Consider the following 115343-nt stretch of genomic DNA (forward strand, 5'->3'; position numbering starts at 1 on the left):
TAGTCATGACTGAGTAAGTAAAGTCGAATGGTTTGATACCGCTCAAACATTCGACGACTCTTTTCGTGCTTTAAACGCTGTTCTACTTCCTGTAATGCTTCCGTGTTGGATTCCATGGTACTTTCACCGCCCGAATAGTGATTCTTACTTATTCGACGTCAAAGACATTGAAATCCTTTCCATAAACAACAGGAGTCTTTAGTTCAACTTATATAGAAGCTAGTTCATGAGAGAGAACATACAAATCTTCTTCCCAATTCATGATCTGGAGTCTTTTTTCATGATCTAAGGAGCTGCTGCTAGAAATAATTATGAGGAGTAATACAACTAAAAATAATTTATGAAAATATTGCTTCATCGTAGTAATAACATGCTCGCTTTTAGATCGACCTCGTTTCTTGAAAAAGCATGAATGCCACCTCATTTTAACCAATATGCTCTTCATCATGTCTATTATAATGACATATTATAATATAAATTACAACTTTTTCAATAATATTTATATTACGCAAAAATTGTTTATAGCTGAATTTCCAATATCAACCTTTTAAATAATAAAATTTACATCATGATATACTGTCTTATTTTTACACGCGAGCCATAAGAAAAAAGTCAACCCCCAATTTCAAACGATTTATTTTTTGTTATAATAAAGACACAAACTTATCAAGGAGAGGCGGAGTTCAATGAATACTAGAGTCGGTTTATTGTTTTCATTAACTGGCACGACCGCCCTGACGGAACAAGGACAATGCGATGCGGCCATCCTGGCCATCGAGCACTTTAACCAAAAGGAAATGAACGTGGAAGCGATCGTACGGGATATTTGTTCGGACCCGGCCAAAAGCGCGAAAGAAGCGGAAGCGCTTGCAAAGGACGGCGTAAAAGTGTTTATCGGCTGTTATACTTCAGCTTGCCGGAAAGCGATTCTTCCGGTGCTGGAGAAATACGGCTGCCTGCTGGTCTATCCTACGTTGTATGAGGGACGGGAATGCCATTCCAACGTGTTTTATACCGGCGAGGTGCCGAACCAGCAGGTTCATGTGCTGCTCGATTACTTAACCGAACACTTCGGGAAACGCGTATACTGCATTGGCACGGATTACATTTATCCCCGGGAAACAAACCAGCAGGTCCGAACGTATCTCGCGGAGAAAAAGGGCTCGGTTGTCGGCGAAGCCTATGTGCCGTTCGGTCATCAGACCTTCTATGACGTGCTGGAAGACATCATTGCGAAGCGGCCCGATGCCGTTTTTACAACGCTCGTCGGACAGAGCATTATCCCGTTCTATCGTGCGTACCGGCGAATGGGCTTGAATCCGGATAACCTGCCTATCTTCAGTCCGATCACGAAGGAAACGGAAATTGCGGCCATGGGCGCCGACTACGGAGCGGGGCATTACGGCTCGGCCAGCTATTTTCAATCGCTTCAAAATGAGTACAATCTGCATTTCGTCAGCGCGTTCCACGAGCGGTTCGGCGCGCAGCAGGTGATTTCGTCGGTCATGTTCAACACTTATCTGGGCACCAAAATGATCCTGGACGGCATTCACGAAACCGGGAGCCTGGATTACCGGGACGTCTTTTACCACCTGAGCGACAAGAAGCTTGAAACCGCTTGCGGAACGGTGCTCGTCGAGGGCGACCACCACCATCTGTCGAGACCGGTAAAAATCGGAAGAGCGATGCCGGACGGGCAATTCGAGATGGTGTGGGACTCGCAGCGCAATATCGCCCCGAAGCCGTTTAAAGAAAAAAGCCGGGAGCCCGGCCAGCTGAATGAAATCATTCTGGAATCGTGGGGCCGGATCAGCGATGAAGCGATCGTCGTTCTGTCGGAGCGGCAGCATATTGTGTACATGAGTAAAAAAGCGGAAGAGCTGACACGGTTAAAGGAAGGCCAGCTCCTCACGCCGACACTGCTGCAGCAAATCCATCATGCGTTCGAGGTGCATCCTTACGGAACAACCGGTCAGCAAATGCTTCTGCTCAAGCCGAAACCTAGCGTCCGTTCTTCGGGGGCGCCCTATCAATTCGACCGCATTCAGACCTTGAACCCCGAATACCAGTTGGAGCTGGAGGTCGCCAAGCTGGCTTCTCAATCGTGCGCCAACGTGCTGATTACCGGAGAGACCGGAACGGGAAAAGAAGTGCTAGTTCAAGCGATTCATCAGCAAAGCGAACGAAAGCACGGCCCGCTGGTCGCCGTCAATACCGGCCTGCTGCCACGAGAGCTGATCGCAAGCGAAATGTTCGGCTATATCGAAGGAGCGTTCACAGGCGCCAAAAAGGGCGGTGCCATCGGCAAGTTCGAAGCCGCAAACGACGGGACTCTATTCCTCGACGAGATTGGCGACATGCCGTTGGATCTTCAGATCGTCCTATTAAGAGCCATCGAGTCGAAGCGGATTATGAGGCTCGGCGAAAATAAAGAACGGGCGGTCAACGTACGGATTATTGCAGCGACGAACCGGAATCTGCAAGAAGAAATCGCGTACAGAGGCTCGTTCCGGTCGGACCTGTTTTACCGTTTGAACGTCTTGTCGATCACGATCCCTCCGCTTCGCGAGCGCCCGGAGGACGTGGAGCACTTAAGCCGAGAGTTCCTTCGCGAATTTCAGGCAGTCCACGGCGACGGGCCGGGTGGCATCAGCGACGAAGCGCTGCAAGCCTTGATCCAATATCCGTGGCCCGGCAATATCCGCGAATTGCGAAATGTGATGGAGCGTGCCTACCTGCTGGCCGGTCAGGAACGATCTGCGATCCGGGTGGAGCATCTGCCGAGAGCGCTCAAAGGATATTACCAGAGAAAGCCGAGGGCGGCCGAGCCGCTCAAGCAAGTCGAGCGAAGGATGATTGAGCAGGTGCTGAGCGAGACGAAGACTATCACCGAGGCGTCCAAGGTGCTCGGCATTACGCGGAGTACGCTTTACCGCAAGCTGAAGGAATTTCAAATGACTCCGTAAGCCGATACCGGTTTACGAGCGAACAAAGAGGGCAGGTCCGCCTCGTGCAGCGGATCTGCCCTTTCTGCCACCGGCAAGCGGCCTGCCCGCTTTATCGGGCTCTTACGTGCAAGCTTGCGAGAATACCGCAAATGTCTTCGAATACCTTGTCCATTCCGGCCTCTCCGTCCACCGAACGAAGCTGGCCTCTCATTTTATAAAATTTCAACAGCGGCTTCTGCTGCTTTAGATTGATTTCCAACCGGGTGACTACCGTTTCCTCCGTATCGTCCGGCCGCTGGTACAGCGGTCCTCCGCACTTATCGCAGCTCCCTTCTTCCTGCGGAGGGCGATACATCAAGTGGTACGTCTCCCCGCAGTACCGACAAATCCGCCGTCCGGTCAGACGCCCGAGCAGCTTGCCGCTATCCACGTCCAAATGAAGGGCGAGGTCGATTCGCCGCCGCCCTTCTTGGAGTACCCGCTCCAATTCCAGCGCTTGAGACACCGTCCGCGGAAATCCGTCCAGCAAAAAGCCCCGCGCCGTATCTCCTTGGCTCAGCCGTTCCTTTACGATCCCGATCGTCACCTCGTCGGGGACAAGCTGCCCCTTCTCGACGTACGCTTTGGCCTCAAGACCGAGCGCCGTTCCTTCCGACATCGCGGCTCGGAACATGTCTCCGGTTGAAATATGCGGTATGCCGAATTTCGCTTGGATGAATTCGGCTTGTGTCCCCTTGCCCGCACCCGGCAATCCGATAAAAATAATCTGCATCCCGTTATATCCCCCATCTCTGTTTTATGAGTCCGAAGGTTAATCCTCCATCGTCGACATGTCGCCCGTCGGCAAATTCAACTCCCACGCTTTCAGTACGCGGCGCATCATAGACGGCCATGCCGTTTTGATCGCCAGATTTCCCATGCAGTAAGGCTCCAAGATACGACCCTCGTCGTCCAAAATGGCCGCGTCCACGCCCGGAATCGGTTTGCCCATCGCCCCCGGCTTGATCGCCATCCCGGGGTAGTTGCAGATAAGCTGACCGCCGTGGCCGCAATACGCTCATTCGTAAACGAACTCATGATGTAGACCCTCCCAATCGATAATAGTTGATTGACCTTCTGAGCCTAAGTAAAGCAATTATTGTGCCAACCGTCGGAGTGAGGAGATGTAAGGTACGAACAAAAAAATGTGTCCCATTTCGGGACACATTTGCCGATTCGATCCGATACAGTGATGCAAAATGAGACACTTGGGGCATCCGCAGCAGCCTGCGCCTAACGAATTTTTCATTATTTTTTCAATACAAGCTGAATGACATGGGCTAACCCGGTGTGCACCTTTCCTTCCACCCGTTCTTGTTCGCCATAGAAGAAATGGATCACCTCATGACCTTCGCACCAAGCAAGAATTTCTTTGGGGTCGTAGAGCAAATCCGGATTCGGCGGGCCGCCCGTACCGTACTTTAATTGGTCCTTGGAGTATACCTCAAGCATCATAATTCCTTCGGGCTTTATTGCATTTTTCATTTTATTGAGAATCATGGCCTGATCGTCCTTATGAAAATGTCCGAATACCATGATGGCGGCATCATATTCCTCGTTCGGTACATCGTCCGCCAACAGGTCCAATTTTTGGGTATGCACGTCCACGGCATGCTTCCGGGCCAGTTTTTTCGTTTTGTGCAGACCGCTCTCCGCATAGTCAATGGCGGTCACTTCATGATTTCGTTTTGCCAAAAAAACGGCATTCCGGCCTTCACCCTCTGCAAACGCAATGACTTTTCGACACTGTTCTAATCTGAAAGCTTGTTGTTGAATAAATACGTTAGGTTCTTCCCCATAATAATATTCCTCCGAATTAAAACGCTCATCCCATACATTTCCCATACTTACCTGCCTCCTGTGAATAAGATATTGGACATCGAAGACTCACTATGTCTTTAATAAAGCAAAAAAAGCAGCATCGGTGCAGAGCATACTTCGCCGCTTGTGTAAATGTAGAGTTATTATATCTATAATATCTTCGAAATTGACGGCGCGTCAAGAGTGAGCGCAAGGCATCGATGACATGAAAAAAATAAGCCGTGGCACCTGTTCGGGCCACGGCTCGTTGCACAGTCTTCGCTCAAAGCGTGCGAAACTTAAGATTTTTGCAGTCGATGGCGAACGAGAAAGCTCTCTCTTCGTTTCCATCCAACGATAATTCCACGATCAAGCTCTCTAGATCTTTCTCCGTTAAAGCTTGGCCGCTGATCCAGCCGTGCCTTTCTTTGCCGGGCAGGATTGTCGCCCCGGTAAAGTCCGGGTTGGTTTCGGAGGCCCCGACCTTTTCGCTTGCTTTGCCCTGGCTCGAATGGTTCGACTGCACAGCAAGACGGCTTGGGTCAACCGTAACGGTTTCGTTCGTTCCGTTCTTGATCGTGATTTCGAAGTCCGTCGTTTGTCCGGTCCGCCGGATGGAATGGACGGTAACCTCCACACCGTTAGTCGTTTGCGTGATCGGCAATTTCTGAAGCTGAGGCTCCGAGCCGCTTTTATTCGGAGTGGAATTTTCGTTCCCCCCGGCCGCTCCCGAAGTATAGCTGCTGTCAATGGACACAGGATTGTCGATATCCTGCGCGGCATACGGGGTTCCGTTCATTAACACGGCTCCTGTGAACACAATTGAACCGCAGACGAGCCCGAGCACAAGTTTTTTCACCATGATGATTACTCCTCTCTGATGTCGTTAGACCAGCATTCGACGGTAAGCTCCAGCCGCGAATCGGCCTCGGCCCGGTAGTGGCGCACTACCGGATTTCCGGCTTGATCCGTTTCCGCCACGCCGTCGGCTCTGCTGATTTGATAAACGAACTCGGTATGAAGCGGAAGCTCAAGCCGCTCGAAATAGACAGGGGCATCCGGCTGCTTGCTTAAAGGAAACCAGGCGTATAATGTGACAGTTTCCGGCGTATGCGGCGGGACATGAACGGTTAAATCGAGGGTAACCCGCTCCTTCAATTCCTTAACCACACGGATGGAAATAGCAGCCTCCAGGCTGCAGTAATTAACCGTAACCGTCGTCTCTCCTTCTTCCTTCGCCACTACGGTACCGTCCTCTTGAACCTCTACGATCCGAGGGTCCTCCACGCGGTAAGCCGTCCTTAGCAGGGACATCTTCAAGCCGCTGTCAAACTCCGCTATCGGATTCAATCGGCAAACCGGACCGCGGATGCCCACTTCGTCCCAGCCTTGCAAGGATAAAGAGCGCGCCTGACCTTTGGCTCCAAATAAATGAAGCAGCGGAGAGGCCAATCTGGCCGCCCAATCTTTCTCCACATGCGCCGCTTCGGGATCAAAAAAATACTTCAGCTCGCCGTCGGCTTCGTATCCAAGGAGGGCAAGCTGCTCCGCGACTTCGCGGACATGCTTTTCCATGATCAGCGTGCCTTCTCTGCCTCCCAAGTCGATCCAAATCCGGGAAACCGGCTGTTTCTTGCCGAACGTATGATACTGCCGGAATTCCTCCAGCGTCACGGGATCGACGTAGTAAAAATACGGCGACAAGATCGCCAGCTTCCCGAAAATGTCCGGACGTCGAAAGCCGATATGGTAGGTGACTTGGCCCCCGCGGGAAGACCCCATTAAGCCTGTATGCTCCGGGTCCGGCTTCGTGCGGAACAGCGCATCGATGTAAGGCTTGACTTCCTCGATGATAAAGCGCTCGTAAAGCTGCCCTTTGGGCTGAATTCGCACTTTGTCGGACGGGTACAGTACCCCTTCCAGCTCATGGGTAAATTCGTCAGCCCGCTCAACGCCCCGATTCGGGATGCCGACAACGATGATTTCTTCCATTAGTCCGTCTTGAATCAAGCGGTCCGCGGTCTCATGGACGTTCCAGGAATAGCCGTTGAAGGCGGGATGGAAAATATTTTGCCCGTCGTGCATATACAGCACCGGATACCGCTTCGCTTGATCCCAGCGATAACTCGGGGGGAGATAAACAAACAGATCCCGCGTATTGTCCAAGTGGACGGAGTAGAAATTCTCGACCTTCAAAATGCTCGATTTATTATTCCGCATCCTCATCACCTTTGTTCGCTCACGGGCGCCGCGTCCACCCAATTTTCCACTTCGTAGTTCAGAACGAGGCCATCCTTGGCCGTAAATTTCCGGTAAGTCATTTCCCGGCCCTGCCGGTCCGTCTCATGCATGCCTAAGCCGCGGGAAATGCGGAATTCGAAGGACATATCCCGCGGTACCTCAAAGGTTCCTCCGTACAGCCCTTCGCGGATCATCGGCAGCTCGATGCCGGCGTACAGCGCAGCGGTTGGCGGTGTAGAAGCCGGCACCTTCACGAACGCTTGGACGGTGACCGTTTCCGAAACCGACGGGACGACGGCAACGGCCAGTTCGGCCGTCAGGCTGCCGTTTCTGTAGCGGACCGTCGTTTTCCCTTCCTTCTTGGGCTGCAATTTGCCGTCTGCCGTCACGTCCAGCAGCTTGGGATCGGCTACTTCATAGCAGGCGTCTAAATCCGTCATCAGGAAGCCGCTGTCGTAGTGCACCACCGGATTGAGCGTACGCTTCGGCCCCTCGATCCCAACTGCCTCCGGCCCATGCAAATCGACACGAACAGGGGTTCCGATGCAGCCAAAAAAATAAAGCAGCGGCGCATGCACCCTAGCGGCCCAATCCTTCTGCGAATGGCCCGAATTGACGGCATAATAGTACATAAAATCGTCCCCGGGCCGATACCCCGCGCCGATCATCGTATCCGCAACATGCCGCACATGCTTTTCCATGACGGTGAAGCCTTCAGCATCTCCTACGTCCATCCAAATGCGCAGGGCCTTCTTTTCCGTGTAGACGCGGCTCAACCAACGATCCTCCATCGTGCGGAGATCGACGCTTGCAAAAAACGGACACAAAGCCCCGATCATCCCGAACGTCTCGGACCTGCGGAACCCGATATTGTAAGAAACCAGACCGCCCGCGGACGATCCCATCAGCGCCGTATGTTCCTTATCCGGCAGCGTCCGGTACTCCCGGTCGATATAAGGCTTTACTTCGCGGACGAGAAATTCCTCGTACAGCTCGCCTTGATTCGTCGTATCGAAAACCCGGTGTCCGTACGGATTCTCATGCATATATTCCGCGATCCGGGCATCCTCGATGTGGGCTACCGCAACGATAATGATTTCCCGCATGCGTCCTTCGGCAATGAGGCGGTCAACCGTTTTATGAACGTCCCACGATTCGCCTTTCCGGTCCTTGTAGAACGCGTGTTGCCCGTCCTGCATATACAGGACAGGGTACCGCCGCCCCTCATCCGTTTCATAGCCCGGAGGCAAATAGATAAATATATTTCTGGAATTATCAAGAATCTCGGAATAAAAATGATTGATTTCGATCAGCCGCGACGAACTCACGCCACATTCTCCTCACCGGATCATCACGTGATGACGGACAGGCAATAAAACTTTTCACGGCTTACCTCATCCGCATCCTGAATATTGCGATCCATCATACGGACAATCTCTTTGTAGTCATTCAAATCAAACGCAACTTTCGCCATCCCTTGCGGAACGATTTCCGGGCAATAGCTTGTGCACAGAACAGCGAGCCGGTTATGGGTCTTGGCCGCTTCAAGCGCCAAAAATTCATTCAATACGATCCCCGGACGTCCGGCATACGCGGACAGAAATTCGTTTAAGCCCTCGATGCTGTCGCACACATGGATCCGTTCCTCGTCCAGACCGGATTGCCGCTTGATAAACTCCGCCAGTTCGGCATTGTTATACGAATCCATCACAAGAAACTGCGGAGCTTCGCCCAGCAGGCTGCGTGCCGTTTGGAAGCCTCGTACGAAATCCGGAACGATTTTGTGAAACAGCGGGTCTTCGATATAGCTGTCGACCACGAAGACGGGAACGCCGAATCCGAAATAATGCGATATGGTCGTGAACCGTTCTTGATCCACATTCATCAAGAAGACGCCGTCCAAATTGCGTTCCATAATAATTTTCGAGGACGGGCCCAAGTCGTCAATTTGCATAAAAAGGACATGATATCCCAGCTCGCTGCAGTGCCGTTCGATGGCATGGATCGTTCTCGCATACTTCAAATCGGACCACACATGACCGTCCTTCCCTTTAAAGCACAAGATGCCGATGAGTCCGGTTTTTTTGACCTTCAGCGACTGCGCCGTACGGTTCGTTACGTATTTCAGCTGCTGCGCGGCCTTCAAAACCTTCACGCGCGTTTCATCGGATATGGATTGGGTCTTCACGTCGTTCAAAATATACGAAACCGTCGCTATGGAAACGCCGGCCGCTTTGGCTATGTCTTTGATCGTTGCTTTTTTCATGATTTAACCGCCTCTACTTAAACGTTTAGGTCGATTAAAGCATACGGCCCTGTCTTTGTCAAATCATGACAATGGCGCCCTCAAAATGAGCCCTCCATACGGAGGCAAGCTGATAGAAAGCCGCTCGCCCGTCAGTTCGAAGCTTCCCTCGCCTATGGCGATTTCGAGCGGTACCTGCGAGTCCAAGGCGATGTCCGCGACGGCCGGATGCCCGCTGTTGTTGAAGCCGATGTAAAGCTGCTCGTCTACATCCTTTCTACGGATGACAAGCTGACGATCCTTGGCGTAGATCACTTGAAAAGTCCCGTCCCGCATCGCCCGGTGCAGCCGTCGGTACGAAATGATCGTCCGGTAAAACGCAAGCAGCTCCTGATTTTGCCGGGCTTCGTCCCAGATCATCGGCCGACGGCAGTCGGGGTCCGCCCCGCCCTGCATCCCCACTTCGTCGCCGTAATAAATGCACGGCACGCCGGGGAACGCAAACTGAAACAGCACGGCGAGCTTGGCTTTCCTTGTGTCCTGAGCGACCGTAAGCAGCCGCGGCGTATCGTGGCTTCCGACGATGTTAAAGGCCGCTTCGTTCACCTGCTGCGGATACTGGGCCAGCAGCAGGTTGATCCGGTGAGAAAACTGCTCCGCATCAATCGCATCCTTGGCAAAAAAATCAAGTATAGCTTCTGTAATCGGATAGTTCATGACCGCATCGAATTGATCTCCCTGCAGCCACGGCATCGCGTCATGCCAAATCTCGCCGAGAATATAAAAATCCGGCTTGAGCGACTTCAAGGTTTTGCGGAAATGCCTCCAAAACTCGTGATCGACCTCATTGGCCACATCCAGCCGCCAGCCGTCGATATCGCATTCCTTCACCCAATACTGCGCCACGTCCAGCAGGTATTGTCTGACCTCCGGATTCGCCGTATTCAGCTTCGGCATATGCGCCTCGAAAGCGAAGCTGTGATAGGAAGGTCTGGGCTCCGTTTGCACCGGAAATTGCTTGATATGGAACCAATCCCGGTAGCGCGATGCCGGTCCGTGGCGGACCACATCTTGAAACGGAGCGAACAGCGCGCCGCTATGATTGAATACGGCATCCAGAATGACGCGAATCCCGCGCTCGTGGCAGGCCTGAACCAGCTTCTTCAGCGATCCGGTATCCCCGAATTGCGGATCGATCTTCAAATAATCCGTCGTATCGTACTTATGATTCGTCTCCGCCGCAAACAGCGGGGTAAAATAAATCGCGTTAACACCAAGCGAGCCAAGGTGATCCAGTCGGTCCAATACGCCCTGCAAATCGCCGCCGTAAAAATCGTGCGGCCCCGGGTCCGCCTCCTCCCACGAACGAACGCCGGCCGGATCGTTCGACGGATCGCCATTCGCAAACCGCTCGGGAAATATTTGATAAAACACAGCCTCTTTTACCCATCCCGGCGGCTTCAACACTTCATCCGGCCACAGAAACGGATAATCGAAGAAAGTAAGCGGGTCCTGCGGCTTTTCCTTCTGAAAGCCGGTCTCCGTATACCAGACCGTTTCGTCCTCCGCAATCAATGCAAATGCATAGCGCAATCTGCCATGCGGAGGAACGAGCTCCGCCTGCCAATAATCGAATCGTTCGTCGCTCGCCAGCTTGTGAAGAAATTGCTCGCTGGCGGTTTGCTCCCAATCGTACTTGTCGCCGTAGAGCGCTTTTACCGCCCGCAGGTCGTTTTTCTTCGTGCGCAGCCGGACATGGATCGTCCGGTCGTCGTAAGCGTAGCAATCCGCATTGCCGGACCGGTGGTAAACCGCTTCTAATAGCATGGCATAATCCTCCTTTGGAATAAAATTGCGTTACCCTTTATCCGCGCCGGCCGCGATTCCGTGAATTAAGTACTTCTGGAAATACATGTACAGCAGCGTGATCGGCAGCGCCACAAGTACGGCGCCCGCTGCGAATAACGTGAAGCTGGAATTGGTCTCGTTGGCCACCATTGCATACAGCCCTTGCGCCAGCGTCATTTTGTCCGAAGACCTAAGCACGATTTGCGGCAAAATAAAGTCCATGAACGGCGTGATGAAGCTGTTCAAAGCTACGAACGTAATCGCCGGCAGCGATAAAGGAAATATAATTTTGAAGAACGCGTCGGCATGGCTCGCACCGTCGATAAACGCGGCTTCCTCCAGGCTTTTCGGGATCGTGTCGAAGTGCCCTTTCATGACCCAGGTGCCCATGGACACCGCTCCGCCGGCATAGATGAGAATCAGCCCCAGATGCGTATCGAGCAGCTTCGTTTGCAGCAGCAGCACAAAAATCGCCATGACGGATAGGAACCCCGGAAACATTTGCAGGACCAGCAGCAGCATCAAGCTTTGCTGTCTGCCTTTGAACCGGAATCTGGAAAAAGCATACGCCGTCGCCGCCACCAATGCCGTCGATACGACCGCATTCACCAGGGCGATCTTGATCGTATTTTGATACCACAGCACAAAATCGGTCGTTTGGAGCAGCTCGATGTAATGCGCGATCGTCGGATGGTCGGGAATCATCTTGCTGACGAGCAAGTTATCGCCCGGATTCAGAGACGTGCCTACGATCCACACAATCGGGTAAACCGTCGTGACGAGCAGCACCGCAAATATCAAGTAAATTCCCGTGACGATCAGGTTGTTTTTGAATTTGGACATCCAGATCAAATCCTCTTCTTAAACGGACTTCATCCGCTTGTAATTCCATAAGGAAAATGCCGCAATGAGTATGAACATAATGATGGATACGGCCGAGGCCATATTAAACTGGCTTTGGTTCAGCGTCATCTTGAAAATCCACGAGATCAAAATATCCGTACTTCCGGCGTAGTAATAATCCGGATTATTCGGCTTCCCGTCCGTCAGCAAATAAATCAGGTTGAAGTTATTGAAGTTGAACGCAAACTGCATAATAAAGATCGGCGCCGTCGCCATCAGCACGAGGGGCAGCGTAATTTTGACGAACTTTTGCAGCCCCGATGCCCCGTCGACGTCCGCCGCTTCGTACAGATCGCGCGGCAGGGTCGTCAAGATTCCCGACATCAACGCCATCAGGAACGGCGTCGAGAACCACAAATTCACCAGAATGACGGATACTTTCGCCATCGTCGGATCGGAAAGCCAAGGCACGGGAGAGAAGCCGAGCTTCACGATCAGATCGTTCACCGGACCGAACGTCCCGTTCAGCAGCACCCGGAAAACGAGGATCGAGATGAACTGCGGGATCGCCCAAGGCAGGATGAACATCGTTCTCCAAAATTTTTTGAAGCGGACCTGCGGGTGGTTTACCATCATCGCGAGCAACAGCCCGCTGAGAAAGACGGTGGAGGTCGAAGCCGCCGCCCAGACGATGTTCCAGACGGAGATGCCGAGGAACGTGGACCTCCATGCATCCTGCGTGAACAGATCGTAAAACGTACGGAAGCCGATCCAATCCACCAGCGCCCGGTCCGGAATATGCGACGGAGCCGAATAGTTGGTGAAGGCGATCAACACGTTAAACACGAGCGGAATGACCGTAACGAACAGGATGAAAAAAGCGGCAGGCAGCAGCAGCAAATAAGGAAAATGCCGGAACTTCGCCTGCTTCAGGGACTCGATGAACCCGAGGACATGGCCGCCTTCGTCCCGAAGCTCCCCGTTCTTCTTCGCATCGTAAACATTCATCGCATAGAACCCGAGGAACAGCAGGATGACGACGAGGGTAATGAGACCGTTGATCAGCAGAAAGATCGAATGGTCGCCCTGAACGATTTTTCCCCGGATGATCCGGGTCGGCACATCGCCTAGCGTAATCAGCCCCAGAATCCCTTTCCATGCGATCGAATAATAGTTCCAGAAAAACAATTGGGCCAAGACGATGAACAGCAAGCCTTTGATATATTGTCTGTTGTAGAGCTGGCCCAAGCCTATGAACACCGCGGAACAAACGGCTGCCGTGACCCGATGCCGCCGGGCGCTTGGTTGTGATTGCATACGTAAAACCGCCTTAGCCGAGTTTTGAGGATGAATCCGAATCCGTGCGTTATTTCGTCGTTTTCATGGCTGTCTTGATCTGCTCCACTGCGGTATTCAGAACGGTTGCCGGATCTTGACCGTCGTTCCAGATCGCTGCGAGTGCAGCGCCCGCGGGCACCCATACATTGCCCATTTCCGGAATGGACGGCATCGGCGTCGAATATTTCGCCTGCTCCAAGAACGCCGCAGCTTTAGGATCTTGCGTAATGATGGGGTCGTCCATCAGGTCCTTCCTCGGGGGAAGCTGGGTGGTCATCTTGAACCGCTTGATCAGATTGTCCTTGCTGGTCGCGTAGCTTGCGAACAGCTTAGCGGCAGCCGGATACTTTGTGTACGAATTGACGTACAAGGCCCGTATGCCGGAGAAGCTGACCGGATGCTCGCCGTTCAGCAGCAGGGGCAGCGGCGCTACGCCATAGTCGAAATTCACTTTCGACAAGCTGGCCATCAGCCATGAGCCGTTGATGACGGCAGCGGTTTTTCCTTCCTGGAAAAAGCCCGTAATGATGTTGTCGTTGATGTCTCCGGCGTTCAGCGGCAATATTTTTTTGAGCGATTGCAAATATTTTGCCCCTTCAACCGTTTTCGCGCTGTTGAGACCGATGTCGTTCGGGTCCGTACCTTGATTTCCGAACACATACCCGCCGTAACCGGCGAGGAACGAATACGATTGATACAGTTGGCCGACGTCCCACATCAAGGCGAACTTTTTGGTTTTCGGATCGTTGTAGGTTTCGGCGAATTTCACGATGTCGTCGTACGTTTTCGGAGCTTTGTCCATCAAGGATTTGTTGTAAAACAGCGCATACGTATCGATCGCCGTCGGAAAGCCGTACAGCACGTCCTTGTACGTGACTCCGGCCAGTGCCGAGGACATAACCTCGTTCTTCATGCTATCGCCCGACACGTCGTTTTGCAGCACGAGCCCGGCCGTCACCGCGTTCCCTAATTGATCGTGCGGCGCGGAGAAGACGTCGGCTCCAATCCCCGCCGGACCGTCGGTGGTCAGCTTCTTAACGGTGTCGATCGCGGGAACCGGCTCCACCTTCACTTTTACGCCGTATTCTTTCTCGAAGCTTTCCGCTACCGCTTTCAAATAATCGAGCTCCGGACCTTTCGATTCCCATACAAGCAATTGGGCGCCTTGCTCCGGCTTTAATGGCTCCGCGTTTGCGCTTCCTTCGGCTTCGTTCCCCGGCTCCTGCCCCGCAGGCGAAGGACGGCCCTCTCCGCAAGCGGTTAGCAGGGAAGAACTCAGGCAAAGGACGAGAACGGCGGAAATGAAACATCGTTTTGACATGCGGGGTCCCCCTTTAAGTCTACTGCATTGTGCGTGAACTGAATCGTTTAAGTACTGAAACGTTTAAGTAGTGCTTAAGTGATATCATAGCTTTTCGTTTCCGCAGGAGTCAATGATAAAAAATGGAAAACGGGTGTCTGGGCGCCGGTTGCGGAGGAAAAGGGCCAGTCTAGCCCATGTCGCAGTTTCAGCCAATTGCACTGTATAGCCTTCGCAATTAGTTACCAAAAAGAAACTAATTTGATACGATGACGAATAGAACGCACGATATCGACAGGGGGTATTCCTTTGGTACAGCCAGATCAACCCGGTGAGTTGGAAAACGCTTTGTCCCATCTCCAATGCGTGCTGGTCGCCAGACGCACCCGGATCAATCCGGAGCAGCTTACTTGGGCGCAGTACGACATCTTGGAGATTTTGCGCATCCGCGGTCCCATGATGCCTTCGGTTATTGGCGAAACGTTGGGGATGTCGCGCCCGGCCACCTCGAAAAACCTCAGAGTTTTAAAAGATAAGCAGTTGATTGAGCAAACCGCGCGCGAGGAAGACCGGCGGGAACAAACGACGTCGCTCACCGATAGCGGTCGAGCTTTTCTGGAGCGTGCGGCTACAAGCCGGCGCGAGGCTGCCGAAATCGCCACCTCTGTTCTTACGCCCGGCGAGCAAAGTATTTTTGCGGAGCTATGCCAAAAGATAGCAGCCGCTCTCGATGATAACCATTCACGATCCGATTGAATATAATTACTTAATGGAAACTAATATCCTTAAATCATCATTCTCGAAGAAGGAGGATGTCCAACCGATGAACCTTCAAAACGGCGCCCCCGACAACCGGCACGATCTGATCCGCGTTACAGGCGCGAGGGAAAATAATCTGAGAAACGTGACGGTGAGCATACCGAAGAAGCAGATCACCGTGTTTACGGGCGTATCCGGCTCCGGCAAGTCCTCACTCGTCTTCGACACGATTGCCGCAGAATCGCAGCGCCAGCTCAACGAAACGTTTACCAGCTTCGTCCGGCACCGTCTTCCTCATTACGGGCAGCCCGATGTGGACTCGCTGGACAATCTGTCCGTCGCGATCGTAGTCGATCAGAAGCGGCTCGGCGGCAACGTCCGGTCCACCGTCGGAACCGTCACCGATATTTACTCCTTGCTGCGCTTGCTGTACTCCCGGGTCGGCAAGCCGTTCGTCGGTTACTCCAACGCCTTTTCATTCAACGATCCGCACGGGATGTGCCCCAAATGCGAAGGATTGGGGACGGTAGCGACGATTGATCTGGACCGGCTGATCGACCGGCAAAAGTCGCTGAATGAGGGGGCAATCCTATTCCCCACGTTTCGCCCCGGCGAATGGCGCTGGAAACGGTATGTTTGTTCTGGATTATTCGACAACGACAAAAAGCTCGGAGAATATACGGACGAGGAATGGGACACGCTGCTTTACAAAACGGATATGAAGCTGAAGCATCCCGGTCCCGGATGGCCGCCGTCCTCCAAATACGAAGGTGTGATTCCACGGTTTGAACGGAGCTTTCTGACCAAGGAATCCGAGGAGGCCAAAACACGTTACAAGGAAGAGTTCGACCGGATCGTCACCCGGGGCGCTTGTCCTCTGTGCAAGGGGGCCAGACTGAATCAGGAGGTGCTCGGCTGCAGAATCAACGGAAAGAGCATAGCGGACTGCACGGCCATGCAGATCAGCGAGCTCGCCCCCGTGATACGCGCCATTGACACACCCGTTGCCGCAACCATGGTCGACGCCATCGTCGAACGGCTGGAACATCTGATTTCCGTCGGATTAGGCTACCTCAGCCTTAACCGGGAAACGTCCACGCTGTCCGGCGGCGAATCGCAGCGGGTCAAGATGGTGCGGCATCTCGGCAGCAGTCTGACGGATATCACATACATTTTTGACGAGCCGAGCATCGGTCTTCATCCCCACGACGTTCACCGGCTGAATTCCCTGATGAAACGTCTCCGGGACAAAGGAAATACGGTCCTTGTCGTCGAGCACGATCCGGATGTCATCGCCATCGCCGACCGTGTGATCGATATGGGACCGGAAGCCGGCTCCAAGGGCGGCAGAATCGTCTACGAAGGCGATCTGGCAGGTCTGGCGGCTTCCGGCACGTTGACCGGAACGTATCTCGGCCGCCGGTCCCGGCTCAAGACGCCGCCGAGACAACCTTGCGGCTCGCTCGTGATCGGCCCCGCCTCCCTGCATAATCTCAAAGATGTGAGCGTCCGCATCCCGCAAGGCGTGATGACGGTCGTCACCGGCGTAGCGGGCTCAGGGAAAAGCACGCTGATCAACAAGGTGCTGCCCCGGCATTATCCGGAAGCCGTCTTCATCGATCAAGGAGCCATCCAAGGCTCGAAGCGCTCCAATCCTGCGACCTACACCGGGATGCTCGACCCGATCCGCGAGCTGTTCGCCCGAACGAACCGGGTTAGCCCCACGTTGTTCAGCTTCAACTCCAACGGCGCATGTCCGGAATGCAAAGGGCTTGGCGTCACATATACGGATCTTGCCTTCATGGACCCGATCGTCAGCCGATGCGAAGGCTGCCAGGGACGCCGGTTTACCGAGGAGGTTCTGGGCTATACACTGCAGGGCAAATCGATCGACGAGGTTTTGGAGATGAGTGTAGCGGATGCGCGGACCTTCTTTCGGGAGGAAGCGATTCGGACGATTCTGGAGCGTCTAGGCGACGTCGGACTGGACTACATTACGCTCGGGCAGCCACTGAACACGCTCTCCGGCGGGGAACGACAGCGCCTGAAGCTCGCAGCCGAGCTGGAACGCAGCGGTCAAATTTACGTATTCGACGAACCGACTACCGGATTGCATCTCTCCGATGTCGACCGCCTGCTCAGCCTGCTGAACCGGCTCGTGGACAACGGCAGCACGGTGATTGTGATCGAGCATAACCTCGACGTGGTCAGTCAAGCCGATTGGATCGTCGATATGGGTCCCGGAGCCGGACAAGAGGGCGGGACGGTCATCTTCGAAGGCGTTCCCGAAGAGCTTATCAAGCATCCGCATTCGGTCACGGGGCATTACTTGAAGCGGCATCTCCACGGCGATTAAACGACAAAACGCCTGCCGCAAAGGGCAGGCGTTACAATGATATAGAAGCTTATTTCCACAGCTTGTAGCGCATATTGCCGCTAATTTCGGAGCGGCTGTCATGGAAGATCAGACCGTCCATCTCGCCCTGCGTGACAAACACCCTTATTTAATCGTGATGCTGACCGTTTCTTCTCCCGCATTGACGAAATTTACAGAGATGTCATCCTTGGAGCCACTTGGTACGGAGCAGTATCCTTCCGTTTGCGCCGACAGCCATTGCGAGTTGCTTGAAGAACTCAATCCGATATACGATTGGTTCCAATACACGTTTTTCATGAACGAGCCCGAATGCGTTCCCTTTGTGGTGGCGATAGTCGTATTTCGCTTAATCCGGTTCGCTTTCCCATCTTTCGTCCAGCCTTTGACGTCTTTTACTAACGTATAGCTGATTGGAGAAGATTCCCCCTTCTTTTTCCCGACCACATACAGCGCAACTTGATCATTCGCAGGGACGTAAAACTTCATTTGCATGGTTTGTCCGGCTTCAAACCTCGGGCCGTAAACATAGCCATTATTTCTGATAAACATCGCCCAATCATCGTTTGTGGATTGATGAAAAAATCCTGCGTCGACTTCCTGTCCGCCTCCAACTCCTCCTGTATAAATGTGAGCTGTATCCCCGTTGCCGTTTGGCTTGTTCTCATCGTACATTTCTTTCTTGGACGCTGAAGGCAAATATACATTTCCACCGTACCAAGCATACCCGCTCTTGGACTCCACTTTCCGGTAAGGTCCGTCGGATTTCGCGCAGGATGCGGCAGCGGGGGCGATTGTCTCAGCAGGAGCAGTAACACGCTGCCCATCTATGGCATAAGTTCTTCCCTCGATAAGCTCCGCTTTCTTCCAATCATCGATCAGGCCCGGCTTGTTAGCGAAAACTTCATTCTTGTCATTAATATAAACGACATTTTCTCTTTCATTTTCCGGAAGGTTCTCTAAAACACCGGATATGACGGCTCTTTCATGGCCAGCGATCGTTTTGTCAATCCACGCATGGGTCTGAGCTCCGTCAGCTGAAGCAAACGGTGTGTGAACGGAAAGAAGCATCAAAGATAACGATACGGCGATAAATGATTTCTTTTTCATAAGGTATTCCTCCTAAAATTGTTATGACTTGCAGCATGTCGACGAAACAAGCCAGCGCCATTGCCCCTCTAGCATCGTAGAAATCGGGTAGAGGCTACTCATTCATTGAGCAGCGAACCTCCTGCTTTGTTCTGCAAGTTCATCCCATTCCTTGTGCCTGATGTTCGTTTTTCGGCCGGCTCATCAGCTTTAGAAAAGCCGGGACCTCATGGAACACGCGGTATTTTCCATATTTATCTGTCACGATGCGGGTTGGGCTCACTTCTGAGGAGGATGCGTTCAGACTGCTCGCGTTCACGACGCAATGCCGCTCCCACTTTTTTGCTTTGGCGGCAATCAGCCATTCGGGAGCGGTGAAAACGACGGTAGCCCTTCCCGGCATGTCCGAGAGCAAGAAAGCATCGATTTCCTTGAAGCCCGGCGCCGAATAATCCAGAAATATGATCAGCTCGTTCGTTTCGTTGGTCAGTTGCCCGATCTGCCGGACCTGCGCTTGAATTGCCCGCTGCTCCCGCCTTCTCAAGATGTAAAGGACTGCTGCACTTATGGCAAACCACAGTAACGTACATAAAAACAACGGATCGGTCATCGTCAGACCTCTTTTCTTTTCCAACGAATCGTCATGAGCTCAACGGTAAACGACAGCGCCATGACCAAAACAAGCGAATGGAGCATGGAGTAAGCATCTGCCGGCTCCCGCTTCAAGCCTGCATCGATCAGCAAAATGCCGATCAGAACAAGATTTCTATAAACAGGAAACCGGTTGAGAAAACCGACATTGCCGTAGCAGGCGCAGGTTTCGGCCCCAGTGCTTCTTTTCTTTCTCCAGGTCAACCAAGTAAAGACGGACAGCAGCCCGATCGCCGCAAATTGTTTCCAGCCCTCCGCCAGGCCCGTCGCAAACAGGAAAAACAGCAAGAACTCCGTAATCAACACGACACAAGCCGCTAAAGACAGCATGGATGCCGGCAGCACCCCATAGGAATAAATCTCCACCTTCAATCCTTCGAAGCTGCGCAGCTTCATGTAAAAGGGTAAAAAAAACAGTACCGCAATCGTTAAATCCAGAACATACGCTATCAATCCCGTCATCGTCGTCGATCACCTCATCCGGTACTAGACGTTTTTTGCAACTCGTCCTCCTGCAATCGGATCGTCAGCGGATACCATGCCGCTTCTTCGCCGTCGGCAAAGCACTTGATGTGGACGATTCCCGGCTCCGTCAGCACCAGCGTCAATGCAAAATCTTTATCCACGCCCGGAATTTGATCGTCCGCTCGGTAATTTCTGAGGACGGTCATTGCCGTTTTGCCAAGCCGCTCTCCGCGGTCATTATTGAATTCAAAATGCGTATCTATCGATTTTCCCTGCGGCAAATCAAAGATTTTGAGTAAAATGTACAAATCCAAAGCATACGGCAGAACGGGAATCATCTGATGGTTTAGCACGGTACCTAACTGATGCCCCTTCACCTGTTCGTTATGGGTAATCCGGTCGCAAACGATTAATTGAGCTTGCAAGGAAGTTCCCCCGTTCTTGAAAGAGTAAAAAGAGAAGAGGGGTGATCCCCCCTCCTCTAATCGGTTTAGTAGCAGCAGCCGACTCTTGGCTGTTGGCATGAGTACGTAGATCCGTCTTCACATCCGACGATCTTATTAGCGCCCATCGTTTTCGGATAACTCGAACCGCCAGAAGTGCAATCGCTGAGGTAGCAGAATGTTTCATTTTTCAATACAACATCACATTTCGGTTTGTCGCAAGCCATGGTTTTCACCTCCTTTCATTGCAATGTGAAGCTCTATCTTAAGGTGTAAAAACCGGGATGCCTCTATCAAGCCAATGCATGGCGGGCGTAGTCCTTCACAAGTTGTTCGTACTCGTCCGCGTTGTAAATGACTCCTTTGGCGGCCACTTTTCCCGAATCGTCGACGAGGATAGCAAAGGGCAGATACGTCACCGCAAAATACGCCTCCATGTCGCTCTGGTCCAGCGAACAAACCGGGAATGTCCATCCGAAATAATCGACCATGCTTCGATGATCGTCCTCGTCACCCGTGGAGAAGAGCCGGAAAGAAAAGGTCGGATGCCTCCGTGTCATCGCTTCGATATGCGGAAGCAGATCGATGCAATGTGAGCAATAGGTGGAGACGAACAGCAGCACCGTACCCGTCGATTCGCCCGGCTCCGCCGGCGTTCCGATATTGCTGATATGGGGCGGCAGGTCCGACAGCACGGAGCCGATTGGCGGGCCGCTGTCGGCTGATCCGCCCGGCTTACGGTTGAACGACATCGTTACTCCCTCTTTTCGCCTAAATTAGTCGTACCATTGCTTTTGCTGATGCCACATCTCATGATAAAGTCCTTGCTTGCGAAGCAGCTCGTCGTGCGTTCCGGCCTCGGCCATGCACCCGCCCTCCATCACGAAGATGCGGTCGGCTCTCCGCGCGATCCCGACCCGGTGGGATACCATAAGCACGGTCTTGCCACGGCAGTGCTCAAGCATTTCATTCATCAGCCGCACTTCGCTGACCGGATCGAGCGCGGAGGTCGGTTCGTCGAACACGACCAGCTCGTGATCCTCCGAGACGAACACTCTCGACAAAGCGAGCCTCTGCCACTGTCCGCCGGACAAGTTGACCGCGTTATCCTCCAGCGTTCCCAGCTTCGTATCCAGTCCATGCTTGAACGTCTTGGACAGCCCGACCTTCGCGAGCACCGAAAGCAGCTTGTCCGTATTGTGCGCCTCGGCAATATTGCCGGCAGCGATGTTATCCCGCACATCCGTCATATAGCGGATGTAATCCTGGAAGACGGCGCTCGTTTTGCGCCACATCCCGATCCGGTCCAACTGCCGGACGCTCACGCCGTCGTATAAAATGGCGTCGGTATCGCTCCGGTAAAGGCCCAGCAGCAGCTTGATCAGCGTCGATTTTCCCGAACCGTTCTCCCCAAGGATGGCGATCATTTCGCCTTTGCGAATCTCCGCGTTGATGTCGGTCAGCGCCGGCTCGTCCCGATTCGGATAGCGGAACGTCAGGTTGCGGATCCGAAGCTCGTCCTGAAAGCGGAATGGGCGGGGCTCGACCTGCTCCGGCAGGCGGGCAGCGGCATGCACGTCGCTTTCGATCTTGTTCAGCCTTTCAATATGGGCCGCATTTTCCGTCAGCCTTGAGATCGAGGTGAACATCATTGTAATATTGCTTTCCGTCATCGTTAGCGCCATCGTGATGGCCACGTAATCTCCAATCGTCAGCGAGCCTTTATAAATGAGCAGAGCGGTGATCACGATGACGAAGCCCGAGCTGATAATGGATAGCAGTTCGCCGGAAGCTTGTCTTTTCAGATTTAAGGTTTCAAGCTGCATGGATAAGGCGTTAGCCTCGTCCTTCTTACGCAGCCACCTCTCTCGGAAATAGGGCACCAATTGAAACAGCGTCATTTCCTTCTGCGTCTGGGAGCCCGTCAATACATCGAAATAATAATGATACCCCCGGGATTGCCTCATCATCTCCTCGTTGATCGCCACCCTTCGCCGGACGGCGCGAAGGTCGTAGATGCCCTTCAACGTACCGACGAGCAGCGCCAACAAGCCAATGTACAAGTGATAATACAGCAGATAGCCCAGACTTACCGCCGCGATCAAGCCCTGCTTGACGAGCCCGGTCACGGTGGAATACGATTCCAGATATTTGCCGTTAATGAAGGACCAATAAGAGAAATCTCCTGTAAACTGGGGATGCTCCTTGTCCAGCAGCTCCGTCCTCGCAACGAGATCGACCAATTCGTTCTCGCATTGAACGGCAAACGCCATTTGCATCCGTCTGCTTTTGAGCTGGGAATACGTTTCCAGCAGCAGCCGCACAAGCTGAAACGAGAGAAGAAGCGCGATGCTTCCCAAGAGCAGGTACAGATTGTTCTCCGAGAGCTGGTCTACGATCCGTTTGCTTAAGTAAATGCCGATGTTTGATTGCAGAGCCACTACGATGTAAACGAACAGTGACAGCAATACGATGGGTCTATTGAACCGGTATACTTTGCAAAAGGCTTGACCGGCGCATCTCATGGTGTATGCGAACGACTTCATACTTGTGCCAAGCTGCGCTCATACACACGGATCAACGGGGCCGCCAACCGCTCGAGCTTCTCGCAGTCGTTGAAGATGTCGGCGCCGACCGCTTGTCCGAGTTTGTTCAAAATGAGGGCGTAAGGAACGGCGCCCACTTTTAATTGGCTCTGCAGCTTAACGGTATCGCACAGGTAGAACGGCACGTCCAAGTCATAGATCTCCTGCTGCTGCTCCATCGCTTCCGCACTTCCTTCGAATAACACGCAATAGCGGAATGCCCCGAACCGTTCCGTGAACTCTTGAACAGGTCCCATGTTGCAAGCCGAGCAGGAAGCGCTCATCAGGAATACGACGGAACCATGCTCCGTCTCTCGAAGCCATTGGAAGGAGACGGGCTCCGATTTGGCGAGTAAAGTCAGCTTTTCGGGAAAGTACGTTCCCAGCTTGTATTCCTCGGCATACTGCTTTAAAAATCGTCTATGATCATCGGGCGAACGTTTAGGCTCCACTTTAACTCCTCCAATGCCGTGAACTCGAGTGAGCGTTTGTTCGTCTCGCCTCTGGTAATATTGTATAATTTAGGACTAATCCCTCACAATGGAATACCATTACTTTATTTGGTAATTTGATGACTTGGAATTCAACGATTCGACATTGTAGAACAAAAAAACCCATCGCAAAGGATGGGTTTCATCGCCTTACCAGCCGCGCTCCTGCATCCGCTCGGCTCGCCCTTCGCATGGATCATCGAAGCGCATTCTCCGTACAGCCCTTCATCCCCTTTGTTACCACAGCAGCACCGTATCCGGTCAGGCATGGGAAAAGCGCTTGCGGTAGGCGCGCGGAGTCAAGCCTTCCACTTTTACGAAGCAGGACGTAAAGTAGGCCGCTTGGCTGAAACCGACCTCTTCGGCTACCCGGGCGACCGGAAAATCGGTTTGCAGCAGCAGCAGCTTGGCCTGCTCCAGCCGGTAACGCAGCAAATACTCGAAGGGCGAGCAGCCGAACTCCCGCTGCATGCAGCGCGCGATATATACAGGGTGAAAATTGAGCGCCTCTCCCAAGCTCTGCGCAGTCACCGCTTGTTTGAAATGCTGGCGCAGGTAGGATGCCGCCTGATCCGCCACTTCGGCTCCGGGCGGCGGCGCTTCCGCTTGCAGCGAAGCGTTAAGCTGCTCCAGCACCTGCTGAAACAGCTGCTGATGCTTCCAGCGCGCCCAGTTGCGGTGCGACTCCTTCTCCAGCGCGCCGAGCTGCTGCATCGTCCGGTAGACGGACGTCGGCTTCAGCAGCTTGGTAAACTGGGGAAGCTGGATGGCGAAGGTTTGCATCGTGAAACTTTTTTCCTCTATCGAAACGGGCGGAAGCGTCGGCACTCCTTCCTCCGTCTCTCTCCACGCACCCGTCGTGTTGAAATGCAGCCAATAATGAGCCGTATCCGTTGTGCACCCCTGCGGAGAATAATGATGCCGGTCAGGCCGGAGAATAATCGCGTGGCCGGCCGTAACTTCGTAGTAAACGCCGCCTTCCATAATATAAATGCAGCCTTCCTGCACGACGAGCAGATCGAAAACGCCGATGTTGTGCCGGTTCGGATGCTTGCGACCGGGCGCAATGACGCAGAAGCCGCTGGCCAAATAGTGAGGAAGCGGCGGGGATGTAAATTCGAGAATTGGCATCGCTTTCACCTTCTCATCATATGAAGTCAGGTTTATAAATTGATATTTTTAGTTCGGATACTGATACATGCTTTCAAGTATACGCTCTATAATGTGATATGGGAATACGGCATCAGGGGGATATGGAACATGAGTGACGACAAAAAATTTACGCTATGGGTGCTCGCTTGGCCCATTTTCATTGAAATGTTTCTACAGTTTTTGCTGGGCACGGCGGACACGCTGATGGTCAGCCGCATATCGAACGGCGCCGTTGCCGTCGTGGGCATTTCCACGCAATTGTTTGCCGCTGTCACGATTTTGTTCATGACGGTCGCCAACGGGGCCGGCGTGCTGATTGCACAGAAGCTCGGTGCCCGCAGGCCGGAAGACGCGCGGACGGTAGCCATCATGTCGGTCAATATCTCGATCGTGATCGGGGCCCTGCTCAGCCTCGCGCTCTATCTTTTTGCCCGCGATATTGCTGCGCTGCTGCAGGTTCCGGCCGCTCTGCTTCCGCTGGCCGACACGTACATCTCCATCGTCGGCGGAGGCATGACGCTGACCGCCGCCATGGCCGCTCTCAGCACGGCGATTCGCAATACGGGGAACACGCGCGGTCCAATGTACATCGCGATCGGGATGAACGTCATTCATGTCGTGTTGAACTACGCCTTTATTTACGGTGCCTTCGGGTTCCCGCAATGGGGGCTGGCCGGCGTGGCCGTCTCGACTCTTGTCAGCCGGCTGCTGGCCACGATTGTGCTCGCCTTTCTGTTCGTGCATTCGTTCGAGCGCCGGGTTGGCTGGAAAGATCTATTGCAATTCAACCGCCCATTGTTCCGCGAAACGATGCAGATCGGTTGGCCCATGGGCGTGCATTCCGCTTCGTGGGTATTCTCGCAGCTGATTCTGTTTTCGTTCATTGCAATGCTCGGGGCCAAGGAATTGGCGGCGCGGACCTATATGAATACGATGGAGTCGTTTTGCTTCACGCTCGGGTATTCCGTCGCCATGGCTTTGCAAATTCAGATCGCCCATCTTTTCGGGGCCGGACGGAAACAGGAGGCTTACCGCGCCGCTTATCGGGGAATGTGGACGGGACTTGCGGTCGTCATGACCAACGCGCTGCTGCTGTACGTTTTCGGCAGCAAGGCGCTGTCTCTGTTCACCGTTGATACGGAGATTGTGGCGCTCGGGGTTGCACTGCTCGGCTTGAATCTGCTGCTGCAGCCGGGGAAAATGATCAATATGGCCATGGGCAGCGCCTTAACGGGAGTCGGTGATACCCGGTTCATTATGATTACCGGAGTGTTCTCGCTCTGGCTGCTCGCAACACCGTTTTCTTACTTCCTTGGCATTCGGCTTGAGTGGGGCTTGACCGGAATTTATGCGTCGATGATCGCCGACGAATATTTACGCGGCTTTCTCGTTCTCCGCCGTTGGAAGAGCGGCAAAATGCTGCACCCGTCCGCAGCCTCGCCAGGACATCAGACCGTCTCGGCACAAAGCTAGCGCTCCTAGACTCGATCCCTGCAAATGAAAATGGTGTTTAAAACAAAAAGTGGCTGAACAGGATATCGCTCCTGCTCAACCACTTTTCGTTTTTGCCAAGCTTCTCGCGTAGCCAAGGTCCGCTTATTCAACGGTACGCATCGATATGGTCCTCAACGAACTGCCTGAACGTGCGTGCCGCTTGCCCCGTTACTTCCTCTATCGTAGATCGTACGTCTTGCTGCTTGCTTGCAGCTCGCCTGATTCGGAGTACGGCGTCCACTTTTTCCTCCGGCATATACCGCTTCATCTCTTCCCTGGCCACCGACTCGGCGATATTATCGAATTCGATCGGCTGGTTAAGCACTTCTCCGATCGTCCTCACCTGGTCTGCGGGAGTCATAATCTCAGGGCCGGTCAAGGTGTAAATCCGCCCTTCGTGACCGGAGGATACAAGCGAAGCCACAGCTACGGCGGCGATATCCCTAGGGTCGATAGGAACGAGCCCCGCGTCGCCGTATGGCGCACGGACCCTTCGCTCCGACCGTATCGTTTCTGCCCAATGAAGCGCGTTCGACATAAAAGGCCCCGGCCTTAAGAAGGTAAAAGATATGCCGGATTGCCGGATCAGTTCCTCCATGCGCGAATGCATGCGAGTAATGGGATTGTCTGCGCCGATCTCCACCGCGCTGGAAGAGAGAAATACGAGATGCTCTACTCCAACTGTTTTTGCGACTGCCGGGAAAGACTCACCGCCAGGAACCGCCATTAGGAAAGCTTTCCTGACTCCTAACAGTGCCTTGTGCATCATCGCTGGATCGGCCAGATCGCCGGCAATCACTTCGACGTCTGCAGGCCATTCGCCGGGGTTCCTGCTCGCCACTCGAATTCTGTGCCCTTGGCCATGAAATTGCTGCGCAATCTCTTGCCCTACGTTGCCCGAAGCTCCGGTGATCAAAATCATGAGTACAGCCTCCTTTGGAATTGGAATTCAAACAAAATGAATGAAAGTACTTACTTGCATTTGTGATTGTACTGAATTATAATTAGGATGTCAATTTCAAAATAAAGAGGTGCTCCAGCATTGAGTAAATCCAAAACGAGGGACCGCATGATCGACACGGCTCTCGCCGTTTTCTCCGAGAAGGGTTACGAGGCGGCTTCCACAAGAGATATTGCCGAAAGAGCCGGCGTGAACGAGATTACTTTATTCCGGCACTTCAAGAACAAAGAGAATTTATTCCGTGAGGTTCTGAACGCCAAATTTCCGGCCTCCCTGCTGTCGGACGACGTGAATTGCCGATTGACCGGCCGCTTCCGGGAGGATCTGACATTCTTGGCGCAAAAATATCTGGAGGTTCACTTGGAGAATCTCGATTTCATTCGCATCGGCATCATGGAAGTTCCGCGCAACCCCTCCTGTGCGGACGTGGTACGCACCATTCCGGAACGTCTGGAGGAGCATTTGGCGAATTATATGTTGGATTTGGCAGCCAGACACGTGATTCGAGATGCGAATTTCAAGCTGCTGGCTCGAATGTTCTACGGACAGTTGTTCCAGCACGTGATGTCGATCTGCAGCTTCGGCGACGATTCCGGCACCCTCAGGGCGGAATCGGATGAATTCATCGAAACGTTGGTAGCCATGTACGTTCAGACACTGGCCCCGTGATTTTAAATTCCATTAGCAGCATGGTTAAAACGAAGGGGCTATCCCTTAGGACAGCCCCTTCGTTTTGGCGATAAGCTCGAGATAAAACCACCCGCCATGCGCACCGCCGGTCAATCCGGCTTCGGTCCGCTGCCGGACGGCTTGCCCGGATTGGCCCGCCGTCTTTTCAAGAAAGCCGCGTGACCTCCCAGCAAGGCGGCGGGAATGACGGCTACGAAGCCGGTGAGATGATACCATAAGGGAACCTCGGCGTTGGCGAAGGAATAATAAAAGCCGATCGCAGCTCCCACGACGCCGATAATCGAAGCATGGAAATAGGCGTCCCGCTTCGCTACCGAAGCCGATACATACCCGCCAAGCCCCGTGCAGAACAAGCCGACAAGCAGGTAAATCGCCAAAATCGGCGTATCCGCATACACCTTGGAAATTTCGCTCGGACCGATATGATTGGACGTGATATAGATCGTGCCGATCAACAGCGAAGAGACGAACGAAGTGACCTGATCCACCAAAATGCCGGCCAGCACGCCGCCGAAATGTACGTTTTTCTTTTCCATGATTTGAGTAAGTCTCCTATAGTGATGTAGTGCGATTTCTTTTACTGGCGCTGCTCTATGCCTCCTACGTTCCAACTATACCATACTCCAATCCGGATCGACAGCGCTCGATCCGGAACCCGCAGCCTTCACTTCACGGCTATACAAAAGAAGGCTGTCTCGTAAGTAGATCGCTCTACTTTTCGAGACAGCCCCTCGTTCGGCCATATGCTGCACGATCGCGAAACAACTTCAAGCGCGCTAGGCGCTCGCCCCTTCTGCGCTCCGCTTGCGGAACAAGCTGTCCACCGCCAGCACACGATTCCCGCTGATCAACAGGTGCAGGGACATGGCGAACAGCGCAAGATCGAATTCATACCCGCCGATAAATCCCTGCGACATTTTGACGGTCAGGATCGCACCAAGCATAATGATCGAAAACAATGCACCAAATACGCGCACGCCCAGACCGAGAATCATGCAAATGCCGCCGATCAGCTCGATTCCGCCGACCGCATAGGCCAGGAAGCCCGGCAAGCCGACGCTTTGAAAGAAGCCTGCGGCTTTGTCAATCCCCGATTGAAATTTTTGGAGCCCGTGCAAAAGAAAAGTCACTCCCAATACGATGCGTACAATCAAAGCTCCCAATTCAGAAAACGTGGTCATTTCATACATTCCTCCTTGAATTTTAAAATACTAATTTCAGGCCGACTCAGGAACCTCTCCCTTTCGTCCGCCCTGCTTCATTCGATCCGCATCACCTCCTTACCACCGGACACTACTTATTGTAGTGTCCGACCGCAAAAAAATGCGCCGGACGGAAAAATAATCCGCCCGCGCCGCGGCTCTTTCCTGCTCGATTAGAGGGTGGCGAAGAAAAACATCGCGCCAAGCAAAAGCACCGCATGGAATGAAATCATGGTCAGCTTCAGCGGCAGCTTGAACGGAATCTCGAATTGCGGGTCCAAAATTAGCTGAATGCGGCAGTTGATCGAGTTGTCTGCGAACGAGACGTAGGAAAATACCATCGTTTCCGACTTTCTATGCTTCAGAAGCTTCAGCAAGGCGCTGCCGATCTCTACGGACGAGCCTAGCTGTTCGATCGCATAGTTGTCCGCGAGCACCTCGCGAACGGTCCGGTATTTCTGGTGCACCCACCGGAGCAGCGGGACGTATCCCATGACCGACGAGCAGAGGGACAGCACGAACGTTTTAAGCGGATCGCCGTGCTTCCGATGATACATTTCATGATGGATGACCGCCTCCAGCTCCCTCGCATCCAGCAGCCGGATCAAGCCCGTCGATAAAACGACTTTCGGGTTCAGCAGGTTCATCGTAAACGCCCGCGGCTCATCGCACGCGACGACCAGAATCGGCTCGCCGCCGCTGCCGTACTGCTTGTTCAATTCCGCCGTCATCCGTTCGTCCCGTTTGCTTTGCAAGCGCCGGAACGTGCGGCATGACGCCCATTGCTGCTGGACGACGAGTCCGGCGATCAGCAGCAAAGTGTAGAACACGACGATGTCGAAGGCGTACACCAGCCCGTCCAAGCCGTAGATGCTCGCCGTAGTGGCGCAAAATTGGATCAGGTTATGCTTGAGTTCAAAACCGAACAGCAAATGCAGCGCATACGCGATAATCTGGGACATGATCAGGGCCGACAACCCAAGGCCCGTAAGGAACAGGGTCCTGGAACGTTTTTCCCACATAGGCTATCTTTCCTTTTTCAGAGCTTGAATTTTTTGCTCCAGTTGCTCGAGAAGCGCCGGGTCCGCTTCTTCCAAGGCGTCCAGCATATGGTTCACGACAAGCGGTCCGAATTCTTCAAGCAAATCGTTCGTCAGCTCTTTGGATTGGGTTTCGAGAAACTGCTCCAGCGACTGGGTAGGCTGGAATAAGGAAACGCGTCCTTCCGCTCTTTTGCGCAGCACGCCCTTGTCCACCAGCCGGTTCATGACCGTCATCACCGTATTGAAATTGATTGCCTGTTCCTTGGCCAGCCTCGCCTGCACGTCTTTGATCGCCATCTCCGGACCGTTCCACAGGATATGCATGATTTTTGCTTCCAGAGGTCCGAAAAAGCGGTTTAATCCGCTTTCGTTCGTTTTGAATGAATGTATTTTCATGAAAGCACCTCACACTACCTATTGTAATGTTCGCAAAAGGCATCGTCAAGTTTACAGTTCGTTCCAGAAAAAAAGCACGGCAGCGGGCTCATAGGGACGCCCTGCGCCGTGCATTAACTGCTACAAATACTCGCGCAGCCAAGGAAGCTGCGATTCGACCTCGCCGCGGATCTCATCCGGTTCGTCAAGCTCAAGCACCGCTTCCGCCAGCCTAGCCATCCCGCTCCGGTCCAGCTTCGCGATCAGCGCCCGCGTACGCGCCACGTGGACGCCGCTCATGCTGAACTCATGCAGCCCCATGCCGAGCAGAATCGGCACCGCATGCGGCTGCCCCGCCATTTCCCCGCACATGCCGACCCATTTGCCTTCCCGCGCCGCCGCGCGGATGACCTGGTCGATCAAACGCAGCACCGCAGGCTGAAGCGGATCGTTCAATTGCACCAGCTTCGGATTCATCCGGTCGGCCGCCATCGTATACTGCACGAGATCGTTCGTCCCGATACTGAAGAAATCGACCTCTTTGGCCAACCGGTCCGCCATCAGCGCCGCTCCCGGCACTTCGATCATGACGCCCGTCTCCAGATCGTCCCGGAACGCCCGGCCTTCGGCCTGCAGCTCCGCCTTGGCTTCCTCCAGAACAGCCTTGGCCCGTCTCCATTCGCGGAGCGAAGCGATCATCGGGAACATGATCTTGACGTTGACCTCCGCGCTGGCCCGCAAAATGGCGCGAAGCTGCGTCTTGAACAGCTCCGGCCGGTCCAGGCAAATGCGGATCGCCCGGTAGCCGAGGAACGGGTTCTCTTCCTTCGGCAGCTCCAGCAGCGGCAGCTCCTTGTCCCCGCCGATATCCATCGTGCGGATCACGATCGGCGCCTCCGGTCCGAAAGCCCGGGCCGCCGCCGCATACGCTTCGTACTGCTCGTCCTCCGTCGGCAGCGAGTCGCGGCCCATGTATAGAAACTCCGTGCGGAACAGCCCTACGCCTTCGGCCCCGCCGCGTGCGGCCGCTTCCGCATCGGCCGGCGAGCCGATGTTGGCGACGAGCTCGACGCTTGCGCCGTCCAGCGTCACGGACGGGCGGTCTACAAACGCACGGTAACGCTCGGCCAATGCCTGCTGCTCGCTTGCTTTTTGGCGGTAGGCAGCAAGCTGCTCCTCTGTCGGAGCGACGAGCACGACGCCTTCGCGGCCGTCGACGACAAGCCGCTGGCCGTCCTGCACCTGAAACAGGCTCTCGCCCAAGCCGACGATCGCCGGAATGCCGAGCGAGCGGGCCAATATGGCGGAATGCGACGTCTTGCCGCCGGAAGCGGTGACGAAGCCAGCCGTCGCTTTCGGGTCAAGCTGGGCCGTCTGTGAAGGCGTCAGCTCATCCGCGATCAGAATGAAAGGCTCATCCGTCAAGCGCGCGTCCAAGGGCTCATCGGCATGAAGCAGCTTGCGGATCACACGGCGTGTCACATCGCGGATATCCGTAGCTCTCTCCCGCAAATATTCGTCGTCCAGGCTTTCCAGCAGCGCGACGGTCTCCTGCATCGCTTCGTCCAGCGCCGCTTCCGCGCAGATTCGCTCCTCGCGGATCATCGTCTGAGCCTTGCCGACCAGCTCTTCATCCTGAAGGAACAGCCGGTGGCCTTCGAAAATTTCCGCTTCCTGCTCCCGGCCCCGGTCCGTCAAGTCCCGGCCTAGCTCCTGCAGCTCCTCGTCCGCCTGGCGGATCGCTTCAGCCAGCCGTTCCAGCTCGGCGTCTGTCTCTTGCGCCCGGATCGGATGCCGTTCCGGCCGCTGCTCCTCCCGCATCACCTTCGCGACGCCGATCGCAATTCCCGGCGCCGCGGCAACTCCCTGCAGCCGCACGGTTACCCCTCCTTCCGGGCTGGCGCTTCGGAATATTCGGCCAGAATGCGGCCGATCTCCTCCTGCGCCGCTTCTTCCTGTTCCCCCTCGGTAATGAGCGTAACGGTATCTCCGTGCTTGGCGCCGATGGTAAGCACGTTTACCAGGCTTTTCGCGCTGACGCGTTTACCCGATTTTTCCAAAAAGATGCTGCATTCCTTGTAGCGTCCGGCCGCCTCCACAATTTTTTTGGCGGGACGTACGTGAAGCCCCAACAGGTTTTGAACAATATAGTCGTTTTGCATCGCTCAGCACTCCTTGTTCCGTATAGATTATATTTCTCTATCTAAATGGTTGCCCACAGCAGGCAAATTTACATGATCTTCTTAATTTCGTCCTTCAACTGCTCGGATTGCGGTCCGAAAATAACCTGCACCGCGCCTTGACCGAGCCGCATGACGCCGGAGGCGCCTAGACCCTTCAGCGCTTTGTCATCAACCGCCGCTTCGTCCTTCACGACCAGCCGCAGCCGGGTGATGCAGGCGTCCAATCCTACGATATTGCCGGCGCCGCCGATGGAAGCCAAGACTTGGCCCGCCTTTTGAGAGACCGGCGTTTTGCCTGCAGGCGCCGCTCCCGTTTCTACGGCAACAGCCTCCTCGACGATGTCGTCGTCCTCCCGGCCGGGTGTCTTCAGATTCAGCTTCACGATCAAGATGCGGAACATGAAGTAATAGACGACCGCGAACGCGAGACCGATCGGGATAATCAAGAGCGGCTTCGTTGCCAGCGGATAGTTAAGCGCATAGTCGATGAAGCCCGCAGAGAACCCGAAGCCGTGCTTCACGTCAAGCACATACGTGACATAACCGGCTACCCCGGACAGTACGGCGTGAACGGCATACAAAGCAGGAGCGAGGAACATGAAGGCAAATTCCAACGGCTCCGTAATTCCGGTCAGGAACGAGGCGAATGCCGTTCCGAACAGCATGGACGCGACGATTTTGCGCTTTTCCGGCTTCGCTGTATGCACCATCGCGAGCGCAGCAGCCGGGAGCGCGAACATCATCATCGGGAAGAATCCGGTCATGAACATCCCAGCCGACTTGTCGCCTTTGAAGAAGCGGTACAAGTCCCCGTGAATCACTTGGCCGGTCGCATCCGTAAAGTCGCCGATTTGGAACCAGGCGATCGAGTTCAGCACGTGATGCAGACCGAACGGCAGGAGCAGCCGGTTGCCGACCATGAACCCTGCGGCCCCGAAGCCGCCTAAGCCGACGATGAAGCGGCCGAATTCGTCCAGCGCATGCTGGATCGGACCCCAGACAATCCCGCACACGATCCCGATCAGCACCATCGCCAGCGAGGTAATGATCGGTACAAACCGCTTGCCGCTGAAAAAGCCTAACCAATCGGGCAGCTTGATATTATGGTATTTTTTGTAAAAATATGATGCCAGCGCCCCTGCGAGAATGCCGCCGAGCACGCCCATGTTCAGCTTCACGTCTTTATCAACAAGAGCCGGAAAAGCCGCGGGAATTTTAGCCAACACGTTGGTCAGCACCAAGTAAGCGATTACAGCAGCCAACGACGCGACCGCGTCTCCGATGAAAGCAATCGCGATGCCGACCGCGAAAATCAGCGGCAGGTTATCGAAAATTGCGGAGCCGCCGGCGTTCAGAAACGGCGCGATGTACTGGTTCAAAAACCCGCCGACGCTTTCCCCCATATGAAAGTCCTTCACATAATCGATATTCCCGAACCTCAGCAGGATGGAGGCCGCCGGAAGGACGGCAACGGGAAGCATCAGGGCTTTACCGATTTTCTGCAAAAAAGCGAGCATAATCACTCAACCCTTTCGAAATGGTTATGTTATTTTTTTAAAACCGCACTCAGCAGCCCGGCGTCTCCCGCACGGACCGGCCCCAATCGGTATTCCACGGCCGATACGCTTTCTTCGCCGTTGGCGATGATAACCGGGGTAATCAGCGGATAGCCCGCTTCCTTAATACGCTCGATATCGAATTCGATCAGCGTCTGGCCGGCCGTCACCTTGTCGCCCGTAGATACGTGGGACGTAAACCCTTCGCCGCGCAGCGCCACCGTGTTGATCCCGATATGAACCAAGAGCTGGACGCCCGACTCATGCTCCAGAATGAGCGCATGATTCGTATCGATCCGATGTGCGACCGTACCGTCGAACGGAGCGATCAGCTTGCCTTCCGTCGGCTCGATGGCAACCCCTTCACCCATATGCTTGCCTGCGAAGGCTTCGTCGGGAACTTGTTCCAGCTCTACCGCCTTGCCCGTGATCGGAGACGCGATTTCCAGCAGATTCGTCTTCGTCTTGTTCGATAGCCATTTTGAGAACATCTGTTAATTCCTCCCTTGTTGTGTTGATCGCTCTCCCGGATACGTTTGAAACAGCCGGTACAAATGCATGACCATATAACCAATCTCATCTTCGGGAACATCCGTCTCCAGCCGCTGCCCGATCAGAGAACTAAGCTCGGCGGCCAACCGGTATTCCTCGGGGTATTGGGTTTTGAATTCGTTCATAAACGGGTTGCGAACGACTTTGCCATGGGCAATCCGTTCGATCGCATGCCGCAAATGCGTGATGAGCCGGACATAATCCATACTGTCGCGTGGAATGGGGGCGCCCAGTTCGCTTTCAACCACCGCGACTGCTTCATTCACCAGATTGGAGAACTTCACCAGCTCTCCGACCGGAACGCTGGATACCGCCGAATGGACGTGAAAGGTCAAAAATCCGATTTCGTCCTCCGGTATTTCGATGTCGAACGCCTCGCTGATCATCGCCGCTGCGCTTCGTGCGATTTCGTACTCCTTGGGAAACCACAGCAGTGTTTCCTGCAGGAACGGATTGACGATATCCATCCCGTTCTTGAGCCGGTATACCGCGAACTGAATATGGCTTGGCAGCGCAAAGTACACCTTGTTGTTCAGCGGCTCGGAAAATTGCCCGTTAATGCTGTCGATGATCCGCTCGGAGATTCGGATCACCTCGGGGTCGATTCCTTCCAGCAGCGTGTGGTACTCGCTCATCTGATCGCGGTCGTCCAGCCGAAATCGCTTTTCAATGCGGGGGTCTTTGGCCTCGATCGTCCCGCTTCCTTTGGAGGAAAATCCGATGCCCTTGCCCAGCAGCACGTACTCCTTCCCGGAATCCGAATCCAACACCATAAGCACATTGTTGCTGATGACCCGCTCGATTCGAAGCAGACGATTCGCTTGCATAGCCTAACCCACCACCTTTCCTTACGTTCCGAGCTGACGGCAAACAAAAAAGAGCCAAAAAAAGACCTTTGATCATAGTCTTTTCCTGGCTCATGCCCTTTTATCGGTAACACGCCAATTTGTATTCGGTTACAGTCACATCATACCCATTTGTAAACGTTTCGTCAATAGGATTTGCGTGGAATTTAAAGGCGAATTATTGAACAAATTGCCAACGGCTATCCTTCTTGACGGGGCAAGCTTTGCAGCGCCGCGTTCACAAGCAGGTCGTAGAAATCGTCGTCTTCTTCCAGCCTTTCTTCCACCGCAAGAATGTCCTCTTCCGATCCCGATTCTTTGGAAAAAATCAGGCTGTAACTCCAATCCTTCGCGTTTTTGCTGTGCAGCGTAATTTCGTACGGCGCTTCATGTCCTTCATATTGAAACTCGACATGGCCCACGTAGCCGTTCTCTTTGCTGTGCGTCATCCGGCTTCCCATGATATTTACGTTCATTCGTCAGCTCATTCCTTTCTGTTTGTCTACAGACATTATCGCCTTCTTCGCCCGTTATGCACCAGCCTTTTTTTTATTTACGCTTTGTCCCGCAGCGTTTCCGCAGTCGATGCTACCCGGCTTACCGCATTGCCTATTTCGCCGATCGTATGTACCAGCCGGTCCATCTCGCTGCCGACCTCTTCCGTCTGATCGATATTCGTCTGCATCGAGTGTACGATTTCGCTGAACACCCTCCGCGCTTCCAGCGCTTCCGTACGGCTCGTTTCCACGACTTGACGCACCTCGTGAATGGATCGTACGACCCGGTCGTTGCACTTATCCGATTCGGTGACGATATCCGCAATGCGCGTCAGCGTCTTCTTCGTATCGTCGGACAATTTGCGCACCTCGTCGGCGACAATCGAGAATCCTCTTCCGTGTTCACCGGCCCTAGCCGCCTCGATGGCCGCATTCAGAGAAAGCAGATTGGTCTGCGCCGCAATGTCTTGTACGATCGTGACGATATCCTTGATCTGCGACGACAGCTCGTTCAATTGCGCGGCGGACTGCTGCATGTGATCGGCTCGCTCGTGAATGACGACGATTTTCGCTTCCAGCGCCTGAACTTGCTCCTGCCCTGTGCCGGCCATCACCTGGCTCGATCTTGACTGCTCCGCCATCGAGGCAAAGGCTTCTTTCACGTCGCTGCTCGTCGAGATTAATGTCTCGACCACCGCATTGTTTTCCTGCGTCAGCGCGGCGAGTTCCTCACTTAACATGCGCAGATCGTTGCGGTATTTTTCATGCTGCAGCTCCCGCTGGCGCAAATTCTCTTTTTCGTACGCTTCCAGCACGAGCTGCTGCTCGAAGTTGAACAGCTTGGTCAACACCTGGTTAATCGCCACCATGTCGTCTTTGTGCTGAACTTGGCTAACGACAGCGTCGATAAATCCGTTCTGCAGATTTTGGAAAGCGCTTAAATACCACTTTGGTTCCAGGCCGATCCGCTCATGAATCAGGGCGATTTTCGTTCTCTTTTCTATAAACGCCCGGTCCATTTTGCCATCAAGCAGCTCGATCAAATGTGTCTTCATCGTCCGGGTCAGCCGTTCGACGGTCGAATTGTCGCGGATAATCCTGTCCAGCTTGTCCACTTGCAGCACGGCTTTGTAAAACGAATCGACAATCTCGTCGATCCGCTCCTCGATCATAGGCTTAAACATGGCCAGAATGCGCAGATCCTCTTCGGACAAAGCGATCATTTTGAGCTGTGCCTCCAGCTCCGCATCGTTCACCTGATAGGTAACCTCAACCGCATTCAGCTTGTCCTGCTGCAATAACGAAACATGTCCCTCCGGTACGGCGCCGCCTTTCCCAAACCAACGGGCAATGGTGTGAAACGGGCACTTGCTCATAAAACGGACCCCCTCCTGTTTATCTGTGTCGGTCCCGAACGCACTAAAAAAACCGCAGCATCGCGCGCGGCTTCAATGGGTTGGCGTTGAAGTGGCTGCATGTCACAACAAATGGCAACCTGGCGATCGTTCTTCCCGTTCGGGAAGGGCAGACCCATGGCTTTGCGTCCCCGCTTTTCAGACAGGTATGCCTTTTTTCCTCATGAATATGTAAATACTTGATCTATTCTACTACAGTTTGTGAGCGTTTTCTAGCACGATTTATTTTTCTTTACCTTCAGCGGCTGCGAATATAATTTTTTTCGACACATCCTGTAGAATATTGTAAAATGGACAAGAATAGGACGAATAGGAGGGAAATTCTGTATGAACAAATGGTACGCCATGCTGCCGGCCTGTTTGCTCTGGACGGCGCTTGCGGCACCGAGCTTCGCGAACGCAGCCGATCCGCAGGTGCGTGTGTATCTGGACGGCAAGCCTATCAAATTCGAAGTTCAGCCCATTTTGGAAAATGGAACGACGCTGGTTCAATTCCGCCCGATTTTTGAAAAAATAGGGCTCACGGTCGGCTGGGACGAGGCTACGCAAACCGTGACCGGCACGAAGGACGATCTCTCCATTAAGCTGGTCATCGACGATACGGACGCTTATATCAACGATCGGCTGAACGAGCTTGAGCTTGCGCCTCGGCTCGTCGAGGGCAATACGTTCATCCCGCTGCGGTTCGTCAGCGAAGCGAGCGGCAAAGATGTGACATGGGACGGAAAAAGCATGTCGGTACATATAAAAAGTTCGGCGGATTCGACAGGGCCCGGGAATTCCGGCGGGACCACAGGCGGCGGCTCCAAGCCCGGCGGCGGAGACTCCGGAACCAAACCGGGCAGCGGCACCGACACGACCAAGCCCGACAAAGGAGACTACACCTATCCGAACGGGGACAGGTATACCGGCCAGATGGTGAACGGGTACCCCGAAGGACGGGGCAAGCTGTACAACCTGGGCGGCAAGCTGCTGTTCGAAGGCACGATGACGAACGGCCTCCCCGGAGACGGCCACCTCAAGAGCTTCTACGAGAACGGCCAGCTGGAATTTGACGGGAATCTGAAAAATGGGGTGCGTACCGGCTCCGGCAAGCAGTACTCTTCCACAGGCTCACTGCTATTCGACGGCACCTTCTCAGTCGGCGAGCGGGAAAAAGGGACGCTGTACTACGAAAACGGCGACAAATATACCGGTCCTTTCGATAACGACAAGCCGAGCGGAGCCGGCAAGCTCGTCTACAAGAACGGCGACGTATACGAAGGCTATTTCTTCGACGGACGGCGCGAAGGCAAAGGAACCTATACGACGACCAAGGGCGAGAAGCTGGTCGGGGATTTTAAGAACAACATGATGAACGGCATCATCTCTCATTATGACAAAAAAGGCACCTTACTTTCCGTCAGCGAATTTTCCAACGACGTCCTGACCCGCAAAGTCGATATGGGCAACGGCAGCACGACGCTGCCGAATACGAATCCTTCGGCGCAGCCGGACAGGGTCAAGCTTGAGAACGACCGTCACGAGAAGCTCGTGAATTCGATCCGGGAGAACTACAATCAGAACAAAAAGCAGCTGGAAGACCAAATCGCCCAAATCCGCAAGGATAACCCGGGAACCTACTCCAGCCAGGCGGAATATAACAAAGCGCTGAAGGAAGCCGAGACGAAGCAGATGGATATTTCGAATAGGCTGAATTCGTTGGCCGGCGATTATTCCAAGGCGGCGGAAGCGGCCAAAGCCGAGCTGAACAAGCAGCTGACGAATGTTCAGACGCTGATCACGCAGATCCATGCCAAAGGATCGGCCCAACAGCGAATCGAGGCGCTGAGGGATCAGCTGAACTTCCTAAGAGACAATTACAACAACGAGTTGAAAAGAGCGAACGACCAGCACTTAGAAATCATCAAGCAGCTGAAGTAAGTAATGATGATCCATTGTTCGTTATAACTTACAAGCGCGCAAAAAGGCCTGCATCGTTGCGGATGCAGGCTTCTTTGCGCACGTTCTCGTGCTTACCCCTTGACGGAGCCGCTGGTCATGCCGGCGATGAACGACTTGTTCATCAGGAAGTAGACGACCAGAATCGGGAGCATCGATACCATCGAGCCGGACAGCATCAAGTGCCATTCCGCCGCAGCGTTGGCGGAGTACTTTAGCGAGATGACCCCGACCGTCAGCGGCCGCAAGTCGGGATTCGTCATCGTAAAAATAAGCGGGAGCACGTATTGGTTCCACGACTCGCGGAACGTAAATAGTCCCACGACGCCGAGACCCGGCGTAAGCAGCGGCAAAATAATGCGCCAATAGATTCCGAAAAATCCGCAGCCGTCGATCGTCGCCGCCTCATCCAAGTCTTTAGGAATGGAGCGTACGAACCGCTCAAGCAGAAAAATATTAAAGGACAAGTGCGTGCCGACGAAGATCAGCACGATGCTCCACAGCGACTTGTGCAAATGCACTTCGCGCATCATGTCGTAGAGCGGACGGTACGTAATGGCCCCGATCGTGATGAACATCGTAACTGCAAGGACAGCCATGATGAGGCCGCGTCCCGGGAACATGCGCCGGCCCAGCGCATAAGCACCCATCGAGCAGACGATGATATTGATGACCGTGGACGCAATGGAGATAAACAAGCTGTTCCACGTATATTTGGCGAAGTTGGCCCGCTCCCAGGCCTCGGCGTAGTTTTTCCAATGCCACTCCTTCGGCCATATGCTCGTGCTGTTCAGCAGCTCGAAATTCGACTTAAACGAGCCGAATAACGTAAAGACGACCGGATACAATATCGCGATGACGATGCTCAGCAGAAAGATCCAGACGATCGTCCAGGCCAGCAGCGGGCCGACGCGTACGGAAGCGCCCTTTTTGGCGGCGATTGTGCTCATGATACGGTTCCTCCTTCCTTAGTGCGCCTGACTGGATTTGCGCGAGATATATAAGTAAGCGGACGTAAGCAGACCGACGATCAGCGCGGAGACGAAGCCTACGGCAGCGCCGTAGCCGTACTGCTGCACGACCGCATCGCCCTCGGACACCGGGAAGAACAGCTTGTAGATGTACAAGTACATGACTTCCGTTGTGCCGCCGGGACCTCCGGCCGTCAAGACCATGATGCTTTCGTAGCTCTTGAGCGTGTTGACAATCGCCAGCATGACGATGATCTGCATGACCGGTCCGAGCAGCGGTATCGTGACGTACCAGAACTGCTGAACCTTATTCGCACCGTCGATGGCTGCGCTTTCGTACAAATCGTTCGAGATGCCCTGCAAGCCCGCGAGAAACAGCACCATGTAGTTACCGACCGCGCCCCAGATAGCGACGAGAATGGCGGTGAGCATCGAGTACTTGACGCCGAGCCATTCGATCGGTTGATCGATTAATCCAATCGATAAAAGCATTTTGTTAATAATCCCGTTGTACGAGTTGAACATCAGGTAGAAGACGAGCGAGATGACGGCCGTACTGATGATGGTCGGCATGAAAATGATAGCGCGCATCGTATTTTTGCCGAACAGCTTGTTGTTCAGGATGAAAGCTAAGATCAGGGAAAGCGGCAAGGTAATGACGAGCTTTCCGGCTGTAAACAGCAGCGTGTTCCAGACCGAATGCCAGTACTGCGAGTCGCGCGTGAACAGCCGGACAAAGTTTTCGAGCCCGATGAAGGTCGCATCCGAAAAGCCGTCATAGTCATAGAACATATATTTGAAGGCCCACGCCAGAGGATAGATGGCAAACAGCAGCAGGAGAACGACCGTTGGCAGAACCATGACGTAAGGTCCCGTATATTCCTTCAATCTTTTTTTGAGCGGCACGCAAATCAGCTCCTTCCAAAGGCGATTTTTGGCAAAAAGAGAGCAGGCGACTCCCGGATATCCATATAGGAGAGCCACCTGCTGCCCGGTCGTTTATGCAAACGAGAACTTTATTTTTTAATTTGGCTGCGCGGGTCGAAATTCGGCTCGACGATCCGCTTCATGTTGCCGGCCTTTTCTTCGTTGTTCAAGCCGTCGTTGTAACGCTTGTTCAGATCTTCGATTCCTTTGTCAAGCGGGGTCAAGCCGAGAATCGTCTCGGAGATGACGTTCTGCCACGGCTTGCCCTCGATTTTGTGCACGGGGTATGCCGGCCACATGACATCGTCCTTCGGTGCGAATTCCTTGAAATTTTTGAGCGTTGGCTCTTTCGCTTTGGCGAGAACGCTGGGCACGACGCTGATCCCCTTACCCTGCTCGTAGTAAGGAACGAGCACGTCGTCGCTGTAGAGGAAGTTCATCAGCTCCCAAGCTTCTTTTTTGTACTTGCTTTTCCCGGACATATACAGCCAGGATGCGCCGCCGTTGATATAGTTCGCGCCCTTCGGCGTTCCGCCATCGAGCGTCGGCACCTGCGCTACGCCCCAGTTGACTTTGGTCGGGAACTGGGTATCGTACACGCCCGGCTCGGCGGACAGCGAGAAGTACATACCGATTTTGCCTGCCGCAAACTGGTTGCGCAGCGGGTCGATATCCAGCGATTCGTAGCCCGGAAGAATGCTTTTGTTATCGACGATTTGCTTCAGCGCTTGAACATAAGGCTTCAGCACTTCGAAATCGTACTTCCCGTTTTTCCAGTCGTAGTAGTCTTTGCCGTCGAGACGAACCATCGGCAGCAGTCCGCGTTCGAAGGCCGCGGCAGGTGTTTTCATGTTTAATGCGAAGCCGTAGGCGTTGTCCGCTTTGCCCGCTTCGGTAATTTTCTTCGCATAGTCCACAAGCTCCGCCATCGACTTCGGCGGCTCGCTCAGGCCGGCTTTGGCGAACAGGTCTTTGTTATAAATCAGCCGCCAGGTTGTGCCGTAGTTCGGAAGGCTGTAAGTTTTGCCATCCAGCGAGTTTTGCCGGTCGACCTTCAGCAGGTTGTCGCCAAAGCGGGACTTCACTTCCGGCGTCAAGAACTCGTCGAGCGGTTGAATCGCTTTCATTTTTACTAAATCTTCTAACTTGAGCTTCATTTTGGCGTTGAAAATATCCGGCGCCTCGTCCGCTTGAATCGCCGTTTGCAGTGCTTGCTCGTAGTTGTCCGTCATGATCTGGGATTCGACTTCGATCTTGCCTTTAAACTTCTGATTGAACTCGTCCAGCTTCGTTTTCATCAAGTCGGCGTCATGCCGCGCATTCGTCCAAAATTTCAGCTTGACCGGTTGGCCGCTTGCGCCACCGCTTTCGGAGCCGGTTTTCGTTTGTTCGCCGCCGCCGCATCCTGCCAGCGCCGATGAAGCTAATGCCATCGCCAATCCGAGCTTTACATAGCCTTTTGTATTCACGGATTTCGTCCTCCCCTGTAAGATTCTCTGCGTATACGTGAGTTGATCTTCCTATTTCCAAGTATAGCGAACCGTGTCGAATTTCCTAGGGAGGGAATTTTCATGAGAGAGGGGGAGGATTTATTCCTCCTTGAGCTTGTTGAGAAAGTGGTCAAGTGGATCAATAGATGTTACGAGGGGGTGGGGTATCTACTTCCGGTCGCTCTTGTCAGCGGGAAACTTTGATTAAAGCCGCTTAGCAGCGGGTATTTCCCGCAGACAAAGGCGAACGCTATCGCTCCTCCAGTAGATACCCCACCTCCGTATATTTTCTATTTTTTTATAACGACCACTTTCTCAACACTCCGAGGGAGGATTTACTCCTCCCCCGTCGAGGTGCCGAGTCGCTGCTCGCGGTACTCGGACGGCGTGATGCCGTTCTTTTTCTTGAAAATTTCGCGGAAATATTTGCGGTCATGGTACCCGAGCCGCTCGGCAATCTCATAGATGGGAATGGCTGCGTCCTCCAGCCAGTCTTTGGCTTGGGCCAGCTTCAGATCGGTGACGTATTCCACGAAGGAGATTCCCGTCTCCCGTTTAAACAAGCCGCTGAAGTAGTTGGGGCTGACGCCGACATAATCCGCTACCGCCGACAACCCGATCGGCTGCAGCAGGTTCTGCTCGATGAACGCCTTCGCTTCGCTGACAATCGATTTGGAGCCCGCCTGGACAAACTGCTTGACCTGCAGCGCCGCCTGATGGAACCAGACCGGAATATGCACCTTAAGCTCACATAGCTTCGCGCGGTTGCACAGCTCAAACCACGCCTCGGGCAGCGGGCCGCGTTCCCCTTCCGTCATCCCCAGATCGTGCAGAAGCCGGTTCAGCGCAGTGACAAGCTGAATACAGGAGAAACGGAAGTCGGCTGGCTTGCCCTCCTCCCCTTCGAGCGCACGGAAGAAGGAAGCCGCCGCTTCCTGGGCCGATTCCGCCTGTCCCCGCCTGACGAGCGTCAGCAGTTCCTGCTCCTGAAGCGCCGGGTAACCGGTCCGCTTCATCCGGAACGGGATCAAGTCCTCCACGTGAACCACCTGGTTGTTCCCGAAAAAATACACATGCTCGATCGCCTCGCATGCTTCCCGGTATGCGCCGGGCAGCTCGCGCAGCTCCGGACATAACGAGCTGATGCCGATCGTTACCGTGAGGCCCGAATGCTTCTCTACCGAAGTGCGGCACCAGTCCGCAAATTTCAGCAGCTGTTCCTTGACCTCTTTGGCCGGCTCGGCCGGGTCGTAATTGACGAGCATCGCCAGCAGGCCCCATTCGGCATAAAAAGCGATGCCTGTCCCCCACGACGACAAGCAGTCGCCGACAATGTTCTCGACGATAAAGCGGCTGAGCTCAACTTCCTCTACGGGCTTATGCGAAATTTCATCGAAGAGTTCAATCGCGACAGCCAGCAGCGCAAAGTTCGAAGGCTTGAGCGGGATTTCCGCGAAATCCCATTTATCCCGCAAGCGTACCTGCCGCTCGTCCCGAAACCGGATCATCTCGTTCAAATATTGCTGCCGCAGAGCCGGCAGGCTTCGCCGGATCGTTTGCTGAAACTTCACCCGCTGCGCGTCCCGCTCCTGCTCCTTGCGAAGCTCGCCGAGCAGCTTGGCGATAATCCCGGTCATTTCTTTAATGTCAACCGGTTTCAATACATAGTTCGAAGCACCGAGCGCAAGCGCTTTCTTGGCGTAGTCGAATTCCTCGTAGCCGCTAAGTACGACGAAACGGATAGCCCGGTCGAAGCGCGCCCTGATGTGCTCCATCAGCTCGATGCCGTTCATATTCGGCATCTTGATATCCGTCACGATAAGATCGGCCGGATCGCTTGCATAGCGGTGCAGCGCTTCCTTACCGTCGAGTGCGATCTCGACCTGCGATACGCCGAGCGTCTCCCAAGGAATATGCTTGCGGATGCCCTGCACGACGCTCTCCTTATCGTCCACCAGCAGTACTTTCATGCGGTGCCTCCTCCTTCGCATCGCAGATGCGGATCTCGAATCGTGAGCCTTCCCCTACCCGGCTCTCGGCCCGGAACGATGCGCGTTCCCCGAAAAAGTAGCGAAGCCGTTCCTTAATATTCATAATCGCGTAGCCTTCTCCGCTCTGAGAAGCGACGCCTGACGCCGCGTCCACCAGCGGTGCGTTGAAGAGTCCGATCAGCTCCGGATCGATCCCCGAGCCGTTGTCTTCCACGGTCAGCACCGTCGTGTCCGTTCCTTCCCGGAAGCTTTTCACATAGATCCGGTTATTTTGATACTCGTTGTCCTTAAACGCGTGCAGCACCGCATTTTCCGCCAAAGGCTGCAGGATGATTTTCGGTACGACCGTTTCCTTCGTCCGCTCGTCCACCGACACCTCGAACGCAAACTGCCGCCTGTATTGATAATTGACGAGCTTCAAATATTGCTCGACGTGTTCCATTTCCTTCCCCGCGGTCGTCGCTTCCTCGCCACGGTTCAGACTGAGCCGGAAAAAGCGGGACAGCGACAAAATAATATCGCTGGCCGACGAATCGTTGAATTCGAGCGACTTCCAATAAATTTCGTCAAGCGTATTGTATAGAAAATGCGGATTGATCTGCGCCTGAAGCGCGCGCATCTCCGCCCTCCGCTTCGCGAGGCTCTCCTCCACCACCTGCTTCAGCAGCCGTTGAATTTGGTCCAGCAGCTCGTCGAACCGCCGCCCCAGCTCGCCGATCTCGTCCCGGCTCTCGGAAGCGAAGCGCACGTCGAGGTCGCCTTTTTTGGCTTGGGACATGAGCCGCTGCAGCCTGCGCACCGGAAGGGTGACCCAGCGGGCGATAAACTTGTTCATAAAGAAAGAGAACGCCAGCAGCACCACCGTCAGCAGTATCGTAAAATATTTAATGTAAGCGATCTTGACGAGCAGCTGCTTTTTCGGCTGAACGACGAGCGCCTGCCAGCCGGCAATCGGAATCGGCTTATGATTGACCAGGTACGTCTCGTCTCCCAGCTTCGCTTCGAAAAACGACGGTTTGCCCGAGAAATCCGGCACCTGCGCCTGATCCAGAAACTGTTCTGTCACCTCGCTCCGGGAGGACAGCAGGATCGGCTGGCCGTTCTCGTCCAAAATCATCGAGAATCCGTCAGGCACCAACTGGATGGTCTGCAGGTTGCGTTCGAAATAGTCTGCCCGCAGCGTAATCACCAAATAATTGTCCAGCTCCACCGCCCCGGTGGCCGTGGCTGGCCGGCTGACCAGACCGATCACCGCTCCTTCCTGCACGAACAGCGGATTTTGCCCGGTATAGATCCAGCGGTTCGTCGACGACGGCTTAATCGCCTTGTAATACACCGTCTCCTTGAAATCGGTTTCCTTTCTTGCCGCCGGAAATCCTTCGAAAAATTCTCCCTTGGGCGTATATAAATAAATCCCGCGAATCGTAGGCGAGGACAGACTCGCTTTTGAGAACAGCGAAAATACGTTATTGAAAACGACGGAATACGTTTCATCCGACCGGTTCTGGCTCCATTCGATCGCCCGCGCCAGCTCGTCGCTGGAATTGATCCAGTACAGCTTGTCGCTGACGTTCTTCAGCTCGTTGCCAACATTGGCGCTAAGCTGGCTAACCGTCCGGTCTGCGGCGTTATAGGCGTATTCTTCGATATAGCGGGCCGCCTGATTGAACGAAAATGCCCCCGTCAACGGCACGGCAATCAGAATAACGACCGATGTCATCAGGAACACCTTCCATTCGAGCCCCCAATCGCGGAAACGCTCCGCCGCCCGGCGCATGCAGGCTCCGAACCACGGCATGGCTACCACCTCTTTCTAGTCTGTTGTAGCATAAACCTGATGTGCCCGAAAAGGGATAAAAATTACCGGATGCCCTGCTGCGAGCGTAAATTTACCGCCTCTCCTTCCTGTCGCGAAAAAAAAATAAACCGTGCCTTGAATGGCTCAAGGTTACGGTTTACAGTTTCAGTGCATGGCTCGCCCCGCTGGCGATAAATTTATAGCCTACGCCATGGACGTTGATAATATATTTCGGATTCGACGGGTCCGGCTCTATTTTCTTGCGAAGGTTGCTCACATGTACGATAATCGTTCTCGTATCATTGAAGCTTTCCTGTCCCCAAATTTCGCGGAACAGCTGCTCATGGCTGAAGGTCTGCTCCGGACGCGAAGCGAGAAAGCTCAATAGATCGAATTCCTTGCGGGACAGCGTTACTTCTTGCCCGCTCACTCTCACCACACGGCTTAACCGGTCGATCCGCAGATTGCCGACGACCAGCTTGTCGGGCTGTCCTCCCGCCTGCTCCGCCGCAGCCAAATGCGGCCTGCGCAAATGGGCGCGTACCCGGGCCATCAGCTCGTTCGGGCTGAAAGGCTTCGTAATATAATCGTCGCCGCCCAGATTCAAGCCGGCGATTTTGTCCGCCTCGTCTTTTTTGCAGCTCAAAAATAAGATCGGCACGGGAGAAACCGCCCGAAGCTCCCGGCATACTTCGAAGCCGCTTCGCCCCGGCAGAAGCACGTCCAGTATCGCCAGATCCGGCCGCTCCGCCTCCGCGATCATAAGCGCTTCTTCGCCGCTGGTTGCGAGCTGGACACGGTAATTGTTTTTTTCCAAGTAAAGACGGATCACTTCCCGAATCTCGGGATCATCTTCCACAACTAACACTGTTTGCTCCGTCATCCGTTTCACCACCGCATCGATGTAGTTCCCTGGTCCTAAGAAGAGAATAAACAATTGGACTGTTGCCGGTCAAGCTTTTTTTGAAGGTTGGCGGCGGGTATCGTGAAGCAGAACACGGTTCCTCGTCCCGGTTCGGTCCGGTCGACCCAAATGCGTCCCCCATGATATTCTATGATTTCTCTGGATATGGATAGCCCGAGCCCTTTGCCGCCTGCAGCGGAATTGCGCGATCGGCCGCTGGTATAGAACCGGTCGAACACGTAAGGCAAATCCTGTTCGTTAATGCCGCCCCCCGTATCGCTGACCCGGCACAGCAGTTGTTCCCCATCGTCGATCATTTCTACCTGAATGGAGCCGCCTTCCGGCGTGAACTTGATCGCATTGAAGATCAAGTTGCTGAACACCTGATGCAGCCGCTCCAGATCGACCTCCACCGCGGAAAATTCACGCGCCTGATCGTCTCCTTCGGCCCGAAGCGTCAGCATATAATGAATGCCCGCATTGCGCGTATCCAGCTCGTAGCGGCTGAACAGCAGCTCAATCAGGCGGTCGGTGCGCATGAGCTGCTTTTTGAAGGTCACTTGTCTCGCTTCAAGCTGGGAGAGCTGGAACAGGTCCTCGATCAACCGGTCCATGCTGACGACTTTGCTGTGAATAAGCCGCAAATAACGTTCCTTCTGCTCCTCCGTATCTACGATGCCGTCCAGCACGGCCTCCAAATAGCACTGGATCGTCGTCAGCGGAGTGCCCAAATCATGCGATATATTGCTGAGCAGCCGGCTCCGGGACTTCTCCATCCGCGACAGCTCGTCATTTTTCCGCCGCAGCTCCAGATTCGCCTCCTCGAGATCGGCCGTCCGTTCCTTGATCTTGTCGTGCAAGCCGCTGTTCAGCTGCGTCAAAGTGGCGGAAAGCTTTTCCTCGCTCCCGTACCCCCGGGACAGCTTGACCGACAGCAGCACCGACTGGGAGAAAATAAAGATTAACAGGCCAAAAGCGGACATCTTGTCCGTCGTCTGCACCAGTTCGTGAGCGTACAGCATATCATTGACGATGGTAGCCGCAAAGATCAAGCCGGCGAACAGCAGCAGCCCTCCGCCCTCTCTTCTGCGCAAAAAGGCGAGCACGATGATGCTTAAGTTGTAGCAGACACCCGTTCCCAAGATCAGCTGCAGGACGATAAGCCATTTCGTAAAGAGCATGGCAGGCAGCAGCGGAATGACAGCGGCGTACGCCAGCGCTACCACACAGAAATACGTCGTTATTTTCCGCGAACTCTCCCTCGGATACATGCTGGCGAAAAATAAGACGAACAGCAGCATGCTCAAATCCGCCGTCAAATACTCCAGAACTAGCGCCAGCGTCCAATCGAAGCGGGGAAACGCCTGGGTCACGACCATTTCCCCGATCAGCGCCATGCGCAGGCAGAATACGATGCAAAATAATCCGAAATAAAGCATAGCCAGCTCTTTGGTCCGTACGACAAACAGGCCAAGATGATAAAGCCCCATGATCAGCAAGCAGCCGATCAGCAGCGTATCGAAGCCGACCGACAGTTGCTTCGCCCTCGCTACCGACTCGAACAGGCCGAACTCGATCGGCTGCCGGATGCCGCCCTTCTCGTGCGAATAGTTCGATACTTGAAGAACCACCCTCAGTTCGCTCGTATGGGGATGAGCTACGGCCAGCTGGGTTAAAAAATGAGGCTTCGATTCCGGCTCGGATCTGCTTGCAGTTCCGGCGGACGCGATTTCCTTTCCGTTCACCCAGAGCTTATAAGACGTATAGATCGGGGGAAGCCGCAGGGCAAGCATCCGCTCATCATCGGACAACAAAATCTTGAGGCGGTAGGTAGCGTACCCTTCGCCCGTCAGCACCTTTCCGTCCTTCGTCGTGCCGTTCCAGGAACCCGGAAGCCTGGCGTAGCTTGGTGCTCCGAAGCGATCCGCCGCCAAGTCTGCGGGGTGCTTGAATTCGTTCCAATAAAACTCCCACTCACCGTTCAGCGGAAGATACCCTTTCCGGTCCCAATCCCATCCCCGCAGATCCAATTCGCCCCGTACTGCTGTCGGCGAATTGCCATAGGTGAAGAATAACCGTTCTCCCGCAATCAGCCCTACGATCAAAAAAACGACAATAGTGAAAAATGCGGCAACCCGCCTCGATATTCGTTCCAGCGGCATGTGCTACCTCACGCTCCTCCGGCTTCGAGATACCGGCGGATGCCGCTTGCGATTCTTTCAGCCAATTTCGTTTGGTATTCTTGTTGACATGATGATTGTTTAAAACTGATCGGTTCGATCAATTGTGTATTCGCCCCTCAAGCGTTAAATCCTGCTTTTTCCAGACTCCGGTCTACCTATCTCTTCCCATTGTGCCTGAATTTGCCGAACTGAACAAGGGAGAAAATACTATAGTCTTTTCTTCCTATTCCAAGGCAGATCTTTAAAGCTTTCTTTCCTATGTAAAACGACCCGGCGTAATCCGCCGGGCCGGGTAACAGCTTAATGAAATGAAAATATACAATATCATAGCTGACGCTCTCTCGTACATTCCATAGCTTGCTTATTTGCTTTGGTAAGATAGGGCGAAATCCAAGGTACCGCCGGAGCGGTCGATCAACACCAGGTCGGCTTTTCCATTGCCATCGACATCCCGGACCATCAGATTAACGCCTTTTCCCGGCGTCCCCCACGGCCCAAAGGTGGAAAGCAGCTTCCACTCCCGGTCCTCATCCCTTACATAGACGGTGCAGCGCATCGTCTTCGGGTCCCAGCGGAGCGCGTCTTCCCGTCCGTCCCCGTTGAAGTCCCCGAGCCGGATCAAGCCGTCTTCATTCGGGAGACCGAGGTCCACGCGGGTCAGCTTCCACGTCATGTCGGCGGTATCCGGCTGAAGCTGAATGCCGCCCGAGGCGCCGTCTTTAGAGGCAAACAGCGCTGGACCACCCTCCATGCGAACCTGAAGCTCCTGATTCATTTCGCTTCGGAGCTTGTACGGTTTAATCGGCTTCATTTCCTTCCCCCGGATTCGCCAACCGTATAGTTGAAGCTTATCCTTCGTTAGTCCGGCTACAACCACTTCGCCGTTCGATAACGGGAGCGTGTATAAGGAGCTCCAAGCTTTGGCTTCAATTTTCCAGCTCTGCGCCAGATGAAACTGTCGCCCGTCCGATACATAGCGGTCCAAGCGCCCGCTCGGATTCGCCGTCCAAAAGCTGCCCAGCCCTTCCGCATCTTTGCCGCTGACGGCGGCGGCAGCCCCGTTCGCATATTCCGCCTGCCCCCATCGCACCGGCGCCGGCTGCGCTTCATTGCGCAGTCCCTTGAACCGGCCGGGAATCACGCTGATCTCCCCATTCGCCGCATTCCACTGCACTGTATCGGCTTGCCCGTCGCCGTCGACGTCTTCAAGAAAAACGTTCTGTTTACCGCCCGGCAGCAGCTTGACGCTCTGAGCAGGCGTGAACGGTACATAGTCGTGGATGGAGCGGAAGGCGTACCCTTTCGCCCGAAGGTCGGCAATGAGCTTTTGCAGCACGCTCTTGTTCTGCTCGGGGTACCGGAATTCCGGAAGGCCGTCCCGCATGACCGGTTGGCCTTCCGTATCCAGAACAGGAGTCAGGTATTTGAACTCGAGAAAAGGATGATAAAAAAAGGAAGCCACGTGATTCGAGCGACCGACCCGGTCCACAATCACTTTCTCGTCTTTATTATAAGGAATGTAATCGTAAGGCGTCGGAACGTAAGCCGCGCCAAGCGTCGGACTGCCGTAGCCGGTATTGCGCTGATTCAGATAAAAGACGCCTTCGGCATTGCGATGAGACTGTACCTCCGCCTGATAGTTCAAGCCGAAGTACGACCGGAACACCCGGTCCTGTTCGGCGGTAGTTCGGTAATGCGGCGCCTCCCAGAACTGCGGCTTCAGTCCCGCACGCTCGAATATCGCAATCCCCTCTTTTATGCGCTGCTCCGCATACGATGTCTTCATCGTTTCTTCCACATCCGGCACTTGGAACTCGTTGCCGATCCCCGATTCGTGGTGGCCGTCATCCCGGCGCACGCTGCCGACTTGGTGCGTATAGCCGTGCATGCCGATGACCGCACCGCTGTCCGAAGCCTGTTGGAGCACCTTGCGGAAAGCGGCCGCATACGGGTTGCCCTCCTGATCGAGCGGTACGTCGTACCGCGATCCGTCCGGGGGCAGATTGATCCAGCGGGGAATAACCGCGAGATGATACGCCACCTTCTGGTCGCGCAAATATTCCAGCACGGTTCTCAGCTTTCCAAGCTCCTCAAGCGAAGCATATTGTCCGCCGGGACCAATGTCCTCCAACCGCATTAAGACGAATTTGGACGTACGGGCCTCGCCTTCTACGGTAAAAATCCGATACGCCGACAGCAGCAGCGTAAGCGCGATTAAGGAAACAACAAAACGTAGCCATTTCGAATGGCGTAAATAGATCATTCGGTGTCAGGGACTCCCTTCTGGCTGCAAAACAACGCTAAATCGCAATGAAAAGCGCGTTAAAACGCTTACAAAATAATTGTAAATCTACACCCGATTGTAACAGATTTCCCGCCGGACGAGTATGGTTTTTTTTGCAGCGATAAGGTTGAAAGTATGGCTTATTCACCATATTTTCCTGCCCTCCCTGCCGACGGACCTAAACGGCTCTGCGCCGCCCGAATCATATAAAAAACGAAAATTCCGAGAGAGGGGTGCTTTCGACGCATGGAAAATCAATTGAAAGCGATAACGAAAGAGCTGACGGACCTGCATAAGCGTTATGCCGGAATTTCCCTAAGCTTTGCCGCCCTTGAGCGGAAATTGTCAGCCATGGAACACCGCATGACTACGCTCGAAACCGAGTTTGCGAGGCAAGTCCCCTTTCTGCCGGAAGAAACCGGCGCGCCAGCCCACTAAAGGGTACCTTAAGCCGCTGTTCTCCATCATCCGTATCCTTATCCCGCCAAGAGGCTCTTCAACCCATGTCGTCCGGAGGCTTGCGACTTAACCGCAAGCTTCCATACGCGGCTCATCCCCCGTTTGCCTATTCAAAATAAACCCTATACCGCCGTTTCCCTCTGCAAAAGTCCACTATCCCTGCTCGGCATTTTACTTCCCGATTCGGCACGCTATATAATGAAATGGCCGCTTCTCCGCGCCTTTACCGGCCGGGAGATATCGTTTGGAAGCCGGCTTGGCGCTTACGCTCCGAAGCACCTGACCCCCATTCGGATTTGCCTTTGGGCCTATTTTTAATCTGTTACGATGGGGGTAAGCATGGTATAATGAATCGAATGCGACAGGCAGGTGATATCAAAATATGCAAAAAATCCCAGTCATTCGTGATAAAAAAAGTTCTGACATCACCATCATCTCTTCCGATGAAGTCGTTAAAATCGAATGCGTACGGGATAAAGAATATATCATTCATACGGTTTCCGATAAATATTACTGGGCAGCGTCGCTGGAAGCTTTCGAAGAGTGGCTGTACGAGGAGGGCTTTCGCCTGATCGATCAGATGAATGTGGTCAATATGAACCACGTAACGGAGTATGAGCCGCGCAAAGGAATCGTCACATTGCAGCACGGTCCAACGCCCCATTATAAAACCGCTTCCGCCGCCTGGATTCACGGCGAGCATATTACGAACGTCATGAATCTTCTAGGAAAGATGAAGGATCTCGACAAAGGCATCATCGACGACGAAGCCGATCGAATTTTCGAGAACGTGTTAGCCCAAGAAGAGGATCATCGGTTCGCCCGTTCTTACGCGATGATCAAAGCGCTGTACGATAAGAAAAAGACCGAGCTGCTGCTTGAAGAAAGCGAGCTGCGTTATAAATCGCTGTTCGAACACAATCCCGATCCGATCTGCTCGCTGAACCTGTCGGGCCTCATTACGAGCGTCAATCCCGCCATGTTCGACGTTACCGGCTATTCGGAAGCGGATCTGCTTCACCGCACGATCAATCCGCTGATTTTCCCGGAAGATTACACGCGGTGGCTCGACCATTTCGAGGAAACGCTCAACGGCATGACTCCTCATTATGAGATTACGTTTGTACGCAAGGACGGCAATCCGGTCGAGCTCAGCGTATTTAACTTTCCGATCTTCGTTAACAAACAAATTGCCGGCGTTTACATGATCGGCCAAGACATCAGCGAGCGCAAACGGGCCGAGGAAATGATTCTCCGCTCCGAGAAGCTGTCGATCGTCGGCCAGCTAGCCGCTGGGGTCGCCCATGAAATCCGCAATCCGCTAACCTCGCTCAAAGGCTTCGTCCAACTGCTCCAAGGCAAGGTAAGCGGCTACGACAATTACTTCGAAATCATGGTCGACGAGCTGGAGCGGATCAACTTTATCGTCAGCGAATTTCTGGTCATTGCGAAGCCGCAGGTCGTCAAGTACCAGCCGAAGAATGCCTTCACCATTCTGGAAAATACGATTATGCTGCTCGGTTCTCAAGCAATGATCCATAACGTCGACATCGTCACGGAAGCGGACCCTGATCTTCCCGAAATCAATTGCGACGAAAATCAAATCAAGCAGGTATTTATCAACATTTTGAACAACTCCATCGATGCCATGCCGGAAGGCGGACAAATCCGCGCCGAATTCCGCAAAATGGAGGGCGGAAAGCTGCTGATGCGGTTTACCGATCAAGGCTGCGGCATTCCAGAAGACCGAATTCCCCGACTGGGGGAACCGTTCTATACGACGAAGGAGAAAGGTACCGGGCTCGGTCTCATGGTCACCTTTAAAATTATCGAAAATCACGGGGGCAGCATGAAGATAAGCAGCGAGCAGGGAAAAGGCACGACCGTAGACATTTATATGCAGGGCGTCCGAAAGATCCGGTCTTAGCAAGCGAGACGGAAGCCCGTTATAAGCAAACAGCCTTTCGAGTCCGGCGTGATTCGAAAGGCTGTTTTTTCGTTGTGCTGCGGTACCGCTTATTGTTTGAGCGTGGTAATGTATCGTTTGGCCAGCCCGCTTGGCGTATCGAATGCTTCATAAACGCGGATGGTAAACGGATTTTCGAGCTGCTCCGTTTTTGCGGTGAAGGTCAGAATCTGCTTGCCCGTTGCCAGTTTATTCGGACCGGTGAACGGACCTTCGGCTGTTCCGAGCATGCGTCCTTGCGAGTCCACCAGCTCCATATAAAGCCTAGAGAAGTTCTGGTCGACCACGACGTTGTCGGTCTGCTTCACATCCAGCGTAAACGAGATTTTATAGCTGTAAATCAACCCACCCATGCTGCCAGGAGTTGTAGCAGACAATGTCCAATCGACGATTTTCAGATCAAACGGGTACATGGCGAACGTATCTCCCGCCGCCCCGCTGCTTGCAGCAGCCGTCTGCAAGGAAGCGATCGTGCTCGTATAAGGAGCTGCGGACTGCGTATCCAACAGCTTGATCGTCAGCTGCTTGCCGCTCTCCGTCTTCGGTACGTTGAACGAATAATTCACGATATAGCTCATGTTCGGGTTCAACGCAGCGGTGACCCCGGATTGCCGCGCTCCGGCATAAGCGGCTCCGTCGCTTCCGACGATCTCGGTCTGGAAAGCGGGCACCGGCACCGGCTTATCGCTCTTGTTCGTGATCCGGAATTTGGCGACTACCGAATGAAAGCCGTTGTCACTCTCATGAAGATGCATTTCCATCAGGGTTACTTCCGTATTGGCGTCGATCATTTTATTCAACGGATCGAAGACGATAGGGCTGCCGATCCGGTAAGAAATCGCAGGCGCCGTATCCGTCTGCGCGCCGCCCGGAACCGCAATCTGCACGCGGCCGACGTCAAACCCCGTTGCCGCAGTCGGCGCGCTCTGTCCTCCCCCCGAAACGAACGTTTCGGTCGTCGTAACGAATAAGGAAGTCAGCGTCACATTGTTCTCGACCGGGACGGCGAAATGAATATATTTTTTCTCGCCGGCCTCGACCGTCACGGCACCTTGCTCGGTACGGCTGCCGGTATACGTCTTGTGATCCGATTGACCGTCGATGCGGAATTCGGGTACCGTTTCCCGTCCGACGCCAGGGTTTTCCACCAATAAGGTGACGAGCGCCACCGGACCTGTTCCTGCTCCCACCGCATTCGGTACCGCTGCCGGTGCGCCGGACGCTCCGCCAGACGCAGCAGTTGCACCGTCCGGGGCTGCCGCAGCCCCTCCCGCTCCCGGCGCGGATGCGCCACCGGAGGTCGCGCCGGCCGCCGCTCCCGTGGAAGCTCCGCCTGTCGCATACTGTACCTTGATCGCCGTAGGGGTATAGCGCAGGCTGGAATTTAAGCCCGGAATCGCAAACGCTTCTCCCCATCCCTTCGGCTCGGCGGCTTTATCCGCTCCTGCCGCCGACGCGTACCATACTTGCCTCGCACCTAGCGGAATCGTCAGCAGGTTCGTTTCCTTTTTCGGATAAACATACTCATCCACATTGACGAAGGACAGTTCCGACAGTTTAATCGCCGGCGTGCCCTCGATGACGGTCATATAGACCAGCTCGCCAATTTCGCCCGGCTCCAGCGCAGTCTTGTTCGCAGCGCTCGCCTTCAGCGTATATTGAACTCCGCCCGTCGTGCGGACGTGCAGTTGATGATCGGGAATCCGGGTTTTCTGCGTTCCCCCGTTATACAAACGAACGGATGCGCCTATGCGTGTTCCGCCGGCGGTCGTTTCTACCGCCAGACTTTTTACCGCGGCACGGATCGAATCCGTTAAGCCGAAGTTGCTCGGAGCGGCCACTGTCGCTTGGGTCGTATCGGCCGCCAGCGCCGGCAGGTTTGCCGGAAGGAGTGTCGTTCCGATTATGACGAAGGTTAGCGCTGTTTTCCAAGGTTGTTTCATCGATGATTCCTCCTTATGCAGTGGATCTTATTTTTTAGCCGGCTCTTGAGCCGCAGGAGAGGGCTGGCCTTGGGGGGCCGGTTTGGCCACTTCCACCTTCTGCCCGTCCTTCAGCTGATGCTGCCCGCTCGTTACGATTTGCTCTCCTTCCTTGACGCCATCCAGTACCTCCTGGTAAGCGTCACTGATACGTCCCAGCTTGATTTTACGCTTCTGGACCTTATCCCCTTGAAGCACGAAGACGAACGAATTCGATTCTTCGCGGACAATGCTGAGCGTCGGAACGGCTGCAACCTGCTCCTCCGCCTCGGTGGTGAGTTGAACTACGGCCCGGGTACCCGGTTTCAGCTTCTGATCCGGATTCTGGACTTCCAGCTCAAGAGAATACGATTTGGTCGCTGCGCTCATGACATTCGATAAAAACGTAATTTTGGCCTTTCCTTTCTCGGCCGGATTATCCGGACTGTAATAGGTAAGCTCCTGCTTGTTTTTGACCAGCTCATACGACGGCTCCGACAGCTCGACCTTCAGCTTGATCGGATCGATCTGCTGAACTTGCCCTATCTTGCCGTTAGGCGAGACGGTCCCGCCAAGCTCTATCGTATAATCCGTCAGCACCCCGCTGACAGGCGCTTTGACGTCATAATTCTCAAGCGACCGCTGAGCCTCATCCAAGCTGATCCGCGAGGACTCTACCTCCGTCTGCTGGTCAGCCAGCGAATTCGTTTTGTCCAGAGCTGTCAGCTTGTTGCGCTGCGCCTGCACATCCATGCGGGCATTCTTCAGCGCCTGCTCGGCCTGTTCCACCTGACGCTGCGTTGCTGTGCCTGCGTCAAAATCGTTGCGCATTTTGTTGTAGTCTTTCTCCGCGTCGCTAACCTTCTGCTCCGCCTTCGTAATCTCGTCCTGCAAATTGCGGCGGGAATTGGCGTTGTCCTCCACTGTTTTCGTAAGCGTCTGCTCCGAGCTCTTCACCTTGAGCTGGCTTTTTTTCAAGGACGATTCGGCCTCGCGATTGTCGATTCGGAACAACACCTCGCCCGCCTGCACGACATCTCCGCGTTTCTTCAAGACTTGAGTAATCTGACCGCTCGCCTTCGGGATGACGTCCATGGCGGACATCCCCACCACTTCCGCCACCTGTTCGCGCGGATCGCTAATTTTGCGCTTGGCGACCGCCTCCGTCTTCACCGGGCGGTTATCCAGCTTGAGGTCAACCGTGGATTCTCCCTTGGCGCCAGGGGCCGAGCAGCCTGCCGCAAGCAGGGCGGCCGCTGCCAATAAGGCGAGGACCCGAAGCGTGAGGACTTTCTTCATCGCAATGTCTTTTCTAACCTTTCTCATCTTTCCGTGCCTCCTCCTTCGTTACATCTCTATCGTCGCCGGCTTCGAACCGTCGTCTGGTTTTTTTCGGTTAAACCAACCGGAAATCCGGTTTTTCCAGCTTTCGATCATTTCATAGACGATCGGCACGACGACCAGCGTGAGAATGGTCGAAGTCGTCAAGCCGCCGATAACGACAACCGCAAGTCCTTTGGAAATCAAGGTGCCATGCGCAAATCCAAGCGCGAGCGGCAGCAGCGCCATGATCGTCGCCGCAGCGGTCATAATAATCGGGCGCAAGCGGACCTTGCCCGCTTCCATCAGCGCGTGGCGCACCGTGTACCCTTCTTCCCGAAGCTGCTGCACCCGTTCAAGCAGTACGATGGCGTTCGTAACGACGATCCCGATCAGCATCATGAAGCCGATCATCGACGTGACGTTCAGCGACTCCCTTGTCATGAGCAGCGCCAGCAAACCGCCGATAGCCGCAAGCGGCAGCGAGAACAGAATGGCGAACGGCGCCGAGGCGTTGCCAAAGGCCAGCACCATGACCAGATATACGATAAATACCGCGATGGCCATCGCCATATACAGTTGGCTGAAGCTTTCGTCGGTGTCCTTGTTGACCCCTCCGAGCTCGCGTGTTACCCCCTCCGGCAGCTCGAGGGTCTTCAGAGCCTCGTTCACTTGGAGACTGACGCCGTTTTTATTCGGGCTATTGATTTTCGCGGTGATGGAGACCTCTTGCTTTTGGGTTTTCCGGGAAATGCTCGCCGGAGCCTCCACCTCGCGGATTTTGGCCACTTCGTTCAAATAGACGGTTCCCGTTTTCGTTGAAATCGGAAGCCGGCCAAGCTTCTCAAGCGTATCTTTATCCTTTTTACTAAGAGAAACGGTTGTCTTGTACGTTACGTCGTCCAGCTTAATATCGCCGAGTTGCTGCTTCTGAACCCAGCCCCGAGCCGTTTCGCGGATCGTGCTGACATCTAAGCCGTACGTACGCGCTTTTTTCTGGTCCACAACGATATCGACTACGGTTTTGGCATCACTTAACGCGTCCTTCACTTCATAAAGCTCCGGGAACTCCGCCAGCTTCTTCTTGATAATCCCCGCTGCGGCAACCAAATCCTTCTGATTGTCTCCGTACAGGGTGTACCCGAAGTCAGTCGTAGACGGACCTCCTCCGCCGAGAGAAGAAGGAAGAACTTCGGAACCCTTCGGCAGCTCGGCCAAAATCGCGTTCTTGAATTGATCCCTGACTTGATCGGGCTTCACATTATCGTTCATTTCCACAAAGAGCTGGAACGCATAGGGTACCCGGTCGTTATTAGGCCCGTCTCCACCGTTATACCCGACGAGCGCCTCCACGTAACGGAATACGGGATCACCGTTGGAATCCTTGCTCTCCGTCAGCATCGCTTCCAATTCCTTGGATTTGAGATCGGTCGCAGCATAGGAGGTCTCGTAGGGAAGCTTCACGGTATAGTACATATTGCGCGGTTGAGCGCCGTCCGGAAAAAAGGCGATAGCCAAATTAGGTATGGTAATGACGATCGAAAGGATAAACAGAACGCCCGAAATGAGCAGCGACTTGATCCGGTGCGTCAATGACCACTCCAGAATCGATTCGTACATTAAAGTGAATCGGCCGACTTTCGTTTCGTCGTGCGCTTTGAATTGCTTGCCCCGCAGTACCAGCAGCTTGGCGAGCATCGGAATGACGGTCAATGCCACCAATAACGAAGCCATCAAGGCAACGGCTATCGTAATGGCGAACGGCCGGAAGATTTCGCCGACAATTCCGCTGACCATCCCGATCGGAGCGAATACGGCCACGGTTGCAATCGTCGAGGACGTAATGGCCATGGCCACCTGCCTGGTCGCCATCAGGATGACCGATTCGTTGCGCTCCTGCGCTTTTTCCAGTGATGTATAAATATTTTCGATTACGACGATCGAATCGTCCACGACCCGTCCGACGGCGATAAACATACCGCCTAGCGTCATCATGTTGAGCGTGATGTTTAAATACTGCAGCAGCATCAGCGTGATCAGCATGGACAGTGGAATCGAGACGAGAACCACAAGCGTCATCCGCACGTTGCGCAGGAAGATAAGAATCATGAGCGAAGCGAGCAGCGCGCCCATCACGCCTTCCCGCAGCATGCCGCTGATCGATTCCTTCACTTCGTCGGCCGTGTTAAAGATCGAGCGGAAGGTGACGTTCGGCATCGTCGTCTTCCAATTGCTCATCAGCTTGTCTGCGGCATCTGAAAACTCCACCGCGTTTGCATCGCTTGTTTTAAACAAATGAATACCGAGCGCTGCCTTGCCGTCGAGTCTGGCCATGAATTTGGAGTCCGTCACGGCGGAAACTTTCGCCACTTGAGACAAAAGGACCGTTCCGCCGGAGGCTAGGTTCAGCTCCAGCTGCTCCAAAGCGTACAAGCTGTCCAAATCGCCGGATACGCGGGCCATCTTATCGTTACCGCTCAGCTCGACGGAGCCGATCGGGCCTTTGGACAGCGCGGATTCGATCGAAGCTATCACCTGCGATGGCGTCAAGCCGAAGGCGCTCAGGGCGTCGGCATTAAGCTGGATGTCCATCGTCGTTTCCCGGTTGCCGATGGCTGTAATATGGTCGATGCCTTTAATGCCTTCGAACCCCGGTTTGATCTTGTCCTTATACAGCTTGTCGAGCTCGGTTTGACTCACGCCTTCGTTCGCCGACACGACCAGATAATAGGCCGGCATCGACGAGAACCCGAACGTCATGGCCTTCGGCCTTTGCGCCGTAGAAGGTAAACTGACATCCTGGATCAAGTTTTCGACTTCTCGCTTTTTCTTGTCCAAGTCTACCCCATGCTTGAACATCACCGTGATGAAAGAATTGTTGTCGTTAGAGGTCGAAGTCAGCTGGTCAAGGTCCGGTATATTCGCCAGCTTATCTTCGATCGGCTTCGTCACGTTGTCCATCACATCTTTTGGCGATCCCGGGTAGGTCGTGCTGATGAAAACCGCAGGGAACGAGATGTTAGGGTAGTTCTCCTTCTTCAGCTTCGAGGCCGAAAACATCCCGCCGCCGAGCAGCATGGCGACGATGATGATAACTGCCGCGACGTTCTTCATCGAAAATTTAATCAGTCCGTTCATTCCACTCCTCGCTCCTTTATAAATGTCCATCCGATTCTGGAAATTACTTTACCTTGCAAATATGAACGGAGCGTGAACCGGACAAAAAAAAGATCAACCCGATTTGGTTGATCTTTCACGTTGTTATTTCTTGTCCGATGCGTGACGCTTGCCGGAGAAGCTGGGCAGCGTAACCGTAAAGACGGTGCCCTGCCCGGGCTTGCTGCGCACCTCGATCGTGCCGTTATGCAGATCGACGATTTTTTTCACGATGGCAAGTCCCAGTCCGCTGCCGCTTTTTTCCCGGTTCCTGGCCCGGTCCGCCTTATAAAACCGGTCAAAAATGCGGGCCTGATCCTCCTCGGAGATCCCGATGCCCGTATCGCCGATCCGGACCTGAATCCGGTCGGTGCCCGGGAGCAGCCGCACCCGCACCATGCCGCCCTCCGGCGTGAACTTCAAGCTGTTGGCGATCAGATTCATCCACACTTGACTGAGCTGATCCGCATCGGCATAAATTTTCGCCGTGGGCAGCGTCAAGTCGAGCTCCAGTTTTTTGGCCGACCAGATCGGCTCCGTGGCTACGATGACGCTGCGAAGCTGTTCGTCCAGCGCATACGTCGACGGGTGAAACGGGTGATGCTCCGATTCAAGCGAAGCGAGCTTGAGCAAGTTCTCGCTGAGCCGGGACAACCGTTCCGCCTCCGTCTGAATGATCTCCAGATATTGCCGACGCTCCTCCTCCGACATCGCCTTCTCCCGCAGCAGCTTGGAAAATCCGGCGATCGACGTAAGCGGAGACTGAATCTCGTGTGAGACGTTGGACACGAAATCCTGCCGCATCCGCTCCATCTGCTTAAGCTCTCCGGCCATCTCGGTGAAGCTTTGGGCAAGCTCGCCCAATTCGTCCTTACGAAATTTCCAATCGAAGCCGATATTGAAATCGCCCTTGGCCATCCGCCTGGCCGCTCGGGTCATGCGCTTGATCGGTTTGACCAAATAACGGCCGGCCACCAGGATGAAGACGCTGCCGATAATCAGGGCGTTGATAAGCGAGATGTTCAAATAGCTTGACAGGAGCCGATCGGACTTGTTCGTGGCCGGCTGCAAAAACATCGCATACGAATGGCCTTGGAACTTCACCGGGTAACCCAGTACGCTGACATCCATGCTCGACTCGTTCCAAACCTCATCCCCGCGCAGCACCTGGGCGATTTCCTGCGGAGTGATGACCTTTCTCGTCTCGACATCGGTATATCCGTATAACGCTTCTTTGCCTGCCTCGTCGTATACCCTGATGAAGAAAGGCCTGGCAAGCTTGCGGTTAAGCATATACATATTGAAATCGACATTGTCCGTCGCTTCATAGGTTTCGATCAAATCTTGAGCCACCAGGGTCATGTCTTCCCGGAGCTGCGCGTTCAGTCTCTCCGAGAAAATAAGGCCCATAATCAAAAAAGCGACAACTAACCCGAAGATGACCGCCGCCAAATACACGAGCACCATTCGCGTGTAGAGCGTCTTGATCATCCGTTCACCTCAAGCTTGTAGCCAAGCCCCCGGATGGTGCGGATGGAGAAGCTGTCCGTCTCGTCCGCAAACCGTTCTCGGAGCCGCTTAATATGAACGTCCACAGTACGGTCGTCCCCCTCGTAATCGTGTCCCCAGATTTGTTCGATGAGCTGGTTCCTTGTAAAAATTTGATTCGGGTGGCTCGCCAGCTTGTAGAGCAGCTCGAATTCTTTGAGCGGAAGCGTTAGCTTCTCGTCGCCTTTCAGAACCTCATGGCTTCTCTTGTTCAGCTCGATCCGGCCGAATTGCACGGTTTCCGACGCATGGATCCGGTATCGCTTCAGAAGCGACTTCACCCGCACGACCAGCTCCAACGGATCGAACGGCTTGACTAAATAATCGTCCGTTCCCAGTTCGAAGCCCTTGACCTTGTCTCCTGTTTCGCCCTTGGCGGTTACCATCAGCAGCGGAAGATCCGCCTGCTGCATCCGAATATGACGGCTCAGCTCCCAGCCGTCCATAAACGGCATCATAATGTCGAGGATGACCAGCTCCACCCGGGTTTCCTGCAGCAGCTTCCAGGCGTCCTGCCCGTTCTCCGCCTCCAGCAGGCGGTAGCCCTCCTCGCGCAGACTGACTCGGATCAGCTCCCGAATATGCCGGTCGTCATCCACGATCAATACGGTAATCATCAAAAGTCCCCCCAAAAACCGAAAAATCCGGTAAATCACAGTACCTTCATGATAATGGACTCGCAGGCCGTATTTCAAGTAAACCTGCTTCTAAATAAAACTTTACAAATTGGCGGGTCCAGCTAACGGATTTTGGGGATAGCAAAAAAAATCGTCCCTCCGGCCGCCAGGGACGGAGGAGGACGATCTTCAGGGTTAACGTGATTTACCGGTTCAACAGGCTGCCGACATACCGCAGCAGCTCATTGGCCGAGGCGGTCGTATAGCCGTGTTCCTCGACAAGACGCTTGATGACTTCGTTGATCCGCTTTAACTGGTTTTCGTCGGGCGTTTTGGTAGACGTCGTAATTTTGACAATGTCCTTCAGATCGGCGAACAGCTTCTTCTCGATCGCTTCGCGCAGCCGCTCATGGCTGCTGTAGTCGAACCGCTTCCCTTTGCGCGAATAGGAGGACATCCGGATCAATATCTCCTCGCGGAACGCTTTCTTCGCATTTTCCGATATGCCGATCTGCTCTTCGATCGAACGCATCAGCCTCTCGTCCGGGTCCATCTCTTCACCGGTCAGCGGGTCCTTGATTTTGGTCCAGTTGCAGTACGCCTCGATATTGTCGAGGTAGTTGTTGAACAGCGTCTTCGCCGATTCGTCGAACGAGTAGACGAACGCTTTTTGCACCTCTTTCTTGGCCAGTTCGTCATACTCCTTGCGCGCGATGGAGATGAAGTTCAAGTACCGCTCCCGCTCCTCCTTCGTAATGGATGGGTGCTGGTCCAGACCGTCCTTGAGTGCCCGCAGCACATCCAGCGCATTGATAAATTCCAGACCTTGCCGGATCAGCGCGCTGGAAATCCGGTTGATGACATAGCGGGGATCGATTCCGCTCATGCCTTCCTCCAAATATTCGCTCTGCATCTCCTTCAAATCCGCTTCCTTATACCCTTCGACTTCTTCGCCGTCATACATGCGCATTTTTTTGACGAGATCCATCCCCTGCTTCTTGGATTCCTTCAACCGGGTCAAAATCGAGAAAATCGCTGCGGCCCTCAGTGAGTGAGGCGCAATGTGCACATGCTTCATGTCGCTTTGCTTAATCAGCTTGGCGTAAATTTTCTCTTCATCCGACACCTTCAAATTGTAAGGAATCGGCATAACGATCATCCGCGATTGGAGCGCCTCGTTCTTTTTATTGGCAATAAACGATTTATATTCGGATTCGTTCGTATGGGCGATAATGAGCTCGTCTGCCGAAATCAAAGCGAACCGTCCGGCTTTAAAGTTGCCTTCCTGTGTGAGGGACAGCAGGTTCCACAAAAACTTCTCGTCGCATTTCAGCATTTCCTGAAACTCCATCAAACCCCGGTTGGCCTTATTCAGCTCTCCGTCGAAACGGTAAGCCCGCGGATCGGATTCCGAGCCGTATTCGGTAATCGTGGAGAAATCGATGCTCCCCGTCAGGTCGGCGATATCCTGCGATTTCGGATCGGACGGGCTGAACGTCCCGATGCCTACGCGGTTATCTTCGGACAGCAGCACGCGCTCCACCAGCACGTCTTCGATGCGTCCCCCATAATCATCCCGCAGCCGGATTTGGCAGGAGGGGCACAGGTTGCCCTCGATCTTTACGCCGAATTCCTGCTCGACCTCGCTTCTCAGCTCATGCGGAATTAAGTGCAAAGGCTCCTCATGCATCGGGCAGCCTTTGATCGCATGTACAGCACCCTGATCCGTACGCGAGAACTGCTCAAGTCCGCGCTTGAGTATCGTGACAATGGTCGACTTCCCGCCGCTGACCGGCCCCATCAAAAGCAAGATCCGCTTGCGGACGTCCAACCGACGCGCCGCCGAATGGAAATATTCTTCCACCAGCTTCTCAATCGCAGAATCGAGCCCGAAAATCTCTTTTTCGAAAAAGTTATACTTTCGACGCCCATTTTCCTCCAGGATGCCGTGGGAGGCAATCATTTCGTACACCCGTGCATGCGCCGTCATAGCCAAATGCGGATGCCGGCGGAGCATCTCGATGTACTCGGCGAAGGTTCCGGTCCAGGCCAGCCTTTCGGTTTCCGTGCGATAGTTGGCGATTTTCTTGAATATATTCATGATCTTGACCTCCTACGAGTTTTGCTTTAGCAAAACTGGCTTCGAAAGGATACGCTTATGGGTTTTGCACTAAGCAAAACCGGCTTCGAAAGGATACGCGCTTCGAAACGATGCGTAACGCCGATAGCCGCCGCTTCCGGGCTTCGGCCCCGGCTTCTTCTTCGGATTTGAAGTGTAATAAATACCTATGCAGAAAGCAAAGGGAAGTTGACCGAAAATTTCTGACAAAATCGGAAAAGAAGCGCGTAGGCTTGCCCGGACGGAAAGACGAAAGGAAGGGCGAAACGGTGGGAATTTTTAAGCGCGGCGGAGGCGCATACCGGGGCGTGGGAATATCCGGGGAGCCGTTACGGGCGCCCCTCGACTTGGAGGCGCCGGACGGCTTCTTTTCGCGCCCGATGCAGTCTTGTTTTGATCGTCGTGAGCGGGAGCTTTAAATAGGAGGCGATTTCGCCGGGCTTCAGTTCGTATTTTGCCTTAAGCAGCAGCACATCCCGAAACGGCAAAGGCATCTCCAGAATTTTCCCGAACATTTCGCGGCTATCCTCACGCCTCAAATACTCCTCCTCCGCGGACGTATGGGCCTTCTCCGTCTCGATCCTGTCCATAACCGTAACTTTGCGAAAATAGGAGCTTCTCCGATAATCGAACACGGTATTGCGGGTGATCGTGAGCAGCCATGCCCGGACGGAGCCGTCGCCCCGAAACGAAGCGATTCGGCGGTAAGCCTTCAAAAACACATCCTGGGTAATATCGTCGGCCACATCGTGTTTACGTGTTAATCCGTAGGCATAACTCCATACCTCGCGGCGGTGTTGTTCCATCCATGATCTAAAAAGAGCCTCATCCTTGGAGGACGGGCGATTTTCCAAGTTACGACAATTGCTGGTTTGTTCTAATTTTTGCGGCATCTCTATCCAAGCCTCCTCCGACAAACGAGCGCTTCCGGAGCGCTTTTTTTCTTTATTATGAACTCCATTACTTAACGATGAACTAAGAAAAGTTAACGAAATTCTTAAGATTTTCTATATAAAGACGAAAAAAAACGCGCCAACCCCTGCAGGTTCGACACGTTTCATGTACAATTTCTTAAGAATTGGCCTTCTCCCCCAGGACATTCAGGCGCACCGTAAAGACGGTTCGCTCCTCGTCGCTGGATGCGACAATGGTTCCTCCGTGCAGCTCGACGATGCTTTTGGCGATGGCCAAGCCGATGCCGGAACCCCCGGTATGCGTCGCGCGGGATTTCTCCACGCGGTAAAACCGTTCGAAAATATGAGGCAGATCGGTTTGCGGGATCGTTTCGCCGTAATTGATGATCTGGATCACAGCTTCGTTCCCTTCCTTGAAGCCCAGCACCTCAAGATATTTCCCTTCACTGCCGTACTTGATCGCATTGGAGATTAAATTCTCGAATACCCGCCGGAGCTTATTGCCGTCGGCCATGACCAGCAGCTGCGGCTCGAAAAAGGTCATATGCTGCTCGATCCCGGCCTCCTGAAGCTGCAGCCGGAACTGCGCGAAAAGCTGGCGCATCATTTCGACCAGATTGATCGGAGCCTTCTGGATCGTCGCCCCCGTAATATTGCTTAAGCGGGTATATTCGAATAGATCCTGAATTAATTGAAACATCCGCTGCGATTCCTCGTATGCCATGTTGACATAATAACGCAGCTCCACTTCGTCCCGATAACGGTCCTGCTCGATCAAACCGAGATATCCGGTAATCGAAGTGAGCGGAGTCCGCAGATCGTGGGAAACGTTCGTAATCAGTTCGTTCTTGGTGGACTCGGCCCGCCGTTCCTCGTCGATCGACGTCTTGAGCCGCTCGACGACCTGGTTGATGTTCCCGGCCAACTGGCCCAGCTCGCCGATGGACTGCACAGGCACCTTATGATCGAAGTCGCCGTCGGCGATCCGCTGTACGTCCTCGATAATATGGATCAGGTATCTGTGGTAGCGGGCGTCTTTTTCCCGTTTGAAAAAATATATGGCCGACAGCATAAACAAAGGCAACGCTGTAAGATAGTAAATATCGGGGTAACCGATATAATAATTTATCCAAATAAACAGCGAATTTAAAGACAGCTTGGAAAAATAAATCGACTTGGCGATCGTCGAAATGACCGCCAGCACGACCGCAGTCGTTAATACGCTCCAGAAGAGCGGCACCGCGACTCTCCAGTTAGTTCTCAATTTTGTAGCCTACCCCCCACACCGTGTGAATCAGCTTTTCTCCCGCCATTTCCTTCTCCAGCTTCTCGCGCAGCCGGCTGATATGCACCGTGACGGAGTTGTTCGCCTCAAAATATTTTTCTTTCCAGATCAGCTCGAAAATTTCCTCCGATCCGAAAACCCGGCCCGGGTGGCTGGCAAGCAAAAATAAAATGCCAAATTCGATCGGCGTCAGCTTGATCGGGCGCTCGTCAATCGTAACGGCATGGTTGCGTTTATCGATTTGCATCGATTTGATCTTGATGATCCCCTCCGCATCCGGCTGAGCTGTCTGCGCGCTGAAATACGACCGCCGCAGCAGCGACTTGACCCTTGCTACCAGCTCCAGCGGGTTAAAGGGCTTGCCCATATAATCGTCGGCCCCCGTCATCAGGCCTAAAATTTTGTCCATATCCTCGTCCTTGGCGCTTAGCATCAGGATCGGCGTCGTCTTGTCCTCGCGGATTTTGCGGCACACCTCCATGCCGTCCAATTCGGGCATCATCACGTCCAAAATGACCAGATGGACGGTCTCCTCCTCGATCCGTCTTATGGCGTCGATTCCATTATGTTCCTTAATCACCTCGTAGCCTTCATTTTTCAAATAAATTTCAAGCAAATTCGCGATTTTGTGATCGTCGTCGACGATGAGGATGCGTTTGTTCATTCAATTCTACCTTCCTTAACCGGTTAGTTTAACGGCAGATTACCACGTTCCGGGAAGGAAATCAACGACTCGGCTTTTCTCGATGCCGTACAACCATACGGATGTCTTCCTTCATCATGCTGCGGACATATCGCTTCCCCTCCCCTTTTCTGGCGGCAATAACCTGATCGTCCCCGTCACGGTTAACGATTCCTAGCAAAGTGCGCTTCCTTACTTTACCGCCTGTTCGTTAACCGAAAGCTAAGTAAAGCTTACGAAAAGGTTACGCTTCCTTGCTAAAATCTAACAATACCGGACAAGCCTTGATTCCTGAATCGTCCCGTTGTATGTTCATCCTAAGAACAAGAAAGCGATGTGATCGATTCGATGGGTTTTTCGGTCAAAATGATTCGGCAAGAGGATCAAAAAACGGCGAGCTGGTCGGGAGGAGCCACGACGCAAATGGCGATCTATCCGGAAGACGCGTCATATGAGCAGCGGAATTTCGACTGGCGAATCAGCAGGGCGGCGATTCATGCGGAGGAGTCCGTCTTCACGAGTCTGCCCGGCTACCGGAGATTGCTGATGGCAACGCAAGGCGAATTTGTGCTGGAGCACGAGCAGCAGCATACGGCCGTGCTGAAGCCTTTTGATCAAGACCGCTTTGACGGGGCTTGGACGACCCGATGTCGGGGAAAGGGGAACGACCTCAACGTGATGCTGGGGCCCGGCTACTCGGCCGACATGCTGCCTGTTCTGGTCCGCGATTGTTATAGAGAGGATGTGCAGCGTTCGGGGCCGGCTGCGGATACGGTGAGCTACGAATGCATACATCCGGTTGACGGGGATGTGGAATTTTCATCGGGCAGCGATTTGTCCGTTGTGCTGCGTCAAGGAGACTTGCTCATTTATAAAATCAACGGATGGCCGGAGAAGCCGATAGTGTTCCGCTATGCGAAGGCTGGGGCTCCAGTTCATGTGGTACGCATCACTATCTGTCAAGAAGCGGGCGGATCAAAATAAAAAACGACGGGGGCCCTTGTAAACAAGGACCTCCGCCATAAACTAACCGATTGCCGCAAACTTGATGCACACGGGCTTGGACACATCCAGTCTGTCCCCCGTAGGAAGAAGCTTCCCGGTTGCCGAGTCCCGCGCGAACGTCACGATTTGATTCGAATCCCGGTTGGCTACGAGCAGGAAGCGTCCGTCCGGCGAAAGCGCGAAGTTCCGCGGATGTCCTCCAAGCGTCGAAGCATGCTCGACGAGCGTGAGTTTGCCGGTCGAGGAGTCGATGGCATACACCGCGATGCTGTCATATCCGCGATTGGAGCCGTACAGAAATTTGCCGTCCGGCGAGATGTGAATATCGGCGCACGCATTATCCCCTTCATATGAAGCAGGCAGCGTCGAGACGGTTTGTATTTCGCCAAGCTTACCGTTCTCCGGATCGTAGGAGAATGCCGTGATCGTTGAACTCAGCTCGTTGATAACATAGCCGTAAGGCAGTGACGGATGAAAAACAAAGTGCCGCGGTCCCGACCCGGGCGCTACCCGAACTTCGTCATGAGGAAGCAGTTGTCCGGCAGCGACGTCGAGTTTGTAAGTAAAGACGCGATCCAGCCCCAGATCGCAGACGACGGCGTAGCGGTTGGAACGGTCGACGAATACGGAATGCGCGCGCGCCTGATTTTGCACGGGCAGGACGCTGGAGCCTTCGTGCCGGCGGATGTCCGCGGTCTTGCCTATGCGTCCGTCCTCCAGCAGCGGGGACAGCCCGATCATGCCGCCGTGGTAGCTTGCGACCATGATGTATGTATGGGTGCGGTCCAAAGTAATATGACACGTCGTCGCCGGCACCGTCAGTTCTTTGCCGAGCAGCGACAGCTTGCCGGTTTCGGGATCGAATCCGTATACCGCGGCAGCCCCGCAGCGCTTGCCTTCGGAATCGGTTCCTTCCGTTATGGCATATAGCTTCAAGCCTTCAACATTCACATCCAGAAACGTCGGATTCTGCAGCCCGGCCGTTTGATCGGTCAGCTCGAGACTTCCGGTATCGGGATCGAACCTGCAGGCGTACAAGCCCGGGTCGGCTGCATCCGCATACGATCCCAAAAAAGCGAAGATCTTCTTCTTGCTCTCCATTCAAACACCTCTCTATCTCATTCATGTCCTATAGGCATTATCGCAAATCCGCCGGCCTCAGGCAACCGGGCCACATGTTAAAAGGGACCTCCCGTAAGGAAGGCCTGAGTTTGTTAAGAAAGTGGTCAATTGAGATAATAGAGGTTACGATGGGGCGGGGTATCCACTTCCGACCGCTGTTGTCCTCGGGAAATTTGATTGGAAGCCGCTTGTTAGCGGACATTTCCCGAAGACAAAGGCGGCCGCTATCGCTTCTCCAGTGGATACCCCACCTCCGTTTGCATCTCTATTTTTGTAAAAGCCCACTTTCTCAACAACTTTAAGGACCTCCCATAATAGAAGGTCCTTGAAGTCTAAATAAATGTCGCGTCGCGGACCCTTTTCCGGAGCGCCTCGTTCGGGTTACAAATTAGTACGCGCTGCTAGACTGCTCGCCTTTGACGATCGATACACCGGAGCTGGAGCCGATCCGGGTAGCTCCCGCTTTAATCATCGCCTGGACATCCTCCAGGCTGCGCACGCCGCCGGACGCCTTCACTCCGATGTCAGGACCTACCGTTTTGCGCATCAGCGCGATATCCTCTGCCGTAGCTCCGCCGGTCGAAAAGCCCGTCGACGTTTTCACAAAATCCGTGCCGGCCTTCACCGCCAAACGGCAGGCCCGCACCTTCTCTTCGTCGGTCAAGAGGCAGGTTTCGATGATGACCTTTGTCAGCGCCTTGCCTTTGGCTGCTTCCACAACAGCCCGGATGTCCTGTTCCACCAGATCGTCCTGCTTATCCTTAAGCGCTCCGATATTGATCACCATGTCGACTTCCGTCGCTCCGGCAGCGATAGCTTCCCGGACTTCGAACGCCTTCACTTCCGGCATGGTCGCCCCCAGCGGAAAGCCGATGACTGTGCACACCTTCACGTCGGGCGTGTCCTTCAGCACTTCATAAGCTGTCTTCACCTGTGCCGGATTGACGCACACCGAGGCGAAACGGTATTGCTTCGCTTCCTCCGCCAACCGGATCACCGCCTCACGGCTAGCATCGGCTTTTAATAAGGTATGGTCGATCAATCGAGCGATTTCGTTCGTTGTCATCTGCTTACTCCTCCGTTCGTTTTTCAACCCTCGAAACTAAGTTTAATGAATTTCCGCGTGCACCAGAACCGGATGTTCCACCTTGCCAGAGGCGATGGTGTACGATTCGTAGATGCTCTCAATCACGTCATCTACCGTTTCGCGATTGCTGTGAATGGTAACAAGCGTATCCCCGGGCTTCACTTCGTCACCGATTTTTTTGTGCAGCATCAGGCCGACGCTTAGATCGATCTCGGATTCCTTCGTTGCGCGTCCCGCGCCCAAGATCATCGCCGCGGTGCCGATGCTGTCGGCAACGATCTCCGAGACATAGCCCGCTTCCTTCGCCTTCACCTCGATCCGGTATGCGGCAGCCGGCAGCTTGGACGGGTCGTCTACGATCGACGCGTCTCCGCCCTGCGCGGCAATGAACGCTTTAAACGTCTCCAAAGCCCGCCCGCTGGAAATCGCTTCCTCCAGCTTGCTCCGCGCTTCGCTCACGCTGGAAGCCTGCTTTGCCAAATATACCATATGACTGCCAAGCGTCAAGCATAGTTCGTGCAAATCTTCGGGACCTTCCCCGCGCAGCGTATCGATCGCTTCCTTCACTTCGAGCGCATTGCCGATCGCAAAGCCGAGCGGCTGATTCATATCGGAAATGACCGCCATCGTATTGCGTCCCACGTTGTTGCCGATGTCCACCATCGCCTTCGCCAGCGCCTTGGCGCTGTCCAGGTCTTTCATGAACGCACCGGCGCCTACCTTGACGTCCAGCACGATAGCGTCGGAACCGGAAGCGATCTTTTTACTCATGATCGAGCTGGCCATCAGCGGGATCGAATTGACCGTCCCGGTCACATCGCGAAGCGCGTAAATCTTTTTATCCGCCGGGGTCAGGTTTCCGGTCGGCCCAGTCACCGCAACTTTCACTTCGTTCACTTGCTTAATAAACTGTTCGCTGCTGATTTCGGCCTGGAATCCCGGAATCGCTTCGAACTTGTCCACCGTGCCCCCGGTATGGCCGAGTCCGCGCCCGGACAGCTTCGCTACGGGAACGCCGACTGCGGCAACGAGCGGCGCAAGAACGATCGTCGTCGTATCGCCGACGCCTCCGGTGCTGTGCTTGTCCACCTTGACGCCTTCGATAGCGGACAGATCGATTGTATCTCCCGACGCCACCATAGCCATCGTCATATTCGCCGTCTCTATCGGGGTCATGCCGCGGAAGAAGGCCGCCATCAGAAACGAGGACATCTGGTAATCCGGGATCGTTCCGTTCGTATAGCCTTGCACGATGAAATCAATTTCCGTCTTGCTAAGCTCGTGACCGTCACGCTTGCGGGCAATCAAATCAACCATTCTCATGTTTCTCGTCTCCCCGTGTTTAGTATAGTAATCGAATATTTATAGGAACAGCCCGATGAGCGTGGCCGACAAAATCGAGGCCAGCGTCGAGCCGAGCAGCAGCTTCAAACCGAACTGCGCAGCCTCGTCTCCCCGTTTGTCGTTCAGCGCTTTCACCGCGCCGGTAATAATGCCGATAGAGCTGAAGTTCGCAAAGCTAACCAGGAATACCGAGACGATCCCGACCGTACGGGGCGATAAGCCTGAAGCAATGTCTTTGAAGCTGAGCATCGCAACGAATTCGTTGGTCACAAGCTTCGTCGCCATGATGCCTCCCGCCTGCACGGCTTCGCTCCATGGAATGCCCATCAGGAACGCGACCGGTGCGAAAATATAGCCGAGCACGGATTGGAACGAAATGTGGAAGATCAGCTCGAATACGTAGTTGATCATATTCATCAAAGCGATAAAACCGATGAGCATCGCGCCCACGATAATCGCCACTTTGAAGCCGTCCATAATGCTTTCGCTGATCATCTGGAAGAACGATTCCTTCGGATGATGCTCCTCATCGGCCACAACCGTCGCCTCTTCTTCCTCCGGATCGAGCTTATACGGGTTAATAATGTTAGCGATAATCAGCGCTGAGAAAATGTTCAGCACGATGGCGACCACGACGTACTTCGGTTCAAGCATCGTCATGTAGGCTCCGACGATCGAAATGCTGACCGCGCTCATCGCCGATGTACAAAGCGTATACAGCCGCTGCTTCGTGACCTGGCTAAGCTGCTTCTTCGTCGTCAGGAACACTTCCGACTGGCCGAGTAGCGCGGCGGAAACCGCCACATAGTTTTCCAGCCGGCCCATGCCGTTCAATTTGCTGAGCGCCAGCCCCACATATTTGATGACGAACGGCAGCACCTTCACATAGTTTAGGATGCCGATCAGAATCGAGATAAATATGATTGGCAGCAGCACGTTGATAAAAAAGGTCGAAGCGCCCTGATTTTCCAAGCCGCCGAATACGAAGTTGACGCCGCCTACCCCGAATTCCATCAGCTTGCTGAACAATCGGGAGACGAACGTGATCAGCTCCAGACCGATCTTCGTATTCAATATGATAAAGCTCAGCACAATTTGCGTAACGAGCATAGCCAGAATCGGTCTGCTGCGGATTCCTTTCCGGTTGTTGCTGAACAAATACCCCACCGCAAACACCAGCAGCAATCCGGCTACTACGAATAAAAATTTCATCGGAATTCCTCCAGCCTCGTCTAATTTGATACGTAATAGAGAAGTGAACTGTCGATTGAAAGCGTTAGCAACGAATGCAAAAAAGCTTCAACATCGAACACGAAGATTAAATAACGGGTCTGTACGATGCTGTCATTTTAGCATTTCCTTCGCCATGAAGTTTTTATGTGCTTTAAATAGGATATTGTTTCGAAGCGGCTTCGTTACAATGTAACTATAACAAGCGATTGAACAAATGTAAATATATTATTGAACTTTTGTTCTTTCCAACAAAGCAATTTTGAACAATTTGTGGAATAAGTTGCGTTTCCTATGGTTCACCTTCTTGATTCCGGTTTCAAACCCCTGATTTTCCGATCATTTGTATAGTCAATCATTCACATTCGTTCTTCGATTAGATAAAAAAAGAAACCATTCAAGCTTGCGCCTGGATGGTTCCTTACTCTTTTAACAGGATGCCGAATCCGATAATTGCGTTATCCTTCTTGCTCCAATAATATTTTGGCCGTATACTGGTCCGTTACCAGCACATTCGCATACTGCGCTTTCAACGCGCCGCGGATGCCTTCGATCTTTTTCAACCCGCCTGCGATGAGGATCGATTGGTCTTTTGTCTTTAGCTCGTGCAGCTCGATCCCGATCGTACGGGCATTCAGCGTCTCGTTGCAAATGGCGCCGTTTTTATCGAAGAATCGGGAAGCGATATCCCCTACCGCATGATCGGCGATCAGCTGCATATCTTGCTCCGTGAAATAGCCGAGCTGGAACAGCAGCGAATCCGTCCGGGGCACGCCAACCGTGAACAAAGCGATATTCGCCTGCTTCCCCATGTCAAGCAGCTTCCGGATGTGGCGGTCCGCCTCAATCGCCTGTTTCACCACTACGTGGTCGACGATGGCTGGCAGCGGCAGCTGGTAAGGCGTTGCATCGAACGCCATCCCGAACAAATGAAGCGTTTCCGAGGCGTACGTCTTCTTCTCGGAATGGCTGACGCCGCCCTTCAGTTGGACGATTCGGACATCCTTCAGCGCTTTGTGCTCCAGATGCGTCGCCACCTGATAGATGGTCGTTCCCCAGATGGTGCCGATAATGTCGCCGTCTTGGACGATTTCCCTCAAATAGTCCGCCGTCAGCTTGCCCAAATACTGCTTGATCACATGATCCTCGAACAACGGGATGGACGCGACCAGCGCCCGCTTCAGCCCGAACTTCTCTTCCAACTGCTCGCTCAGGATTTTACGGTCCTCGGTCGGGTCCGAGATGCGAATCTCGACGATTCCTTCCTCTTTCGCCTGCTGCAGCAGACGAGAGACGGTCGGCCGGGAAACCTCCAGCTTGTTCGCGATATCCTGTTGGCTATAATCCAGCAAATAGTAAAGCTTGGCGGCCTCGATCATTTTCTTTAGCTTCTCTTGTTCCATAAAGCCCCCGATCTCCATCCCTGAACACTTTACCATGTATTGTTACACAAATGTCCGCCGCACTGCAAGCGTTTTAGCTCAAAACTGCGGTGCGAGTTCAAAATCACAAAACGGTAAACAATAAGGCTGATCGATCATTCTCGGTAAAAAACGTCCCCAACTCCAAGTTAGGGACGCTTTACCCGACAAATATTGATTAGTGCTCGGCACATCTTTAGTTGGTGAATTTTACGTATTGCAAAAATCGCTTAAGCACCGTTGCGACTTGAGCCCGCGTCGAATTCAAAGAAGGCTCGAACGTCGTATCGGTCATTCCTTCGATGATCCCCGTTCGAACGGCTTGTTCAACGGAAGCAGCCGACCACTCGCTAATGGCTCCGCGATCCTTGAATTTGTCTATCCGCATGTCAGCTTCTTTGGAGGACGGATCGCTTCCTGCTGCATTAAACGCTCTGTTAATCATAACAGCCATCTGTTCGCGGGTAATGATGCCGTTCGGTTCAAACGTCCCGTTCTCAAATCCGTTCACAAGACCCGCTTTTACTGCGGTACCGACCGATCCGGCGTACCAATCTTTTGGCTGAATGTCATTAAAGGTTACATAGTTTGGATCTTCCAGCAGGCCTAACGAACGGACAAGCAGCGAAGTAAATTCCGCACGCGTGATTTTTTTATCGGGCTCGTAGAGCTTGTCGGTCATACCCTTTACAATAAATTTCGACGCCAGTTGCTGGATATCCGATTCCGCCCAGTGTCCGGCAATGTCGGCAAAGGTATGATTGGACGTAACTACGGTATAAATGCTATTATGGGTCGAAAAAATTTTAACTGTAGAAGCATTCTCTCCTTTTTCAATAGAAGAAGGAATAAAGGTCGCTTCATGGGTAACCGGATCAATCGTAACGGCTGTAACATGGTCTCTGTTGAGAATGGCGCCAGGAACAATTACTTTACGCTCCACATAAGCCCCGAAATTCACTAGTTCCTGCGATAAACCGTTGCTGCCTTCGGCCGTAATTTTGAAATCCAGAGGGTTGGGAAGCAGTGTGCCGATTAGTTGATTCGTCTTGATAATCTTCTCGTTCATACTTGACGGCAGCTTCTCGATAGCTACGGTAATCTTGATGTTTTGCATTGTTGTCAAGGACTGGATCCAAGTACGTAATACGTGAACCGGCAGCTTATATTCCATTGTATCTGTACGTAACGTGATCAAGACGCCGGCTTGATCTTTGTCTGGATTTTGGAATGACTCCGCCGGAAGCTCGACTTTAGTCAATTCGTCGGCACGATCGATTTGAACGATTACCGAGCTGGCCGTTTGCAAAGCTGCGGCTAATTTGTCCTTGTCTAACGTTATTTTGGTTACTGTTTGTCCTAAGCTATTAGTTTCTTTGACAATCATTCCGTCTTTGCTTGGATCCAGAACGACTTCTGACGCGTTCGGTTTCGAAGTTGGTTGCAGTCCACCTGCAGATCCGGAGGTAGCTTGGCTAGAGCTTGACGAACCACTATCCGTCGATTTGCCGCTTGAGGCATAAATCGTCATATCGTTAACCACGATCTTGTCGGCCAATGCCGTTACGCGAGTTTCGGCAGAAACAAATCTGGCCGACTCAGCTCTGAAGACGTAATTTCCGGCAGGCAACGTAACGGAAAAGGCTCCGTCCTGCCCTGTTTGTATTTTCTCAAGCAGCATGCTGTCCGCAGAATCATAGACTTTAACCCATGCTTGTGCTGCAGGGTTAGACCCGTTCGTAATTCTCCCCGTCACAACGCCGTTTGTTTGCAATGAAGCTTGGACGAATGCATCCTTTTCCTTACTGACGGCTACGTTTTTCGTGATGCTTCCCAAATTGCTTTTCTCCGCTGTCAACGTATAAGTTCCGGCAGTAACAAACAAGGCAAACGTGCCGTCGCCGTTTGTTTTCGTATAATTGGAATAAGCTTCATTACTCGCGCGGACGATTACCCCACCCAGTGGCGTTTTGCCATCGGCAGCGAAGATGGTACCACCAATTTTACCGGTTTGCGTTGTCAAATTCTGATGTAACGTTTGCTCCGCGGCAACGGTAATCGCAGTCGGTGTCTGATTACCGTCAAAAGATTTACTATCAACGGTATATTGGCCGGCCGGAAGCATCAAGGAAAAGAAACCTGTATCCGCGTGAGTGGCGATACGATCGACAGGCGTCTGAGTCTGATCGAGTACGATAGCCGAAGCTCCGCCTACGTTTGTTTTCCCGTTGGATATATACCCATTGAATATGCCGGCCGCGCCTAACACCGGATTTACCGTAACGCTTGAGCCTCGGGAGACGCTAATATTTTTATTTAGCGCCACTTTATGGTAATGCATTGTTTTTAATGTATAGTTTCCGGGCGGAACCTTTAACGAGTATGTCCCGTCTTCCTTCGATGTGGTGAAAGAATAGGAGCTACCGTCCTGAGACAAAGCAACGATTGTCGCATATCGTATCATCGTTCCGTCCGCTTCGGTCACTTTACCGGCGATTTCTGTCGGATTTATCGTCGGATCATACGTGCCAATCTGCCCTTCCGGAATATTCAAGTTATCTTTTACCGCGATTGAATCACCTGCTGCCGCAGAAACTCGATAATTTCCTACAGGCAAAACGGTCTCATAGCTGCCATCTTGAAGCGGTGCCAGCTTATCAACAACTTGCCCGTTTTTATCTTGCACGGTAATGGAAATGTCCTCAAAGCTTGTTTGCGGTCGGCTATTGGGATAAGATACTTTACCCGATAACGTACCTGCATTCTCCAACGTAATCGCCACAGACTCATTTTTGCCGGATGCAAGAGTTACGGGCTGACTAATACCGGCGTATGCCCCTGCGCTAGCTTTCACAATATAAGTCCCCGGCGGCAATAAAAATGCATAAGTACCGTTGGGTGTGGAAGGTTCGACATCCGGAGCATAGGCTTTGCCTAACAAATCAAAAACGCGGACACGACCAATGGAATTCGTTGGCGCATTGGCCAGACTCACCTTCAAACCGGAATTCATAACCGTCAGATTCATTGTAGTTGAGCCAGGCACAATGGTCGCTTCAGCGCTGGCTTGTATGCCTTTTTCATTTTCTGCGGCTGCAACGATGGTTATTCGGCCTGTAGGAACCGCAAGCATATAGTGACCGTTCTCATCTGCCCGTGTTTCGTTCAATATCTTTCCCTGTTGATTAAGGGCTTTTACTTTGAACTTTGTTTTTAATCCGGATGCGGATTGAATCGTACCGTTGACTTTGCTGGCCGGATTAAGATTGATCGTAAGTGGAGACTTCGACGAATCCGTTGTAAGGCCCGATACGGAGCCGTAATACGATTCGTCTTGAGACGAATATGCCGCCACGGTATAGGAGCCTTCATTGATCGGGACCGCAAAAGCTCCGTCCGGCGAAACGGAAGCCTCATTATACATAAAGCCTGTATTCTCGTCGATCAGTCTCACTTTTGTGCCGGAAGGCAGCGGACCGTTGGAGCCGATTATCGCAACAACACCGCTAAGCAGCAGCGTATTCAAGGAAAAGTTAGCATTCTTGGTTTGATCCGAGCCGACAGTAACGGAACTGTTGGAACCCTCGGTTTCGTAAATGGCTTCAATCGTATACGTTCCGGGTACCATGTTCAGACGGTAATTGCCATCCGGTTTGGTGATATCCTGCGCAACCGTTTGGCCGCGGCTATCCAAAGCAACCACGGCTGCATTCGGTATCGGCTTCCCACTGCGGTCCGTCACCCCCCCACTTACAGTCGTCTTGGCTGCACTGCTATTCGGCGCTGTATCCGCAAAAGCCGAAACGGGTAAAGCAATCGCCAGGGACAAAATCAGGAGCACTTGAGTAATGATCCTTTTGCTCAAAAACATGAATGCTCGCCTCCGTCTGTTTTCATCTTTCCTGGTTGTATTGATCAAGCAATCTTCGCTGTAGATCAAAGAATGCTAATTTATTGGACAGGACCGAGATTTGGGGATGGCTTTGCCTTACTTTTTTCAACATTAACCCCGCTTCTGCTAATTTCCCGGAATGAACTAATAAATCGGCCTTTAGGACATCGGCTTTCCATGCAAGAATATCGCGGTCCGCAGTTACAGTCCCCCGGTAAGTTCCAAAGCCTTCCACAGCTGCTCCTATGTGTCCTTCGGCCTCTTGAAGCAGCAAGCGGGCTTTTCTCATCTGTATCTCCGCGAGCGCGTAACGGGCATCGGGAAAATCAGAATGGAGCTTCAGCGCCTTGCGGCAGCATTCCTCAGCCTGCTCCCATTCGTTGCGCGATGCCAATATCCGGGTCATCAGCATATAAACTTCAGGCATTCGGCCAAATTTGGGATTGGCCCGAGCATACTCCTCGGATTTTCTCAAATAGTCCAATGCGCTGTCATAATCACCCATGGACATCGTCTCTCTTCCCAAAAAATACCACCACCCCGAGTTTCCGGGCTCTTCTTGGGTCATCAGACGAAGGAGATGAATATTACGGTTAAACTTATCTTTATCCTCTTTAACAAAGGCTTCATAGCCGTCATGGAACACTCTGATTTTGGTCGGTTTATGGAGTACGTTGGAAGTAAATATTCCTTCTTCCTGCGTAGCGATTTGTTCATGAATTCGGCCGCTATAATAAAGTCCCCGCCCAGCCGGGAATAAACGGGGTACGGAATAGTCGCATACCTCTGTACCCTTCACTTGGTTGATCAATCCGACATGAAGCACCGGGATAATATGACCTAAACCAGAGTAAAGCGCCGCCGCCGTTCGAATATTTGCCTGATCTTCGGGATGAAGCCACTCGTCCGCATCCAGCCAAAACACCCAATCCGAGGTGACGAGGGCCAGTGCTTCATTACGCAATTGCGAAAAACTATCGTTCCATACCGTTTGATGAATTTTCACGATTGGGTAATCCGTTAGGATCGACAACGTTTTATCTGTTGAACCGGAATCTACAACAACGATCTCGTCAAATACCCCGATGATGCTATCAAGGCAACGTTTAATGCAGCGCTCTTCATTTTTGACAATAATAGCTGCCGATACGCTAACCGGTTTTGTTTGCAGCAAATCGACGATATCCTGCCTTGGCGCACCGGCAGGGGTTTTCTCCAGTTCTCGATACGCTGATGGCATCCAAGTTGCTTCGGGGTCCAAAAGATGCGCCCGCTCAAACATAAGACGCGCCATTTTACCGTTCTGTTGATGCAATAACGCCTCTCCCAGCAGAACCCACCCCTGCCCATCTATGGGGAATAATCGGACGTGTTCAACGGCGTGGGCTTCCGCTTCTTGATATCGTTGTTGTCTTAACAAATGAGTTATCATTTCATGACGCGGATGCATAGAACCGACCTTTCTATTTCAAAATTATCGGCCAACCGTCCGATTGGCCGATTTCGTTCATTATAAAAATCTAATGTTGACCGTTGATTGTTACTGTATTGGTTACATATCCGCTATATCCATCCGTTGCGTGAATGACGATGTGGGTCGGTTCCTGAGCCGTCCCTGACAACAGCAGCAGCGTTCCGCTTATCGAAGCGCTGAGCGTGTTCGACCACGGATACGTCGAGCCGTAAACATACGTCAATACGTCCTGATTTGCATCGATAAAGTAGTTTCTTAAGTCAATTTGCGTCAATCCGCCCGTTAAAGAAACGGCTGGCTGCGACAATGCTTGAGGAGGCATGTTTTGGCTGCTGCTTCCTATGCTCACCGTATTGGATACATACGTGCCGTGACCATCTGTCGCATGCACGATTACGTATCCCGATTCCTGCGCCATCCCCGACAGCAGCAGCATCGTTCCGCTTACCGATGCGCTTAGCGTGCTCGACCACGGGTATTTCCAACCGTAGTAGAACGTGAGCTCGTCGTGATCCGCATCGTTAAAATAGTTTCTCAGGTCAACTTGCGTCAGTGCGCCGGACAAAGATACCGTAGGTTGCGACAAAGCCTTGGGCGCAAAGTTTAAGCTAAAGCTTTCTTCCGCTGATGCTTCGTGCGTATCAGTTGCTTTCACCCGGAATGTCGTCGGCGTCGTCGGCGTACCGCCCACATACAGCACGCTGCCGCTGAGGCTCACCGACATTCCGCTGCTTGCAGACGGTGCTTGGGTTATCGCGTAGCTCAGTCTATCCCCGTTCGCATCATAAAATATGTTTCCTAACTCGATGGTGCTGGACGTGAATGCTCCGCTGTTCGGGTCGTACGTCACCAGATTGTGACTCGACAAGCTTTGCGGCGCAAAGTTCAGTACTTCCGTCAAATCCGCGTACAGCCCGCTCGGATCAGTCGCCCTCACCGTAAACGAATCGTACGGCTGCGTCGGATTTCCACTTAAATGCATCAGACTGCCGCTCACGATGCTCGCCGAGAACCCTTGCGGCTGCCTCACGATCGAGTACGTTAGCGGATCATTATCCGAGAAATATGCTCCCACATCCGCATCGTTGTTCACAAATCGTTGCCCCGTCGGATCCCATGTCGTGTACACCATGCCGCCGCTCGGCAGCACTTGCGGGATTCCACCGGTTTGTTGCACATTCACCGTATTGACTATAGACATGTAGTGCCCATCCGTAGCATACACGGTCACGTAGGATGGCTCCTTCGCCATCCCCGAAAGTAGCAGCATCGAACCGCTTATCGTGGCGCTCAGCGAGCTCGACCACGGATATACCCCGCCGTAATAGAACGTCAGCTCGTCCTGATCTGCGTCGCTAAAGTAGTTTCTCAGGTCGACCTGAGTTAGCGCACCGGATAAAGAAACCGCCGGCTGGTTCAACGCTTTGGGCGCAAAATTCAGTCCGAAGCTTCCTTCCACAGATGCTCCGTGCGTATCGGTCGCCTTCACCCTGAACGTCGCCGGTGACGTTGGCGTACCGCCCAGATACAGCATGCTGCCGCTGAGACTCGCCATCATCCCGCTGCTCACTGATGGCGCCTGAACCATCGAATAGTCCAGCCAATCCCCGTTCGCATCATAAAATATACTTCCCAGATCGATGGCGCTGGTTACGAACGCACCTCTGTTCGGGTCGTACGTCACCAGATTGTGACTTGACCAGCTTTGGGGCGCAAAGTTCAGTATTTCTGTCAGATCCGCGTACAACCCGGTCGAATCCATCGCCCGTACCGTAAACGAATCGCTAGTCAACTGCGGATTTCCACTCAAATGCACTAAGCTGCCGTTCAAAATACTCGCCGAGAACCCTTGCGGCTGTCTTACAATTGAGTACGTCAATGGGTCCGTATCTGAGAAATACGCCCCTACGTTCACATCGTTATTCACAAACCGCTTCGCCGTTGGGTCCCACGTCGTATGCACGATGCCGCCGCTCGGCAGCACTTGCGGGATACCATTCGTCTGCAGTACGCTCACCGTATTGTTCACGTACGTGCCGTGTCCGTCCGTTGCCTGCACGATCACATAGCTTGGCTCCTGCGCCATCCCCGACAGTAGCAGCATCGTCCCGCTTACCGACGCGCTCAGCGTGCTCGACCACGGATACGTCCAGCCATAGTAGAACGTCAGCTCGTCCTGATCCGCGTCGCTAAAGTAGTTTCTCAAGTCAACCTGCGTCAGTGCGCCGGACAATGAAACCGCAGGTTGCGACAATGCCTTCGGTGCGAAATTTAAGCTAAAGCTTTCTTCCGCAGATGCTCCGTGCGTATCCGTCGCCTTCACCCGGAACGTCGCCGGCGACGTCGGCGTGCCGCCCAAATACAGCATGCTGCCGCTAAGGTTCGCCGTCATCCCGCTGCTTACCGATGGCACTTCTACCATCGAATACTTCAGTTCATCCCTGTTCGCGTCGTAGAATCTACTTCCCAGATCGATGGCGCTGGTGACGAACGCCCCGCTGTTCGGATCGTAGGTCACCAGGCTGTGGCTCCACCAGGCTTGCGGCGCGAAGTTCAACACCTCCGTCAATTCCGCATACAGCCCGCTCGGGTCTGTCGCCCTCACCGTAAACGAATCGCTAGTCAACTGCGGATTTCCGCTCAAATGCACTAAGCTGCCGCTCAAAATACTCGCCGAGAACCCCTGCGGCTGTCTCACGATCGAGTACGTCAACGGGTCATTATCCGTGAAGTACGCTCCCGCATCCGCATCGTTATTCACAAACCGCTTCGTTGTCGGGTCCCACGTCGTATAGATCATACCGCCACTCGGCAATACCAATGGTGGGCCGGATAACTCGCTCAATATAATTTTATTTAGTTGATAGGAAATATTTGGATTGTAAACAGGATAATGATACTTTTCCATGCTGTCATATACTGACTCTTCTTTTACTACTCTCTTTTCACTCCCCATGAGCTCGATAGAGCCTGCATTGACATACGGAGCAAACTGAGGGTATAAAACCATGGTGGCTTGCAATATTCTTAAAAGCTTCTGGTGATGATTTTCTCGAGTCAACATGCTCACCTTGTTTCTTTTATTTTTTGAAATGAAATACGCATAATCCATTCAATACAAAAAATCTAGTAATTTTCTCCTGTATATATCGACAAAATAGTACCATTTTATTAGACTTTCGCACTATAACAATTTACTTTTTCGTATCAAAACGCCCTTCTCTTTTCAACGTTCTCCCCTCCCAAGGTATGGTATAATAACCCTACCATATCAACCCAAGCAAAAAAGGAGGCGCGGCCCCTTGGCTATCAAAAGTGAAACGGAGCTGTACGCCCCCGTTAAAGCCTACTTGGAGCAGCTCGGTTACACGGTGCGCGGCGAGGTACGTCATTGCGATCTGGTCGCCATCCGCGGAGAGGAGCCTCCGGTCATCGTCGAATTGAAAAAAAGCTTCTCGATCCCGCTCCTGCTGCAAGCGATCGATCGTCTGCGGATCAGCCGTCTTGTATACGTCGCTTTCGAGCGGCCGGCCAAAGGACGTGCGCCGCACGGCGCTACCTGGCCGGAACTCCGCAGACTGTGCGGCATGCTCGGCCTCGGCATGATCGCCGTGCAGTTCTATAAAACGCGCAAGCCGCGGGTCGAGGTCGAATGTCATCCGCCGGATGGGTCCGGACTCGCGATGCCGCTCAAAATGCCCAGGCATAACAAATATGCGGCCGGTAAGCTAATGCGGGAGTTTCAAGAACGCCGTGCCGATTATAACGTCGGCGGCAGCACCAAGCGAAAGCTCGTCACCGCTTACCGCGAAAAGTCGCTTCATCTCGCGGCGCTGCTGCGCATCCACGGCCCCATGAGCCCCAAACAGTTGCGCGACCTGACAGGCAATGCCCAAGCCGCAGGCATGCTTCAGAAAAACGTATACCTGTGGTTCGAACGCGTCGCCCGCGGCGTATACAAGCTCACCCCGCAGGGAGAAGCGGAGCTTCAAACTTTTGCTCATGTCGTCGAGGCTTACTTACCGACCGCGGAGTCGGATACCGCAGAAGCTCCGCAAGTGCCTGTCCTGCAAAATGCATAAATCGTTCGGGCAGCGGGTATGTATAGAGTGATAGACTACCGTGCAGAAAGGACGTGCGCTATGAAACCGTTCGTTCGGGCTCTCTTCGCGTTCAGTCTTGCTATGCTTGCATGCATGTTATCACTTTTTGCCCCTGCCCTATCATCGCCCGCGCAAGCCGCTTCTTCCATTCGCATCCCCGTGCTCAACTACCACAGCATTACCGTCGATCCAGGCAACCGGGCGACCATCGCCCCGGACAAATTCGAGGAGCAGATGCGCTACTTGGCTGACGAAGGCTACACGACGCTCACGCTTCAGCAATTCACCGATATCCTCGAGGGCGAAGAAAAACCGCCTGAAAAACCGATCCTGCTCACGTTTGACGACGGCTATGCGGACAACTACGAGCACGCTTATCCGCTGCTCAAAAAGTTAAAGTTTCATGCGACATTATTCATGGTCCCGGGGTTTGTAGGCGACGGTTATTATTTGGATTGGGAGCAGGTCATAGCGATGAAAGAGGCAGGTTGGGACATTCAGCCCCACGGTATGAGCCACCCGAACTTACCGAAGCTGAATGCCAAGAAACAAGCGTATGAAATTACCGAATCCAGGCGGCTGATCGAGGAACAGCTCGGCACGACGGCCGATATTTTTTGTTATCCGTATGGCGAGTCCAATCGAACGACCTTGAATCTTTTAAAAGAAAGTAAGTTCCGGTATGCGTTTACCATCGATCAGGGGTGGGCTTCGTCCGATCAGGACCCGCTCAAGCTGAAACGGCTGTTCGTCAATGGAGAAGCATCGATGAAAGCCTGGAAGCGGCTGCTGGAGCCGCCCAAATCTTAACATCTCCTTCATGATCGGGAAACAAAACGCAAAGGACCAAAACTATCCCCTTAACGGAGGTGGCTTTGGTCCCTTTAACATGCGGTGTGACTTAAACGAAGACCGCGGTATTCGTTTTCCTCTTCAAAAGCTCTTTATGAATCCAGATCGCCGCCTGCGAGCCCTCGCCCATCGCGATCGTGACCTGCTCCGAATGCACTCCGATATCTCCTGCCGCCCAGACGCCGGGAACGTTCGTCATCTTGGTGCGCGGATCGGTGACGATATGACGGTTCTCCAGCCGCTCGATACCAAGCGCCGCCGTCCATCCGGTGTGCACTTCGTTGCCGCCAAAAGCGATAAAGCCGCGCTCTCCCTCAATCGTCCGGCCATCCGACAAGCGTACCCCGTCGAACCGGGCATCCGCCCCGCCGATCACCTCGGCGATTTCCGCTTCAACATGTGGTATGCCTGCTTCCATCAGCTTGTCCGCATGCCCGCTGCCCACCGCTTGCCGTTCGTGATTAACGTAAATAATCCGATCGGTCCAATAGCGCAGGGCAAGCGCCATTCCCGCTCCCGTATCGCCCGATCCCATCACAACGGTCCGCTTCCCGCGGACCTCGTAGCCGTCGCAGTCGGGGCATACGTACACGCTGATTCCAAGGCGTTCTTCCAGCCCGGGCAGAGGCGGGAAGCGGTCCAATACGCCGGTTGCCGCGAGCAGCGTCTCGGTGTGGACGGCTCCGCCTCCGTCGGCAAGCGCGATCTGAAAGCCTCGGCCGTTCCTTGCAACCGCCACCGCCTCATCGCGGCGAAATTCCACCCCGAGCCGTTCGGCATGCTGCCGCCCGAGATGGCGGAGCTCTTGGCCGGATACTCCATCAGGCCAACCGAGCACATTGTGGTAGCTGCGGCACAGCGTTGAGCGTCCTCGCCCTTTGTCGATCACCAGCACGCGATGCCGGTACCGTCCAAGCTGAATGGCCGCCTGCAAGCCGGCGATGCCCCCTCCGACGACGATGCAATCGTACATGATATACGCCCCTTCGTTATTCGTTACCGTTAGCATCCCCCCACGGTCCCAGATTCCATTCCATCCGTTTCCTAAGCAGCACGAAAAAAGCTCCCTCTTCAATCAAGAGGAAGCTGAGCGTGTTGAGAAAGCGTTCAATTGAGGTAATAGAGGAGGTGTACGAGGGGGTGGGGTATCCACTTCCGACCGCTGTTGTCATCGGGAAATCTTGATTGGAAGCCGCTTAACAGCGGACATTTCCCGAAGACAAAGGCGGCCGCTATCGCTTCTCCAGTGGATACCCCACCTACGTTTGCATCTCTATTTTTGTAAAACCCACTTTCTCAACAAGCTCAAAGCTCCCTCTCCAATCAAGAGGAAGCTTTCATACTGGTGCGGGAGCCGCTCTCCGAGCCGGGACCGCGCACCGGCGGGGTCTCACCCAAAGGAGGCTCTTCATCCGCGCGGCGGCTTAGCAGCCAGACTAGCCCGATTTGCAGCACGGCCGCTGCGGCCAGCACCCAGGGAAGTACCTCGCTGCCTGCGGCGCTTGTAAGCCAAACAAGTAGGCCGATCGACACGACACGCCCTCCGTTCAGGAACGTCTCGCGCATCACGACCGACTCGACGCGAAGCTGGCCCTTGAGCGGCAGCACACCGATGAGGCGGTAATAGTACGAAGTAATCGTATTGCCCTGCAGCGGCGCGCAGATGGAATAAATGATCATAAATGCGATTACGGTGCCCAGCGTCAGTTTCCACAAAATGAACGCCGTGCCGATTACGAATCCTATGGTAGAGATGAACATAAAGGCCTTCGCCTTGGATTCGGTGCCGTAACGGGAAATGAACATCCCCGTGCCGATGCCGAGACTGGCGTACAGTACCCCAAGGTAGCCGACCAGATCCTCCCGGCCGACGATCTGAAAAAGCAAAATATTCGGCAAAAACAGCATCAGTCCCTGAAACAGCCCCATAACCAAAAAGGCGATTAGCGAATAAGTCCAATCCCGGTTTTTGCGCATCAGTAAGCCGACATATTTCAGATAATACGCTTTATGGTGCGAAGCTTTCATCGGGATCTTGAAGCTGCCGAGCGCCGCCAGCAAAAACATGAGAAACGAGATACCGAAAACGATCGTGTAGCCCTGCAAGCTCTCGAATTGCCGAATGAGAAATCCGGCCAAGGCCGGTCCGATCAGCCCGCCGAGCGTAAACGTTATCATATTGATCGCGAGAAAACGGATGCGGTTCCGGTCCGTCGTAACGTCATACATCAAGGTCAAATAGCCAACCCAGTAAAACGAACTCGCGATGCCGTTCAGTACGGCAAAGAGCACATAATATTTAGCCACCAGTTCCCCCGAGAAGACAACGGACAAATAAAACAGCGCAATCATCGCAATGCCCAGCCGGTACGTGACCATGCGGTCCTTGCGCTTGATTATCCAGCCGCCGAGCGCGAATGCCAGCGGCGCCACCGCGTAGTTAATCGCATAGTATGCTCCGTTAATTGCAAGGCTGTGGGTCAGCCGCCACAAGTACAGCGTCAAAAAGACACCCGACATTGAAGCTCCGAACTGAAAGCAAAAATGAATAAAGAGCGAAGCGACGGCCTCGGCCGACAGCCTCTTTTCTTCCGGCACCGCCGTCCTCCGCGACTCCGCCCAATGCCTGACTGCTTCTCCGAGTCGTAACCCCATCCGAGCCTGGACCGCCTCTCCCGGCAAACAGGAGGCGCCCATGCCCTCCGTTCGCTCTACATCGATTTTACGATCATTGTATCAGCGGGGACTACCGTTTGTGAAACCGCAATCAAGCGCGATTGCAAGCGTATACGGTCATTTTTCGCCAGCAGCGGAAGGAGGCCCCGGTCAACCTCCCGTTATTAGCCTTTTCCCCGTCCCTTGTCGGTTGGATGCGCCGCTGTACCAGCCGCCGGTTTAATCCAGCCGAATTCCAAATCGCTCTGCCATGCCTTGCTTTCCTTCCTGCGTGATTCGCACGGCCCGGCTTTGCTCCTCCCGGCGAAACCAATCCATCGCAAACATCCGCTCGGTTAACCCGTATCCGAGTGCGCCGGCCAAATGATGCTCGCGCTCCGTCCAATCGAGGCAGCAGCGGGAGAAAGCCCGCCGCTTCTTGCGAAGCTGCGGCAAATCCAGGCCGAAATCCGCAAAAAACGTTTCGCCGGAAGCCGTAACGTGAAGCTCCAGATTGTCTTTCTGCAAATGCCCGGCCCTTTGCAGCGATTCCGTGATGCGGACCGCAGCTTCCCCTGCCAAATGGTCGTAGCACATCCGGGCGTGGCGCAGCTTTTTCATTTGGTCCGATTGCCGTAACGAAACGACAGGCGCCGGCCCGGTAAACGAAAGCAGCTGCTCGATCATTTCCGCATCGCTCGCCTGCGCGATCCGGTAGTACCGGTGCCGACCGTGCTTTTCTACCGTCACAATTCCGAGCTCCGCCATTTTGGCCAAATGGAAGCTGGCGGTTTGCGGCGTGATTCCCGCTGCGGCTGCCAAATCACCGGCCGGATGGCAGCGGCCGTCCAGCAGATGCAGCAGGATAGCCGCCCGGGACGGGTCGCTAATCAGCGAAGCGATAGATGATACATTCCGATTCAGGTTCATCGTAGTCCTCCTTTTCATTGCATTCCACATTTCGATGATAATGGAAATGTCCATGAATTACAATGAGTTAGGAGCAGTTATCCTGAATTTCCTAATCGGACTATGATAACCATCGGAGGTAATGAAGCATGAACACGAAAGTATCCCCTACGGAAGCAAGTCATCTGAACATTCAGCCAAAAATTTTATACTATGGCATGCCTGTCATCCTCGCCACGACGCTAAACGAAAACGGTACGACCAACATCAGTCCCCTTTCCTCGTCTTGGGCGCTCGGACGATATCTGGTGCTCGGCATGGGCTTCGGCGGCCAAGGCATCGATAACCTGCAGCGGACTCCGGAGCTGGTCGTCAACGTTCCCGACGCCGCGATGTGGCAGCAGGTCGAAATGCTAGGCTCGCTCACCGGAAAACATCCGGTGCCGGACTACAAAGTGCAGATGGGCTACCGCTACGAGCCGGATAAATTCACCGCCGCCGGACTTACGCCGGCTGCTTCGCTGTCCGTTAAACCGCAGCGAATCGCGGAATGCCCGCTGCAAATCGAATGCGCCGTCAAGAAGATTACGTTCCCGGACTATGCGCCGATGTTTGCCATCGTCGAAACCGAAGCGGTGCAAATCCACGCTCTCCCGGACATCGTGAAAAAGACGGGCAGTGATCATATCGATCCCTCCCGCTGGAACCCGCTGATCTACAACTTCCGCCATTACTTCGGGCTCGGTGATCGCCTGGGCCATAATTACCGCGCCGAAATATAGCGCCAGACCTTCCGCTAAAGCACAAAAAAATCAAGGCACCGCCCGCCAGGGCAGATGCCTTGATTTTTTAACCATCTTATTTCTTCAGGCTATCCCAAGTTTGCTGGAATTCCGTCAGCATTTGATCTTTCGTTTTTTGCTTCGCGACATACGCCTGCATCGTGGAAGCAAACTTCTTGCTGGATGCTTCGCCGCCCGGGAATTTGAACCAGTTCCAGCTCAGCGTTTTGTTTTCTTTGCTGTATTTCATCAGATCGGCAGCCAAAGGTCCGAGAATTTTCTCGTCGCCCTGAATGTTGGTGAACGCCGGGATGAACTTGAATTCTTCCACCATGTACTTTTTGCCCATATCCGAAGTCACGAGCCAGTTGAGGAACTTTTTCGCTTCTTCTTTGTTCGGGGAGTTTTTATTGATGACCCAGTTATTCGGCACGCCGACCGGCAGCTTGTCGTTCGCTGCAGGATCGTCGGAAATCGGCATCGGCAGGAAGCCGACCTTCAGGTTCGGGTTCGTTTGCGTCAGCTGCAATTGCGTCCAGTTGCCCTGCTGCGTCATCGCCGCTTTGCCGGTTGCGAACTCGGTCACCTGCGTTTTATAGTCGGTTTGCAGCGGGTTCTTGTTGCCGTATTGGAGCTGCAGATCGAACAGCTTCACCCAGTTGTCGAACTCGGCGTTGCCTGGAATTTTGGCCGTACCTTTGTTCAGGCCGTCGATGAACGCGTTCGGGTCTTTCTGATAAGCGAACGGCAGGTTCACGAAGTGGTTGCCGAGCACCCACCATTCGGCGTAGCCGTTCACGAACGGCGTAACGCCTTTGGCTTGCAGCTTCTTCGCCGCGTCTTCAAGCTGCGTCAACGTTTTCGGCAGCTCGGTGATGCCGGCTTGGGCGAACAAATCTTTGTTATACAGGAAGCCGTAGCCTTCCAGGTTAAGCGGCTGGCCGTACAGCTTGCCGTCTTTGGTCATCGGCTCTTTGGAGACCGGCACCAAATCTTTCACCCAAGGCTGGTCGGACAGGTCTTCCAAATGCTCGATCCACTTGTCCAAATCGGAGAAACCGCCGTTGTTGAAAATGTCCGGTTTGTCCCCGGAATTGAATTTCGCCATCAGCGCCGCGCCGTAGTCCGCACCGCCGCCGACCGTATCAATTTGGATTTTGACGCCCGGGTTTTGCTTCTCGTATTCGGCCGCCAGCTTGGCAAGCGGTTCCGCAATTTCGACCTTGAATTGGAACATTTTCAGCGTTACGGTTTTGCCTCCAGCCGCACCGCCTCCGGCGTTCGTTCCGCTTGGAGCTTCTTCTTTTTTCGCGCAGCCCGCGATGAGCGACATCAGCATAACCGCTGCCATTCCGGCGCTCGCAACTTTGTTCATTTTCATGATGTAACCTCCCTTATTTCATACTGCTGTTTGTCTGTTCGTTTCAATTGTATTGTATAAAATGCCCCACCTTTCGAACACGTACTATATTGAACGAAAAGGTGGAACATTTTGAACAACCGCTTACATTGACATTTTATGTCAGCCTTTAACCGATCCGGCCGTAATCCCTTCGATAATAAACCTCTGCATCGCCAAGAAGAAGGCAACGATTGGAATGACGCCGAGTACGAGCGCGGCAAGCGCCATATCCCACTGCTTCGTATATTGGCCGAAGAACGAATACGTGGCCAGCGGAATCGTCCGCAGATCCGGGCTGTTCAGCACGAGCAGCGGCAGCAGGAAGTCGTTCCAAATCCACAAACTGTTGAGCAGTATAATTGTGACGCTCATCGGCTTCAGCAGCGGAAAAATAATTTTCCAGAACACGCCGTAGGGCGTGCAGCCGTCCACGGTCGCGGATTCCTCGATTTCCCGGGGAATAGCCTTGACGAAGCCGTGATACAAGAATACGGTCATCGAAATCCCGAAGCCGAAGTAACAGAAAATCAGTCCGAGCTTGCTGTCCATCAAACCGACCTCGCTTGCCACTTTGACGAGCGGGATCATGATCGATTGGAACGGGATAACCATCGCCGCCACAAAGGCGAGGAACAGCAGATTATTGAACTTCGACGGGAACCGCACCAGCCGGTAAGCGGCCATGGAGCCGATCACCACAAGCCCAAGGTTGCTGAAAACGGTAATAATCAGCGAGTTCGTAAATACTTTCGGAAATTTCATGATGCCCCATACTTTGACGTAGTTGTCAAAGTTGATCGATTTCGGCAGATTCGCCGAATTGACCAGCAGGTCGCCGAACGATTTCATCGAGTTGACGATAACGAAATAGAACGGCACGAGGAAAAGCAGGGCAAGCACAATGGCCAACAGCTCCAGGGCGAAGGTGCGCAGATTATAGCTTTTGGACGCTTCCATTATACTTCAACCTCCTTTTTCTTCGTGAGGGACACTTGAACGAGCGTAATGAGCGCCACCACGATGAAGAAAATAAAGGCCTTCGCCGTTCCTAAGCCGTAGCGGTTGTTGCGGAACGCTTCTTCATAAATATTGAGCGCCACGGATTGCGTCGAGTTGAACGGTCCGCCCTGCGTCAGGGATACGTTCAGATCGTACATTTTGAACGCCCAGGAGATCGTCAGGAACAAGCAGACGGTAACCGAAGGCATGATCATCGGAATCGTAATGTGGCGCAGCGCCTGCCAACGGGTGGCCCCGTCGATGGTCGCCGCTTCCGTCAATTCCTTCGGCACGTTCGCCAAGCCGGCGATATAAATAACCATCAAATAACCGGCCGTTTGCCATACGCTGACAATAATGAGGCCCCAGAATGCCGTCGGGGAATCTCCGAGCCATGGGAGCTGGAAGAAGGCGATTTGGGTCAGCTCGCCGATCGTCGAGAAGCCTTTGATGAAAATAAACTGCCAGATGAACCCGAGCAGCAGCCCGCCGATGACGTTCGGCAGGAAGAAGACCGTCCGCAGCACGTTCCGCGTTTTGAGCGCCTGAGATAGCAGCAGCGCCAGCGAGAAGCCGAGCAGGTTCGCCAGAATGACGTTCGTCACAGTGAACCGCGTCGTAAACCAGAACGCTTTATGGAAATCTGTATCCGTCGTTAGGATTTGTTTAAAATTGTCGAGGCCGATCCATTTGACGTTCGACGTGACCCCGTTCCATTCCGTGAACGAATAATACATGCTCATGACAAACGGAACAAGGACAATGAGGCTGAAGAACAGAAAGGCCGGGCCGACAAAGACGATTTGCTGGAACATGCCGGATAGCCGCTGTTTCGCTTTCATGGATTTTCCCCCTTTATTTCTTACAATTCGCAGGCCAAGCTGAAAGTATACCCTCAGTATATAAGCCCCAAAAAGCAAAGAACACGCATTCTGGTGACGTATCAGGTGGAATTTATTGACCTCAACTGGTACAATAATGGCGCCGACATTTGCGTGGAGGGAATCGCGATGATCCGTAACAGCATCCGGAATAAACTGATTGTGTTTTTACTTGCGGCCACCATACTGCCGATTTCCACTTCCATCGTCATGACGTACTATTTTACGAAGCAAAATATAACCCGGGAAACGCTCCAGACGAATTCCAACTTGATCTATCAAGGCAAGACGAACATTATCAATTATTTGAACGGCATCAATCAGGCCTCGCTTTCGGTGTATAACGACATTGATTTTTATGAAGCGATCGAAGCCGGGGCCGCCGATTACACGAGCCGCAACGAGATCGTCCGGGGGCTGCAAAGCATCGCCAACGCCGTGAAGGATATTCAGCAAGTCTACTTGTATATCGCCGATACGGATAAATCGTACCTGTGGACGCAAGGGAACATCTTCCGCAACGAAACGAGCGGGCCGAAATTCATACCTCCTGTCAGCCGAATGGAGGATGTCACTTTGGAGCCGACGCACCCGAGCCATCTGTACGGAACGAGCGGCTTCGGCCCGGTGCCTCCGGCTCCCGCGATCAGCCTGCACCGGAAGGTCGTCAGTGCCGTGACCATGAAAAACTTCGGCATTTTATCGATTGATTTTAATCTAAACATGCTCTCTTCCATCTGCGAGCAGCTTTATAAAAAGGGAGAAGAGCAGCTGTATATCTTGGACAAGCAAGGCCGCGTTGTATACGGCCCTGGGCCGGTCGGAACCCGGATCGACGAGCCGTGGGTGACTCATCTGCTCAGCTTATCCGAACCGAGCGGAAGCTTCGAAACGGACAGCAGCGAATTCAAGGGCATTCAAATGTACGAGCGCATGACGACGCCTTATATGGAATGGACGCTCGTCAAGCGGATTCCGTACGACCGGCTGTACAGCAACGCCAGACAGCTGACCGAAATCAATACGCTCATTTTGATCGGATTCCTTGTGGTGGTCATTTCTGCGACGCTGTACATTTCGTTCCGCTTTACTGCGCCGATCAAAAAGCTGATCGGATATATCGGAAAAATTCAATCCGGCAACATGCAGGTCGATATTCACGTCAAAGGAAACGACGAGTTCGGCATTCTCGCGAATCGCTTCCGCATCATGATGCAGACGATCAACAACCTGATCACGCAGGAGTACAAGCTGGAGCTGGCCAACAAGACGAATCAGTTGAAGGCGCTGCAGGCGCAGATCAATCCGCACTTCTTGTATAACTCGCTGCAATCGATTGGAACGCTTGCCTTGCAGCACGATGCGCCGCGGATTTATTCGCTTCTGTCGTCGCTTGCCAAGATGATGCGCTATAGCATGAATACGAGCGTTGCCATCGTTCCGTTTGACAGCGAAGTAAAGCATGTCCGCTCCTATATGGAGCTGCAGATGCAGCGTTTTGAACATCAATTAACCGTGGAGTACGACATTGACGCAGACACCCTTCAGGTCCCTGTGCCCAAGATGATCCTGCAGCCGATTGTGGAAAACTACTTTAAACACGGCTTCGACTCGGGACAAAATGCGGGTAAATTGCTGATCGCAAGCAGCGTGGCGGAAGACGGACGCATGGAAGTGACGGTGGCGGACAACGGGAAAGGGATGGCGGAGGAAGAACTGCAGCGCCTGAAAGCGCGACTCGGTTCGCCGTCCGAGCATCTGCAGGAAGAAGACAGCATCGGTCTGATCAATGTGGTATCGCGTCTGCGGCTCTATTACAACCATGAAGCGGACATGAGGATCGAGCATCACAAGCCTTACGGCGTCAAGGTAACGATCCTTATGCCCATGCATATGAAGGAGAACGGGGAGCTATGAAAGCCATCATCGTCGATGATGAAAAGCACGTGCGGGAAGCGATCAAGCTGCTCGTCCGATGGAGCGACTTCGGCATCGATCAGGTGCTGGAAGCCCAGGACGGGCTGGACGCCGTCCGCCAAATCGAGGAGCATCGGCCGCAGCTTATCTTTACGGACATGATGATGCCCGTCAAGAGCGGCATGGAGCTGATGGAATGGCTGCAAAGCCAATACCCGTCCGGCAAAACGATCGTCATCAGCGGACACGACGAATTCGAGCTTGTCCGGCACGCGGTTCAATACGGCGGCGTCGACTACATCTTAAAGCCCATCGACCACGAGCAATTGGCTGCCGCGGTCGAGAAGGCGGTATCCGCCATCCGGCGCGAAGAATCGGAACGCCACCTGCAGCAGGCGCGAAATATCGAGATGAATCAGCTCAAGCCGGTCTATTGGGACAAAATATTGTCCAACCTGCTGACCGAGCCGAAGCTTTATTCCCAGCATGCCAAAGCCTTGGACGCAGAGTTCGGGCTCGGACCTTCGGTAAAAGAGTGCCGGATCGCCATCTTGAGCCTGGATACGATGAGCCTCAGCTTCAAGGATAGGTTTATGGCCGATTACGAGCTGCTCTTTTTCTCGCTCACGAACATCTGCAACGAGCTGCTGTCCGCGCGCGCGTCTGGAGGTCCCCGGCAAGGCATCGCCTACCGGTACTGGAACAGCGACAGCGAAGCGATCCTGCTACTCTACGGCGGACTGGACCAGACGCAAGCATTGCTCGAACGCATTCGGGAAGGCATCCGGGACACGGTCCGCAACTGCTTCGATACCGGCGTCAGCCGGGTGCATCCGTTCCCCGAAGGGCTGACGGCCGCTTATCTTGAAGCCAGGCAGGTGCTTCGCAGACGGAATCTGCTGATCCGGGAGAAGCGCACGCTGATCGCCGGACCCGCAGCGGCGACGGCAAGCAGCCGGCAGCTTTCTTTTACGGATTACGCCGAACCGATCCGGCTCTCGGTGCAGAGCGGCAGCGAGGAGCAGATCCGCCGCGCGGTCGCCGCGTGGTTCGCAGATGTGCGCAAGCTTGATTATATCGACATGGAGCAGTTGGAGCATTGGTGGCACGAGTACAATGTCGTGCGCAGCCGCTGGCTGGCCGAGCTATTCGAGGGCGACGGGGTTCGCGGCGAAGAGGAGCACAGCGCGCCGTTCGTCGTTCCGCTGGACGAGGAAGGCTTTCTGTCCCTCGACCGCTGGGAGCAGCAGCTCGTCCGCAGCTTATCCGAGCTCTCGCGGCTACTGCTTTCGCATCAGCGGCAGGACAGCAACGTTATTTTTGAAATTGCCAAATTTATTCAAAATCATTACCATCAGGACATTACATTGCAGGAAATCGCCAACCATTTTTACTTGAGCCGTGAATATATTTCCCGTAAGTTCAAGCAGGAATTTCATGTGAATTTATCCGATTACATCAGTGGCATCCGCATCGATAAGGCCAAGCTGCTGCTTTTGAACCCGAATCTTCGCATTACCCAGATCGCCGCCATGGTCGGCTACGACGACGAGAAATATTTCAGCAAAGTGTTCAAGAAAACGGTTGGCGTCTCTCCTAACGAGTACAGGAAGGTGAACCAACCATGAGTATGCAGATCGAGTCGGCGGGACAACCGTCCGCTCCGCGCAACGTCAAGCCGAGAAAACCGACGAAGAAAACGTATCTGATTCTGGCGCTGGTCTGGGCCGTGCTTGTCGGCTCGGGCGCGTGGGGCGCCAAGCTTTATATCGATCATTTGAAACGGCAGTTGAAAGAAGAGCTTGCCGTCCAAACGAATGAGCAGCTTACCGCCGTGCAGGAGCAGTACCAGAAGCAGATCGCCGAGCTCAAAGACAACATGACAGGCGAAATGGCCAAGCTGCAGACGAAGGTCGATGCGGTGAACGAGCTGCTTGCCTTTACCAAAGACAGCGCCAGCAGCAAGACGGACAACAGCAACCAGCTCTATACCCAGCTCGCCGAAGTGAAGAAGAAGCTCGAAGACCTGAAGAAGCAGCTGGATGCGCTGCAATAGATTGCACGGACGAAAGGACAGTGAACTCCGAAAGCCATGATTCCGATTCAACATATTAACCGGACGATGCTGCTGGTATGCGCGCCGTTTGTCGGATTGCTGCTGTATCTGCTTATCGCGGGCGTATCGGTCGAGCTGCCCCAATTCGCCGGAGCTCCCGACGCTTCATGGAAGGCCGGCAACGACTGGCAGAACGTCCTTGCCAAGCTGGACAAAACAAAGGCCGACGCGGCGCAGACCCGGTCGACGATCGAGAAGTACTACGAGCTGTACTCCAAAAGCTCGGTCGAAGCTGCCGCAATGACGCAAACTGCGGAATCGGCGGCTGCACGCCCGGCAGCCATCTTCGACTCGCGGATCGGCGCCAAGCTCGGCGGCAACGTCAACCGTGCCACGACAACCTCCAACGTTGATCTGAAATTATATACGTTTACGGAACCGAGGTATAAAGGCTACGCGCTGAAAGTGGATCTGAAAACGGACAAAGGCATGAAGATGGTGCTGGGTAAAGACAAAGTCGGGGGCAGCGAAACGACGCTGGAAGCGGTACGCCGCTATGGCGCTGTCGCCGGGATCAACGCAGGAGGCTTCGCCGACGACGACAAAACCGGCAAGCGGTTCCCGCTGAGCACGACGGTGCTCGGAGGCAAGTACGTCTACGGCTTCGAGCCGACATTCGAGGATTTGGCGTTCATCGGGATCAACACCGACCGGAAGCTGATCGGCGGCAAATTTTCGCGCCAGGAAGATTTGGATAAGCTGAAGCCGTCCTTCGGGGCGACGTTCGTACCGATCCTGCTCCAGGACGGGAAGAAGCAGAACATTCCGAATCAGTGGCTGACCTCCCCGGCCCGCGCGCCGCGAACGGTGGTCGGCAGCTTTAAGAACGATCAACTGCTCTTTATGGTGACGGACGGCAACGACGAAAACGGACATTCCGGCGCCACGCTGCCCGAGCTTCAGGACAAGCTGGTCACGCTCGGCGTCAAAGACGCCTATAATCTGGACGGGGGCGGATCGTCAAGCTTGATCTATGACGGACAAGTGATCAACCGGCCGTCCGATTCCGGAGGGCGCCTGCGGCCGCTGGCGACGCACTTCTTGTTTTTCAAGTAAAATTCACATATTTAGCGTTTTCTTTTACCAATGGGTTGGTTATAATATAGGCGGGAGGTGCTGAGTAAATGTCAGTCACATTTTGGATCGTAATCATGGTTTTTCTTCTGTTCATTGTCTCGATGCTTACAGCCGCTTACAATGATGACAAAACCAAGGGACTTTAATCATACGCTTCCCTTCGCCTGCGGGTTGAGAGACGCGGCTTCCGGATCAATCAAGGTTACGTTACAACACCTGATTGCATTTGCGGCCGGCATCTTTCAACCCGTTTTCATGCTCCGCAGATACAATTTGTATCTCTCATTATAAAAAAATAGAATCACTGGCTAACGTGTGTCTTCATTCTCCGCATCGGGCTGCGAAGTCTGGTCAAGGGGAATCGGACTGCTGCTGAACTTTTGCCAATCGAGCGGATTGAGTCCAAGCTGCCTCATTACTTCACGGATCTCCAAATGTATAACGGTTTCATCTCCAGTAGTCATTGCGATTCGCTCCATCCTGACAAGTCCACCTTCTATATGGTTTTAGTATGATTTTATATGAGCTTGACCGAAGAGTGTAACAATCCCTTACAGGCATTCTAGCACAGCGAGCGTTACAGAATGGTTACAAAACCAAAAGAATTCATAAATTTTCCTCTAGCTTTATTAAATTTTGGCTAAACATTTGATATAATATCCAAAGACCTAGTCCTATTAGACTAATTTAAATGAAAATTTGAATCCCATAGGGGGACTTTGGACTTATGTCGTTTTTCATTTCCGCCGATTCTCTGATGTATTACGAACATTACGAGTGCCCCGCAAAGGGAGCGAAAACTTTGGTGATGATCCACGGCGCCGGATTGAACTCCACCTTCTGGCAGTCCATTGTCCCGCTTCTCGAGTGGCGTTATTCAATCCTCTTGTACGATTTAAGCGGCCACGGACAAAGCAGTGAAGGACACACGGACATTTCTTGGGAGCTGCTGACCGGAGAACTCCATGCTCTGCTGCGCTCGCTGAGATTGGACCGCGTCACCCTGCTGGGTCACGACTTCGGGGCACACCTCGCCGTCCAGTTCGCATTGACGTACGGCTCGATGGTTGAAAGCCTCATCCTGATCTCGCCATTCGCCCACCTGCCGCTTACCTCGCTTCATAAAGAATACAAGCTGCGCGCCTCCCTCGCCAAAAAAACAGCCCGACAAACGCTCGGGGAAGCGATGGCGAAGCGCATGTCCGTCAAGCACAAGGATGCGGTCTTGACGCAGCGAATCGTGCAAGCCTTTGAACGGGCCCATTCCCCCACCTATGTTCAAATGGTGGAATTGGCGGCCAAACCCGTATTTCTGAAAGATTATCTCGTCCTCCAAAAGCCTGTACTGCTGCTCTCCGGCGAGCAGGACCCCGTCTTCACGCCGGCGCTGGCCGGTCTGACGCATGCTCAGCTGGAGACGACGGGCTTCTTGGTCGTCCCCGACGCCTCGAGCCTGGTGTTCGTCGATCAGCCGATTTATGCGGCCGACTGGATCGATGCCTTTAGCCGCAAGCCGCTTTCCGGACAACGGAATAACGCCATCAACCGCGAGCTGCGGCAGCACGTCCAGCAATTGACAAAACAGGGCTACGAGCATTGGAGCGGCAACCGGATTCGCATCCGCTGCTTAGGCAAGTTCGAGGTCTGTCTGAACGACCGGATCGTGCCGGGCGGATGGAATACCCGGTACGCCAAAAGCTTGATGATCTATCTGGCTTTTCACCCGACCGCTACGCGGGAGCAGCTGTGCGAAGCTCTCTTCCCGGAAGTCGAGCACCCGAATGCGATGCGGAATTTACGCGTGTACTTGAGCCACTTCTCCAAACTGCTGGAGACGAATGATACGGACAAGCCGTGCCTGACGATCGGAAGAGATGTCGTCAAGCTTCATTATCTTGTCGATTGCGATGTAATGGAATTTTTGAACGATCTGCAACAGGTCTCTGCAGAACAGGATAGCGAGGTGAAGTACGGGCTGTGCGAAGATTTGCTTAGCCGGCTCAGCGGCAAGTTCATGCCGGGATGCTACGATCCTTTTTCCCTATCGTTGAAAGAAAAAATCGAGCAGCTATGGGAGGGCATCACCTTGTGGGCGGCCGATTACTGCATGCTGACCGAAAGAGGCGGCCAAGCCGTTCCTTTTCTGCTCAGCGGATTGCAGCACGGCTTGGCGGACGAAACCTTATACTATGACCGGTTGATCGCCATTTATCAGAAAAGCGGCAACGCCAAAGAGCTGCGCAAATGGGTCCGAAAAAAACGAAACAGCTCCCCGCCTTCGTGTGAGGAGCAGTTGTAATCGGGAGCGCTGAATCTGATCCGGTAAGCTACTTGCTCCCCGCTTTTACGGTGAACGTGCATTTAGACCCTTTTGGCTCCAACATGATGTCATACGTACCCGGCTGCGGATTATTGAGCAGGAACATGTTGCGCCCCTCATTTAATTCCGCGCTAAAGTTGAGATCCTTTGAAACCAGTTTTAACCCGGTCCCGGCGTTCGGCTTCACATTAAAAACCGCTTTGATCATGGAACCGGCCTTTATTTCGGTATTTCCGGGAATAAAACCGGCTGCGGTAATGTCGATCGTCGCCAGCTGCAGATCGTTTTCTTCGTCGGCTGCTGCCTGCTGAGATTGCGGCTGGCCAATTGAGCTTGCGACGATTTGATTTTTTTGCGTAAAAATGCCCCCTGCCAAAACCAATATGGCTGCCATGAGCATGAAAGTGCCGGTATAGCCCGCTTTTTTTACCGATTGTTTCGTTTTTGCCGCCTTACGGGTGAACTGACCGTCTAACCATTTTTGAATCAAAAAGACGAGTACAACGAATGCAATATCGGCAGCCATGACAACGATGCCCGATTTGAAAAACAGGCTGCCGGCCACCGTTCCGAGCATCGCCCCAAGCAAGCCACTCAATGCTCCGTTTGCTACGGTTTGCAAGCCGAACCCCCTGCCGCCGGCCATCCCCACGATAATCGCGAACAGCATGGCCGGGATCATATTTACAAGTAAATCAAATTCGAACGTTTGCGCCGCGGCCACGCCGAATGCGGACCCGGATACAGCCGCCAGCACGGGAACCAAGATCGTTCCGGCCGATTTTGGCAGCATCCCCTTATAAATATAAATATAAAAAATTGGATAGCTTGTAATCAGGATTACGAGAATGAAGCTTCCAATGTTCAGCAGCATAAAAGAACCACTCCATCTGTTTACAGGCGATAAAGGCGGCCTGCCTATTTTAGCTTTGAAGCAAAGTCCCAATCCGGATAGACGTACGGAACGCTTGGAGCGGCAGCAGGCTCCATACTTTGAACGGTTATTTTGATCACCGTCTGCCCGCGATATTCCATTTTGCCGATCGTTCCGGTTACCGTTACCCAGGAGTCATCGGCAGATTGGCTTGCGTCCGGCGTCTCGGCCACAATCCCGTAAGGCGAAATATCCGCAATGCAATGCGTCATCGCCATTCTGCCGATAATGAGCTGATTTTCCTGCAAACCGGCTTCGCGATAGATGAAACCTTTGATTTTAATAGGCTTGCCTTCAAAATTAGCCGGAAACGTATTGAGGGCTTGCAGCTTTTCAATAAACCATTCATCCTTCATTTCGATCAAATCTTGTTTATATAACCGCATGCCTAATTGGGCGTAGTCCCGGTTGTACTTATCGGCTTTAAACAGCTCTTTTATCGCGGGATCCTCATCGCCCCCTAGTTGTACTAAGTCTGCCGGTCCCGAGGCAGAGTGGACGCTTCCTCCCCCTATAGTCATCCCTTTTTTCTTGGCAAGGGTCCCGGCCAGCGCTTGGTTCGGCAAAAATGTCCCCAATAACAGCGGTAACATAAATAAACTGTAGATGACGGCATGTTTCCAGAAAGACCGGGGCGGCTCATGGCTATGGGAATGATCATGGCCATGTCCGCAATCGCATAGAATGACAGGCTGTATGATCGAACGAATGGAAAAATAAAGCTGAAAAGCTGTAAAAACCGCGAGCCCCGCTACAGCCAAATTTACATAAAATGTAAGCTTCGGTGCTATAAAAAGAAGAATGTCTCCCGATATCGTCAAGTAAGCTGTAAACGCCGTAAATCCGATCAGGATGGCCAATTTCAAAAAATGGTGCACGATAGGGGCATAAGCTTTGCCCATTCCTTATTCCTCCTAACCTCAAGCCCGGTTAAAATGGCAACCATTCGAGGAGCAAAGTCCCCGCATAGACGAAGACGAATACGAGCGAGCTGTACAAGGCTACGAACCTCGGTTTAAAAACGGCCGACATCATCAAAATTCCTTTTAAATTCAGCATAGGGCCGAATACCATAAACGCGACAAGGGAGCTTTTCGAAAATGTTGCGGCAAACGATTGAGCGACGAAAGCGTCCGACGTTGAGCAGAGCGACAGGATAAATCCAAGCCCCATCATCAGCAAACTGGCACTGCCCTGAACATGACCCAGCGCAACCAAGCTGTCTTTGGATACGAAAGCTTGAAGCAAGCCGACGAGCAGAGCTCCGAGCATCAAATATTTGCCCATTTCAAAAAATTCGCTTATCGCATGGCCCATCAGTTCGATCCCTTTATTCCGGCCCGGAGGATGGAATCCGTCATGTTCGTGGTGATGATGCTCCAGCTTGGCTTCGTTATGCTTCAATTGATCCGTTTTAACGAACCGATACACGATGAGTCCGATCGCAAGCGCCACCAGAAAAGCTAGCCCCATACGGGAGATCGTCATCTCCGGCCGGTTGCGGAACGCCGTAAAGGTAGACCAGAACACGATCGGATTTAAGATCGGCCCAACCAATATAAACGTCGTGGCTGCGTACAGCGGCATTCCTTTTTGAATCAGCCTGCGTATCGCCGGAACCATGCCGCATTCGCAGATCGGAAAAATAATCCCGATGACGCTGGCAGTAACGATGCCGAGTACCGGATTTTTCGGAATCATTCTTTGAATGGTCTGCTCCGAAACGAACACCTGCAGCGCCGCCGAGACCAAGACTCCGATCAAAATAAACGGCAGCGCTTCGATAATGATGCTGAGAAACAGCATTTTGAATAGTTGCAGCTTCGGATGTTGAAGGAAAGCTCCAGACGCATTATCGGAAAGAACATATAAGACGATAATGCCGATCAAGGAAACTACGGCCAGGAGATTGCTGTTCCATGGGACGGATTTTTTTTGTACGGCCGGATTTTGCAATGAAATCCCCTCTTATTCGGATTAGTTGAGGAACAGCCGTTCCACTAACCAGATCCCGCCTAAGGCAAGCGCTGTGGCGGAACCGGCAAATACGGCGCGTTTCGAATATTTCCAGCGGTGCAGAAGTCCGAGGAGCGGCAATAAGATGGCGACCATCGTGACTTGCACCGTTTCGATGCCGATGTTAAAGCTGATCAAATCAACCGCCAGCTCGCTTCGCGGTATATCCATCTCCTTCAAAACGTCGGCAAAGCCCATCCCGTGCACCAAGCCGAACAAAAACGTAAGAACCCAACGATAGCTGACCTGGTTGCGGATCATATTGTCCAGCGCAACATAGCAAATGCTGAGCGCAATAGCAGGCTCGACGATAGCGGGAGGCACATCGATCAGACCGAATACCGTTAAGGATAAAGTGATGCTATGGGCTATCGTAAACGCGGTAATCATAGCGGCATACTGCTTAAAGGTTTGTCTGGCGATCAAAAGGGAAAACAGAAACAACAAATGATCATATCCGGTTAAAATGTGACTCATGCCGAGTGTAAAGAACGAGAACCAGCCAAGGCCCGCTTTCGACTCGTCCGGCGCATCATTTTGCGGCTCTTCTCCGGCCTGCTGAGCTTTTTGATGTTGCTGAGGCTGCACATCCTGCGGCAAGCCGGCATAATCGGTTTCCGTCATTTGCAGCGCCCAAGTCCGGTTCTTGCCCGATAAAGCCGCCGTGCTTTTTTGTTTTCCGTACTGAATGGTCAGTAAATTGACATAATTGGTTGCTGCGTCGTTCAAATACAGCTGATCCGCTAAAGCAATCGGCTGCGATGCGGCTACGGGCGGGAAAGTGGCCTTCATGATCACCCTGGTTGCATCCCCTTTTCGGTCAAGAACCAAGCTTTCCGTCTTGGTCCAGGCTTGGGATTCGCCGTTTATTTTCAAGGTAATATTTTTCTGCAATACCGATGCAAGCTCGGCTTTCACGGCATCGAATTCTTCCGGCTCCAGCATGCCGTTTTTGTTGGCGTCTCCGCCGACCAGCTCGATCACGGATAATTCGTCAAGCGCAAAAGTCATTTCGGTACTCGCCTTTGTCAAAGGTTAACGTCGTATAGCTTGCGCTATAAGCATGGGCGTCAACCTCCCGATGGAACGGCAGAAGCAGCAGCAAGGCTGTCGTAAGACAAATGGCAAGCCACCATGCGGATTTCAGCCGAAACATATATTTCCTCCTTGCCAGGATCAGGCTATTTGCAATTTTAAGATAATAGGGATGCCATCCCTAAAGAATGGCACCCTCAAAGTGTTGAGAAAGTGGTCTGGACAAAAATAGAGATACATACGGAGGTGGGGTATCCACTGGAAGAGCGACAGCGTTCGCCTTTGTCTGCGGGAAATACCCGCTGCTAAGCGGCTTCAAATCAAAATTTCCTGCAGCCTGGGGTCCCCGCAAAGTAATCGGATTTAGCTTCTCTGAATCAACTTCACTTTGTGGGGTGGAGCAGCGACTGGAAGTGGATACCCCACCCCCTCGTACACCTCTAATACCTCAATTGACCACTTTCTCAACAAGCTTACACTGAAATTCGGAAGTGGTTCCGCCTATAAATTTAATAGATTATAAATAACTTGAGCGGCTTCTGCGCGGGTGGTTATCCCTTTCGGATCGAATTTGTCCGCTGCGCGTCCTTGAATCAGGTGCAGCGCCGCGGCCGCTTTTACAAATTCGGCGGCCCAGGATGAAACTTGAGATTCATCCGTAAATGACGTGCTTGTTTGGACCAGCGCCTTGTCTTTAAGTTTTTCATACGCCCGCATGAGCATGGAAACCATTTCTTCACGGGTAATTTGTGCATTCGCGTCGAAAAGTGCCTCGCTCCTGCCTTGGACGATCCCCGCTTTGACAGCGATGGAAATCGCCTCGGCATACCAATCGTTCGGCTTCACATCGGTAAACGGCGCTTCGCCTTTTTCCGTGAGCTTCAATGTTCTGACCAGCAGCGTTGTGAATTCGGCGCGCGTTACGCTGCGTTCTGGTTCGAACCCTGTTGCGCTCGTTCCGCTCACAATCTGCTTCGCTGCCAGCTCTTGAATGACGTTCGCTGCCCAATGTCCCTCCGGCAGATCGGCAAACGACTTGGTCATTTCAAGAACCGCATATTTACTGAAGTGACCGATCTCGGCAACCATGTAGCCATCGGTATATTTGCCTCCAATGTATTCGAGACTTCCATTGTCGGAAATATAGTAGATCCCGGCCAGTTTTGGATTAATCCGAGCATCGACCTTCAACCGAATGGTAATCGGTTTATCGAAGGTCTTCAAATCGACGGTTTGGCCATTGACAGCCGTGATCGACAGCTTTAGCTCGTAAATATCTCCTGAGGCCTTAATATCAGCGGCGGAAGCAGCCTTGCCTTTTTCGATAAGCTCCTTCGACTCGGGCTTGCCGAGTGGATTCATGGTAAGCACAATCGTACTATCCTTCTGTGCTTCCGCAGGAAGCTTGCTTCTCAACTGCTTCATCAGATCGGACGGTACGTTGATGACGACTTGATCCGATTTGATCTCAAGACTGTTTTGCTTGATCAGATCGGGTGTAGTCGAAGGCAGCTTAACCTCCGTCACATTCGCCGGAACTTGTACGGTTGTTTTGCCATTTCCGCTGCCAGTTAATTGCTCTTCCCTGATCGTTATCGATTTGTCATTGGCAGCGCCGGCTGTACTGCCTGTTGTGCTGCCTGTAGTGGCACCCGTGCTGCCACTGCCCGTGCTGCCGCCGCTCGTAGTGCTGCCCGTGGTATCTCCCGTAGTATCGCCGCCTGTACTACTTCCCGGGTTACCGCCAGGGGTTTCGCCGGAATCAGAGCCGCTTCGCGTAACCTGGATTACGGATGTCGCTTGGTATCCGCCGTCAACCGTCGTTACGGTAATCGTCGCCGTTCCCGCGCCTACTGCCGTAACCTTGCCGCTGGCATCCACAGTCCCAACGTTCGGGTCGCTGCTTTTCCACGTCACAGCTTTGTTCGTCGCATTCGCAGGCTCCACCGTGGCGGTCAACATTTCCGTTACGCCAGCCGTCATGCTGATCGCGCTCGTGTTCAGCTTCACGCCGGTTACGCCGATACTCGTTACCGGAATCGAGACGTTTACCTCCGCGGCAGCCGTATAACTTCCGTCAACCGTCGTTACGGTAATCGTCGCCGTTCCCGCGCCTACTGCCGTAACCTTGCCGCTGGCATCCACTGTCGCAACGTTCGGGTCGCTGCTTTTCCACGTCACGGCTTTGTTCGTCGCATTCGCAGGCTCCACCGTGGCGGTCAACATTTCCGTTCCGCCAGCCGTCATACTGATCGCGCTCGCGTTCAGCTTCACGCCGGTTACGCCGATACTCGTTGCCGGAATCGAGACGTTTACCTCCGCGGCAGCCGTATAACTTCCGTCAACCGTCGTTGCGGTAATCGCCGCCGTTCCCGCGCCTACTGCCGTAACCTTGCCGCTAGCGTCCACAGTCGCAACGTTCGGGTCGCTGCTTTTCCACGTCACGGCTTTGTTCGTCGCATTCGCAGGCTCCACAGTGGCGGTCAACATTTCCGTTCCGCCGACCGTCATGCTGATCGCGCTCGTGTTCAGCTTCACGCCGGTTACCGGAACAATTTCGGTAACATTCATCAGCTCGCTTGTGTCGCGGACGCGAATCCGATTGCCTTCGGAGTACTTGCCGCTCAAGCCGGTCGCTAGCAGCGTATCTCCCACTTGAAGCGCCGGAACAGGCACTCCGCTTTTGTTGATAATGTATCCGTCAACGAAAACCGCCACATCGCCCGAACCGTCATTCACCACATAGGTATTCGCATTCGGAATGGAGGCTATTTTCCCCTTGACCTGAACCAATTGACCTTGGTGGGCCTCGGAAACGGATTCCGCCGTCGTCATCTGCTTAGGTTCCACCGGAGGACCGGAGCTGATTTTAACGATACTGTTGGCAAACCTGTCGAATATAAGCTCCTTATCATTTTCGAACGTGCCTACATGTCCGTAGACGCGGATCGTGTCCCCAAGCTGCAGCGATCCTGCAGGCACTTCGCTGAATGCCACGATGCCGCCGGTATCGTCCTGAACATAGGCGGAATCGTAAAAGGCCGTCGTCGTCACCTTGCCCTGCACGACAACGCGGGTACCTTCGGGAAGCTGGCGCACCCCGCTGATCGGTGTGACTTTCGCTTCGCGATTCGCAAGCCAGTTCACAACATTCAGCGCGAACGGAACATTGTTGGTCGGGCCGTCATTCTGCGTCATCTGCTTGTCGTTGAAAATATTCATTCCCGCCAAAAAGATTCTGCCGCTGCCAAGCTGCTCCGAAGCGGCTAACGGTATGGCTGAGCCGCCGGTTACATTGGTCAAAGCCGGTCCGTTTTTACCGTTGGCGGTTTGCACATTATATTTCACCGTGTCCGCTTTTACCTGAGGCGAATCTTGGAACGTCGATTCATTGCCCCGGGCCAAAATCGTAACGGTACTGCTGTCGGCAAGCGGAATCTTGTTCCCGGCCCCGTCATTTCCGGCAAGACTTGCCCCGCTGTAGAAGTCCAGCAAAGATACGAAGTCCGTCAATCGGTTGCTTACCGGCGCCAAATGAAGCTTTACCGAAAAATTGGAACTTAGCGGATTGGACCAGAAGTTTCCGCCTGCCGTTTCGTCGAATACGCCGTCGTTGTTAACCAACATGCTCGAACCGACGCCCGATAACAGACTGTTCAAATTTTGCTGCGTTCCGCCGTAATTGCTCTTCTCGGTCAACAATAACGATCCGCCGCGGTTAACAAAATTTTTCAAGACGGCAATTTCGCCGGCCGTATACGTACTGCCGGGATGCGTGATCACCAGTACGTTGACATCGTTCAACAAGGCATCGGTAAGGGCTGCTTTGTTTTCCGCGACCGTATAGCCCTGCTGCTTCAAATTGAGCGTAAAGGAGGTCAGGTTGTTGGCATACGTCCCCGTATCGCTCGTCGTATTCTCGTTATTATGCGTCGCATCGATCATGACTTTGATGCCGAGCGGAGCTTTCACACTGATCGCTTGCTCGTATTTGTTATCGCCCAGATCGTTTCCGTCTCCGGCCTGAAGCACCACGATAATTTTGTGGTCTCCGGAAACCGGGTTCGCCCATACGACACTGGCATCCGCATTCTTATTGGAAGCAAGCGAAGCGATGGTGGCATCTCCGATGACGTGTGCCGCATCGACGCTGTCATAATAGAAATGAGCCGTAAGATTCGTCAGATTAATCGTGCCAAGATTGGCGATTCCGGCCTTCAGCGTGACAGGAATGCCTGCGATGGCGGCTCCTTCAACAACCGTCAAATCGTTTACTTTGACAGACAACGGGTCTGCCGGCGACCAAATCGGAGAAGAGTAGATTCTGTCGCCGTTCTTCTCGGTCACGCGAACGACAAACCATTGCTGTCCGCCTACGACATTGACCGTCGGCTTCCAATTAAACGATGCCGCATCTCCGGACGGTACATAGCTGTCGATGACTCTGCCGCCATTCGTGACAAGTTCCACTTTCGCGACGTTAGCATTGGTTGCCGGAGTGTAGCTGCTGTACTTCGGATCGGAAGGACTGAGCTCGCTCCCTGTGACGTTGAAACTCAAGGTTTTGGAATCGACGGTAGCGCCCATATAGTATCCGTTCGCCAGCACATCCAACTGGAAGTTCGGATCTTCACTGAAATAAACGTGCATTTTGCGCATCGCATCGAGCAAGGAGTCTTGTGTCAAATCTTTGGATACGATCACCGTACGTTTCTTCGTTTGTCCCCAAGTGGCGTCATGGTTGTCTTCACCGTATGTCGGCGCCACATGCCATCCCAAATCGAGCGCGCTGAAAAACTTGTTTTCCGCGTTAACGTACGAGTAATGCCCCGACCCGTTGCCTACCTCAAGCATCGTGAACAGCTTGTCCACATTTTTATCATAAGGAATAAAATTGTCGAAAGCGTTCGCCGACATCGCCGGGTGATTGAACTGCGCCGCAATATTATCGTAGGTCAGCGTCCAGGCGTAATAATTTTGCAGGTTTTGATACTTGCCGCCATCCTGCACGCGGTCGATAAAATTGGTGGTCCCGAACACGTTGGAATGTCCCCACGTCGTCGAGGTCATTTCAAATGCCGGGAATACGACGAAACTTCCGTCTTTCGTATACTTTTGAGCCAGACTTTTGGTCAGCTGCCAATCCGATCCGCCGGTTCTTTCCGGCATGCCGTTGTGATCGACGGAATCTTTGCCTGCCTGACTAGAGTCGATGTCGTGCGAGTGGTCGGAAAAAGCGAAGTAATCGTAATTATGCGCTTGAGCCGCCTGCAAAGCCTTCTCAGGGTCGCCTTGGGCGTCATGAGAAATTTGGGTATGGTTATGCGTTGTTCCCCGGTAATGATTGCCGCCGGTAAATCGTGACACAATCTGGAAGGACCACGTATAGGTCGAAAGATTGCCCAGCTTGTCTTTGGCCGAAACCGTAACGTCGTGTTTTCCGATAGCCAAATCGTCATTCGAAGTCAACGTCAGCTTAACGCGGCTTTCCGATCTTTCGGCTCTTGAAGTAAAATCTTTTCCGTCGATGGAAATGGTGATCGACGACGCATCCACACCGCTCTGATCGTTCAAATCGACGGACACGACCGGATGGTATGTTTCAATGCCGCTCAGGTTCGCGGGAAGCTCGTTGGCATAAGCCGGGCCATCCGTATCGGCAACGATATCTACGCTGTTCGGCGTATTCGCGTCTCCGGAAGATTTGGCCGCTTGGCCGGAGCTTTGCGCTGCGATGTAATACAACATTTTCGCAGCCTTTACGTTTTCTTTCGGGATTTTGGCGTTGTAATTGAGATTGTCGGCTGTCGCCATACGGACTTCCGTATAATTGGCGTCCCCTGCATTTTTATAGTAAAGAGTGACGGAATCCGCATATTTGGCCATGGCTTTGAACGGTATATCCAAACCGGTATACGCTTTGGTCAAAGGGACATGATCGAATTGCAGATCTCCTTTGATATCGGAGCCGTTTCTTGGCATTACATAATAGCCGCTCGTATAAGGAGAGCTTATTTTGGATTGACCGACGATTCCCGTAAAAGTTAACGTATCGCCTACCGCCAGCGTGCTGCTCATATCGATCCCGGCCGTGCCCAATATCTTAACGACGGACGTATTGCCTGCATCGTCAGTAATCGTCACGTTGTAATCCGGACCGGCGGAAGGGAGATTGGTTACTTTTCCTTTGACGGAGACGAGCTTTCCTTCCAGCGGCTCCGCCGTTAAGTATGTGTTCAATTTATCGATCGTGATCGAATTCGCGTCCGGCACCAGACTCGGGCCCAAATCCGTAATCGCGGAAGCCGCAAACTGGGTCATGCCGGCGGCAAAAGCGAGTTTGCCGGAAACTCTCACCTTGTTTCCTACTGCAACCGCAGCAGACGGGCCGGTTCCGCCAATCACTTCAATGCCGCCGGTGCTATCTTGGATCGTAAAGCTTGCCGTCCCGCTTCCGAGCGGGCGGGTGGCTGTGACCACGCCTTCGATCGTCGCAGGATAGCTTAACTGAACCGGAAATCCATTCGCATCGTTTACACGCAAAGCCCCGATATTCATCACCGAAGGCTTGCTGTAAGAAGCGGAGTCTACGCGGGCGTAGCTGCTCTCGCGCACAGTCAGCGATTTCAGCGCGTATGCTGTCGTATGGGTCAAGTAGACCGACTGGCTGCCTGAACCCGCGATGGTCATGCTGAAGGAGCCGTCGGCTGCCGCAGTGGCTTGGCCAACGGACACGACGGTACCGCCATTGTCCGTGTAGGCCTTCACCGTAGAGTTCGCCGGTACGGAACCGGAAAGGCCGATGACGGAAGTATTGCCGTCGAAAACGATCTTCGCCGAATCGGGCGCCTCCATGTATTTCGAGTTTCTGACCGTAATTTCGGCAGGGTTGGAAGTGGATTGGGGAGCAAAGATGACAAAGTTCCCGGAAGTGTCTTCTTTTGTAAACCACCCGTTCCCCAACACAAAGGCAGCTCTCGGATCAGAGCCGACGTTTGTTTTGCGCAATATGGTGCCGCTGCCCACCGTGTCGGAAATAAACGGTTTGCCCCAATATAACGGATTTTTGAAAGCTGTCGTTGCCGCGTTGGAATAAGCGATCAAATCGACGATATTGGAGTCGTCAGCGGCATGCACCGCATTGGCCGAGCGGGATAGCACGATAGCTCCGCCTGTGGAACCGCTCGTATTTAATCCTCCTCCGCTCAGATCGACATCGACAGGCACCGGAAGCGGGCTACAAGCTTGCGCTTGAGTAACGCATGTCGAACCTTTGCCGCCGCCAATGAGAAAGTAGCTATGAGCTTTAATGATACCGGACAGCGGCTTCATGGCGGTTGCGTCCATGGTGGCTGCCGAAGTATATCCGATCGACCAACCGTTCAGATTAATATCTTGATTGGTCGTATTGTATAGTTCGACAAACTTTTGATCGTAAAAGGCTCCGCTGTTGCCGCCGTTGACATAAAGCTGGCTGAACACCACATCGCCGGGTTTAATCGTTGTTGAAGTGGATACGTTCACCGCAGCGGAGGAGGTGAAGTTTCCATCCGAAGTCTTAACGGTAATTGTGGCTGTACCTGCGCCGATAGCCGTAACTTTCCCGCCGGCATCCACCGTCGCCACGTTCGTGTTGTCCGAATTCCAGGTAACCGCTTTATTGATTGCGTTCGATGGCTGGACGCTGGCCGTCAGTTGGCCTGTGCTGCCGACCGTTAAGGCTAGGCTGCTTTTGTCCAGCGCCACCCCGGTTACGCCGACAGCCGTATTACTTACATTGACCGCTGCGGATGCTTGATAATTTCCGTCGACGGTTGCCGCGGTAATTATCGCCGTTCCTGCTCCTACCGCCGTCACGCTGCCGTAAGTTACCGTTGCGACGGAGGTGTCGCTTGACTTCCATGTCACCGCCGGATTCGTAGCGTTCGCAGGTTGAACCGTCGCAACCAGTCCGTAAACGGCTCCGCCTACCGTCATATTGACCGCGTTCGTGTTTAACGTTACTCCGGTTACGCTGACCGGCCCGGATGCAGTCGGGATGCCTTCGACTACAACGTCGGCAATGCGGCTTGTCCCGGTCGCTGCGATTTTATCGTTCGTGTACGAGCCGGTACCGTTTCTCGCCGATTCGTCATTGACAAGAAGCCATTTGACATGCACAAGCGATTGATCGTTCGCATCGGCAGGCAGTTGAACTTTATCGAGAACACCGCCGGCCCAAGTCGCGTTCCCGACAGTGGTGGCCCCACCGGCAACGTCTTTCCAGGTGCTGCCGTCCAAGCTGTATTGAAGCTTGAAATTTTTAGGACCGGTACCCGAGCTGTACTGCTTCGAGGAAATCGTAATATTCGAATACCCGTTTGTCGCAAACGAAGCTTTCCAATACCCTTGAACGGTCCAATTGTTCGCGCTGTCAACCTGAATCGAGCCCGGTCCGCCAGAAGTAAAGCCGGTGATGGCAGCTCCGGTAGTCGTAATTTGCTTATTCAAGTTTTCAGACAAACCGGCAGTCGTAAAGCTGGCTGCGGCACCGCTGCCCGTTCCGGAACCGTCCCATTTGACCAAAGTGACCGGCGGCGGCGTATCGGCATGTGTCGTTAGCGATAGCGGCAAAAGCATGGAAAACAACATCACAAATGTCATTGCCATGGCATACCACTTCTTATGCCTGTTTATAAACTGAAACAATTCGGCTTACCTCCCCTTAAAGTTGAACAGCGCAGTCCGACCCACCGCCTTATGGAAGCCGTGAATGACGACACCACAGACTGTGTTCTCTGCGCGATCCTAAAGCAACAGAATGAGTTTTGACTTTCATTCCTTTAGCGTCCAATCTATCCTCCCCCCTTACATTTCCTAAGTATAAAAACATTTGTTATGGGTCTATTAAGCTGATTTTAATATTTTATTAAATGAATTCGACAAAATTTGACATCATTCGCAATGAACATTCTTCTTTTGTGTAAAAACAAAAAAAGCACGGCCGGCGTCCCTTACGGAACGATCCGACCGTGCTTTTCCATTTGCGGGCTATATCTGCGCTGCCGCGCGGATTACCCTTTCAATTGATGCATCTCGACGAGACATTCGGCGCAAATGTGTCTTTCCTTGAAATCACTCACTTGCTCCATAGAGCCGCAAAATACGCAGCGGGGACGATACCTCTCCAGAATGATATGATCACCGCTTACCAATATTTCAACAGGATCGCCTTCGTTCATTTGGTATCTTTTGCGCAGCGATTTCGGGAGTACAATTCTGCCGAGCTGGTCGACTTTTCTTACTACTCCTGCCGGTTTCATCATCAATTCACCTCACTTTCGCACGATTACGCTTGCCCTCCATATAGTTCGACGCTGATGTTAAAATTCCTTCCCATAATTGCGAGTTTTCTCCGTTGATTTCTATGAGTGTCGCATTTTCGTAACTTATGGGCCAAGCTTCAGGACAATTCTGGAAATCCGGTCTGCCGGAGCGCTTCAAACAGGATAATCGCCGCGGCATTGGATAAGTTCAGCGAACGAACGGCGTCCGTCATCGGCAGCCGCATAAGCGAATCCGGGTGCTCCGCCAGAATCTCCGGGGCAAGTCCTTTCGTCTCTTTGCCGAATACCAGAAAATCGCCGTCTTGAAATGTCAAATCCGTGTAAACTTTAGACGCCTTAGTCGTTGCAAAAAAGAACCGGCCATCCTTGTATTTGTCCTTCACTTCCTGAAACGAATCGTGATACTCCAGCTTGACGGCGTGCCAATAGTCCAGTCCGGCCCGCTTGAGGGTCCGGTCGTCGGTATTGAAGCCGAGCGGACGAACCAAGTGCAGCCAAGTGCCGGTCGCGGCGCACGTTCTGGAGATATTCCCCGTATTAGCCGGAATTTCCGGCTCTACCAGTACGATATGAAAAGCCATGCTGCTCTGTTTTCCTCCTGTATGCCTCATTAATTTTACATACGTTTTACCTTTTCTTAATACGAAGATGATAGTGGCCTGAGATAATGGACTCATCCAAGCGACTACAAAGGAGACTATCCGAAATGATGAAGAAGAAAATTCTTGTCGTTGACGACGAACCTTCAATTTCGATGCTCATAGAGTTCAACCTGAAGCTGGTCGGCTTCGAAGTGCACTGCGTCTATGACGGTGAAGCCGTATTCCAGGCGATCCAGCATTTCCGCCCCGATCTGATCGTGCTCGATCTGATGCTGCCCAAGATGGACGGCATTCAAGTGTGCCGCAAGCTGCGCGGCCAGAACAATCTCGTGCCGATCATTATGCTGACGGCGATGCAGGACTTGTCCGACAAAATCGCCGGGCTCGATAACGGCGCCGATGATTATATGACGAAGCCTTTCAGCCCGCAAGAGCTGATCTCGCGGATTCAAGCGATTCTGCGCCGCATCCAAACCCTGCCTTCCACAAGTCCGAACACGCCGGTCTCCATCGGTCAGATCGTCATTCAGCCCGATCAGCGGGAAGTGAAGGTCAAGGGCCAGCCGATCGAGCTGACACCCAAGGAATTCGATCTTCTGCTCTTCCTGTGCAAGCACCGCGGCAAAGTGCTCAGCCGCCAGCAACTGCTGCACGGCGTCTGGGACTATCATTTCCTTGGCGATACGCGGATCGTCGACGTGCACATCAGTCATTTGCGCGACAAGATCGAGACCAATGCCCGCAACCCTGAATATATCGTAACCATTCGCAACGTCGGTTACAAATTGGCCGAGCCTGCCATGAAAGAATCTTACGCCTAATATCCGATACAACGAGCGCCGCGCAAATCTTGCCGCGGCGTTCGTGTTATATTCGCGCCTCACAAAAAGCAGCCTTCGCTC

At 53.4% G+C, this 115343-nt stretch carries 88 protein-coding genes, 1 pseudogene and 1 riboswitch; of the genes and pseudogenes, 18 read left to right on the forward strand and 71 right to left on the reverse strand.

The annotated features are described in order from the left end of the window. Window positions 1-686 precede the first annotated feature (686 nt). On the forward strand, window positions 687-2966 hold the full coding sequence (locus tag ET33_RS22025; protein ID WP_036686812.1) for a sigma-54-dependent Fis family transcriptional regulator: 2280 nt from the start codon (window positions 687-689) through the stop codon (window positions 2964-2966). A 91-nt stretch (window positions 2967-3057) separates the two neighbouring features. On the opposite strand, the gene ET33_RS22030 is transcribed toward ET33_RS22025, so the two are convergent. The 11 genes and pseudogenes from ET33_RS22030 to ET33_RS22080 form a co-directional block, all read right to left on the reverse strand. Beyond that, the gene (locus tag ET33_RS22030; RefSeq protein WP_036686815.1) at window positions 3058-3720 is read right to left on the reverse strand and encodes an adenylate kinase; all 663 of its coding nucleotides are present in this window, start codon (window positions 3718-3720) and stop codon (window positions 3058-3060) included. 96 nt (window positions 3721-3816) lie between these two features. Next, a pseudogene (locus tag ET33_RS22035) lies at window positions 3817-3990 on the reverse strand (acetate--CoA ligase); the annotation flags it as partial. 245 nt (window positions 3991-4235) lie between these two features. Then, entirely contained in the window at window positions 4236-4832 is a 597-nt protein-coding gene (locus ET33_RS22040; protein ID WP_036686823.1) for a class I SAM-dependent methyltransferase, read from the reverse strand. Between the two features lie 238 nt (window positions 4833-5070). Next, window positions 5071-5649 (reverse strand): DUF4352 domain-containing protein, encoded by a 579-nt coding sequence (locus ET33_RS22045; RefSeq protein ID WP_051775508.1) that lies wholly within the window; start codon window positions 5647-5649, stop codon window positions 5071-5073. A 5-nt stretch (window positions 5650-5654) separates the two neighbouring features. Beyond that, the gene (locus tag ET33_RS22050; protein ID WP_036686825.1) at window positions 5655-7007 is read right to left on the reverse strand and encodes an alpha/beta hydrolase; all 1353 of its coding nucleotides are present in this window, start codon (window positions 7005-7007) and stop codon (window positions 5655-5657) included. Window positions 7008-7012: 5 nt separating this feature from the next. Continuing rightward, window positions 7013-8356 carry an alpha/beta hydrolase-fold protein gene (locus tag ET33_RS22055; RefSeq protein ID WP_036686827.1) on the reverse strand — a complete coding sequence of 448 codons (1344 nt, stop codon included), beginning with the start codon at window positions 8354-8356 and terminating at the stop codon, window positions 7013-7015. Window positions 8357-8379: 23 nt separating this feature from the next. Next, the gene (locus tag ET33_RS22060) at window positions 8380-9294 is read right to left on the reverse strand and encodes a LacI family DNA-binding transcriptional regulator (RefSeq protein ID WP_036686831.1); all 915 of its coding nucleotides are present in this window, start codon (window positions 9292-9294) and stop codon (window positions 8380-8382) included. 63 nt (window positions 9295-9357) lie between these two features. Next, on the reverse strand, window positions 9358-11100 hold the full coding sequence (locus ET33_RS22065; RefSeq protein WP_036686834.1) for an alpha-glycosidase: 1743 nt from the start codon (window positions 11098-11100) through the stop codon (window positions 9358-9360). A 30-nt stretch (window positions 11101-11130) separates the two neighbouring features. Further along, the gene (locus tag ET33_RS39515; protein WP_036686836.1) at window positions 11131-11964 is read right to left on the reverse strand and encodes a sugar ABC transporter permease; all 834 of its coding nucleotides are present in this window, start codon (window positions 11962-11964) and stop codon (window positions 11131-11133) included. 18 nt (window positions 11965-11982) lie between these two features. Beyond that, on the reverse strand, window positions 11983-13281 hold the full coding sequence (locus tag ET33_RS39520) for a sugar ABC transporter permease (RefSeq protein ID WP_036686838.1): 1299 nt from the start codon (window positions 13279-13281) through the stop codon (window positions 11983-11985). 49 nt (window positions 13282-13330) lie between these two features. Then, window positions 13331-14623, reverse strand: coding sequence for a sugar ABC transporter substrate-binding protein (locus tag ET33_RS22080; RefSeq protein ID WP_036686840.1), 1293 nt, complete (start codon window positions 14621-14623; stop codon window positions 13331-13333). Between the two features lie 288 nt (window positions 14624-14911). Between ET33_RS22080 and ET33_RS22085 the strand changes: the two genes are divergently transcribed. After that, entirely contained in the window at window positions 14912-15358 is a 447-nt protein-coding gene (locus ET33_RS22085) for a MarR family winged helix-turn-helix transcriptional regulator (RefSeq protein ID WP_036686842.1), read from the forward strand. 67 nt (window positions 15359-15425) lie between these two features. Beyond that, window positions 15426-17717 carry an ATP-binding cassette domain-containing protein gene (locus ET33_RS22090; protein ID WP_051775509.1) on the forward strand — a complete coding sequence of 764 codons (2292 nt, stop codon included), beginning with the start codon at window positions 15426-15428 and terminating at the stop codon, window positions 17715-17717. 144 nt (window positions 17718-17861) lie between these two features. On the opposite strand, the gene ET33_RS39865 is transcribed toward ET33_RS22090, so the two are convergent. The 8 genes from ET33_RS39865 to ET33_RS22130 form a co-directional block, all read right to left on the reverse strand. After that, window positions 17862-18845, reverse strand: coding sequence for a hypothetical protein (locus tag ET33_RS39865; RefSeq protein WP_036686844.1), 984 nt, complete (start codon window positions 18843-18845; stop codon window positions 17862-17864). A gap of 139 nt (window positions 18846-18984) precedes the next feature. Then, the gene (locus tag ET33_RS22100) at window positions 18985-19434 is read right to left on the reverse strand and encodes a hypothetical protein (protein WP_036686847.1); all 450 of its coding nucleotides are present in this window, start codon (window positions 19432-19434) and stop codon (window positions 18985-18987) included. Window positions 19435-19436: 2 nt separating this feature from the next. Next, complete coding sequence (locus ET33_RS22105; RefSeq protein WP_051775510.1) at window positions 19437-19937, reverse strand: MauE/DoxX family redox-associated membrane protein; 501 nt, start codon at window positions 19935-19937, stop codon at window positions 19437-19439. A gap of 14 nt (window positions 19938-19951) precedes the next feature. Further along, window positions 19952-20365 (reverse strand): hypothetical protein, encoded by a 414-nt coding sequence (locus ET33_RS22110; RefSeq protein ID WP_036686849.1) that lies wholly within the window; start codon window positions 20363-20365, stop codon window positions 19952-19954. Window positions 20366-20676: 311 nt separating this feature from the next. Then, on the reverse strand, window positions 20677-21135 hold the full coding sequence (locus ET33_RS22115) for a TlpA family protein disulfide reductase (protein ID WP_036686851.1): 459 nt from the start codon (window positions 21133-21135) through the stop codon (window positions 20677-20679). 24 nt (window positions 21136-21159) lie between these two features. Beyond that, window positions 21160-22929 (reverse strand): ATP-binding cassette domain-containing protein, encoded by a 1770-nt coding sequence (locus ET33_RS22120; RefSeq protein ID WP_036686853.1) that lies wholly within the window; start codon window positions 22927-22929, stop codon window positions 21160-21162. Then, complete coding sequence (locus ET33_RS22125; RefSeq protein ID WP_051775511.1) at window positions 22926-23420, reverse strand: hypothetical protein; 495 nt, start codon at window positions 23418-23420, stop codon at window positions 22926-22928. The genes ET33_RS22120 and ET33_RS22125 overlap by 4 nt, the downstream gene beginning before the upstream one ends. A 300-nt stretch (window positions 23421-23720) precedes the next feature. Next, on the reverse strand, window positions 23721-24590 hold the full coding sequence (locus ET33_RS22130; protein ID WP_036686856.1) for a helix-turn-helix transcriptional regulator: 870 nt from the start codon (window positions 24588-24590) through the stop codon (window positions 23721-23723). Between the two features lie 129 nt (window positions 24591-24719). Between ET33_RS22130 and ET33_RS22135 the strand changes: the two genes are divergently transcribed. Then, window positions 24720-26084 carry an MATE family efflux transporter gene (locus tag ET33_RS22135; protein WP_036686859.1) on the forward strand — a complete coding sequence of 455 codons (1365 nt, stop codon included), beginning with the start codon at window positions 24720-24722 and terminating at the stop codon, window positions 26082-26084. Between the two features lie 127 nt (window positions 26085-26211). On the opposite strand, the gene ET33_RS22140 is transcribed toward ET33_RS22135, so the two are convergent. Further along, complete coding sequence (locus ET33_RS22140) at window positions 26212-27027, reverse strand: NmrA family NAD(P)-binding protein (RefSeq protein ID WP_036686862.1); 816 nt, start codon at window positions 27025-27027, stop codon at window positions 26212-26214. A 120-nt stretch (window positions 27028-27147) separates the two neighbouring features. Here ET33_RS22140 and ET33_RS22145 point away from each other — a divergent pair, with 120 nt between their 5' ends. Continuing rightward, window positions 27148-27735 (forward strand): TetR/AcrR family transcriptional regulator, encoded by a 588-nt coding sequence (locus ET33_RS22145; protein WP_036686866.1) that lies wholly within the window; start codon window positions 27148-27150, stop codon window positions 27733-27735. Window positions 27736-27845: 110 nt separating this feature from the next. Here the strand turns inward: ET33_RS22145 and ET33_RS22150 are convergent, their stop codons facing one another. From ET33_RS22150 to ET33_RS22200, 11 genes are all read right to left on the reverse strand, one after another. After that, window positions 27846-28292 (reverse strand): hypothetical protein, encoded by a 447-nt coding sequence (locus tag ET33_RS22150; protein ID WP_036686870.1) that lies wholly within the window; start codon window positions 28290-28292, stop codon window positions 27846-27848. Between the two features lie 240 nt (window positions 28293-28532). Then, window positions 28533-28937, reverse strand: coding sequence for a DoxX family protein (locus ET33_RS22155; protein WP_036686872.1), 405 nt, complete (start codon window positions 28935-28937; stop codon window positions 28533-28535). Window positions 28938-29131: 194 nt separating this feature from the next. Then, complete coding sequence (locus ET33_RS22160) at window positions 29132-29980, reverse strand: M56 family metallopeptidase (RefSeq protein WP_036686875.1); 849 nt, start codon at window positions 29978-29980, stop codon at window positions 29132-29134. Window positions 29981-29983: 3 nt separating this feature from the next. Next, window positions 29984-30397 (reverse strand): BlaI/MecI/CopY family transcriptional regulator, encoded by a 414-nt coding sequence (locus ET33_RS22165; protein WP_025849161.1) that lies wholly within the window; start codon window positions 30395-30397, stop codon window positions 29984-29986. 120 nt (window positions 30398-30517) lie between these two features. After that, the gene (gene ptsP / locus ET33_RS22170) at window positions 30518-32254 is read right to left on the reverse strand and encodes a phosphoenolpyruvate--protein phosphotransferase (RefSeq protein WP_036686877.1); all 1737 of its coding nucleotides are present in this window, start codon (window positions 32252-32254) and stop codon (window positions 30518-30520) included. 2 nt (window positions 32255-32256) lie between these two features. Beyond that, a complete protein-coding gene (locus tag ET33_RS22175) occupies window positions 32257-32538 on the reverse strand; it encodes an HPr family phosphocarrier protein (protein ID WP_036686879.1) in 282 nt (93 codons plus the stop codon). A 68-nt stretch (window positions 32539-32606) separates the two neighbouring features. Beyond that, window positions 32607-34076 (reverse strand): PTS transporter subunit EIIC, encoded by a 1470-nt coding sequence (locus tag ET33_RS22180; protein WP_036686881.1) that lies wholly within the window; start codon window positions 34074-34076, stop codon window positions 32607-32609. 29 nt (window positions 34077-34105) lie between these two features. Further along, entirely contained in the window at window positions 34106-34606 is a 501-nt protein-coding gene (locus ET33_RS22185) for a PTS sugar transporter subunit IIA (protein ID WP_036686884.1), read from the reverse strand. Window positions 34607-34609: 3 nt separating this feature from the next. Continuing rightward, window positions 34610-35494 (reverse strand): BglG family transcription antiterminator, encoded by an 885-nt coding sequence (locus tag ET33_RS22190; protein ID WP_036686890.1) that lies wholly within the window; start codon window positions 35492-35494, stop codon window positions 34610-34612. Window positions 35495-35712: 218 nt separating this feature from the next. Then, on the reverse strand, window positions 35713-35988 hold the full coding sequence (locus tag ET33_RS22195) for a hypothetical protein (RefSeq protein ID WP_010492486.1): 276 nt from the start codon (window positions 35986-35988) through the stop codon (window positions 35713-35715). A 77-nt stretch (window positions 35989-36065) separates the two neighbouring features. Beyond that, entirely contained in the window at window positions 36066-37385 is a 1320-nt protein-coding gene (locus ET33_RS22200) for a globin-coupled sensor protein (RefSeq protein ID WP_036686893.1), read from the reverse strand. Window positions 37386-37495: 110 nt separating this feature from the next. Further along, window positions 37496-37587: riboswitch (cyclic di-GMP riboswitch) on the reverse strand. Window positions 37588-37751: 164 nt separating this feature from the next. Between ET33_RS22200 and ET33_RS36585 the strand changes: the two genes are divergently transcribed. Next, a complete protein-coding gene (locus tag ET33_RS36585) occupies window positions 37752-39347 on the forward strand; it encodes a stalk domain-containing protein (RefSeq protein WP_051775512.1) in 1596 nt (531 codons plus the stop codon). Window positions 39348-39439: 92 nt separating this feature from the next. Here ET33_RS36585 and ET33_RS22210 read toward each other — a convergent pair whose 3' ends face one another. From ET33_RS22210 to ET33_RS22245, 8 genes are all read right to left on the reverse strand, one after another. Beyond that, window positions 39440-40315 carry a carbohydrate ABC transporter permease gene (locus ET33_RS22210; protein WP_051775513.1) on the reverse strand — a complete coding sequence of 292 codons (876 nt, stop codon included), beginning with the start codon at window positions 40313-40315 and terminating at the stop codon, window positions 39440-39442. An 18-nt stretch (window positions 40316-40333) separates the two neighbouring features. Next, a complete protein-coding gene (locus ET33_RS22215) occupies window positions 40334-41242 on the reverse strand; it encodes a carbohydrate ABC transporter permease (RefSeq protein ID WP_235206788.1) in 909 nt (302 codons plus the stop codon). A 110-nt stretch (window positions 41243-41352) separates the two neighbouring features. Further along, window positions 41353-42732, reverse strand: coding sequence for an ABC transporter substrate-binding protein (locus tag ET33_RS22220; protein WP_036686896.1), 1380 nt, complete (start codon window positions 42730-42732; stop codon window positions 41353-41355). Between the two features lie 356 nt (window positions 42733-43088). Next, window positions 43089-44723 (reverse strand): response regulator, encoded by a 1635-nt coding sequence (locus tag ET33_RS22225; protein WP_036686898.1) that lies wholly within the window; start codon window positions 44721-44723, stop codon window positions 43089-43091. Beyond that, entirely contained in the window at window positions 44698-46542 is a 1845-nt protein-coding gene (locus tag ET33_RS22230; protein WP_036686901.1) for a cache domain-containing sensor histidine kinase, read from the reverse strand. The genes ET33_RS22225 and ET33_RS22230 overlap by 26 nt, the downstream gene beginning before the upstream one ends. Before the next feature lie 157 nt (window positions 46543-46699). Next, on the reverse strand, window positions 46700-47425 hold the full coding sequence (locus ET33_RS22235; RefSeq protein WP_036686904.1) for a response regulator transcription factor: 726 nt from the start codon (window positions 47423-47425) through the stop codon (window positions 46700-46702). 35 nt (window positions 47426-47460) lie between these two features. Then, window positions 47461-49608 carry a sensor histidine kinase gene (locus ET33_RS22240; RefSeq protein WP_036686907.1) on the reverse strand — a complete coding sequence of 716 codons (2148 nt, stop codon included), beginning with the start codon at window positions 49606-49608 and terminating at the stop codon, window positions 47461-47463. A 382-nt stretch (window positions 49609-49990) separates the two neighbouring features. Beyond that, window positions 49991-51892 carry a DUF2334 domain-containing protein gene (locus ET33_RS22245; RefSeq protein WP_036686911.1) on the reverse strand — a complete coding sequence of 634 codons (1902 nt, stop codon included), beginning with the start codon at window positions 51890-51892 and terminating at the stop codon, window positions 49991-49993. A gap of 267 nt (window positions 51893-52159) precedes the next feature. Here ET33_RS22245 and ET33_RS22250 point away from each other — a divergent pair, with 267 nt between their 5' ends. After that, window positions 52160-52351, forward strand: a complete 192-nt coding sequence (locus ET33_RS22250; RefSeq protein WP_036686913.1) for a hypothetical protein — start codon at window positions 52160-52162, stop codon at window positions 52349-52351. A gap of 403 nt (window positions 52352-52754) precedes the next feature. Next, window positions 52755-54299, forward strand: a complete 1545-nt coding sequence (locus ET33_RS22255; RefSeq protein ID WP_036686916.1) for an ATP-binding protein — start codon at window positions 52755-52757, stop codon at window positions 54297-54299. An 89-nt stretch (window positions 54300-54388) separates the two neighbouring features. Here ET33_RS22255 and ET33_RS22260 read toward each other — a convergent pair whose 3' ends face one another. The 9 genes from ET33_RS22260 to ET33_RS22300 form a co-directional block, all read right to left on the reverse strand. After that, window positions 54389-56281 (reverse strand): hypothetical protein, encoded by a 1893-nt coding sequence (locus ET33_RS22260; protein ID WP_051775514.1) that lies wholly within the window; start codon window positions 56279-56281, stop codon window positions 54389-54391. Between the two features lie 27 nt (window positions 56282-56308). Next, window positions 56309-57625 (reverse strand): efflux RND transporter periplasmic adaptor subunit, encoded by a 1317-nt coding sequence (locus tag ET33_RS22265; protein ID WP_036686919.1) that lies wholly within the window; start codon window positions 57623-57625, stop codon window positions 56309-56311. A 21-nt stretch (window positions 57626-57646) separates the two neighbouring features. Further along, window positions 57647-60757 (reverse strand): efflux RND transporter permease subunit, encoded by a 3111-nt coding sequence (locus tag ET33_RS22270; RefSeq protein WP_036686922.1) that lies wholly within the window; start codon window positions 60755-60757, stop codon window positions 57647-57649. A gap of 123 nt (window positions 60758-60880) precedes the next feature. Then, complete coding sequence (locus tag ET33_RS22275) at window positions 60881-62266, reverse strand: sensor histidine kinase (protein WP_036686926.1); 1386 nt, start codon at window positions 62264-62266, stop codon at window positions 60881-60883. Then, window positions 62263-62940: a response regulator transcription factor gene (locus ET33_RS22280; RefSeq protein WP_036686931.1), complete on the reverse strand. Its 678-nt coding sequence runs from the start codon at window positions 62938-62940 to the stop codon at window positions 62263-62265. Before ET33_RS22280 ends, ET33_RS22275 begins: the two co-directional genes overlap by 4 nt. Before the next feature lie 205 nt (window positions 62941-63145). Next, the gene (locus ET33_RS22285) at window positions 63146-65041 is read right to left on the reverse strand and encodes a PrkA family serine protein kinase (RefSeq protein ID WP_036686936.1); all 1896 of its coding nucleotides are present in this window, start codon (window positions 65039-65041) and stop codon (window positions 63146-63148) included. Between the two features lie 347 nt (window positions 65042-65388). Beyond that, window positions 65389-65952, reverse strand: a complete 564-nt coding sequence (locus ET33_RS22290; protein WP_051775515.1) for an RNA polymerase sigma factor — start codon at window positions 65950-65952, stop codon at window positions 65389-65391. A gap of 178 nt (window positions 65953-66130) precedes the next feature. Continuing rightward, the gene (locus tag ET33_RS22295; protein WP_036686939.1) at window positions 66131-67237 is read right to left on the reverse strand and encodes a sensor histidine kinase; all 1107 of its coding nucleotides are present in this window, start codon (window positions 67235-67237) and stop codon (window positions 66131-66133) included. Continuing rightward, window positions 67227-67922, reverse strand: a complete 696-nt coding sequence (locus tag ET33_RS22300) for a response regulator transcription factor (RefSeq protein ID WP_036686942.1) — start codon at window positions 67920-67922, stop codon at window positions 67227-67229. The genes ET33_RS22295 and ET33_RS22300 overlap by 11 nt, the downstream gene beginning before the upstream one ends. Window positions 67923-68276: 354 nt before the next feature. Between ET33_RS22300 and ET33_RS36590 the strand changes: the two genes are divergently transcribed. Further along, entirely contained in the window at window positions 68277-68924 is a 648-nt protein-coding gene (locus ET33_RS36590; RefSeq protein WP_051775516.1) for a HutD/Ves family protein, read from the forward strand. Window positions 68925-68966: 42 nt separating this feature from the next. Here the strand turns inward: ET33_RS36590 and ET33_RS22310 are convergent, their stop codons facing one another. From ET33_RS22310 to ET33_RS22345, 8 genes are all read right to left on the reverse strand, one after another. After that, on the reverse strand, window positions 68967-70046 hold the full coding sequence (locus ET33_RS22310) for a lactonase family protein (protein ID WP_036686944.1): 1080 nt from the start codon (window positions 70044-70046) through the stop codon (window positions 68967-68969). A 409-nt stretch (window positions 70047-70455) separates the two neighbouring features. Beyond that, complete coding sequence (deoC, locus tag ET33_RS22315) at window positions 70456-71133, reverse strand: deoxyribose-phosphate aldolase (RefSeq protein WP_036686947.1); 678 nt, start codon at window positions 71131-71133, stop codon at window positions 70456-70458. A 42-nt stretch (window positions 71134-71175) separates the two neighbouring features. Further along, complete coding sequence (locus ET33_RS22320) at window positions 71176-72477, reverse strand: pyrimidine-nucleoside phosphorylase (protein WP_036686949.1); 1302 nt, start codon at window positions 72475-72477, stop codon at window positions 71176-71178. A 39-nt stretch (window positions 72478-72516) separates the two neighbouring features. After that, window positions 72517-73710 (reverse strand): NupC/NupG family nucleoside CNT transporter, encoded by a 1194-nt coding sequence (locus ET33_RS22325; protein WP_036686951.1) that lies wholly within the window; start codon window positions 73708-73710, stop codon window positions 72517-72519. A gap of 476 nt (window positions 73711-74186) precedes the next feature. Further along, window positions 74187-75131 carry a sugar-binding transcriptional regulator gene (locus tag ET33_RS22330; protein ID WP_081890438.1) on the reverse strand — a complete coding sequence of 315 codons (945 nt, stop codon included), beginning with the start codon at window positions 75129-75131 and terminating at the stop codon, window positions 74187-74189. A gap of 214 nt (window positions 75132-75345) precedes the next feature. Further along, on the reverse strand, window positions 75346-79020 hold the full coding sequence (locus tag ET33_RS22335) for a carboxypeptidase regulatory-like domain-containing protein (protein WP_036686958.1): 3675 nt from the start codon (window positions 79018-79020) through the stop codon (window positions 75346-75348). Between the two features lie 22 nt (window positions 79021-79042). Then, the gene (locus ET33_RS36595; protein WP_051775517.1) at window positions 79043-80491 is read right to left on the reverse strand and encodes a glycosyltransferase; all 1449 of its coding nucleotides are present in this window, start codon (window positions 80489-80491) and stop codon (window positions 79043-79045) included. Window positions 80492-80561: 70 nt separating this feature from the next. Beyond that, on the reverse strand, window positions 80562-83315 hold the full coding sequence (locus ET33_RS22345) for a hypothetical protein (RefSeq protein WP_036686964.1): 2754 nt from the start codon (window positions 83313-83315) through the stop codon (window positions 80562-80564). A gap of 502 nt (window positions 83316-83817) precedes the next feature. On the opposite strand from ET33_RS22345, the gene ET33_RS22350 reads away from it, so the two are divergent. Both ET33_RS22350 and ET33_RS22355 read left to right on the forward strand, forming a co-directional pair. Then, complete coding sequence (locus ET33_RS22350) at window positions 83818-84597, forward strand: DUF2161 domain-containing phosphodiesterase (protein WP_036686967.1); 780 nt, start codon at window positions 83818-83820, stop codon at window positions 84595-84597. 60 nt (window positions 84598-84657) lie between these two features. Next, the gene (locus tag ET33_RS22355; RefSeq protein ID WP_051775518.1) at window positions 84658-85428 is read left to right on the forward strand and encodes a polysaccharide deacetylase family protein; all 771 of its coding nucleotides are present in this window, start codon (window positions 84658-84660) and stop codon (window positions 85426-85428) included. Between the two features lie 91 nt (window positions 85429-85519). Here ET33_RS22355 and ET33_RS22360 read toward each other — a convergent pair whose 3' ends face one another. The 3 genes from ET33_RS22360 to ET33_RS22370 all read right to left on the reverse strand — a co-directional run bounded on the left by ET33_RS22360 (window position 85520) and on the right by ET33_RS22370 (window position 89055). Beyond that, window positions 85520-86443 (reverse strand): NAD(P)/FAD-dependent oxidoreductase, encoded by a 924-nt coding sequence (locus ET33_RS22360; RefSeq protein WP_036687150.1) that lies wholly within the window; start codon window positions 86441-86443, stop codon window positions 85520-85522. A 350-nt stretch (window positions 86444-86793) separates the two neighbouring features. Next, entirely contained in the window at window positions 86794-88125 is a 1332-nt protein-coding gene (locus ET33_RS22365; RefSeq protein ID WP_081890439.1) for an MFS transporter, read from the reverse strand. A gap of 240 nt (window positions 88126-88365) precedes the next feature. Then, window positions 88366-89055 (reverse strand): ArsR/SmtB family transcription factor, encoded by a 690-nt coding sequence (locus ET33_RS22370; RefSeq protein ID WP_036686970.1) that lies wholly within the window; start codon window positions 89053-89055, stop codon window positions 88366-88368. A 128-nt stretch (window positions 89056-89183) separates the two neighbouring features. Between ET33_RS22370 and ET33_RS22375 the strand changes: the two genes are divergently transcribed. Then, window positions 89184-89816: a flavin reductase family protein gene (locus tag ET33_RS22375; RefSeq protein ID WP_036686973.1), complete on the forward strand. Its 633-nt coding sequence runs from the start codon at window positions 89184-89186 to the stop codon at window positions 89814-89816. 76 nt (window positions 89817-89892) lie between these two features. Here ET33_RS22375 and ET33_RS22380 read toward each other — a convergent pair whose 3' ends face one another. From ET33_RS22380 to ET33_RS22390, 3 genes are all read right to left on the reverse strand, one after another. Then, a complete protein-coding gene (locus ET33_RS22380) occupies window positions 89893-91191 on the reverse strand; it encodes an ABC transporter substrate-binding protein (protein ID WP_088831183.1) in 1299 nt (432 codons plus the stop codon). Between the two features lie 147 nt (window positions 91192-91338). Then, window positions 91339-92175 carry a carbohydrate ABC transporter permease gene (locus tag ET33_RS22385; protein ID WP_010496311.1) on the reverse strand — a complete coding sequence of 279 codons (837 nt, stop codon included), beginning with the start codon at window positions 92173-92175 and terminating at the stop codon, window positions 91339-91341. Further along, window positions 92175-93059: a carbohydrate ABC transporter permease gene (locus ET33_RS22390; protein WP_036686979.1), complete on the reverse strand. Its 885-nt coding sequence runs from the start codon at window positions 93057-93059 to the stop codon at window positions 92175-92177. Before ET33_RS22390 ends, ET33_RS22385 begins: the two co-directional genes overlap by 1 nt. 105 nt (window positions 93060-93164) lie before the next feature. On the opposite strand from ET33_RS22390, the gene ET33_RS22395 reads away from it, so the two are divergent. From ET33_RS22395 to ET33_RS22410, 4 genes are read left to right on the forward strand one after another with little or no spacing between them, the layout of a single operon-like run. Then, window positions 93165-95015, forward strand: coding sequence for a cache domain-containing sensor histidine kinase (locus ET33_RS22395; protein ID WP_235206790.1), 1851 nt, complete (start codon window positions 93165-93167; stop codon window positions 95013-95015). Further along, window positions 95012-96643, forward strand: coding sequence for a response regulator (locus tag ET33_RS22400; RefSeq protein ID WP_036686984.1), 1632 nt, complete (start codon window positions 95012-95014; stop codon window positions 96641-96643). The genes ET33_RS22395 and ET33_RS22400 overlap by 4 nt, the downstream gene beginning before the upstream one ends. Then, entirely contained in the window at window positions 96640-97071 is a 432-nt protein-coding gene (locus tag ET33_RS22405; RefSeq protein ID WP_036686987.1) for a hypothetical protein, read from the forward strand. The genes ET33_RS22400 and ET33_RS22405 overlap by 4 nt, the downstream gene beginning before the upstream one ends. A 36-nt stretch (window positions 97072-97107) precedes the next feature. Continuing rightward, window positions 97108-98187 carry a phosphodiester glycosidase family protein gene (locus tag ET33_RS22410; protein ID WP_036686990.1) on the forward strand — a complete coding sequence of 360 codons (1080 nt, stop codon included), beginning with the start codon at window positions 97108-97110 and terminating at the stop codon, window positions 98185-98187. 329 nt (window positions 98188-98516) lie between these two features. Here the strand turns inward: ET33_RS22410 and ET33_RS38985 are convergent, their stop codons facing one another. Next, complete coding sequence (locus tag ET33_RS38985; protein WP_161783561.1) at window positions 98517-98672, reverse strand: hypothetical protein; 156 nt, start codon at window positions 98670-98672, stop codon at window positions 98517-98519. 263 nt (window positions 98673-98935) lie between these two features. On the opposite strand from ET33_RS38985, the gene ET33_RS22415 reads away from it, so the two are divergent. After that, a complete protein-coding gene (locus tag ET33_RS22415) occupies window positions 98936-100507 on the forward strand; it encodes an alpha/beta hydrolase (RefSeq protein WP_036686993.1) in 1572 nt (523 codons plus the stop codon). Window positions 100508-100535: 28 nt separating this feature from the next. Here ET33_RS22415 and ET33_RS22420 read toward each other — a convergent pair whose 3' ends face one another. From ET33_RS22420 to trmL, 8 genes are all read right to left on the reverse strand, one after another. Beyond that, window positions 100536-101252: a cupredoxin domain-containing protein gene (locus tag ET33_RS22420; protein WP_152570684.1), complete on the reverse strand. Its 717-nt coding sequence runs from the start codon at window positions 101250-101252 to the stop codon at window positions 100536-100538. A gap of 194 nt (window positions 101253-101446) precedes the next feature. Beyond that, window positions 101447-102364 (reverse strand): TIGR03943 family putative permease subunit, encoded by a 918-nt coding sequence (locus tag ET33_RS22425; protein ID WP_036687000.1) that lies wholly within the window; start codon window positions 102362-102364, stop codon window positions 101447-101449. A 28-nt stretch (window positions 102365-102392) separates the two neighbouring features. Further along, window positions 102393-103418 carry a permease gene (locus ET33_RS22430; protein ID WP_036687003.1) on the reverse strand — a complete coding sequence of 342 codons (1026 nt, stop codon included), beginning with the start codon at window positions 103416-103418 and terminating at the stop codon, window positions 102393-102395. Between the two features lie 21 nt (window positions 103419-103439). Next, window positions 103440-104489: a HupE/UreJ family protein gene (locus ET33_RS36600; RefSeq protein ID WP_051775519.1), complete on the reverse strand. Its 1050-nt coding sequence runs from the start codon at window positions 104487-104489 to the stop codon at window positions 103440-103442. Beyond that, on the reverse strand, window positions 104473-104634 hold the full coding sequence (locus ET33_RS38990; RefSeq protein ID WP_161783562.1) for a hypothetical protein: 162 nt from the start codon (window positions 104632-104634) through the stop codon (window positions 104473-104475). Before ET33_RS38990 ends, ET33_RS36600 begins: the two co-directional genes overlap by 17 nt. Before the next feature lie 380 nt (window positions 104635-105014). Then, on the reverse strand, window positions 105015-113162 hold the full coding sequence (locus tag ET33_RS36605; RefSeq protein WP_051775520.1) for an Ig-like domain-containing protein: 8148 nt from the start codon (window positions 113160-113162) through the stop codon (window positions 105015-105017). 404 nt (window positions 113163-113566) lie between these two features. Further along, window positions 113567-113815 carry an AbrB/MazE/SpoVT family DNA-binding domain-containing protein gene (locus ET33_RS22455; protein ID WP_179223653.1) on the reverse strand — a complete coding sequence of 83 codons (249 nt, stop codon included), beginning with the start codon at window positions 113813-113815 and terminating at the stop codon, window positions 113567-113569. Window positions 113816-113955: 140 nt separating this feature from the next. Beyond that, window positions 113956-114420: a tRNA (uridine(34)/cytosine(34)/5-carboxymethylaminomethyluridine(34)-2'-O)-methyltransferase TrmL gene (gene trmL / locus ET33_RS22460; RefSeq protein WP_036687009.1), complete on the reverse strand. Its 465-nt coding sequence runs from the start codon at window positions 114418-114420 to the stop codon at window positions 113956-113958. A 125-nt stretch (window positions 114421-114545) separates the two neighbouring features. Between trmL and ET33_RS22465 the strand changes: the two genes are divergently transcribed. Continuing rightward, window positions 114546-115262, forward strand: a complete 717-nt coding sequence (locus ET33_RS22465; protein ID WP_025851217.1) for a response regulator transcription factor — start codon at window positions 114546-114548, stop codon at window positions 115260-115262. Window positions 115263-115343 lie beyond the last annotated feature (81 nt).

This window comes from Paenibacillus tyrphae (assembly GCF_000722545.1).
GTDB classification, from domain to species: domain Bacteria; phylum Bacillota; class Bacilli; order Paenibacillales; family NBRC-103111; genus Paenibacillus_G; species Paenibacillus_G tyrfis.

Bases quoted from the DNA above. Each gene is read 5' to 3' on its own strand.
- ET33_RS22290 (WP_051775515.1), bottom strand. From the start codon at position 65,952: ATGCCGCAAAAATTAGAACAAACCAGCAATTGTCGTAACTTGGAAAAT.
- ET33_RS22300 (WP_036686942.1), bottom strand. From the start codon at position 67,922: ATGAACAAACGCATCCTCATCGTCGACGACGATCACAAAATCGCGAAT.
- ET33_RS22165 (WP_025849161.1), bottom strand. From the start codon at position 30,397: ATGAAAATACATTCATTCAAAACGAACGAAAGCGGATTAAACCGCTTT.
- ET33_RS22415 (WP_036686993.1), top strand. From the start codon at position 98,936: ATGTCGTTTTTCATTTCCGCCGATTCTCTGATGTATTACGAACATTAC.
- ET33_RS22410 (WP_036686990.1), top strand. From the start codon at position 97,108: ATGATTCCGATTCAACATATTAACCGGACGATGCTGCTGGTATGCGCG.
- ET33_RS22130 (WP_036686856.1), bottom strand. From the start codon at position 24,590: ATGCCAATTCTCGAATTTACATCCCCGCCGCTTCCTCACTATTTGGCC.
- ET33_RS22050 (WP_036686825.1), bottom strand. From the start codon at position 7,007: ATGCGGAATAATAAATCGAGCATTTTGAAGGTCGAGAATTTCTACTCC.
- ET33_RS22385 (WP_010496311.1), bottom strand. From the start codon at position 92,175: ATGGAAGCGTCCAAAAGCTATAATCTGCGCACCTTCGCCCTGGAGCTG.
- ET33_RS22260 (WP_051775514.1), bottom strand. From the start codon at position 56,281: ATGAAACAACCTTGGAAAACAGCGCTAACCTTCGTCATAATCGGAACG.
- ET33_RS22120 (WP_036686853.1), bottom strand. From the start codon at position 22,929: ATGAAGTCGTTCGCATACACCATGAGATGCGCCGGTCAAGCCTTTTGC.
- ET33_RS22115 (WP_036686851.1), bottom strand. From the start codon at position 21,135: ATGTCGTTCAACCGTAAGCCGGGCGGATCAGCCGACAGCGGCCCGCCA.
- ET33_RS22465 (WP_025851217.1), top strand. From the start codon at position 114,546: ATGATGAAGAAGAAAATTCTTGTCGTTGACGACGAACCTTCAATTTCG.
- ET33_RS22285 (WP_036686936.1), bottom strand. From the start codon at position 65,041: ATGAATATATTCAAGAAAATCGCCAACTATCGCACGGAAACCGAAAGG.
- ET33_RS22155 (WP_036686872.1), bottom strand. From the start codon at position 28,937: ATGACCACGTTTTCTGAATTGGGAGCTTTGATTGTACGCATCGTATTG.
- ET33_RS22375 (WP_036686973.1), top strand. From the start codon at position 89,184: ATGAACACGAAAGTATCCCCTACGGAAGCAAGTCATCTGAACATTCAG.
- ET33_RS22210 (WP_051775513.1), bottom strand. From the start codon at position 40,315: ATGAGCACAATCGCCGCCAAAAAGGGCGCTTCCGTACGCGTCGGCCCG.
- ET33_RS22105 (WP_051775510.1), bottom strand. From the start codon at position 19,937: ATGACGGGATTGATAGCGTATGTTCTGGATTTAACGATTGCGGTACTG.
- ET33_RS39515 (WP_036686836.1), bottom strand. From the start codon at position 11,964: ATGTCCAAATTCAAAAACAACCTGATCGTCACGGGAATTTACTTGATA.
- ET33_RS22250 (WP_036686913.1), top strand. From the start codon at position 52,160: ATGGAAAATCAATTGAAAGCGATAACGAAAGAGCTGACGGACCTGCAT.
- ET33_RS22230 (WP_036686901.1), bottom strand. From the start codon at position 46,542: ATGCCGTGGTTCGGAGCCTGCATGCGCCGGGCGGCGGAGCGTTTCCGC.
- ET33_RS22240 (WP_036686907.1), bottom strand. From the start codon at position 49,608: ATGCCGCTGGAACGAATATCGAGGCGGGTTGCCGCATTTTTCACTATT.
- ET33_RS22265 (WP_036686919.1), bottom strand. From the start codon at position 57,625: ATGAGAAAGGTTAGAAAAGACATTGCGATGAAGAAAGTCCTCACGCTT.
- ET33_RS22235 (WP_036686904.1), bottom strand. From the start codon at position 47,425: ATGACGGAGCAAACAGTGTTAGTTGTGGAAGATGATCCCGAGATTCGG.
- trmL (WP_036687009.1), bottom strand. From the start codon at position 114,420: ATGGCTTTTCATATCGTACTGGTAGAGCCGGAAATTCCGGCTAATACG.
- ET33_RS22330 (WP_081890438.1), bottom strand. From the start codon at position 75,131: ATGGAACAAGAGAAGCTAAAGAAAATGATCGAGGCCGCCAAGCTTTAC.
- ET33_RS22325 (WP_036686951.1), bottom strand. From the start codon at position 73,710: ATGAAATTTTTATTCGTAGTAGCCGGATTGCTGCTGGTGTTTGCGGTG.
- ET33_RS36585 (WP_051775512.1), top strand. From the start codon at position 37,752: ATGAACAAATGGTACGCCATGCTGCCGGCCTGTTTGCTCTGGACGGCG.
- ET33_RS22225 (WP_036686898.1), bottom strand. From the start codon at position 44,723: ATGAAAGTACTGCTGGTGGACGATAAGGAGAGCGTCGTGCAGGGCATC.
- ET33_RS22040 (WP_036686823.1), bottom strand. From the start codon at position 4,832: ATGGGAAATGTATGGGATGAGCGTTTTAATTCGGAGGAATATTATTAT.
- ET33_RS22370 (WP_036686970.1), bottom strand. From the start codon at position 89,055: ATGAACCTGAATCGGAATGTATCATCTATCGCTTCGCTGATTAGCGAC.
- ET33_RS22135 (WP_036686859.1), top strand. From the start codon at position 24,720: ATGAGTGACGACAAAAAATTTACGCTATGGGTGCTCGCTTGGCCCATT.
- ET33_RS22355 (WP_051775518.1), top strand. From the start codon at position 84,658: ATGAAACCGTTCGTTCGGGCTCTCTTCGCGTTCAGTCTTGCTATGCTT.
- ET33_RS22275 (WP_036686926.1), bottom strand. From the start codon at position 62,266: ATGATCAAGACGCTCTACACGCGAATGGTGCTCGTGTATTTGGCGGCG.
- ET33_RS22060 (WP_036686831.1), bottom strand. From the start codon at position 9,294: ATGAAAAAAGCAACGATCAAAGACATAGCCAAAGCGGCCGGCGTTTCC.
- ET33_RS22270 (WP_036686922.1), bottom strand. From the start codon at position 60,757: ATGAACGGACTGATTAAATTTTCGATGAAGAACGTCGCGGCAGTTATC.
- ET33_RS22160 (WP_036686875.1), bottom strand. From the start codon at position 29,980: ATGTGGGAAAAACGTTCCAGGACCCTGTTCCTTACGGGCCTTGGGTTG.
- ET33_RS22425 (WP_036687000.1), bottom strand. From the start codon at position 102,364: ATGGGCAAAGCTTATGCCCCTATCGTGCACCATTTTTTGAAATTGGCC.
- ET33_RS22030 (WP_036686815.1), bottom strand. From the start codon at position 3,720: ATGCAGATTATTTTTATCGGATTGCCGGGTGCGGGCAAGGGGACACAA.
- ET33_RS38990 (WP_161783562.1), bottom strand. From the start codon at position 104,634: ATGTTTCGGCTGAAATCCGCATGGTGGCTTGCCATTTGTCTTACGACA.
- ET33_RS36595 (WP_051775517.1), bottom strand. From the start codon at position 80,491: ATGCATCCGCGTCATGAAATGATAACTCATTTGTTAAGACAACAACGA.
- ET33_RS22360 (WP_036687150.1), bottom strand. From the start codon at position 86,443: ATGTACGATTGCATCGTCGTCGGAGGGGGCATCGCCGGCTTGCAGGCG.
- ET33_RS22200 (WP_036686893.1), bottom strand. From the start codon at position 37,385: ATGAGCAAGTGCCCGTTTCACACCATTGCCCGTTGGTTTGGGAAAGGC.
- ET33_RS22140 (WP_036686862.1), bottom strand. From the start codon at position 27,027: ATGATTTTGATCACCGGAGCTTCGGGCAACGTAGGGCAAGAGATTGCG.
- ET33_RS22320 (WP_036686949.1), bottom strand. From the start codon at position 72,477: ATGAGAATGGTTGATTTGATTGCCCGCAAGCGTGACGGTCACGAGCTT.
- ET33_RS22045 (WP_051775508.1), bottom strand. From the start codon at position 5,649: ATGGTGAAAAAACTTGTGCTCGGGCTCGTCTGCGGTTCAATTGTGTTC.
- ET33_RS22175 (WP_036686879.1), bottom strand. From the start codon at position 32,538: ATGCAAAACGACTATATTGTTCAAAACCTGTTGGGGCTTCACGTACGT.
- ET33_RS22455 (WP_179223653.1), bottom strand. From the start codon at position 113,815: ATGAAACCGGCAGGAGTAGTAAGAAAAGTCGACCAGCTCGGCAGAATT.
- ET33_RS22025 (WP_036686812.1), top strand. From the start codon at position 687: ATGAATACTAGAGTCGGTTTATTGTTTTCATTAACTGGCACGACCGCC.
- ET33_RS22090 (WP_051775509.1), top strand. From the start codon at position 15,426: ATGAACCTTCAAAACGGCGCCCCCGACAACCGGCACGATCTGATCCGC.
- ET33_RS39865 (WP_036686844.1), bottom strand. From the start codon at position 18,845: ATGAAAAAGAAATCATTTATCGCCGTATCGTTATCTTTGATGCTTCTT.
- ET33_RS36605 (WP_051775520.1), bottom strand. From the start codon at position 113,162: ATGGCAATGACATTTGTGATGTTGTTTTCCATGCTTTTGCCGCTATCG.
- ET33_RS38985 (WP_161783561.1), bottom strand. From the start codon at position 98,672: ATGACTACTGGAGATGAAACCGTTATACATTTGGAGATCCGTGAAGTA.
- ET33_RS22100 (WP_036686847.1), bottom strand. From the start codon at position 19,434: ATGACCGATCCGTTGTTTTTATGTACGTTACTGTGGTTTGCCATAAGT.
- ET33_RS22345 (WP_036686964.1), bottom strand. From the start codon at position 83,315: ATGATCTATACGACGTGGGACCCGACAACGAAGCGGTTTGTGAATAAC.
- ET33_RS22400 (WP_036686984.1), top strand. From the start codon at position 95,012: ATGAAAGCCATCATCGTCGATGATGAAAAGCACGTGCGGGAAGCGATC.
- ET33_RS22245 (WP_036686911.1), bottom strand. From the start codon at position 51,892: ATGATCTATTTACGCCATTCGAAATGGCTACGTTTTGTTGTTTCCTTA.
- ET33_RS22255 (WP_036686916.1), top strand. From the start codon at position 52,755: ATGCAAAAAATCCCAGTCATTCGTGATAAAAAAAGTTCTGACATCACC.
- ET33_RS22365 (WP_081890439.1), bottom strand. From the start codon at position 88,125: ATGGGGTTACGACTCGGAGAAGCAGTCAGGCATTGGGCGGAGTCGCGG.
- ET33_RS22185 (WP_036686884.1), bottom strand. From the start codon at position 34,606: ATGTTCTCAAAATGGCTATCGAACAAGACGAAGACGAATCTGCTGGAA.
- ET33_RS22180 (WP_036686881.1), bottom strand. From the start codon at position 34,076: ATGCTCGCTTTTTTGCAGAAAATCGGTAAAGCCCTGATGCTTCCCGTT.
- ET33_RS22405 (WP_036686987.1), top strand. From the start codon at position 96,640: ATGAGTATGCAGATCGAGTCGGCGGGACAACCGTCCGCTCCGCGCAAC.
- ET33_RS22080 (WP_036686840.1), bottom strand. From the start codon at position 14,623: ATGTCAAAACGATGTTTCATTTCCGCCGTTCTCGTCCTTTGCCTGAGT.
- ET33_RS22380 (WP_088831183.1), bottom strand. From the start codon at position 91,191: ATGAACAAAGTTGCGAGCGCCGGAATGGCAGCGGTTATGCTGATGTCG.
- ET33_RS22195 (WP_010492486.1), bottom strand. From the start codon at position 35,988: ATGAACGTAAATATCATGGGAAGCCGGATGACGCACAGCAAAGAGAAC.
- ET33_RS22065 (WP_036686834.1), bottom strand. From the start codon at position 11,100: ATGCTATTAGAAGCGGTTTACCACCGGTCCGGCAATGCGGATTGCTAC.
- ET33_RS22390 (WP_036686979.1), bottom strand. From the start codon at position 93,059: ATGAAAGCGAAACAGCGGCTATCCGGCATGTTCCAGCAAATCGTCTTT.
- ET33_RS39520 (WP_036686838.1), bottom strand. From the start codon at position 13,281: ATGCAATCACAACCAAGCGCCCGGCGGCATCGGGTCACGGCAGCCGTT.
- ET33_RS22190 (WP_036686890.1), bottom strand. From the start codon at position 35,494: ATGCAAGCGAATCGTCTGCTTCGAATCGAGCGGGTCATCAGCAACAAT.
- ET33_RS22150 (WP_036686870.1), bottom strand. From the start codon at position 28,292: ATGGAAAAGAAAAACGTACATTTCGGCGGCGTGCTGGCCGGCATTTTG.
- ET33_RS22310 (WP_036686944.1), bottom strand. From the start codon at position 70,046: ATGGAGAGCAAGAAGAAGATCTTCGCTTTTTTGGGATCGTATGCGGAT.
- ET33_RS36600 (WP_051775519.1), bottom strand. From the start codon at position 104,489: ATGACTTTTGCGCTTGACGAATTATCCGTGATCGAGCTGGTCGGCGGA.
- deoC (WP_036686947.1), bottom strand. From the start codon at position 71,133: ATGACAACGAACGAAATCGCTCGATTGATCGACCATACCTTATTAAAA.
- ET33_RS22335 (WP_036686958.1), bottom strand. From the start codon at position 79,020: ATGTTTTTGAGCAAAAGGATCATTACTCAAGTGCTCCTGATTTTGTCC.
- ET33_RS22280 (WP_036686931.1), bottom strand. From the start codon at position 62,940: ATGATTACCGTATTGATCGTGGATGACGACCGGCATATTCGGGAGCTG.